We start from the raw sequence: 113,290 nt of genomic DNA on the forward strand, positions 1-113,290 counted from the left end.
CGTGTTCCCGGAAGCAGGCTCAGACGCGGGGGCCGCCTGCGCGGTCGCGCTGGTGGCCACGCCAATGGCCCCTGCTCCCGCGCCGCCGATCACCACCGTCGGGATCAGCGCCATCGATTTCACCAGGAAATCACGCCTGGAATTGTTGGTTTTCTCGCTCGACATCATCACATTCCTGTCATTGAAAATTACTGTTTTTGTCGCAGACAAACCCAGTGAATGTCGTGCTGGAACCGATACCATTGCGCTTTCAAACCGCTTAGCGTCTGGCCCGGCCCGGCAAGTCGGATAAAACATCGCCAGAGGCGATATCATTTATAGGGTTATCGTTTGGATAGTAGACGATTCTCAACGAAACGCGGGAAATCGGAGAGAAATTCACCGGAATGTCATCGTGAGAAGGGTGCTGCCATAACCTTGAGGCGGTAAACCAGCGGCATTCACACCGCGCTGAGCTTACCCATGCGCCATAAAAGAGTGACTTGTATCACAAATGTTATTTTTTGTTTATGGTACATGGCAGATTAAACGTCTGTAAATACTCGTATTAGGAATAATTAAACATTTTGAGCTGTTAAAAAAGTTAATAACCGTTGTTAACTATTTTGCATCTATTTCCCGGCTAACGCGTTCAGCTGGCGATCCCCATCCACAGGAGAAGAGAAGATATGTTCGATCATGTGAAATTCGGCGCTAGCGACTATGCCGCCAGCAAAGCGTTCTTTTTACAGGCCCTGGCCCCGCTTGGCGTAACGCTGGTTGGCGAAGGCGAGCCGAGCTACGGCGCAGAGCTGGCCGGCAGCGGTGATGCCTCTTTATGTCTCTACCAAAGTGCGGAAAAACCGGCGCCGCTGCATATCGCCTTTCGCGCCGACAGCCGCGAGCAGGTCGATGCCTTCTGGCAGGCGGCGCTGGCCGCCGGAGGAAAGGACAACGGCGCGCCGGGGTTACGACCAAACTACCACGCCAGTTACTACGCCGCCTTTGTGATTGCGCCAGACGGGCACAATATTGAAGCCGTGTGCCATCTGGCGTCTTAACGGGCGGTTACCGCTGCGGAAAAATCCACACATCCTCCGCCGGGAGCGTCAGATGGCAGTGTTCGGCATCGCGCAGCGCCGTTCCGTAGGCGCGCAGCGGAAAGTCATCGCCTTCGGTACGGAACAGGTACTCCCAGCGGTCGCCGAGGTACATGCTGGTCAGCAGCGGTAGCTGGAGGCTGTTATCCTGCGCTGCGCCGTCGAGACGCAGGCGCTCGACGCGGATCACCGCCGTCGCCGGCTGGCCAACGCTGACCCCCTCGCCCGCTCGACCCCACAGCGTCCAGCTGGCGCCTTCAACCCTCGCACGACCGTTTTCCAGCGCCGTCACCTTACCGTGCAGACGGTTATTGCTGCCCATAAACTCGGCGGCGAACAGCGTCGCCGGGCTGCCGTACATCTCCTGCGGTGTCCCCTGCTGCTCGATGACGCCATTGTTCAGCAGCAGAATACGATCGGAGATGGCCATTGCTTCATTCTGATCGTGGGTGACCATCAGCGCCGACAGGCCCAGCTTGATGATCAGCTCGCGCAGAAACACCCGCGCCTCTTCGCGCAGTTTGGCATCAAGGTTGGAGAGAGGTTCATCCAGCAGGATCACCGGCGGGTTGTAGACCAGCGCCCGGCCGATGGCCACCCGCTGCTGCTGGCCACCGGAGAGCTGGTACGGATGGCGGTTGCCGAGGTGCCCCAGCCCCAGTTGATCCAGTACGCGCTGCACCCGCTCTTTTATCTCCCCGGCGGCGACTTTACGCAGCTTCAGCGGATAGGCCACGTTGTCGAACACCGTTTTGTGCGGCCACAGGGCATAGGACTGAAAGACCAGGCCCAGGTTACGCTCTTCGGCCGGGATCTCGCTGCGCGGCGTGCCGTCGTACACCGTGCGGTTGCCGATGGCGATCCGTCCGCTCGTCGGTTTTTCCAGCCCGGCCACCGCCCGCAGTAGCGTGGTTTTGCCGCTTCCCGAAGGCCCCAGCAGCGACACCACCTCTCCCCGGCCAAGCGTCATGGAAACCCCCTTCAGCACCGGGTTGTCGCCATAGGTGAGATGCAGATTTTCTACCGATAACTCAATCATGTAATTTCACTCCAAAGCGCAGGGCGATACCAAGGCCAATCACCACCAGCAGAATATTGATAAAGGAGAGCGCCGCGACGATATCGATGGCCCCCGCCGCCCACAGCGACACCAGCATCGAGCCGATGGTTTCGGTACCCGGCGACAGCAGATAGACGCCGGTGGAATACTCACGCTCAAAGATAAGGAACATCAGCAGCCAGGAGCCAATCAGCCCATAGCGCGACAGCGGGACAGTCACGTGGCGGGTGATCTGCCCCCGGGAAGCGCCGGTGCTGCGCGCCGCCTCCTCCAGCTCCGGGCCCACCTGCAGCAGCGTCGAAGAGATGAGCCGCAGGCCGTAAGCCATCCATACCACGGTGTAGGCCAGCCAGACGCTGAAGATAGTGTTGCGCAGGGCACGCAGTTGCACGATAAGGTGTTCGCGCAGCCAGTCGGCCACCGGCAGCGCCGAGAGCCAGCCGTGCTTCAGCGACTGATCGAGCCACATCGGCACAAACAGGAACACCCACAGGAAGGCCAGCCCGGCCAGCAGCCCCGGCACCGCACGCGGGACCAGCACGCTGTAGTCGAGAAAGCGGGTGACGTTGTCCGCTTTGCGGTGCATGGCGATGCCGACAAACAGATAGCAGATCACCGCCAGCGCGCCGCCGACGATGCCGATAGCCATCGAGTTGACGATCGCCCGCAGCAGGTTGGGCTGCTGCCAGATATTGTGGAACGTCGCCAGCGACAGCTCATCCCACAGCGACACCCCGACGCCCCAGTTGGAGATAAAGGCGCGCAGCGCCACGCCGAGCAGCGGCACGCCGATGGTCACCGTCAGCCAGGCCACCACCACCGCCCCGGCCACCCAGCGCCATTTGCCCAGCGGCAGCGCCCGCGCCTGCGACGCCTTGCCCTTCATGGTGACAAAGCGGTTGGCGGTGCGCATCAGCCGCCGCTGGAGCATCACCAGCGGGATGGTGATGCAGATCAGCACCACCGCCACCGCCGCCATCAGATGGTAGGAGGGGGTGCCGAGCTTATTGGTCAGCTTGTAGAGATAGGTCGCCAGCACCATGTTGCCCTCGGGGTCGCCCAGCACCAGCATCAGACCGAAGACTTCCAGACCGAGGAAGAAGAGCAGCACGCAGGCGTAAAGAATGGATGGCCGCACCATCGGCAGACTCACCGAGGTCATCACCTGCAGCGGCGTGGCGCCGACGGTGCGCGCCGCCTCTTCCACGTCCGAGCCGACGCTGCGCAGCGCCGAGGAGATATAGAGATAGGCGTGCGGCACGTGGGTTAAGCCAGCGATGACCACAATGCTGAACATCGAGTAGATATTCCACGGCACAAAGCCGATCAGCTGCTGCGCCCACTGGGAAAAGAAGCCTACCGGCCCGGCGGCCACCACGTAGCCAAAGCCCAGCACCATCGGCGAGACGAAGATCGGCACCAGGATCAGCGGCTCAATAAACCGCCGGCCGGGTAAATCGGTGCGTACCATCAGAAAGGCCAAAATACCGCCCAGTGGAATGGCGATAATCACCAGACCAAAGGCCAGAATAAAGCCTGACCTTAACGCCAGATAAAAATCCGGGTCGGTAAAAATAAAGGCAAACGCTTCCAGGCTCCAGGATTTGGAGCGGGAAAAGAACGGCGCGGAGAGAAAACTCTGCACCACAATAAATAACAGCGGGACGTAAATCACCAGCGCCGTGATGCACACCACCACGCCGCGCGGCAGCCCCTGCCACTTTCTGCGTAATACATTCATGGTTCATCCCTTTGGTCAGGTGAATAAACCCGCCGGGTGTGAATAAGGGGCATCGGCGATGCCCCGAAGGAGGATTATTTCGCGGCGGCGCTGCGCCATTGTTTAATAAACTGCAGACGTTTTTGCGGCTGTAAATAATCGAGCAGCGTTTCGTTGACCGGGATCGGTTTTAACGCTTTGCCCAACAGCGCGGTCATACCATCGATATCATTTTTACCTTCAATATCGCGACGAATAGAGGGAATATCCGCCTGGCTGGCGAGGATCTGCTGGCCTTTTTCCGACAAGACATAGTCGAGCCACAATTTTGCCGCATTGGGATGTTCGCTCTCCTGGCTAATAAACGAAACGCGGGAGAGCACCAGCACGTAATCTTTCGGATAGGCAATGCCTAAAGAGGGATCGTTTTTCGCCCGCGCTTCGGCATAGGAGCCAAGGATGTTATAGCCGATCAGGTTTTCGCCAGAGGAGACGCGCTCCATCATCGTGCCGGTGGAAGACTGCACTGTCAGGCCGCCTTTGGCGATATTCGCCAGGTCGGTAAAATAGTTCGCGTCGGCCTGGCTGTCCTGCACCGCCAGCATAAAGCCGAGGCCCGATTTTTCGATATCGTAGGTGGTGACTTTGCCTTTAAATTTATCGGCCTGGCTGGCGATCAGTTTTGCCAGCGCGGTATGCGAATCCGGAACCTCATTCTGCGGGATCAGCCGTTTGTTATAGATAAACACCACCGGCTCGTAGGTGGTGCCATAGGCTTTCTGCTGCCAGACCGCCCAGTCGGGTAATTGCTTCACCTCCGGCGAGGCATATTGTTCCGCGTATTCGGTAGCTAATTTCAGCGCGGTATCCATCGACGAGCTCCACACCACGTCCCCGCTGCCGCCCCCGGCGGCCTGCTCGCTGATATAGCGGTTATACAGCTCGGTGCTGTTCATGTCGTTATATTCGACTTTAACGCCCGGATATTGCGCTTCAAATCCTTTAATTAACGGCCCGGCCGCTTTGGTATCGGTGGTGGAATAAATAACCACCTTGCCCTCTTTTACGGCGGCATCAACCGTTTTTTGATAATCCGCCGGATAGCCCGCAGGCACCTCCGCCCAGGCGGCACAGGCGAAAACGGCCGTCAGTGAAACCACTAAACCACTTATTTTCTTATACATGATACCAACCTTTAATCATCAATTAATAAACACAAATTTAACATATAGTGGTATCAGCTCCCCTTGCAACGCCGGGGATGGCTTTTTTCTGGCTTTTGTGACACTGGCAGAATTTAAAAATGTGGTGTTTATGGCGTTAATTAAAACGCGATCCCGGCCCCGTTTTTTATCGCCTGTCGCCTGACGCAGACGCAGACGCAGTGACATTCCGCCGGGAGATGCCGCCCTTGACCTTCTGCGCCGGGCGGCGCAGCATAAAACGGCAAACATAACAAAATAACAACAGACTACAGGAGAGAATCAGTGCCAACAGGACACCGCTTTCTGGCGACGGATCTGCATCAGTTTGTCGTCTCACTGTTTACCCATCTCGGCAGTACCTCAGGAGAAGCCACCCTCGTCGCAGACCATCTGATCGCCGCCAATCTTGCCGGGCATGACTCCCACGGCGTCGGGATGATCCCAAGCTACGTGAAATCCCACGCCGGTGGTTTTCTGCAGCTCAACCGCCACGCCACGGTGACCAAAGACGCCGGCGCCGTGGTCACCCTCGACGGCAACGCCGGCTTCGGCCAGGTGGTCGCCCACGAAGCGATGCAGTTAGGCATTGAAAAGGCGAAGCAGCATGGTATGGCGGCAATCGCCCTGCGCAATGCGCATCACGTCGGGCGCATCGGCTACTGGGCCGAGCAGTGCGCCGCCGCCGGGCTGATCTCCATCCACTTCGTCAGCGTGATTGGCGACCCGATGGTCGCCCCGTTCCGCGGGAAGGACAGCCGCTTCGGCACTAACCCGCTGTGCGTGGTGTTTCCCCGCGCGGGCCATCCGCCGCTGCTGCTGGACTACGCCACCAGCGCCATCGCCTTTGGTAAAACCCGCGTCGCCTGGCATAAAGGCGAAGCCGTGGCCCCCGGCTGCCTGATCGACGCCGCGGGCCGACCCACCACCGACCCGGCGGTGATGCAGACCTCGCCGCTGGGCGCCCTGCTCACCTTCGCCCAGCACAAAGGCTATGCCCTGGCGACGCTGTGCGAAGTGCTCGGCGGCGCGCTCTCCGGGGGGCAAACCACCCATCAGGAGAGCCTGCAGACCAGCGTCGACGCCATCTTTAACTGCATGACCACGGTGATCCTGCGCCCGGACGCGTTCGATGCCCCGGACAGCCAGGCGCAGACGGAGGCCTTTATCGCATGGTGTAAACAGTCGCCGCACGATGCCGATGCCCCGGTGCTGGCGCCCGGCGAATGGGAGGCCGCCAACCGCGAAACGCGGCTGGCGCAGGGGATCCCGCTGGATGCCGGCAGCTGGCAGGCTATCTGCGCCGCCGCGCGCGACGTCGGCCTGAGCGAATCGCACTTCGACCGGTGCCACCCTCTCGCCTAGCCACGTTTACCCCCGCAGAGCGTCTGACGTCGGCGCTCTGCGTCATCGTCATTAGTGACGAGGTCACGTTCCCGTCATCACACCATTTTAATTTTCACATGTAAATCAATAAATTAAATTCTGGCACAAGACCTGCATAGCGCAGCAGGCCTGCGTCTGCATCACGACCAGGCGTTACCGCGATCGTTGCCCGTCGGGCCCGGCGCGACAGCGATCCTCTGTTCACTGTTAACAGGTCTGTTACTGATGAAAAAAATCACGAGCGTGTGCCCCTACTGCGGGGCGGGTTGCAAACTTAAACTGGTTGTCGACAACAATAAAATCATTCGCGCGGAAGCCGCCGACGGCGTCACCAACCAGAACCAGCTGTGTCTGAAAGGCTACTACGGCTGGGATTTTCTTAACGATACGCAGCTCCTGACGCCCCGTCTCAAACAACCGATGATCCGCTACCAGAAAGGCGGCGCCTTCACGCCGGTCAGCTGGCAGGAGGCGATTCGCTATACCGCCAGCAAGCTCAGGGAGATCAAAGAGAAGCATGGCCCGCGCGCCATCATGACCACCGGCTCCTCGCGCGGCACCGGCAACGAAACCAACTATGTGATGCAAAAGTTCGCCCGCGCGGTGCTCAACACCAATAACGTCGACTGCTGCGCCCGCGTCTGCCACGGCCCCTCTGTCGCCGGGCTGCAGCAGGCGCTGGGCAACGGGGCGATGAGCAACTCGATCAGCGACATCGAAAACTCGAAATGCCTGCTGGTCTTTGGCTACAACTGCGCCGACTCCCATCCAATCGTCGCCCGCCGGGTGATCAAAGCCCGGGAAAACGGCGCCAAAATCATCGTCTGCGATCCGCGGCGCATTGAAACCGCGCGCATTGCCGACCGTCATCTGCAGCTCAACAACGGCAGCAACATGGCGCTGGTGAATGCCTTCGGCTATGTCCTGCTGGAGGAGGAGCTGTACAACAAAGCCTATGTCGAACGCTATACCGAAGGGCTGGATGCTTACCGCGAAGCGGTGAAGGATTATGCCCCGGAAGCGGTGGAAGCGATTGTCGGGGTCAGCGCGCAGGCGATCCGTGAGGCGATGCGCATCTTCGCCGCCGCCCCTTCCGCCACTATTATGTGGGGCATGGGCGTCACCCAGTTTGGCCAGGCGGTGGACGTGGTGCGCGGTCTGGCAAGCCTGGCGCTGCTCACCGGCAACCTGGGGCGGGCGAACGTCGGCGTGGGGCCGGTCCGCGGGCAAAACAACGTGCAGGGCGCCTGCGATATGGGCGTGCTGCCGAACCTGTTCCCGGGTTATCAGGAGGTCACCGACCCCGCCGTGCGGGAGAAATTCGCCGCCGCCTGGGGTGTCGACCCGGCGCTGATGGATGACCAGGTCGGCACCCGCATCACCGAGGTGCCGCATAAAGCGCTGACTGGCGAGATCAAAGCCTACTACATCATGGGTGAAGATCCGCTGCAGACTGAAGCCGACCTCGGCCTGGTGCGCAAAGGCATCGAGGCGCTGGACTTTGTGGTGGTGCAGGACATCTTCATGACCAAAACGGCGGAAATTGCCGATGTCCTGCTGCCGGCCACCTCCTGGGGCGAGCACGGCGGCGTATTCACCTGCGCCGACCGTGGGTTCCAGCGGTTTGAACAGGCGATCCCTCCGGCGGGGAATGTGAAGCGCGACTGGGAGATCATTAGCCTGCTGGCCAGCGAAATGGGTTATCCGATGCACTATGAGAACAACCAGCAGATCTGGGACGAGATGCGCGAACTCTGCCCGCTGTTCTACGGCGTGACCTGGGAGAAAATGGGCGATATGGGCCATGTCCAGTGGCCATGCCCGACCCTCGACCACCCCGGCACGCCGTGGCTGTATAAAGACAACCGCTTCGATACCCCATCGGGCAAAGGACAGCTGTTCGCCACCGCCTGGCGCGCGCCGGCGGAGCGCCCGGATGACGAGTGGCCGCTGGTGCTCTGCACCGTGCGGGAAGTCGGGCATTACTCCTGCCGCTCAATGACCGGCAACTGTGCCGCGCTGCAGTCGCTGGCCGACGAGCCGGGACGGGTGCAGATGAATCCGGTGGATGCGCAACGACTGGGGATCGCTGACAAACAGCTGGTGTGGGTCAGCTCCCGGCGCGGGAAGGTGATCACCCGCGCCGACCTCAGCGATCGCATCAATCCGGGGGCGGTCTATATGACCTATCAGTGGTGGGTAGGCGCCTGCAATGAGCTGACCCAGGATAACCTCGATCCGATCTCCAAAACGCCGGAAACCAAATACTGTGCGGTGAAAGTGGAAGCGATTGCCGACCAGCAGTGGGCGGAGCGCTACGCCTGGACGGCCTACAGCGACATGAAGGCGCGACTGAAAGCCGCCGCCGACGTCTGACCTCAGGGAGCGCGCCGCGCTCCCTCTGCCGCTGCCGGTGGTTACGCCGCCGGCAGCTGTTTCTCCACCAGCGCCACCCACATGGCCACCCCGGGACTAATCAGCGCATCATTAAAGTCATAGCTGGCGTTATGCAGCGGCTTCGACGGGGTTTCGCCGTCGGTGCCTATCCAGAAATAGGCTCCCGGACAGGCCTCCAGCATGCAGGCAAAATCTTCGGAGGCCATCGACGGCGCCTGGTTCCAGCGCACCGCTTCCGCGCCGAGGGTGGCGATGGCCACCTCGCGCACCTGCTGCGCCTGCAGCGCATGGTTTTTGGTCACCGGATAGCCCGGGAACCAGCTAATCTCACCCTGCACATCGGACACCTGCGGCTGGGTCGCCACATAGCTTTCGATTAGCTCGCGCACGCGGGCGCGAACGCGATTGCTCAGACAGCGGAAGGTACCGCGCAGCACCACGGTGTCCGGCAGGACGTTGATCGCCTCGCCGCCGTTTATCTGGGTGATACTGACCACCGCGGAATCCTGCGGCGACAGGCGGCGGGAAGGAATGGTCTGCAGCGCCATAATCAGCTGCGCCGCCGCGACGATCGGATCGGCCCCGCTCTCCGGCATCGCCGCATGACAGCTCTTTCCGCGCAGGGTGATCTCGAAGGCGTCCAGCGAGGCCATCATCGCGCCATCGCTGAGCGCCACTTCGCCAAGGGGGATCCCCGGCCAGTTATGCAGCGCGTAGATGGCGTCCATCGGGAAGCGCTCGAACAACCCCTCTTCCACCATTTTGCGCGCGCCGCCGAGGTTCTCTTCCGCCGGCTGGAAGACAAAGTGGACGGTGCCGCTGAACTGGCGGGTCTGCGCCAGATGGGCGGCCGCCGCCAGCAGCATCGCGGTGTGTCCATCGTGGCCGCAGGCGTGCATCACCCCGGGACGGCGCGAGCGATAGCTGACGCTCCCCAGCTCGGTGATCGGCAGGGCGTCCATATCGGCGCGCAGGCCGATGACCGGCCCGGGACCGTTTTCCAGCGTCGCCACGACGCCGGTGCCGGCCAGCCCGCGGTGTACCTGCAGCCCAAACGAGGCCAGCAGCTCCGCAACGCGGCGCGAGGTCTCCTGCTCCTGATATCCGAGCTCAGGCGCGGCGTGAAATTCACGTCGCCAGCCAACGGCTTCGGCGATCAGTGACGGCGATACGGCCATGTATTACTCCTTTCCTGCATAGCGTAATGCTGAATAATCGGTCATGCGTCGCGTTTTTTCCCCGTCGCTCACTGGCGTCGGGTCGCTGCCGCTCCCTCCGTTATATCCTGTCGTTAACACGCTGACAACGTCACGAAATGCGGCGGCGGCGCGGCGTACAGCCCTGTCGCCGCCCGGCGGTCCTTTTTTGGTAGTGATTTCAACGGTGACAACGGCCAGGCGATTAATTATTATGCAACTCAGGACGGCAATTTGCCGAAGGATCCACTACTGACCTCTCCTTCATCGGAAATAAAATGTTTAACCCAGACCAGAATCGTCTTGCCCCCACGCTGGCGATGATCATGGCCGCGTCGCTCGTGGGATTTATCACCGGCTATACGGTGCCGTTAATCAGTCTTGAGCTGGCGCAGCAGCAGATCGCGCCGCTGTACGTCGGCCTGCTGGCCGCCCTGCCGCCCGCCGGCATGATGATCTCCTCTTTCCTCTCTCCTGCGCTGTGCCGGCGCGTTGAAATGGGCGTGCTGCTGAGCGGCAGTCTGATCCTGCTGGCGCTGGCGACCATCGCCTCATGCATGACCACCGATATGACGCTGCTTTTGCTGCCGCGCCTGCTGACCGGCCTGGCCTCCGGGGTCATTATCGTGCTGGGCGAAAGCTGGATCACCGGCGGCGCGGCGGGCAGCCAGCGCGCCACCCTCACCGGCATCTACGCCTCGGCCTTTACCGGCTGCCAGCTGGCCGGGCCGTTACTGATCTCCGTCGGCCCCGCCTGGCAGGCCTCGGCGCTGATGGCGATCGTCGCGGTCACCGCCGTCTGCCTGCTGATGCTGCGCCATCTGCCCACCGGCACCCGCGAAAGCCTCGGGGAGCGCGCCAGCTGGCGCAGCCTCGGCGCTTTCCTGCCGGTACTGGCCTCCGGGGTCTTCTGCTTCGCCTTCTTCGACGCTAGCATCCTCGCCCTGCTGCCGCTGTACGGCATGGACAAAGGGCTGAATGAAGGGATGGCGGTGCTGCTGGTCACCGTGGTGCTCACCGGGGATGCGATGTTCCAGACCCCGCTCGGCTGGCTGGCTGACCGGGTCGGCATTCGCCGCGTGCATCTGTCCTGCGCGGTAGTCTTCAGCCTGTCGCTGCTGGCCCTGCCGCTGATGCTCGGCTCGCGCATTCAGCTGATGGCCATTTGCCTGCTGCTGGGCGCCGCCGCGGGCGCGCTTTATACCCTGTCGCTGGTGCGGGCGGGGAAAACCTTCAATGGGCAGAAGCTGATTATGATTAACGCCCTGTTCGGCTTTTTCTGGTCCGCCGGCAGCGTCGCCGGGCCGGTAGTCAGCGGCATGCTGATCGGCATCACCGGCTACGATGGCCTGATCGTCACCCTGGTGGCCAGCGGCGTGCTGTTCCTGTTGATTCAATGTCTATGCAAAAACGAGAAAACCCTGCTTGCCAGTGAGCAGGAAGAGGAGATGGATGAGGCGACGGAGTCCGCACGGTAGTCCTGACGGGCTGGCCTGGCGCCAGCCAGCCCGCTCGCCAGCAACCAGGCTGAGGTTTTACGCCATCAAACCTGCTCCAGGAGGACATCATGTTTTCATACATCATGCTTGGAACCAATGACCTGCCACGCGCCATCAAATTCTATGACCCGTTAATGGCGCTGCTGGGACACGTCAAAGCCGGCCGTAACGAACAGGGGGCGTCCTGGGGGACCTTCAACGGCAATCACACCTGTGGGCTGTGCGTGGGCGTTCCTTTTGACCAGCAGCCTGCCGGGGTGGGCAATGGAACGATGGTGGCGCTTAACGCCCGCTCCGTCGAGCATATTGCGGAACTGCATGCCCTCGCCCTGCAACTCGGCGGACGTGACGAAGGCGGTCCCGGTCACCGGCCGCAGTATGGCGACGGTTTTCACAGCGCCTACGTCCGCGATCCCGACGGCAATAAGCTGGCGTTTGTTTATTATGCGTCTGCAGATTGAATGGCTGCAGCGGAGGTGACTTTTTCAGGCGGAGGTAAGGGAGTCAGGACGGCCAACTTCGCCGTCCTTATTTCACCGAAAATGGAATAGCCAGCAGCTCAAGCACGGCGGATTTTCTGAGCCGTCGGGTTAGCTACGGTGCCGCTTAAGCACAATTCGGCGTCGCGCATACAGCGTTTCCGCCGCCAGCTGAAAATGATATTCCATCGCCTTCAGCTTTTTCGTCTTGAGCTGTTTTAGTAGAATACCCTCGATATGCCCTGTCGCGACCAGGATTTCAGCCGTACTCAGCTTGAGCTGTTTTTTCAGTATTGATAGCAGGCTGATGCGAAATGGCTGACTGACGCTGACGCGCACCGTTATCCGCTGACATGCCATCAACGTAACCGACCATTGCTCGTGAATACGAAAATCAGGTTGCCCCGACGGCTCGGCGCGGTTGCGCTTCAGCGTCGCGAGGTCAGCGGCATAATAGTGAACCATAGCATAGCTGCATCGTTCTGCATCAGACGCTGAAGCAGTTTACGGTTTATCTTGCTGACGTGCAGCCTGGAAAACAGGGCGATATTCCAGGTGTAATCGCAGCGCGTGCATTTATAGATGCTCCAGATATCCAGCAGCTTCTTTTGCGAATTCACCCGGATGGCGCCGGAAGGCGCGAAGTCGCGTTTTACATTGCAGGCGGGGCAGCGTTTGGCAATGTGCTGATACCCCACGGGCGTGACCGTCCATGTAACTGTCATAACGTACCTTTTTTAACCCATACGAAACCGAGTCCGTTATTAACGGACCATGATTTTTGGCGTATAAAAAATAGTTAATCGCTATTTTTCAGTGGGTTAAAAAAAGATTTCCAACGTTATTTTCCTGGAGAAGTCCTCATCGGCACCCTGAGATTAACAAAGGGGTTATCGCGGGATATATGAGCCCAGTCAATGTTTGCGCGGATGATTAAAAGCTTCGTCAATACACCCAGAATGCTCAGCGGGCTGGCCTGGCGCCAGCCCGCTCGGTTTACAGCACCTTGCTGAGGAACGCGGCGGTGCGTGGGTTGCTCGGCGCGCTAAAGATCTGCCCCGGCTTGCCCTCTTCCTGAATCACGCCCTGGTCGATGAAGATCACCCTGTCGGCTACTTCGCGGGCAAAGCCCATTTCGTGAGTCACGATTACCATGGTCATCCCCTCGCTGGCGAGGTTTTTCATCACCTCCAGCACGTCGCCCACCAGCTCTGGATCCAGCGCCGACGTGGGCTCATCGAACAGCATAATCGACGGCTTCATCGCCAGCGCGCGGGCGATGGCTACCCGCTGCTGCTGACCGCCGGACAGGCTCGAGGGCCAGGCATCGCGCTTATCGCTTAAGCCCACCTTCGCCAGCAAGGCGTCCGCCAGGTCGACCGCCTGCTGGCGCGGCATATTGCGCAGATTCATCGGCGCCATAATCAGGTTTTCCAGCACCGTCATATGCGGGAACAGGTTAAAGCGCTGGAACACCATGCCGACGCTTTCGCGCATCTTGTTGAGGTCGGTGGTCCGGTCGTGGGCGGCAAAGCCGTTAACCACCACCTCGCCTTCGCTGACCGTTTCCAGGGCGTTCATGCAGCGCAGGAAGGTACTTTTTCCCGAGCCGGACGGGCCGATGATGCACACCACTTCCTGCGGTTTAATATCGCAGCTAATGCCGCGCAGCACGTGGCTGTCGCCGAAGCGCTTATGTAAGTTATTAATGTGAATCACTTTTGCCAAACCTCTTTTCCAGACGGTTAACCAGCTGCGCCAGCAGGAAGGTGATCACCCAGTAGACCAGGGAGATGGTCAGGTAGGGTTCCCAGTAGGTGGCGTAGGCGCCGGAGACGGTGCGCGCGGCGTAGGCCAGATCGGCCAGGCCAATCGCCGAAGCCAGCGACGAGTCTTTGACAATGGCGATGGCGTTGTTGCCCAGCGGCGGCAGAATGCGGCGAAACGCCTGCGGCAGGATCACCTTGCGCATGGTTTTCCACCACGGCATGCCCAGCGCGCGGGAGGCCTCCATCTGCCCTTTGTCGATCGACTGGATGCCGGCGCGGAAAATCTCCGACACATAGGCTCCGGCATTAAGGGTAATCGCCACGATGCAGGAGAGGAACGCCCCGTAGCTGGCGCGCAGCTCGCGGGCAAAGTCAGCGCTCATCAGGCCGCCGGTTACCAGCAGGCCGTCGCGCGGGTTGATAAACAGCGGCACCAGCGCAAAGTGCACCACCATAATCTGCACAAACAGCGGCGTACCGCGGAAGGCGCTAACGTAAAAACGCACCGGAAACTGCACCAGGTAGCGGAGAATATATTTCCACGGCCCGTGCTCGGCCTTCGCCATCCGCCCGAGACCGAGAGTTAACCCCCACAGCGTCCCGAGGATCACGCAGATAATGGTACATTTAATCGTCATCAGGGCGCCGTCCACAAACAGCGGGCCGTACTCCTCGATGATCTCCCAACGGAATCCCGTCATAGTCCTTCCCTAAAAAATACGGCTATCGCCTGGGCGATAGCCGTGGTCACTGAAAAAGGTGGATTATTGCGCTGGCAGCGTCGGCACGTTGTCGTCGAACCAGGTTTTATAGATTTTGGCGTAAGTCCCGTCAGCAACAATCTTTTGCAGCCCGGCGTTGATCTTGCCCAGCAGTTCGCTGTTGCCTTTCGCCACCGCAATACCGAAATACTGACGCTCAAATTTGGCATCCGGCACCAGCTTGAACTGCTTCTCCGGGTGCTGTTTGATGTAGTACTTCACCACCCCGACGTCGCCAACCGCGGCGCTGACGCCGTCCTCAAACAGCTCCTGAAGCATCAGCGGGGTATTGTCGAAACGCTTGATCGCGGTGCTGTTTTTGCCCAGCACCTTAGAAACCACGATATCGCCGGTGCTGGAGTTCACCACCCCGACCTTCTCGTTTTTCAGGGCCGCCAGCGAATCCACCTGCGAGTCCTGGGCGACGACGATAGACTGCTCGGCCGGGAAGTACGGCGCGGAGAAATCGACCATCTGTTTGCGCTTATCGGTGATGGTGATCCCGGAGATGATGATGTCGCGGTCGCCGGTGTTCAGCGTGGCGAAGATGCCTTCCCATGGGGTATTGACCAGCTTGACGTCAAAGCCTTCGGCTTTAGCGATGGCTTTGATGATGTCGATGTCGAAACCTTCCAGCTGTTTCTGGCTGTTTTCAAATTCAAACGGCCGGTAGGTGCCGCCGGAACCGACGGTATAGGTTTCCGCAGCCGCCTGTCCGGCTGCCGTCAGCGCGGCCATCATGAAACACGCCTTGAGCAAATTCTTGACCATGATATTTCCTTTTTATGCATTTATTTTGCATAAAAATACACACACTGACTTTTATATGCAACCGGAAACCTTCCCGCTGGTGAATTATCTCTTCAACTGCCCCGTTTACCGCCGGATTTACCGATGGCCCGGTGCAGGTCGTTGATTCGTTTCAGGGATTTCACCGTTTTTTGTGGCGTGGTGGAGGCCACCGACAGGACAATCATCTCCAGGCAGACCAGCACCGTGCCGTGCAGCGGCATCCGGCTGCTGTCCCCGCCGCGCGGGACGTCGATCACCACCTGCGCCTCCTGGCTGAAGCGCGAGTCCACCGCCTGGGTCAGCAGGATGGTCGGAATACCCAGCCGCTTCGCCTCGCGCAGGGTGGTCATCCCTTCGCGATGGGGGGATTTTTGCCCCATCATGATCAGCACATCGCCGCGCTGCAGGCCGATAAGCTGCTCGGCGAGGCTGAAGCCCGTGCGGTTCATCACATACGCCGGCAGGCCAATGCGGCTGAACAGCCGGGCGGTGTACTCGGCGAGGATCCCCGAGGCGCCGATGCCGAAGATCCCTACCTGGCGCGCGTCGCTGAGCAATGCCACCGCCTGGGCCACCGCCGCGCGGTTGTCGGCGCGCGACAGGACCTCGCAGACCCGCTGATGGCCTTCAAGCACAAAATCAATACTGGAGTTGACGTCGCTGGAGAGCGCCGTGACCGTCGAGCGCATCTTTTCCGCCGAGGTAACCGAGGTGCCGAACCAGCGCTCCATGGTCTGCTTAAGCTCGCGCAGCCCGGCAAAGCCCAGCGCCTGGATGGCGCGCACCACCGTGGCGTCGGAGGTCTGGGTCGCCGTGGCGATCTCCATCGCCGTATGCTCCAGCACCACCTCGCGGTTGTCGTTGATATAGCTGACCACGGCCCGTAGCCGGGGGGAAAGCTGGTGCGCCCGGGCGCGATAGCGTTCGCCGAACAAGTCGACTTTGCCCTTCTCTTTTTTTACCGCGCTTTTCATTTGGCCTCCGCCGGGATCGGCCTGCCGGCAATATGCGACTGCACCTGGGCCACCATCAGAGACAGCGCGGCGTAGGAGTTAGAGATCACCTCTTCCCGCGGCAGCAAAATATAGTGCCCGGTGCGGCAGGCACGCAAAAAGTCACACCAGCCGGGCATCACACCTTCCATCGCCTGCAGTTCATCCTGCGGCTTACCGCCGGTATCCGACCGCCAGGTAGCAAAGACAAAATCGGCGTCCAGCTCCGGCAACTGTTCAGCGCTGACATCAATGCGCTGGCCGTCGGGGATCCGCTCAATCAGCGGCGGAAAGCGGAACCCGGCGTCGCGCAGCACCCGGCCCAGCGCATGATACGAATGATGCACCGTGACCTTGCCGTTGTTCGCCTGGATCACTGAGACGCTATACTGCGGTGGATTGACCATCGCTTTCAGCTGTTTGATTTGTTCCTGATAGCGGCGCTCAAGGATCGCCAGCCGCGGCTGGGTGCCGGTCAGCTGCGCCAGCTTGCGGTAAATCTGCGGGGCGCTACCCTGCAGATGGTCGATGCTCACCGTCGGGGCAATCTTCTCCAGTTGCTCCACTGACACATGGCGGCTGGGCTCGGTGATAATCAGATCCGGCTTTGCGGCGGCTACCGCTTCCAGATCGATATCGGCGGTGCCAATAAAGCGGATATCGCTGTTGTCGAAATCGACACCGGTGAGCTGGGCGCTGGCGCGCAGATAGTGGCTGCCGTCCGGGCGCGTCCGGCCGTGGCTGGCGATCGGCGGCACCCCGAGCTCAATCAACGGAATGGTAATATCGAGATCGTGCATCGAAACGATACGCTGCGGATGCAGCGGGACGGTGACCGTGCGGCCTAAATCATCGGTGAAAGTTTGAGTTTGCGGGGCGGCGGCGCTGACGGCCCCCGTCAGCAACAGCAGCAATGAGACGAACCAACGCATACTACCTTCCTGGTTAAAGGGCATCACGGCGACGCCAGAGCAAGACAACAAAGAATGGGCAGCCCACCAGGGCAATGACAATCCCCGCCGGGATCTGCAGCGGGGCAAACGCCAGCCGGCCAAGGGTATCGGTTACCAGCACCAGCAAGGCGCCAATCAGCGCGCTGCCGCACAGCAGCGATACCTGGCCGCCGCGCAGCACAAAACGCGCCATATGCGGCGCCATCAGGCCCACAAAGCCCAGGCTGCCGACGCAGGAGACGCTGGCCGAGGTCAGCAGCACCGGCGCGAAAAAGCGCAGCATCGTCAGCTGCTGCAGACGTACGCCGAGGCCGATGGCGGTCCGGTCGCCCAGCAGCGCCACGTCCGCCGCCCGGGCGGTACAGAACAGGATGATGGCCCCGGGCAGCGCCCAGCAAAAGGCCACCGCCAGCAGCGGCCAGGTCGCGGCCTGCAGGCTGCCCGCCAGCCAGATCATCGCCGTCTGCACGTCGCGAACGTCGGCGGTGGTCATAAAGATGCCGACCGCTGCCGCCAGAGTCCAGGAGACGCCGATGCCAATTAAAATAAAGCGCGGCCGCGAACAGTCGCGCGCCAGCGTCAGGACCAGCAAGGCCACCGCCACGCCGCCGACCATTCCCGCCAGCGGCCGCCAGACCAGGCCTACCGCCGGGAAAAACAGCACCAGCGCCAGCACCACGATGCTGGCCCCCTCTTTGACGCCAATCAGCCCCGGGTCGGCCAGCCCGTTACGGGTGATGCTCTGCATCGCCGCGCCGGCCATCCCCAGCATGGCCCCGCACAGCAGCGCCATCAGGATCCGCGGCAGGCGGATATCAAACAGAATAAAGCGCGGCTGCTCGCCCATATCCTGCGGCGCCAGCAGGGCCCGCGCCAGCGTCGACGCGGGCAACGGAAAGCTGCCGCGGCTGAGGCTGTACAGCCCGAGCGCCAGCAGCATCAGCATCATGATGGCGGCAATGTTGAGCGCCGCCGGGCGCAGCAGCAGCTGGCGGGAGGCGATAACCAGCGGCCGAAAACCGGCCCGGTGAACGGCGCGCGTCATTTAAAAAACCTCGCGGCGATAAAGATAAACAGCGGCGCACCCACCAGGGCGGTCATCGCCCCGGTCGCCAGCTCCTGCGGCGCGACCAGCGTCCGGGCAGCGATGTCCGCCAGCACCAGCACCAGCGCCCCCACCGGCGCCGCCAGGGGCAGCGCCAGACGGATATCTTCCGTCACCAGACGGCGCACCACGTGCGGCACCACCAGCCCGACAAAACCGATCGGCCCGGCCACCGCCACCGCCGCACCGCACAGCAGCGCAATCGCCAGCAGACCCAGCAGCCTCGTCTGGACGAGATTAACGCCAAGGCCCAGCGCCACCTTATCCCCCAGCGCCAGCACATTAAGCCGTGGGGCAATGAGCAGCGCGACGCCAAGGCCGATCAGCGCCGGAACCAGCGCCGTCTGCAGCGTGCTCCAGTTCAGTCCGGCCAGGTCGCCGGCCAGCCAGGTACGCATCGCCAGCAGCGTCTGTTCATCGAGGATCAATATCGCCGCCGTCACCGCCGACGCAAACGCTGACAGCGCCACTCCGCACAACGTGATGCGCAGCGGCGTCGCCCCGCCACGCCCGGCAGAGGCCAGCGCCATCACGCCGCCGAACAACAGCGCTGCGCCGCAGGCGGCGGTCAGCGGGCGCCCGGCGGGGAAAGCGCCGAGAGACAGGCCCAGCGCCGAGGTCGCCACCACCGCCAGCGAGGCGCCGGCGTTAAGGCCGAGAATATGCGGCTCGCCAAGTGGGTTACGGATCACCGTCTGCAGCAGCAGCCCGGCGACGCCGAGCGCCGCGCCGGTCAGCAGCGCTGCCGCCAGCCGCACCAGGCGCAGATCGACGATGATTCGCTGGTCGAAGTTGCGCGGATTGTACTCCAGCAGCGCCTGCAGCACCGTCTGTGGGGCGATCCAGCGGGCGCCTAAGCCAAGATGCACCAGCGAGGCGGCGATAAGCAGTAGCGTTAGCAGCAAGAGCGCCAGTCGGGGGCGGGCATGACGCCGCGCGGCGTACAGAACGGCGGCGCTCATGCGTCAACGGCCTGGCGGGCGCGAAACGGCATAAAGAACGGTTTGCCGGTTTGCGGGTTAATCGACATCTGCACGTCAACGTCAAACACGCGTTTAATCAGCTCAGGGCTACAGACGTCGTTGTCGCTAATCGTGCCGGCGATGCGCCCCTGTTTGAGGAATACCAGCAGATCGGCATAGTTCACGGCAAAGTTGAGGTCATGGAGCACCGTCACCACCGTGCGGCCATGTTCGCGGGTGAGAGTCTGGAGCAGCTCGAGGATATCGACCTGATAGCGCAGATCGAGCCAGGTGGTCGGCTCATCGAGCAGAATGGTGGCCGTTTGCTGGGCCAGCGCCATGGCGATCCAGCAGCGCTGACGCTGGCCGCCGGAGAGGCTGTCCACCGGCAGATGGGCGAATTCGGCGGTACCGGTTAAGCGCAGCGCCTCCTCCACCGCCAGCTCATCGGCCTCGGACCACTGGCGCATCAGCCCTTGCCATGGGTAGCGCCCGCGCGAGACCAGCTCGAAAACCGTTAACCCTTCCGGGGTCACCGGCGATTGCGGGAGGATGCCCAGCTGGCGCGAGACGGCTTTCGTCGGCATCTGGTGAATGGCTTGCCCGTCCAGACGCACGCAGCCGCCGAGCGGTTTCAGCATTCTGGCGATGGTCGAGAGCAGCGTGGATTTACCGGAGCCGTTCGCCCCGGCCAGCACCGTCATTTTGCCGGTGGGAATGGTCAGGTTGATATCGTCAACGATCAGGGTCTGGCCGTATCCGGCCGACAGGGCATCCAGTACGATCCCCTGCTCTGCAGGTTTCACCCGCTGTGGCATAACTCGCTCCTGCGCCGCAGCGTTCCAGGCCATCGCTGAACAGTCTGCAGTCAAACAAAAATAAATCTCATTCTCTTTTGATCATGACGGGGATAGATGTAGTAGTCAATACTCGCCATTGTCATCCATCCGTCGCGAGCACTACAGCGAGGCTGCGCAACAGTAAAACCAATAAAATCATTTAATATCAATAAAATAACAACACACCACCTCATTGAAAAGACGTGATAACCCCGCCATTTCCCACCGCCAATTTTTTATCTTACATAACATTTACTACTACATCCCTTCATGATTGAATGATTCTCAATTACACATCTGAAGGCGCGTTCAGACGCTAAACAGAGTGCTTTTATTATTCAGGGCAATGATTTTATTGGCTTAATCTGACCGCAAAGGCAGATTCGTTCACGAGAAACAGATAATGACTCAACCCCATGTCGCCTGCAGAGCGTTGCAAGGGCGCGCGCTTTTTTCGCTTCTTTTTTTAGCCTCACCGGGATTAATGGCCGCCGACAATAGCGCGGCGAAAAGTAATAACGACGCGGAAGAGACCATCACCGTGGTGGCCGACGGCGCGCAGCAGAGCGCCACCAGCGGCTATCAGCCACTCAGCTCCGCCACCGCGACGCTGACCTCGATGCCGCTGCTGGATATTCCGCAGGTGGTTAATACCGTCAGCGATCGGGTTCTCGAAGATCAGCACGCCACCTCACTCGATGAGGCGCTGTATAACGTCGCTAACGTGGTGCAGACCAACACCCTCGGCGGTACCCAGGACGCCTTTACCCGCCGCGGCTTCGGCGCCAACCGCGACGGCTCGATCATGACCAACGGTCTGCGCACCGTGCTGCCACGCAGTTTTAACGCCGCCACCGAACGGGTGGAAGTCCTGAAGGGGCCAGCTTCGACGCTGTACGGTATCCTCGACCCCGGCGGGCTGATCAACGTCATCACCAAACGGCCTGAGCGGCAGTTCTCCGGTTCGGTTTCCGCGACGTCCACCAGCTTTGGCGGCGGTACCGGCAGCTTCGACGTCACCGGCCCCATCGAAGGCACGAATCTGGCGTACCGGCTGATTGGGGAATACCAGAATGAGGATTACTGGCGCAATTTTGGTAAAAACAAAAGCAGCTTTATCGCCCCTTCCCTGACCTGGTTTGGCGAGCGGGCGACGGTGACCGCGTCCTATTCGCACCGCGACTACAGCGCGCCTTTTGACCGCGGCACTATTTTCGATCTGAACACCGGCCATGCGGTGAACGTCGATCGCAAAACCCGCTTCGATGAAGCGTTTAATATTACCGATGGTTATTCCGATCTCGCTCAGCTCAACGCCGAGTATCGCCTTAACGACGCCTGGACCGCGCGCTTCGACTACAGCTACAGCCAGGATAATTACAACGATAACCAGGCGCGGGTGATGGCCTATGATTCGGCGACCGGCAACCTCACCCGCCGGGTCGACGGTACCCACGGTTCAACGCAGAAGATGCATTCCACCCGCGCCGACCTGCAGGGCAACGTGGTGGTGGGCGGCTTTTATAACGAACTGCTGACCGGCGTCGCCTATGAGAATTACGATCTGCTGCGCACCGATATGCTGCGCTGCAAGAACGTGAAAGGCTTTAACATCTATCATCCGGTCTACGGCACTCTCGACACCTGTAATACCGTCTCCGCCTCCGACAGCGATCAGCGTATCCAGCAGGAGAGCTATGCCGCATACGTGCAGGACGCGCTGTACCTGACTGACAACTGGATCGCCGTCGCTGGCGTGCGCTACCAGTACTACACCCAGTACGCCGGTAAAGGCCGACCATTTAACGTCAATACCGATAGCCGCGATGAGAAATGGACGCCGAAAGCCGGCCTGGTCTACAAGGTGACGCCGAACGTCTCCCTGTTCGCCAACGTCGCCCAGTCGTTTATGCCGCAGTCGTCGATCGCCAGCTATATCGGCGAGCTGCCGCCGGAAGAGTCCACCTCTTACGAAGTGGGCGCCAAATTCGACCTGTTAAACGGCATTACCGCCAATATCGCGCTGTTTGATATTCATAAGCGTAACGTGCTGTACACCGAGAGCATTGGCGATGAGACAGTGGCCAAAACGGCGGGCAAGGTGCGTTCCCAGGGCGTGGAAGTGGACCTGGCCGGGTCCATCACCGATAACCTCAGCGTGATCGCCAGCTACGGCTACACCGACGCCAAAGTGCTGGAAGATCCGGATTACGCCGGGAAACCGCTGCCAAACGTACCAAAACATACCGGTTCGCTGTTCCTGACCTATGACATTCATAACGTCTATAACAGCAACACCCTGACCGTCGGCGGCGGCGGCCATGCGGTCAGCAAGCGCTCCGGCACCAACGGCGCGGATTATTATCTGCAGGGCTATGCGGTGGCGGATGTGTTCGCCGCCTATAAGATGAAGCTGCAGTATCCGGTGACGCTGCAGGTGAATGTGAAGAACCTGTTTGATAAGACCTATTACACCTCCTCGATCGGCACCAATAACCTCGGCAACCAGATTGGCGACCCGCGCGAAGTGCAGTTCACAGTGAAGATGGATTTTTAAGCCGGACCATGGCGTCGCGCCGGATGTTCATTGCCGGGCGGCGCTGCGCTTGCGCCGGCCTGCAACTGCATAGCCTGGGGTCCTTCCCCTTCCTGTCGAGTTCGTAGGCCCGGTAAGGCGCAGCCGCCACCGGGCAAAAATGTGGCGCCTGGCGCCGGATGTTCATTGCCGGGCGGCGCTGCGCTTGCGCCGGCCTACAACTGCATAGCCTGGGGTCCTTCCCCTTCCTGTCGAGTTCGCAGGCCCGGTAAGGCGCAGCCGCCACCGGGCAAAAATGTGGCGCCTGGCGCCGGATGCCCATAACCGGGCAGCGCTGCGCATGCACCGGCCTGCAACTGCATGACCTGCAGTCCTTCCCCTTCCTGTCGAGTTCGTAGGCCCGGTAAGGCGCAGCCGCCACCGGGCAAAAACGTGGCGCCTGGCGCCGGATGTTCATTGCCGGGCGGCGCTGCGCTTGCACCGGCCTACCTTTCCGTGACCTTTGTCGCAGCCGCCACCGGGCAATGCGTTCAGCTTACCAGTCCTCCTCCTGGCCGAGGATGCGCAATATATCCTGACGATGCTGCAGCAGCTGCGGGTTATCGCGATGACGGGGAAAATCCAGCGGCAACGCGAACTCAGCGATAATCCGCCCTGGACGCGGCGACATCACCAGCACCCGCTCGCACAGCAGCAGCGCCTCTTCGATATCGTGGGTCACCAGCAGGCTGGTATACCCCTGCTGCTGCCAGAGGGCGATCAGCTCCCGCTGCATGCTAATGCGGGTCAGGGAATCGAGTTTGCCCAACGGCTCGTCGAGCAGCAGCAGGCGCGGTTCGTTCAACAAGGCGCGCGCCAGCGCCGCACGCTGCGCCATCCCCCCGGACAGCTGCCGCGGCCACGCCTCGCTGAAGGCCTGCAGCCCGATGCGGTCAATCAGCGCGTCGGCCTTCGCCTCCAGCCCCTTTTTGCCCTGCGCCTGCGGGCCCAGCAGCACGTTCTGCCGTACCGTCAGCCATGGGTAGAGCGTCGGATCCTGAAACACAAGGATCCGCTCCGGCCCCGGGGCGCCGGGCGCCGCGCCGTCGATCTGCATCTGTCCGCTCTGCGCCGCTTCCAGCCCCGCCAGCAGCCGCAGCAGGGTTGATTTACCGCAGCCGGAAGGGCCCAGCAGCGCCACGCTTTCCCCCGGGCGCAGCTGCAGACTGATATTCTCCAGCACCGGTACCGTCTGTTTGCCAAGCGTAAACGCATGATGAAGATGGCTGATGGATACCGCCGCGCCGCGCGCTATCGCCGGCGAATCTGGCGTCGCTGTTACCATTGCATTCCTCCTCGCTGCCAGCTCAGCAGCCGGTCACGCAGCATAAATAATCCGCTTATCAGGCCGGAGCATAACAACGCCATCACCAGCAGCGCGGCGTACATATTCGGATAGGCCGCCCAGCCCTGGGCCCACTGGAGGTAAAAGCCGATCCCTGACTTCACCCCGACCATTTCGGCGACAATCAGCACCGAAAACGACGCGCCGAGCCCCATAAACAGGCCGACAAAGACGTTCGGCAGCGCGGCGGGGATCGCCACCCGCAGGATCAGGAAACGCTGGCTGGCGCCGAGGGTCCGCGCCACGTCGTACCACGCCTTATCAATGCCCATCACTCCGGACCAGGTCAGCACCGTGACCGGGAACCAGGTGCTCAGCGCGATCAAAAACACGCTGGCGCCGAAGCTCGAGGGAAAAATAAACAGGCACAGCGGCAGCAGCGCGGTGGACGGCACCGGGCCCAGCAGACGTAACACCGGATGCACCCAGTAGCCAATCCGTTGCGACCAGCCGATGGCCAGACCGGTGATGAACCCGCTGCTGGTGCCCAGCAGCACGCCGAGCCCCAGCAGCCCCAGCGAGTGCAGCAGGCTGTCGAGCAGGCGCGGCCAGTCGTCGTGCAGTACTTCGATCAGCGCCTGCGGCGGCGCGAAAAACGGCACCGGTAGCACGGCGCTCTTGGCGGTCAGCCCTTCCCAGACAGCAAACAGCACCGGCAACAGCGCCAGCCACTTGCCGGCATGCCGCACACGCGCGCCGCGCGCTCGCCAGTAGCGATAGCTCAGCGCCAGCAGCAGTAATCCACCGCCGAGGGTGAATTGCGCCAGCGCCCACCCTTCGCTAAACGGCCAGCGCCGCCCGGCATCGGGCCAGGCCAGGGTAAACAGACCGCCCAGCAGCCACAGCGCGGCGGCCAGCAGCCCTTCTCCCCACAGCGGCGCGCGGCCGGTGGAGCGCGCCAGAGCCTGCTCAGGCGAATACGTTGGCATAGATACTCTCCGCGAACTGATGGGGATCGGTACCCGGCTTGATCACCTGCACCCGCTGCAGGTCGACCGCGTACTGCGTCAGCTCTTTCACGAATGCTTCGCCCACCGCATGATGGCCGTGGCCCTGCCCGTGCAGGATGCCGCTCACCTCCGCTTCACTGGTGTTCAGGGCATGGGCGAGGAAGGATTGCGCCACGCTTTCCGGATGCGCAGCGGCATAGCTGTGCGCCTCAAGGAGCGCCTGGGTGAGCGCGGCGGCGGCCGGTTTATGGTCCCGCGCCAGGCTCCCGCTCACCCCCAGCACGCAGCAGCTGAGGTTGGCATAATCCCCGGTCATATTGCTGGCGATCAGCTGATACTTGCCGGTCTCCAGCAGACGATAGCTGAATGGCTCGCTGCCGCTGATGGCGGCGATTTCGCGCTTGTCCAGCGCCACGCTGAGCAGATCCGCCGGGTAGACTTTCCACTGCACGTCGCTGATCGGGTCGATACCGTGGCGCTTAAGCAGAATGGCGAAGAAGTTTTTATCCGGCCCGGCCATGTCGGTGACGCCGATGGTTTGTCCCTTCAGGCTCTCGAGGCCGCCGAACGGCGAGTCTTTGGCCGTCAGCAGGTTCAGACAGCCGCCGTGGGTTCCGGCGGTGAGCTTGACGTCAAAGCCCTGCTCCAGCGCCTTCAGCCAGCGCAGCGCCATCCCCACCCCGGCGTCGGCCTTACCGGTGGCGATCGCCTCCAGCAGCACATCGGTGGAGTTGCCGAAGTTAACAAACTCAACGTCGAGGTTATATTTACTGAAAATCTTCTGCTGCTCGGCGACGGCGACCGGCGCAAGGCATACCGCGCTTTTATTGATCGCCAGCTTGATCTTGTAGGGCTCTGGCAGGCGCAGCGCCGGATGGGCATCGCCGCTGGCCATGTTCGCCATATCGTGAGCCCACAGCGGCAGAGAGACCCCGGCCAGCGCCAGGCCGCCGCTGAGCTGTAAAAAACGGCGGCGGGAAAAAGTGTTTCTGGTCATGGTGTCACCTCGGCGGCGGGCACGCTAAAGCTGGGGTCAAAGGTCGGCTTCACGTCCAGCCGGGTGCGGATCAGGCCGTTGGCGAGATAAAAGTCCGCCGTTGCCTGCTGCTGGGTCACCGTTTCCTCTGCCAGCGGCTGCCACTGCGACTGGCGGTTGGCAAACTGCGCGCGGGCGATCTCCGCCGGGAAGCGAATGATCTCCCCCAGCGTTTTGCCGTAGCTGTCGAGATTGGCGTAGGCCCAGCGCTCGGCGCCGGCCAGGCGCTGGAGATAATCCTGCAGCGCGGCGCGTTTTTGCGGATCGTTAAGCGCGGAATCCGTTGCCGCGAGGAAGGTATTCCCCGGCAGCAGCCCTTTGCCGCTCACCAGAATCTGCCCCTCGTTGGTCTTCACCATCTGGGTGGTGTAGGGCTCCCAGGTCGCCCAGGCGTCCACCGAACCGTTAAGCAGCGCCACTTTGGCGTCCACCGGGCCGAGGAACACCCACTGCACCTCCTTCGGTGAAATCCCCGCCTGCTCCAGCGCTTTCAGCGCCACGAAATGACCAATCGACCCTTTACCGGTGGCGATGCGTTTGCCTTTTAAATCGGCGCCGCTTTTTAACGTGCTGCCGGGGGAAACCAGCACCGCGGTCCCCGCCGGGTTGCTTTTATCCACGGCAATGGCCTTGACCGGCGCACCGTTGGCCAGAGCAAAGAGCAACGGCGCATCGCCGATGATCCCCGCGTCCACGGCGCCCGCGTTGAGGGCTTCCGCCAGCGGCGCGGCGGCCGGGAACTCGGCCCACTTAATGTCGTAAGGGAGATTTTGCAGGGCGTTGGCCGCCTCCAGCTGCGAACGCATGCCGCCTTTTTGATCGGCGATACGCAGGGTGATCCGCTCCTGCGCTGTCGCGTAGCCGCCCAGCGCCAGCAGCATCAGCGCTGCCGCCACCCGGCCTGAAAATGATAGACGCATCGTGATTATCCTTGTGATTGAAAGACGAAGTTGCCGGCTGCCAGCCAGGCGCTGTCGCTCTGTGGGGTATGTACCCGTCCGCAGAGCACGTTGCGGTAGTGGCGTTCCAGCGGGTTCTGTCGGCTCAGGCCATGATTGCCGGTCAGCTCGAGCGCAATATTCACCGCCTGAATGGCGTTGTCGGTGATGGTGACTTTCGCCAGATTGGCCTCGATAGCGGAAAAGCGCAGCGCGGCGGCCTGCTCCAGCAGGCTGCGGTTGACCAGCAGCAGCCCGGCGATCTGCCCGACTTTCTCCTGCACCCGTGGCAGACGAGAGAGCGGATGACCGAGACCGGCGGGTACCCGTCCCGCCAGCCACCTCACCAGCCAGTCGTGAGCGGCGTGGGCAATGCTGTCATAGATCGCCGCCAGCAGCGCCGTCTGCCGGTTGGCGAACAGGCGAAACGGTTCGGCCTCCGCGGCGGGTGGCGCATCGGCCGGCCAGACATCCACCGCGTGCTCTGCCGCCACCCGCACGTGGTTAAAAATAACTTCATGGCTGCCGGTGGCCCGCATCCCGGCGTGATCCCAGCTTTTCACCACGCTGATACCCGGGCTGTCGCCAGCCACCAGCCAGGTGCCCACCAGCGGCGGGTTATCATCGCTTCTGGCCCACACCGCCAGCCAGCGCAGCCCTTCAATGCCGGTGGTATAAATTTTATGGCCGCTGATGTCCCAGCCCTCCGCGCGACGGGTCGCCACGGTGTCCGGCAGGCCGCCCCGCGCCGGGGATCCCAGCTCCGGCTCGACGCGCAGGCTGTTGATCAGGCCACCGTGTTCGACAGCATCGTGAAAAACCTGCTGGCGCAGCGGCGCGTGCCAGGCGTCATTTTCCGCCAGCCGCAAATGGTGCAGATACTGCATGCAGACGATCAGCGCTGTCGCCGGCTCTCCCCAGGCGATGGCGGCGATGACCTGCTGCAGCTGGGCCAGAGTGGCGCCCGCGCCGCCGCAGGATGACGGCACGGCGAGACTTAACCAGCCCCCCGCGCGCAGATGGTCGATATTACGCTGGGGAAAGTCGCCGCTGGCATCAAGGCTGGCCGCCTGCTCCGCCATCTGCTGGCGGAGCGCCGTCAACTGCCGGGCCCAGTCGTCGCGCTCAGGATGGATCACGATGCGCGCTCCGCCACCGCACGCCGGGCAGCTTTTTCCCGGGCGATCGGCAGCAGCGCCCGGCCATAGTCGGCCGCGTCGTTCAGCGGATCGAAGCCGCGGATCAGGAAGTTACGCACGCCGAGGTCGTAGTAATCGAGCAGCGCATCCGCCACCTGCTCCGGGGTGCCCACCAGGGCGGTGGAGTTATGTCCGCCGCCCACCAGTTGGGCGATGCCGGTCCACAGACGTTTGTCCACCACCCTGCCCTGCGCCGCGGTGGCCCGCAGCCGCTGGGCGCCGATGCTGTCCGGTTTGGCTTTGAAACCCCCTCCGCGCTGTGCCGCCTGCTCGGTGGCGACGTGCAGGATATGCTCGGCTTTCTCCCAGGCTTCGGCTTCGCTGTCGGCGATAATCGGCCGGAACGAGACGCTGAAGCCGATATCACGCTGGTGTTTCGCCGCTTCGGCGCGCACGCGCTGGATGGTCTCGCCGGTTTGCGCCAGCGACTCGCCCCACAGGGCGAAGACGTCGGCATGTTTGCCGGCGACGGCGATGGCCGCTTCCGACGAGCCGCCGAAGTAGATGGGAAGATGCGGTTTTTGCAGCGGGCGAATGGCGGACCAGGCCTGCTCGGCCTGATAAAAATCGTTGTGAATATCCACCGGCTGCTCGCTGGTCCACACCTGGCGCACGGTGTCGAGGAAGGCGTCGGTGCGGGCGTAGCGCTGGTCGTGGTCGAGATAATCGCCATCCCGGCGCTGCTCGGCATCGTTGCCGCCGCTGATGATATGCACCGCCAGCCGGCCCCCCAACAGGTGCTCAAGGGTGGCGAATTTGCGCGCGGCGAGGGTTGGCGAAACAAAACCGGGGCGATGAGCCAGCAGGTAATGGATTTTCTGCGTCGACAGCCCCGCCAGGGCCGTCACCAGAAAGCCGTCGGGTTGATCGGACCAGTGGCCGACCAGCAGACGATCAAACCCGGCGGCTTCATGGGTTTGCGCAAAGCGAACGATATAGTCGCGGTCAAAGATCGGCCCCACCGGGGCAATCGTTTCGGAAGAGAGGCGGTGGCCAATCATGCCGAGAAACTGAATGCTCATGAACAACTCCTTGCGTCAGGGTAATGGAGTGGCCGCGACAGCGGCGCTGGTCATTACCCTATACAGAGTGTGTTAATGAGCAAAATGCATTTTTATCATATCTTAATATGCTGAATTAGCATTAAACAAAAATGCATAGTGCTTTCAGTCGGATACTGTCAGCTGCTGCACCACTTTGCTGGCGAAAAAGGTCAGCGGCGCCTGCAGGTTTGCCAGATACTGGGCGTGGATCAGCCACAGTGAGACCGCAGGCTGAAAATCGCTGAGGCTGAGGACCGCAATCTCGTCCCGCCACGGGCTGCTGGCCAGCGCCGCCCGCGGCACCAGACCCAGCCCCTGTCCCTGCGCCACCAGCGCTATCTGCAGCTGCGCGCCCGCGCTTTCGACATTAAGCTTCAACCGCAATCCCTGACTCTGCAGCTGGCGAATAAGCCCGGCGCGCAGGCCACAGCCGTCGGGGTTAAGGATCCAGCCCTGTTCGGCGCACTCCCGCAGGGATGACGCGCGCAAATTCAAACGCCGGCCGACGATCGGCACCACCTCCAGGGGACACAGCAGCCGTCCGCTGTAGCCCTCGGCGAAGCTTTGCTGGGCGGGCCCCATCGCCAGCATGCCGTCCAGCTCGCCGTTTTCCAGCCGGCGCTGCAGCTGTCCGCTCCAGCCGCAGGTGATCTGCGGCGACAGTCCGGGAAACTGCTGGCTCAGCGTCGACAGCGCCGCCGGCAGGGCAATCTCGCTGAGACTCTGCGGCACGCCGAGACGCAGCGCGCCGCGCGGCTCGCCTTGCGGATCCAACAGGCTGTAGAGTTTTTTCGTCTCACGCTTAATGCTCAGACACTGCTCGTACACCCGGTGTCCGGCGGCGGTCAGGGTCAGCGGGCGGGTCTGGCGCTCCAACAGCGTCACGTTCAGCTCCTGTTCCAGACGCTGAAGACGCCGGGTGATGGCCGACTGGGTGATCCCCAGATATTCCGCGGCCTGATTGAGGGAGGAAAACTGCACCGTGGCCAGCAAAGCGTCAATATCGTCAATGCGCATAGGATCCTTATGTGAAATTTGCATATTAATATATGCGTAAATTGCATTTAAATAATATTAACGCCTCTGTTAGCGTTTTGACCAGTCCCTCTGACAGGAACCGCACATGACTGCACCACGACTGGAAAAATTACGCCATTTCATTCATGAGGTAGACCGCCTGCACCGTGAGCACCACCAGACCGCCCCGCTGCTTGACGCCGTGGCGCAGCGACTGGCGGCGCTGGTGCGTCACGACGACTGGCTGCCGGAAGAGTACACCCTGCCGCATCCGCACCATTACCAGCAGTATCTGCTGCATGCCGACTCCGGGGAGCGCTTCTCGATTGTCAGCTTCGTCTGGGGACCGGGGCAAGCGACGCCGATCCATGACCATCGGGTGTGGGGGGCCATTGGTATGCTGCGCGGCGCGGAGGAAAACCAGCGCTACAAGCTGGATGCCGATGGCATCCCGCGCGCGCTGGGCGCCGCCACGCTTCTGGAAGCAGGCCAGGTGGAGAAAGTCTCCGCTGACGATGGCGATATTCATCGCGTCAGCAATGCGCTGGCGGATCGCGTCTCCATCAGCATTCACATCTACGGCGGCAATATCGGCGCGGTGAAGCGCGCCGTGTATACCCCGGAAGGGCAGCAGAAACCGTTTATCTCCGGCTACTCTAACCGCCATTTACCCAATATCTGGGATTTGTCCCGCGAACATCAAGGATAACCACTATGCCCACCTACGCTTATCGCCAGGCCGCCGGGATACGCCAGGCGCTGCTCGACCGTCGTGAACTGGCGCTGATCGACGTCCGTGAAGAGGCCGATTTCGCCACCGCTCATCCGCTGTTTGCCGTCAATCTGCCGCTCAGCAAACTGGAGCTGGAGGTCCGCCGGCGGATACCGCGCTTCACCACCCCGCTCACCGTCTACGACAACGGCGAAGGTCTGGCGGAGATCGCCGTCGAACGGCTACGGGCCTGGGGCTATCAGGATGTGGCCCTGCTGACAGAGGGGCTCGCCGGCTGGCGCCGCAGCGGCGGCGAGCTGTTTCAGGACGTCAACTCCGCCAGCAAAGCCTTTGGTGAACTGGTGGAAAGCGTGCGTCACACGCCGTCGCTCAGCGCCCAGGAGGTTCAGGCGCTCATCGACAGCCGGCAGGAGGTGGTGATCGTCGACGCCCGGCGCTTCGATGAGTACCAGACCATGAGCATCCCCGGCAGCATCAGCGTGCCCGGCGGCGAGCTGGCCCTGCGGGTGGAGAGCCTGACGCCCTCCCCGCAGACGCCGGTTATCGTCAACTGCGCCGGACGCACCCGCAGCATCATCGGCACCCAGTCGCTGATCAACGCCGGCGTGCCAAACCCGGTCCATGCCCTGCGCAATGGCACTATCGGCTGGACGCTGGCCGGCCAGACACTGGCGCACCAGCAGCAGCGGCAATACGATCCCTCCGCCCGCGCCTCCGGCGTCCGGGCCGCTGAGGTGGCGCATCTTGCCGAACGGGCCGGGGTGGCGGTCATCGATGAGGCCACGCTGCAACGCTGGCTGCAGCAGAGCGACCGCACTACCTTCCTGTTTGATGTCCGCAGCCCCGAGGAGTACGCGGCGGGTCACTATCCCGGCAGCCTGAGCGCGCCAGGCGGCCAGCTGCTGCAGGAGACCGATCACTTCGCCAGCGTACGAGGGGCGCGAATTGTGCTGCTGGATGACGATGGCATCCGGGCGGCGATAACCGGCTCGTGGCTGGCGCAGATGGGCTGGGAGACGGCGCGGCTGAGCGCGCTGTCGGCCAGCCAGTTGAGCGAACGCGGGGTGCCGGCCGCCGAGGTGCCGCCCGGCCCGCAGGCGGAGGAGATAAGCCCGGCGCAGCTGGCGCAACAACTGGACGAACCCGGTACGGTGGTGCTCGATTTTACCACCAGCGCCAACTTTGTCGCTCGCCATATCCCCGGCGCGTGGTGGCTGACGCGCTCGCAGCTGCGCCAGGCCCTGGATGTGATCCCTCCCGCACAGCGATACGTGGTGACCTGCGGCAGCAGTCTGCTGGCCCGCTACGCGGTGCCGGAGGTGGCGGCCTTGACCGGTAAACCGGTGCAGTTGCTTACCGGCGGGACGCTGGCGTGGATCGCCGCCGGTCTGCCGCTGGCGCATGGCGATAGCGGCCTCGCCGTCGAGCGCCGTGACCGCTATCGTCGTCCGTACGAAGGAACCGATAATTCCGCCGAGGCCATGCAGGCTTATCTGGAGTGGGAGTATGGCCTGGTGGATCAGCTGGCCCGCGACGGCACCCACGGTTTTCGGGTGCTCTAGCGCGAGCGCGCCTCAGGCCTCGCGCAGGATCCACGAATACTGAAAGCTCTTCGGCGCCGGAAAATGGGTCCGGCGTCGGTAGGAGCCCAGCGACTGCGGGGTGCAGTAGGTGCAACTCCCCAGCCATTCAACGCTCGCCGGCGACACTCCCGCCTCTGCGAAGATCGCTTCGGCAAAGGCGCGCAGATCAAACCACAGATTATCGCTGCCGCGTGCGGCGGCTTTGAGCGGATCGCTGACCGGGCCCGAACGGGAATGAAACAGCCGCTGGCGATGGCGGGCCACCCGATCACCGCCGGGCTGGTCCAGCAGTTGCTGATAAAATCCGGCGGAGACTTCGTAACAGCAAGGGTGAATATGCGGCCCCACGGCGATGACCAGATCGGCCAATGCCACCCCCTGCTGGCGAAAACAGGCCAGACTATTATCGACAATGCCGCTGACCAGCCCCTGCCAGCCGGCATGCACGCTGCAGACGGAGCGACCGTCGCGCGAGGCGATCAGCATCGGCAGACAGTCGGCGGTCACCACCCCCACCTTTTGCCCGGCTACCGCGGTAAACACCGCGTCGGCGTGCGGGCGCGTCGGCAGCGGCTGCTGATAATGATGAACCTCATTACCATGCACCAGCTTCACCGGAGCCAGCTCGGCATAGGGAAAGGCGGCGGTTTCGTGGACATCGAGAAAAGCGTGGCGGATGCCAGGGATAGCATTGAGCAAACGGGAGGTGTAAGCCATAGGGACGATAAGCGTCAGGGAATGATGTCTTACCATAGGCCAGGTGACGCGGACAGGCAAGGCGGCGGCCCGGCATTTTTTTGCCAGACCGCCGGATGCGTCTCAGACAATCGCGGCGCGCTGCTGACGATGCATCAGCCAGAACACCGCCACGCCGGCCAGCACAATGCCGGGCGCCGAGGCCGCCATCACCCCGATGGTGCCGGTGCCGAGGGCCAGCATCTTGCCGGCCAGCAGCGGGCCGCTCATTGCGCCAAGACGGCCCACCGCCACGGCGGTGCCGACCCCGGTGGCGCGGATCGCTGCGGGGTAAAAAAGCGGCGCCAGGGCATAGAGTACGCTCTGGCCGCCGGTGGCGAACAGCCCGGCGACAAACCCCGCCAGCAGCATTCCGTTTAGCGACGACGCGCTGCCCAGCGCCAGCAGGGAAGCCAGAATCCCGCTGTAGATCAGGAGCGACATCCGCAGCGGGGTGAGCTTATCCATTAGCGCTCCCAGCAGCAGCGTGCCGCAGGCGGCGCCGATCTGCAGAGAGAACATCACCCCCGCCGCCTGGCTGGCGCGGAATCCCTGGCCCACCAGCAGCATCGGCAGCCAGTTGATCAGCATATAGACCACCAGCAGGGTGAAAAAATAACCCAGCCACAACAGCAGGGTGGCGGCGGCATGCCCTGGGGCAAACAGGGTGCGCAGCGGCACGCTGGCCTCCGCGCGCTGAAACGCCTGCGACTCCGGTAGCCAGCGCATCAGCAGCGGGATCAGCAGTAACGGGACCACGCCGCCAATCCAGAAAATAGTCTGCCAGGCCGCGGCGAGACCGGAAAAGCCCAGCGCTGCCGCCAGCGCGGCGCCAATGGGTACGCCGCAGTACATCAGGCTTACCGCCCGGCCGCGGAAGCGTGAGCCAGCGGCTTCCGAGGTTAAGGCAATCAGGTTAGGCAATGCCGCCCCGAGCCCGACGCCGGTGAGCAGGCGCGCCAGCAGCAGCGTCGGGAAGCTCCATGCCACCGCGGTGGCCAGCGAGAACAGGCCAAACAGCAGCACCGACCCCAGCAGAATGCGCTTGCGCCCGTGGCGGTCCGCCAGCCTGCCGCCCACCAGCGCGCCGGGCAGCAGGCCGAGGATCCCGGCGCTGAAGATCCAGCCCATCTGCATTTTATCCAGCGCAAAGGCCTGCGCCATGCCGACGGCGGCGATCCCCGCCGCCTGCAGATCCAGCCCTTCCATCAGGGCCACCATAAAACAGAGCCCGATGGTAACCACCAGGCGCGAGGGGTTTGCAGTCGTTATCTTGGTCATAGGGTACCTTGGCGATAGCCGAACAAACGGAGCAGGTGACTGGCGGCTGATGCTTTGTCAGCCGCACGTTTTTCGTTATTTATTGCGGTTCAGCAGATCCAGCGCGACGTCGACGATCATATCCTCCTGACCGCCGACCATCCGCCGCTTGCCCAGCTCGACGAGAATATCCACCGCGCTGAGGCCATAGCGCTCGGCCGCCGCTTCGCTGTGGCGCAGGAAGCTGGAGTAGACCCCGGCGTAGCCCAGCGCCAGCGTTTCGCGGTCGACACGCACCGGGCGGTCCTGCAGCGGCCGCACCAGCTCATCGGCCGCGTTCATCAGGGCGTAGAGATCGGTGCCATGCTGCCAGCCGAGCTTGTCGGCGGCGGCAATAAATACCTCCAGCGGCGCATTGCCCGCCCCCGCCCCCATCCCGGCCAGGCTTGCGTCAATGCGATCGCACCCCTCTTCCACCGCGACGATCGAGTTCGCCACCCCGAGGCTCAGGTTATGGTGGGCATGCATCCCGGTGGCGGTCTCCGGCTTCAGCACCGCCTTCAGGGCACGGAAGCGGTCGCGAATGTCGTTCATGTTCATCGCCCCGCCGGAATCCACCACATAGATACAGGTCGCGCCATAAGATTCCATCTTCAGCGCCTGCTGCGCCAGTGCCTGCGGGGAGATCATATGGCTCATCATCAGAAAACCGACGGTGTCCATTCCCAGCTCGCGGGCAAAGGCAATATGTTGCGCCGCGACGTCTGCTTCGCTGCAGTGGGTGGCGACCCGCACCACCCGCGCTCCGGCCTGATACGCCGCTTTCAGATCGTGCAGCGTGCCGATGCCCGGCAGCAGCAAGGTGGCGATTTTCGCCTGGCTGACCGCCTCCGCCGCCGCTTCAATCCACGCGATGTCGCTGTGAGCGCCAAAGCCGTAGTTGAAGCTGGATCCCTGCAGGCCATCGCCATGGGCCACTTCGATGGAGTCGACCCCAGCCTTATCCAGCGCGCCGGCGATCTGCTGCACCTGCGCCAGGGAATACTGGTGACGAATGGCGTGCATGCCATCGCGCAGCGTCACGTCCGAGATATAAAGTTTTTTACCGTTCATGCTGTCGCTCCCGCCGCGCTGTGCATTGCCCCGGCCATTTGCTCCGCCGTCGCCAGCGCCGCCGAGGTCATAATATCGAGGTTGCCCGCGTACGCTGGCAGATAGTGCGCCGCTCCTTCCACTTCGAGGTAAACCGCGGTTTTCAGGCCGGAAAAACAGCCGACGCCGGGCAGGTTGACCGGCTTATCCTCGGGGATAACCTCAAACTGCACCTGCTGCTTCAGCCGGTAGCCTGGGACGTAAGCCTGCACTGCCGCCGCCATTTCGGCGATCGAGGCGGCAATCGCCTCCTGCGACGCCAGCTCGCTCAGGACGTAGACGGTATCGCGCATCATCAGCGGCGGCTCCGCCGGGTTCAGTACAATAATCGCTTTGCCCTTGCCCGCGCCGCCGACTTTTTCAATCGCCTGCGAGGTGGTTTCGGTAAATTCGTCAATATTGGCCCGCGTGCCCGGTCCGGCGGATTGGCTGGCGATCGAGGCCACGATCTCCGCGTAATGCACCTTCGCCACTCGCGAGACCGCGGCGACCATTGGGATGGTCGCCTGCCCGCCGCAGGTCACCATATTGACGTTGCCCTGATGGAGATTGGCCGCGAGGTTGACCACCGGTACGCAGTACGGGCCAATCGCCGCCGGCGTCAGGTCGATGACGCGGATCCCCGGCTTCGCTTCGCGCAGCGCGGCATCGTTTTTGATGTGCGCCCCGGCGCTGGTGGCGTCAAAAACAAAATCGATGTCGGCAAATTCCGCCATCTGTATCAGGCCGCCCACCCCTTCGTGGGTGGTCGCGACGCCCATGCGCCGGGCGCGGGCCAGGCCATCCGACTGCGGGTCGATGCCGACCATCACCGCCATCTCCAGATGCTGGCCGTGGCGCAGGATTTTAATCATTAAATCGGTGCCGATATTCCCGGAGCCGATAATGGCGACTTTACGTTTACGCATCACGATGTCCTTCTCCGGCGGCGACGAAGCGTGCCGCAACTGAGCCAATACCTTCGATATGGGCGACAAAGCTGTCCCCCTCGTTAATCGCCACCATCGGGCCTAACGCCCCGGTCAGCACGATATCCCCCGCCCGCAGCGGTTCGCCGAGACTCGCCAGCTTGCGCGCCAGCCAGACTGCGGCGTTCAGCGGATGCCCCAGGCACTCGCTGCCGCGGCCGCTGGAGACCAGCTCCTGGTTGCGGGTCATGTGCATGGCGCACTGCTTCAGATCCAGTCCTGCCGGGCGCTGCGCCGGGCCGCCAATGACGTACAGGCCACAGGAGGCGTTATCGGCGACGGTGTCGACAAAGCCGATTGACCAGTCGCGAATGCGGCTGCCCACCACCTCCAGCGCCGGCAGCACCCATTCGATGGCGTTATACAGTTCATCAAAAGTGGTATCGGCATGCGGCAGATCCTGCTTCAGCACCAGGGCGATCTCGGCCTCCACTTTGGGCTGCAGCACGCGACCAAACGGTACCTCGGCGTTGTCGCCGTAGCACATGTCGGCAAACAGAGTGCCGAAATCCGGCTGGTTGACCCCCAGCTGCTGCTGCACTTTGGGATGGGTCAGGCCCACCTTGCGGCCCACTACCCGCCGGCCATGGGCCACGTGGTGCTGGACGTTCAGACGCTGGATGGCATAGGCGGCGTCGGCATTGTCGACGCCGAGGATATCACGCAGCGGGGCGATCGCCTGGCCGGTCTGTTCCGCGTCGCGCAGCTGCCGGGCCAGCGCGTCAAGAGAAAAAGTCATCATTTACTCCTTAAGCCCGTGCGAGGAAATTGAGCACCAGCTGATTAAAACTGTCGGCATGTTCCCACTGCGCCCAGTGGCCGCAGTCGCGGTAAATATGCAGTTCCGAACCGGCGATCCCGGCGAGCAGGCGCAACCCGGCATCCATCGGCACGAAGCGGTCATTGCGTCCCCAGACGATCAGGGTTGGCGCGCTGATTTCGCCCAGCCGCGGGCCAAAGTCAGGAAACTGCTTCGGGTTGGCTTCGAGGCTTTTGACGAAGTTGTCCAGATGGTCGCGGCGCGACAGCATATTGTTGAGACGCGCCTCGAACAGCGCCTCGGTGAGGTCGCGGGTGTCGAAGACGAAGATGCTCATCATCTTCTTCAGGTTTTCAATGGTCGGCTCGCGGTACAGGGCATTCAGCAGCTTGATGCCCTCCGTCGGCATCGGCGTGAACAGGCTCATGCCGCCGGTCCCCCCACCCATTAGCACCAGCTTCGCCACCCGCTCCGGCCAGCTCAGGGTGAAGGCCACCGCGCTATGGCCGCCCATCGAGTTGCCCAGCAGATGGACTTTATCGATCCCCAGCTGATCGACCACGCTTTTCAGAATGCGGGCGTTGAGGTCCGAACGTGAGCCGCTGTTGACGATAGCATCGCTTTTGCCCCACCCCGGACAGTCGAGGAGCAGCACGCGATAGCCCGCCTCGACCAGCGGGTCAATGTTACGGCTGAAGTTGGCCCAGCCGGTGGCCCCCGGCCCGGAGCCGTGCAGCATGACCACGGTCTCTTTCCCGTCGCCGCAGTCATTGATATGGATGCGCAGCGTGCGGCCCTCCTCGTCGACATTGAGGAATCGGCTGGTGGCGGCTTCGGTTTGCGGTTGATAGCTCATGTTAGTCTCCCGGTTAATCAAATCTCGGTGGTGGCGCTCAGCGAGCCGAACCCGGCGATCCACTCGGGGATCGGCCGGTAATAGCGGCCCTCACTGCGCCAGCGGCCAAAAGCGGATAGCGCGGCAAAAGCGGCCACCCAGGTCTTAATTTCGTGCGTCGATTTCCCGGCCATCGCCGACAGCTCGTCGTTGCCGATCGCATCCAGCTCCGCCAGCCGCCCCTGCTCCAGCAGGCTCATAAAGCGGTTGTCCCAGACCGGGTTGAGGGGATGGAGCGAATGCGGATCTTCGGTAAACCGTCTGGCGGCGTTGATCACCCGCTGCTGGCGCCGTTCGCGTTCGTCCGGCGGCAGCTGTTTTCCGCCGCCGAGCAGGCGATCGCGGAGATGGGCGTCGGCTTTCGCCAGCTCCGGCACCGGCGGCTGGTGCGAGAGTCCGCCCGAGCCGAGGATCAGCACCCGCTTATTGAGGGTATTGAGAAAGCGGCCCATCGCCTCGCCCAGCAGCCGGGTACGTTGAAAACCCGGCAGCGGCGCGGCGACGCCGTTAATAAACACCGGCAGCACCGGCAGGCGGTCCAGGCCACCCAGCAGAAACTCCAGCGGCTGGGCGAAGCCATGGTCCACCTGCATGTTGTACGACACCGCCAGGTCGATACCGCTGTTGATGACCGCGTGGGCGCAGGCTTCCGCCAGCTCGGTCGGCACCGGCAGGTCGCCGGCGGCGCTGGCGAAGTCGCCAATGGCGGTGGCGCCGACGCCGAGGCAGAACGGCGGCATCACGTCATAGAAAAAACCGTTGTAGTGATCGGGAGCGAAGAGCACCACCAGCTCGGGCTCGAAAGCGGCGATCCGCCGCCGGGCGTCAGCAATCACCCCGTTCACTTCATCAAGGACCGCCTGCTCCGGGTCCACGAATCCCACCAACGGAGTGTGGGAGAGACAGTGCAAATAGGCATCCATATCAGGCCACCTTCTCTTCAGTGCGGGCGGTATCCCCGGTTGCGAGGGTCATTTTTTCCGCCAGGGCGGTCAGCTGTGCGCCGAGGGTCTGCGGGATGGCGAGAGCGGCGACAAAGCGGTCCGGTCTGACCACGGCAATGGCGGTGTTATGCTGAGCAAACCAGCTCTTCAGGCGATTTTGCGTATCGCCTACCCGCAGCGTGCCGGGGGCGTTATCCTGCTCGCGATGGATCTGCACCTCCGGCACCACCTGGATAAAGCGCACGCCAATCGCGCGCCAGCGGGCGATCTGCCCGGCTTCGAGCCCCCACTGCGGGTTGCAGCCCCAGCCGATAATGGCGAAATTCGCGCCGATAACCTCGTCGAGCAGCACGCTCTCGCCGCTCTCCAGCGTCACCTGCGGTTGAATAAACATTTTGCCCACCGGCGAGGTTTTGCCGGCGCCGTCGGTCAGCAGCGCCCCCTCGCGGTACTGCGGCATCGGCTTAAAGCGCATTTCGAGGAAGTAGCGCTTCACCGGCGGCAGGTAGTTCAGCAGCCAGGAGAGACCGTCGCGCACGGCCCCCTGCCAGCGCTTCGGCGGCGCCAGCACGTTGCCGGCGGTGACCGACAGATCAATCATCGCTTTCGCGTGGTCGCGGCGCTCCTGCTGGTAGCTGTCGAGCAGCGCCTCTCCCGCTTTACCGTTGACCACCAGCGCCAGCTTCCACGCCAGGTTGAAGGCGTCGCGCATGCCGCTGTTGTATCCCTGCCCCTGCCAGACCGGCATGATGTGCGCCGCGTCGCCGGCCAGCAGCACCCGGTCAATGCGAAAGCGCTCGGCAAGGCGGGCATTATGGGTGTAGACCCGCTGGCGGATCAGCTCGACGCGGTCCGGGTCCGGCAGCACTTTGCTCAGCAGACGACGCATATTGTGCGGCTCGCTGAGCTGGGCTTCGGTTTCTCCGGGCATCACCATAAATTCAAAGCGGCGCACGCCATGGGGCAGCGCGGCGGAAACGTAGGGTCGCACCGGGTCGCAGCACAGGTAAACGTGCGGGGTGGCCAGCGGGTCGTTAGCGATATCGATGACGATCCACTGATTCGGCGCGGTCTTGCCTTCGAAGGGGACGTTCAGCGTACGACGAATAAAGCTGGCGCCGCCGTCGCAGGCCACCAGCCAGTCCGCGCGCACCGTCTCCCGCTCGCCGTCCGGTCCTTTAAGATTTAACGTGACACCGTCACCGTTCTGGCTAAAGGCTTCTACTTCGCGGGAGAAGAGGCAGCGGACCTGCGGGAAACGCTGCAGGCCGTTATACATCACCGCATCGACCTGCGGCTGAATGAAGGCGTTGCGCCGCGACCAGCCAAACTCATCGGTCATCGGCTGGATATCGGCAAAGCAGCGCCCCTTCGGGGTCAGAAAGCGCATGGCGTGCCACGGCGTGGTGTGCGGCAGCACGTCATTCACCAGCCCTACCGCCTGCATCGCCCGCAGGGATTCATCGTCAATGCCGATGGCCCGCGGGTAATCGATCAGTGTGTCGAGCTTTTCCACCAGCAGCACGCTGATGCCCATCTGGCCAAGGTAGTTGGCCATCATCAGGCCAACCGGACCGGCGCCGGCGATGGCGACCTGAGCGGTATGCTGCACGGCGGGTTGAATATCGGGTGTAGATGTTGTCATTTTCAGCGACCTCACGACTCGGAAACTGCCCGGCTGACAGGCAATTTGTTAATCATGTGTAAACGTATTTTTATAATGGGCTGAGTATAGGGCGGGGGTTTTCGGCTACAATCAAAACATCGCCGAATGTGCACCAGGTGCACAACGCTGTTTATAAAGCATTTTAAGGAAGGATTTATGCGTGACGATGGGTCCACTGAGTACAAAACGGTGCGTGGGTTAAGCCGGGGTTTATTGTTATTAAAATTGTTAAATAAATTCGACGGCGGCGCGACGCCGGGCCTGCTGGCGGAGTTTAGCGGCCTGCATCGCACCACCGTGCGCCGGCTGCTGGAGACGCTGCAGGAGGAGGGTTTTGTCCGCCGCAGCCGCTCCGACGACAGCTTCCGTTTGACCATTAACGTCCGCCAGCTGAGCGATGGATTTCGTGACGAACATTGGATTTCTGCCCTCGCCACACCGCTGCTCGGCGAGCTGCTGCGCGAGGTACAGTGGCCCACGGATATCACCACCCTCGACGTCGACGCCATGGTGGTGCGCGAGACTACCCACCGCTTCAGCCGACTGTCGTTTCACCGCGCGATGGTCGGACGGCGGCTGCCGCTGTTGCTCACCGCCTCCGGGCTGACGTGGCTGGCCTTTGCCCCCGACGCGGAGCGCGACGCCATCGTCAGCATGCTGGCCGCCCGTCCGGAAGCTGAGTATCAGCTGGCCCGCGAACCGGAACGGCTGGCGGCGATCCTCGCCCGCACCCGCCAGAACGGCTATGGCGAAAACTTCCGCGGTTGGCGGCAGGAGGAGAAAATCGCCTCCATCGCCGTGCCGGTCTGCAGCCAGCAGCGGGTTATCGGCTGCCTGAATCTGGTCTATATCGCCAGCGCGATGACCATTGAGCAGGCGGCGCAGAAGCATCTTTCCGCCCTGCAGAGGGTGGCGAGTCAGATAGAGGCCCGCATGGAAGAGGAAGAAGTGTGGTACGAAATGCCTTAATCGTGATGAGGGTAAATGCGATCACCCATTGCGCCCGGCTTCGTTATATACTTTAATACATAACGAATTTTTCACGCCATTCGGGCCACACCATGTCAAAACACCCCTTACTGCTGGGCCTGACGCTGCTCAGCGCCAGCCTGTTCACCGGCCAGGCCTTTGCCGACCGCACCGTCACCGACCAGCTGGGTCGCCAGGTCACGCTCCCCGACCACATCACCCGCGTCGTGGTTCTGCAACATCAGACGCTCAACCTGCTGGTGCAACTGCATGCCGCAGAGGATATCGTCGGCGTCTTAAGCAGCTGGCAGAAACAGCTCGGGCCGCAGTTCGCCCGCTTTATGCCTGAGATCGGGCAACTGGCGACCCCGGGCGATCTCACCCAGGTCAATATTGAAAGCCTGCTGGCGCTGCGTCCGCAGGTGGTTTTTGTCGCCAACTATGCGCCGCCGGCGATGATCGCGCAGATCCAACAGGCCGGGATCCCGGTGGTGGCCATCTCGCTGCGCCAGGACGCCGCCGGGGAAAAAAATAAAATGAACCCTACCATGGCTGACGAAGAGCAGGCCTATAACGCCGGGCTGGTGGAGGGGATCCGCCTTATCGGCGAGGTCGTCGAGCGCCAGCCCGAGGCCGAGGCGCTGATTCACTACACCTTTGCGGCGCGCAAAAAAGCCAATGCGCCGGTGGCCGATATTCCCCAGAACCAGCGGGTGCGGGTGTATATGGCCAACCCCGATCTGAATACCTACGGCGCCGGTAAATACACCGGGCTGATGATGGCGCACGCCGGGGCGCTGAACGTGGCGGCCGCCAGCGTAAAAGGCGCCCGTCAGGTGTCGCTGGAGCAGGTACTGGAGTGGAACCCGCAGGTGATCTTCGTCCAGGACCGTTATCCGCAGGTGGTCAAACAGATAGAGAACGACCCGCAGTGGCAGGCGATCGATGCGGTGAAACACCACCGCGTGTGGCTGATGCCGGAGTACGCCAAAGCCTGGGGTTACCCGATGCCGGAGGCCCTGGCGCTGGGCGAGCTATGGATGGCGAAAAAACTCTATCCTTCGCGCTACCAGAGCATCGATGTGGACAGTAAAGCCAGGGATTACTATCAGCGTTTTTACCGCGTGGCGTGGACGCCAGATGCGCGCTAACCACCATCCCTGGCGGTTGCAGGGTAGCCTGGCGCTGGCGACGCTGGCGATCGCGGTCGCCTCGCTCTGTTTCGGCCAGTACCCGTTAAGCCTGCGCGCCGTTGGCCACACCCTGGTCCATTTGCCGCCAGGTGAAGGGGTGATCGGGCAGATCGTCTGGTCGGTTCGCCTGCCGCGCGTGGTCATGGCTCTGCTGGCCGGGGGCGCGCTGGGGCTGTGCGGCGCCACCTTGCAGGGCGTGTTCCAGAACCCGCTGGTGGACCCGCACATCATCGGGGTGACCGCCGGCTCCGCCTTCGGCGGCACGCTGGCGATCCTGTTGGGCGTCGGCGGTCTGCTGATGATGGCCTCGACCTTTTTCTTCGGCCTCATCGCGCTGGGGCTGATTTACGCCCTCGCCGCCCTGCAGGGGCGGGACAGCACGCTGGGGCTGATTCTGTCCGGGATCATTCTCAGCGGCTTCTTCGCCGCGCTGGTCAGCCTGATGCAGTACCTCGCCGATAGCGAAGAGACGTTACCGAACATTGTTTTCTGGCTGCTCGGCAGCTTCGCGACCGCCAGCTGGCATAAGGTTCTGCTTATGTCCCTGCCCATGGCGCTAGCCGCCGGGGTGCTGTGGAAGCTGCGCTGGCGTATCAACCTGCTGGCGCTGGAGGAACGCGATGCCCGCAGTCTTGGCGTTCCGGTGGCCGCGCTGCGTCGCGGCGTGCTGGTGTGCTGTGCAGTGCTGGTGGCAGCCCAGGTGGCGGTCAGCGGCAGCATCGCCTGGATGGGGCTGGTGGTCCCGCACCTCGCCCGCCTGCTGGTGGGCGCTGACCATCGTCGCCTGCTGCCCACCGCCTTCTGGCTTGGCGCCGCGCTGATGCTGGTGGTAGACGATCTGGCGCGCACGCTGACCCAGGCGGAAATCCCGATCGGGATCATCACTGCCCTGCTCGGGGCGCCGCTGTTTACCTTTTTACTGGTGCAATCCCGGCGCCGGAGTACCGCCCGATGAACAGCTCATTATCGCTGGAAGCGCTACGCTACGGCCACCGTCAGCCGCTCTTCGCCCCGCTCACGCTGACCTGCCGGCCCGGTGAGATCTGGGCGGTGCTGGGCGCCAATGGCCGGGGAAAAAGTACCCTGCTGGACACCCTAACCGGCGTGTTGCCGCCGCTGGGCGGCCAGGTGCAGTGCGAGGGGGGCATCGCCCTGGTCCCGCAGTCGTTTCGTCCCGCTTTTCGCTGGCGCGTGAGCGATGTGGTGCTGATGGGCCGCGCCCGTCATGTGGATCTCTTTGCCCAGCCTGGCGAGGAGGATGCCCGGCGGGTTGAGAACGCGCTGACGCAGCTGGGGATTGCCGCCCTGGCCGGGGATGACTTCGGCGCCCTCTCCGGCGGCCAGCAGCAGCTGGTGCTGATTGCCCGCGCGCTGGTCAGCGCCAGCCAGAATATCCTGCTGGATGAGCCCTGCTCGGCGCTGGACCTCGGTAACCAGCAGGTGGTATTGCAGCTGATCGGCGACCTCGCTCACCGCCAGGCACGCACCGTCCTGTTCACCACCCATGATCCAAACCATGCGCTGCAGGTGGCCAGCCATACGCTGCTGCTTCTGCCGGAGGGCCAGTGGCTGGCAGGCGAGACCGCCGACGTGCTGAGCGAAACGCACCTCCGGCAAGCGTACGGCCTGCCGGTACGTCTGATCCACTATGCCGCCTCCGCGTCCCCTCTGCTGGCGCCGGGGTTTACTCTGCGTCGCTAAACGGCATAAAACCCGCCTGCCGGAGATACCTCTGGCCAACGTCGCCGAGTATAAAGCGATACAGGGCCAGTGCGGCGGGATCCGCCCTGAGGCGCGCCAGCTGGTAATCGCAGCGAATATTCCACGGCGCCAGGATGGTCAGGGTACGCAGATCGTCGCAGGCGGCCAGCGCGGGGCCATAGTGCGCGTAGCCGATAAACAGATCCGCCAGATTCTGGCGAATAAGCCACGCGCCGGCTATCTCGCCCGGCGGCACGCTCAGTGAGTCTCTACCGCCGACCCGCGGCTGCGCCCGCCCGGCTATCGCGTTGCCCAACCCAGGATAGTGCGCCTCAATTCGGGCAAACAGTTGCCAGGTATAATCTCCCGACGGATCGCATCCCGGCGTGGAGGTCGCCAGCCGCAGGCGGGGCGTGCTGAGCAGCGCCAGCCAGTCCAGGCCATCGTTGTCCGGCGACCGCCGGGCGGTCAGCATCAGCTGGTTGCCGGCAAATCCCTGGCATTCCTGCGCCAGACCGGCCTGCAGCAGCGCCTGCGGGTGCGCCGCGTTGGCGGACGCAAAAACCGCGCACGGCGCCCCGGCCTCGATCCGCTCGCGCAGCAGGCCGGCAGGGCCAAACTGCGCATCGACCGCCAGGCCAGTGTGCTGCTGAAAGTGCGCCACCAGCGGCAGGAAAGCGCTTCTCAGGCTTCCCGCCGCCAGCAGCGTGAGAGGAGTGGACATCATAGATAGTCGCTATAAACCGGATAATATAACGCTATATTACCCGGTTTGCCGTCGCGTCAGTAGCGAATTTCCGCCAGCGCGCGCAGCTGCTCGGGGGTGGCTACCGGCAGGTCGAAAAAGCGCAGATAAGCGGGGATCATTTCAAACAACATGTCGGTCCCGCGCTGGATATGGCACTGTCGCGCCTGAGCGGCCCTCAGCAGCGGGGTGTACTCCTGGGTCATGACGACCTCCCCCACCCAGGTGCCTGGCGCCAGACGGTCAACGTCCAGCGGCAGCGGATCGCTGGCCTTCATCCCCAGCGGGGTGGCATTGACCACCAGCTCGTGTCCGACAGGGTCGTGCTGCATCAGGGTGATATCGAGCTGCGGATAGTGCTGATGCAGCCGTCCGGCAAGGGCGTGCGCCACCTCGGGCCGGGTATCGTACAGGGTCAGGGCGCTGACTCCCGCCGCGGCGAGAGAGGCGGCGATAGCCGATCCCACCCCGCCGCTGCCGACCACCAGCGCCCGCGTCCCCTGCGGATTAAACCCTTTACGACGCAGGCCCAGCACAAAGCCGTCGCCATCGAACATATCCCCGGAGAGGCTGCCGTCGGCCTCGCGACGGATGGCATTGCAGGCGCCGGCGATGGCCGCCGTCGGGCTCAGGCGCTGGACCAGATCGCAGGTGGCGATTTTATGCGGCATCGTCACCAGCGCGCCGATGATGTTGGTCATCGTAAACAGCGGCGGAATAAACGCGGCGTAGTCCTCCGGCCTGACCCCCATCGGCACCACCTTCACGTCCACCTGCTGGTCGACGAACCACGGGTTATAGATCATCGGCGCCTTAAAACTGGCGGTCGGATAGCCAAGGTGCGCTATCAGCCGCGTATTTCCACTAATCACCATGCCTTGCTCCTTTGCTTACTGCGATAACTCGATACGTTTGACGTCGCCGAGGATAAACAGATAGGCCACCACGCCCAGCAGCGCGGCGCCGCCGATGTAGATCAACGCGTAGAAGAAATTGCCGAACCCGGCAACGATAAAGCCGATCACCAGCGGGGTGAGGATCCCCGCGAGGTTGGCGCAGAAGTTAAACAGGCCGCCGGTCAGGCCGCCCAGCCCCTTCGGGGCAATATCGGAGATCAGCGTCCAGCCAAGCCCCACCATTCCCTGACCAAAAAAGGCAAACGACATCACCAGGATCACCGCCAGGTCGCTCTGCAGCCAGTTGGCGGTGATAATGCAGCTGGCCATCAGCAGACCGGCGACGATCGGCAGCTTACGGCCAAGGTTGGCCGACCCGGTGGCCTTGAGCAGTTTGTCGGAGATCCAGCCGCCAAACATCACCCCGCCCGCGGCGGCGACAAACGGCAGGATGGAGAAGAAGCCGACCTTCAGCCAGGGCATATGCCGCTCGGTGGCCAGCCAGGTCGGGAACCAGGTGAGAAAGAACACCAGCACGGTATTGCCGGCAAACTGGCCGATGCTGGCGCCGATGATCTGCCGCTTGCTCAGCAGCTGGCGGACCAGCGGCCAGCTGAACGCCACCTGCTGGTCCGTCGGGGCGCTCAGGCCGCCGCCGTTTTCGATATGCTCGCGCTCCTGCTGGCTGAGGCGCGGATCTTCATGCGGTTCGCGGTAGCAGCGCCACCACACCAGGGCAAACAGAATACCGACCGCGCCGACGCTGACGAACAGCACCCGCCAGCCAAAGCCGTCCATGATCCAGAACAGCAGCGGCGCAAAGCAGGCCAGCCCGAGGTATTCCCCTACCGTGTACACCGCTGTGGCTTTCGCCCGCTCATGCTGCGGGAACCAGGCGCTGACCACCCGGCTGTTGACCGGAAAGCACGGCGCTTCGCTAATGCCGAGCCCGAAGCGGCACAGCAGCAGTGTTTTCAGCCCCACCGCCATGCCGTGGAACAGGGTAAACAGCGACCACAGGGTCAGCGACAGAAAATAGGTCACTTTGTTGCCAAAGCGGTCAAGAAACAGCCCGCCGGGGATCTGCGCCAGGGCATAGGTCCAGGCAAAGGCGGAAAAAAGGATACCCATGATCGCCGGGTCGATCCCCAGCTCACCGGTGAGCTTTGGGGCGGCAATCCCCAGCACGGTGCGATCGAGGTAGTTGATCATGGTACCAACGGCCAACAGCGCAAGGATGCCGATGCGCCGCCGGGAGCGGCGTACGGTGACGGCAGGCTGGGCGGCAGCCGTCGGATTAGGGCTATATGAGCTCATAGTCAGTTCCTGTCTCGGGTACAGAGGATGTTGTTATTGTGTTTAAGGCATAATGAACCATTTGATTCGGGCTAACAATACTGCATCGCCGCCAGACGAACGGCGGCATTCGCCGCGCCATAGAGCGCGTAGCCTGCCTGTCGTTCGGTTAATTCAAAGAAAAAGCGCCCGGCGGTAAAGGGGCGGGTATAAAGATGCAGGAAGGCCCCGCCCTGCGGATCGCGGTCGTAGAGGAGCTGCCGCCGCTGCAGTTGCCCAACGTCCAGCTCGCCGCCGAAGCGCGCCAGCAGATCGTCATAATAGTTGGCCGGGATCGGCAGCGCATGGCGGGCAACGTCGGCAAGCTGGTCGCAGGTGGCCGGCAGATCGCGGCAGGCAAAGGCCGCATGCTGCAGCCCTGCCCCCTGGTAGCAGGCGACCGAGCGTGCAATCTGCGTCGCCCGGCTCTGCGAAATATTCAGCGCCAGACGGATATCGCCCTGCGGGCTGCGCACCGCCAGACTGCGCACCAGTCCATACGGGTCCGGCAGCGTCTGCTCATGCTCAAGGGTAAAACCAAACACCGTGCGGAAGAACATCACCCAGTTGTCGCGGCTGTCGGCCTCCATCCCCAGCGCCAGATGGTCGATACCGAGATAATCCTCGCGCACCGTCAGTCCGTCGCGCAGATGAAAATCGCGCTCATAGATCCCTTCCCCGGCCTCGATGAGATAGATAAGGCTACCGTCCGGGGCGCAGATCGCCGGGATCGGCGTTTCGTTCGGCCCGGCATCGCCCTGCCAGGTGGCATACCCCAGCGCCCGGGCGCGGGCCACAATCGGCGCACTGCGATCGACCCGCAGCGCCATGGCGCACAGCGATACGCCGTGGCGTTGATAGAAATGATCGGCCCAGCTGTGGGGCTGATGGTTGATGACGATCCGCGCCCCGCCGTTGCGCCACAGCGTCACCTGTTTGGAGCGGTGGCTTCCCTCGTGCTGAAAACCCAGCGCCTGCAGATGCTGCCCCAGGCGCTGCGCCTCGGCGGCGCTGGCGGCAAACTCGATAAACTCCAGCCCGTGATAGACCGGCAGCGGCGGCGGTGAAAACAGATCCGCATCGCACGTCGGGAGCCGACGGCGGGTTTGCTCCTCCAGCCACAGCAGCGAACGATAACCATCTTTGGCCGTCGCGCCGTTCGGCGAGGCGCGAAAACCGTCATTAAAGATCTCCAGCGACCAGGGGCCGCGATAGCCGCAGCGGGTGACCTGCTCGGCAAACGGCTCCAGCGGCAGCTCGCCCTGCCCGGGGAAGCAGCGGAAATGGCGACTCCATTCCAGGAGATCCATTTTCATGTACGGCGCATCGGCGAGCTGAACAAAGGTGATTTTCTCCACCGGCACCGACGGCAGCGCGTCCAGCGTGTCGCCGCGGGCCAGAATATGGAAGCTGTCGAGCACCAGGCCCAACGCCGGGCTGTCCACCCGCCGCACCCGCTCCCAGGCCTGCTGCCAGCGGTTCACATGGGTTCCCCAGGCCAGCGCCTCATAGCCGATAGTGATCCCCTCTTCTTCCGCCAGCGTGGCCAGCGCCCGCAGATCCGCGACCTGCAATTCGCTATCCGCCGAGCAGTCCGGCTGCACATTGCTGCACAGCAGCAGCGTGTCGCAGCCCAGCTCGTGCATCAGGGCAAACTTGCGCCGAGCGCGGGCTATATTCGCCGCAAACTGCGCCCGGCTGGCGCCTTCAAAATCGCGAAAGGGTTGAAAAAGCGTGATTTTTAACCCTAAATCGGCGGCAAGCTGGCGGATTTCCGCCGGCGTCCCCGTATAATAGAGCAGATCGTTCTCGAAAATTTCCACACCCTGATAGCCCGCCGCCGCAATAGCGTGCAGCTTCTCAGGCAGGGTGCCGGAAATCGAAACGGTGGCGATAGAGCGCAGCATAAGGTCCTCGGGTCAACAACTGACGTGAGCCTTGAATATGTATCATTTGGTTCATTTGCGCCATACTAGGTTGCTAAATTGTGATCATTATGTGTATTTTTTGTCACCCAAGAAAAAGGAGTTGCCATGACCGTCGTTGCTCATGATGAAGCACAATCCCTGAAGGCGCGGATTTTCAGCGCCGCTATCGCTGTTTTTGCTGAACACGGGCTGTCAGGCGCCCGCATGGAGCAGATCGCCACCGAAGCGCAGACCACCAAGCGCATGGTGGTTTACTACTTCAAAAGCAAAGAGCAGCTCTATCAGGAGGTGCTGCAGTATGTGTATGCGCGGATCCGCGAAACCGAGCAGCAGCTGGGGCTGGAGAATGTGCCGCCGGTGGAGGCGCTGGTGCGGCTGGTGCGCTGGAGCGTGCGTTATCACGCCACCCACGCGGACTATATGCGGGTGATTTGCATGGAGAATATGCAGCGCGGCAAGTGGTTACAAACCTCGGGTGAACTGAAACCGCTGAATCGTACCGCCCTGTCGATTCTGGAAGACATTTTACAGCGCGGCCAGCAGCAAGGCGTCTTTCAGGCGGGGCTCGAAGCACGCGATGTGCACCGGTTAATCAGCAGCTTCAGCTTTTATCAGGTGTCGAACTTCTACACCTTCAGCAGCCTGTACCTTGACGATCCGTTGCCCGCCATCGACGACGAAGCGATGGTGGCCCACCACTGTGACATTGCCGTCCGGGCGGTGATCCGCTTCGTGATTTCCTGACCCGCCGGCGAAAGACGTTAATGCCCGGAAAGGGCGTGAATGACTTTCTCCATGGCCTCCACGGTGAGCGCCGAACGCTGAATTTTGGCGTTCGCCAGCGAGGTGCGCAGTACGCCGGCAATGACAATGTGTTTCGGCTCCTGGCCCAGGTCTCGCATTTCCAGCACCACTTTACCCACCACGCGGCACATTTCCTGGTACAGCTCGTCGTCTTTGGCTTTATTTCCCATCTGGTTTTGCTCGCACTTTATTATTATCAATCAATTCATTATTGATAGATTTTTTCCGCAACGCAAATTATCCCCGGCGGAATGGGCCAATGGCGCATTTTACTGGTTCATCACGCGAGAAAAAGCGCCTTCCGCTGCCCCTTTGCCTGCCCGGTGATGAAAAAATGTGTTGCGTACTTTTATGCATAACGTGCCGGTTTTGTTACGCGTTTTGTCCATAATTTGAAACGAGGTTTTTATTTTCCTTTTTGATTTCGGCAGCGTATAATGCGCTTCGATTCTTTCTTGAATGGTTTCAGCGCATTGGACTGCATGATAAAACGCATAACACCTTGCCACATTTCATGGGCTGAACCGCCAGCACACATTCTTCTGCACGCTCCGGGGTTGTCACCTATCCTTAGGGCGTGGCTTAGCAACTTTCGTAATACAGGTTTGGCTCCCCGGCAGTGCGCCCGCGGAGCGAGAATTCCATATCCTTCACAACTTAAAGACTAAAACTGTCATGAAAAAGACCAAAATTGTTTGCACCATCGGTCCGAAAACCGAATCTGAAGAGATGCTGACCAAAATGCTGGAAGCCGGCATGAACGTGATGCGTCTGAACTTCTCCCACGGTGACTATGCGGAACACGGTCAGCGCATCCAGAACCTGCGCAATGTGATGAGCAAAACCGGTAAGAAAGCCGCTATTCTGCTGGACACCAAAGGCCCGGAAATTCGTACCATCAAGCTGGAAGGCGGCAACGACGTCTCATTGAAAGCAGGCCAGACCTTCACCTTCACCACCGATAAATCCGTCGTCGGCAACAACGAAATCGTTGCAGTGACCTACGAAGGCTTCACGTCTGACCTCACCGTCGGCAACACCGTTCTGGTGGACGATGGCCTGATCGGCATGGAAGTGACGGCTATCGAAGGTAACAAAGTTATCTGTAAAGTGCTGAACAACGGCGACCTTGGCGAGAACAAAGGCGTAAACCTGCCGGGCGTCTCCATCGCCCTGCCGGCGCTGGCTGAGAAAGACAAACAGGATCTGATCTTCGGTTGCGAACAGGGCGTGGACTTTGTCGCGGCCTCCTTCATCCGTAAACGTTCCGACGTCGTCGAGATCCGTGAGCACCTGAAAGCCCACGGCGGCGAAAACATCCAGATCATCTCCAAAATCGAAAACCAGGAAGGCCTGAACAACTTCGACGAAATCCTCGAAGCTTCCGACGGCATCATGGTTGCTCGTGGCGACATGGGCGTTGAGATCCCGGTTGAAGAAGTTATCTTCGCCCAGAAAATGATCATCGAAAAATGTATCCGCGCGCGCAAAGTGGTTATCACCGCGACTCAGATGCTGGACTCCATGATCAAGAACCCGCGTCCGACCCGCGCTGAAGCCGGCGACGTGGCCAACGCCATCCTCGACGGTACCGATGCAGTGATGCTGTCCGGCGAATCCGCGAAAGGTAAATACCCGCTGGAAGCCGTCACCATCATGGCCACCATCTGCGAACGTACTGACCGCGTGATGACCAGCCGTCTGGACTTCAATAACGACAATCGTAAACTGCGCATCACCGAAGCGGTGTGCCGCGGCGCGGTAGAAACCGCTGAGAAACTGGAAGCGCCGCTGATCGTTGTCGCCACCCAGGGCGGTAAATCCGCACGCGCTGTGCGTAAATACTTCCCGGACGCCACCATCCTGGCCCTGACCACCAACGAAACCACCGCTCGCCAGCTGGTGCTGAGCAAAGGCGTTGTGCCACAGCTGGTGGAAGAGATCGCCTCTACCGATGACTTCTATCATCTGGGCAAAGATCTGGCGCTGAAAAGCGGCCTCGCGCGTAAAGGCGACGTGGTGGTGATGGTTTCCGGCGCATTAGTGCCGAGCGGTACCACTAATACGGCTTCCGTACACGTGCTGTAATAATTTACAGGTTAATTGGTTTTTTTTAATAAAGCGCCTCTCGGGGCGCTTTTTTTTATTCATTGATTAGCTCTTCCTATTAAAAATGCAAATCGGAATTTACTATTTAATAAGAGATTATCTAAGATGAATCCGATGGAAGCGCGCTGTTTTCACTCGCCTTTTTCTGCGATTTTGTCCAATTCGATGCTTCTTTGAGCGAACGATCAAAAATAAGTGCGTTCAGGTAAAAAAAATATTCTCATCCCAAAAAACTTTGTGTAATACTTGTAACGCTACATGGAGATTAACTCAATCTAGAGGGTATTAATAATGAATCGTACTAAACTGGTACTGGGCGCGGTAATCCTGGGTTCTACTCTGCTGGCTGGTTGCTCCAGCAATGCTAAAATCGATCAGCTGTCTTCTGACGTTCAGACTCTGAACGCTAAAGTTGACCAGCTGAGCAACGACGTGAACGCAATCCGTTCCGACGTTCAGGCTGCTAAAGACGACGCAGCTCGCGCTAACCAGCGTCTGGACAACCAGGCTCACTCTTACCGTAAGTAAGAGTTCTGGTAATAAAAATGGCGCACTCTGTGCGCCATTTTTTTTGCCCTCAGCATGAGGGCTACTGGGTAAGCAGGCTGTTGTCTGACGGCGTGTTCTGCGCCGACAGCGTAGCTGGCGCACTCCCCGTCCCCGTGGACACCACCACCGGATATCCCGCCCTTCTCGACATCGCTTTTTTCAGCTGTGCATCATCGACCGCTTTATCCTCTGCGAAGGCGTGAAACGCCGCAGGCAGCGTGTAGGCGATGGTCCGGGTGTTTTCCCCTTCCGTCTGCGAAAGCGGCCTGTGGACCTCGACATAGCGTTTACCATCCGGTTCGACGGCAAACTTCACCGGCTGATTGATAATCCGTACCGGCGTCCCGGTTTTCACCTGGTTGAACAGCGCTTTGATGTCATCGGCGTTCATTCGCATACAGCCTGAGCTGACGCGTAAACCGACGCTGTCCGGCGCGTTGGTGCCATGAATCAGATATTCGCCGTTGCCATAGGCCAGACGCAGCGCGTAGCGCCCCAGCGGATTGTACGGCCCGGCCGGGACCACCGCTGGTAACGTCACCCCTTTCTCCAGCGAACGCGCCCGAATGCCCGCGGTGGGCGTCCAGGTCGGGTTGGGGATCTTCTGCCCGATGCGGGTGGTCATCTCAGGCGTTTCCAGCCCTAACTGGCCGATACCCAGCGGATAGACCTGCACCTGATTCTCTCCCGGCGGGAAGTAATACAGCCGCAGTTCCGCAAGGTTGACGACAATCCCCTCTCGCGGTACGTCGGGGAGCAGCATCTGGGAGGGGATCAGGACCTGAGTACCTGGCTTCGGCTGCACCGGCGCGATGGTATCGTTGGCTTCGAGGATCAGCATCGCCGCGGTATCGAAATGGCGGGCGATCGCCTGCAGGTTGCGGTCTCCCTCCTGTACGGTCCAGTACTGGTTCTGGCCAATCAGCCGGCTGTTGGCGGGAGGAAGCGGGTAGTCGACGGCCCAGGCGGCCGAGGAGACGCCAAGCGCGCTGAGAAGGGCTAAGGTGATCATCGTTTTGCGTTTCATACTGAGATTCCTTCTTTCGCTGATAAAACGCCAGGAGACTGAACGGCGGCAGGAGCAGAACCCCTACCGGACGTAACAGAATGAAATCTACCTGTTTATTCTAGCTAATATTTGCGGCTTTCGCGCGGATCGCACGGATCATGGCTTCAAGCCCTTGCGAGCGGGAAGGCGTCAGGTGTTGGGTGAGCGCCATTTTTTCAAACCACGGGCGCACATCGAACTCGATGATATCCTGGGCGGTCATCCGATCATAAAGGATAAACACCACCGCAATCAGCCCTTTGACGATCGCCGCATCGCTGTCACCGCGCAGGGTGATAACGCCGGAGGGGTCCTGCGCCATCACAATCCACACCTGGCTTTGGCAGCCCTGAATAATGTTCTGCACGCTATGTTCTTCCGGGCTTAGCGGCGCCAGCCGCTGGCCCAGCTCAATGATATAGAGATACTTCTCTTCCCAGTTGGCGCAACGGCTAAAATTGCGCAACAGTTTGTCTTTGTCTGGTAGTGCCGCCATCGTCACGTCCTTTACCCTAATAATTTGTGGATCCGCTGCAGGCCGGCCACCAGGCGGTCCACCTCTTCCGTGGTATTGTACATCGCCAGCGAGGCCCGACACATAGCCGGTACCTGATACCGGGCCATCAGCGGCATGGCGCAGTGGTGCCCGGTTCGCACCGCGATACCGTAGTTGTCGAGGAAGCTGCCGACGTCATAGGCGTGATGCTGGCCGAGGTTAAAGGCGATCACCCCTTTGCGCTGCGCCGGCCCGTAGAGGATCAGATCCGGCACGGCGCGCAGAGCCTCCAGCGCATAGCGCATCAGGGTCTGCTCGTACTCCGCGATCTGCGTCAGCCCCAGTTGGCTGACGTAGGTCAGCGCCGCGCCGAGGCCAATGATCCCCCCGGTATTCGGCGTACCGGCCTCAAAGCGCCACGGCGCCCGGTTCCAGGTGGTGCCTTCCGTCAGGCTGACGGTGGCGATCATCGACCCGCCGCCTTCCCATGGCGCCATCGCCTGCAGTAGCTCGGAACGGCCATAGAGCACGCCGATCCCGGTCGGGCCATACAGCTTGTGTCCGGAGAAGACGTAGAAATCGCACCCCAGCGCCTGCACATCTACCGGGTGGTGCATCACCGCCTGAGCGCCATCCACCAGCACTTTCGCGCCATGCTGATGCGCAAGGGCAATCAGCGCCGCCAGCGGGTTTTCCGTCCCCAGCACGTTGGAGACCTCGGTTATCGCCAGCAGGCGGGTGCGCGTGTCAAACAGTCCCGGGACAACATCCAGTTGCAGGGTGCCGTCCGGGTTCAGGGGGATCACCCGCAGCTCAGCCCCGACGCGGGCGCACAGCATCTGCCACGGCACAATGTTGGCGTGGTGCTCCATTTCGCTGATGATGATGTTATCCCCGGCGCCGACGTTGGCGTTTCCCCAGCTGTTGGCCACCAGGTTGATACCCTCGGTGGTGCCGCGGACGAACACCACTTCCTCCGCCGACCCGGCGTTAAGGAAGGTGGCCGCCTGCTGACGCACGGCTTCCATCCGCGCGGTGGCTTCCGCGCTGAGGGTATGGATGCCGCGGTGCACCGCCGCGTAGCCGTGGCGATAGAATTCCGCTTCGGCGCCGATCACCGCCTCCGGCTTCTGGGCACTGGCGGCGCTGTCGAGATAGGCCAGTGGCTGACCGTTGACCTCCCGGTTCAGTACCGGAAAATCGGCGCGAACCCGTTCTACTGAAAATGTCATACAGTGCCTCCCGGCAAACGCTGTCCAATCCGCGCCAGCACCTGCTCTCTGAGCGCATCGCTGCGGATAGCCTCGGTGAGCTCGGCGGCGAAGGCGTAGAGGATCATCTGCTGCGCCGCCTGCTGTTCGATACCGCGCGAGCGCAGATAGAACAGCTGTTCTTCATCAATGCGCCCGACGGTCGCCCCGTGGCTGCATTTCACGTCATCGGCGTAAATCTCCAGCTGCGGTTTGGTGTCGACCTCCGCCAGCCGCCCAAGCAGCAGATTGTTATTGGTCATCTGGCCGTCGGTTTTCAGCGCGTGCGGCGCGACGTTGATCAGCCCGTTAAACACCGCCCGACCCTTATCGCTGACGATGGTTTTGTGCAGCTGGCGGCTGTTGCAGTAGCCAACCTGATGGTCGAGCCAGGTGCGGCTGTCGCAGACCTCATTTTTCACCGGCATCGCCAGCGAATTGAGGCGCAGATTGCTGTTTTCACCGCCCAGGCGGGTGCTGGTGTGATGACGCAGCACCTGCCCGCCGAGCAGGAAACTGCTGCTGAAGGCCGAGGCGTCGCGGCCCAGCAGCAGGTCGTTATGGGCGAAGTGGTAGCTGAGCGCGTTCTCAAACGCCAGCTTGATATGCTGGAGGTGCGCGTTATCGGCCACCGTCATGGTCAGTCGCCCGCCGGTGAAGTGCGGCTGCTCATTGAGGCTCAGGTAATGTTCGACCACGGTCGCCTCCGCCCCGCTTTCCAGCGCCAGGTGATGGCGATAGTGGGCGGTATTCAGCGCATCGCCGGCCAGACCGCGGGTGATATGCATCAGCAGCAGCGGCTTATCCAGGCGGCGGTTGCGCGGTACGCGAAGGCGGGTCACCGTCTGCGCCAGGCTTTCGGTCAGATGGAGAAACACCTCCGGATGCAAAGCATCCGGCAGATGCTGGCGTTGGTTATCGACGCTGACCTCCACGCCGCTGGCGGCGAGATCGTCGCTCAGCTCAGGATGATAGCGGCCATCGATAAACACCAGCCGCCAGGCGTCCAGCGGCAGCGCCAGCGCATCACGCTGTTCAGCGCTGAGCGATGCCCCCTCGTCGGCGACAAAGTGACCGTTGAGTAGCGCATCCAGCGGGGTGTATTTCCAGTCCTCGTGCTTACGTGTCGGCAGCCCCAGGCGCAGCAGCTGCTGCAGATGCTGGGTGGCCTCCGCCGTACGCTGGCCGCCCTGCGCTTCAAACAGGTGGTGCCACTGCTGCAGCGCGTTACTGCTGTTCGGTAAGCCAGCCATAGCCCTGCTCCTCCAGCTGTTTGACGAGGGTGAAATCCCCCGACTTCACAATCCGCCCCTGATACAGAACATGGACGTAGTCCGGCTTGATATAGTCAAGAATGCGCTGATAGTGGGTGACAATGATGAAGGCGCGTTTGCCGTCGCGTAGCGAGTTGACACCTTCCGAGACAATCTTCAGTGCATCAATATCCAGCCCGGAATCTGACTCATCAAGAATGCACAGCTCCGGCTCCAGCACCGCCATTTGCAGAATATCGTTACGCTTTTTCTCCCCGCCGGAGAAGCCAACGTTCACCGAGCGGGTCAGCAGATCTGCCGGCATCTGCAGCAGCCTGATTTTCTCTTCCATCAGATCCTGGAAGTCGAAGCGATCCAGCGGCTCCTGGCCGCGATAGTTGCGCACGGCATTCAGCGCGGTCTGCAGGAAGAACTGGTTGCTGACGCCGGGAATTTCCACCGGATACTGGAAGGCCATAAAGATACCTTCTCCGGCGCGATCTTCCGGGGCAAGTTCCAGCAAGTCTTTACCCTTAAATTCGACGCGGCCGCCGGTCACCTCGTAATCCTCACGCCCGGCCAGGGTGGCCGAAAGCGTACTTTTCCCCGAGCCGTTTGGCCCCATAATGGCGTGGACCTCCCCCGGGCGCACCTCAAGGTTCAGCCCGCGCAGGATCGCTTTATCTTCGACGGCGACGTGTAAATCTTGAATACTTAACATCTTTTTTCCTTAATTATCAGCCGACGCTATGTTCAAGGCTAATGGCCAGCAATTTTTGCGCTTCGACGGCGAACTCCAGCGGCAGTTCGGAGAAGACGTCTTTACAGAAACCGTTGACGATCATCGAGATGGCATCGTCTTCGCTGATCCCGCGCTGTAAACAGTAGAACAGCTGATCTTCGCCAATCCGCGAAGTGGTCGCTTCATGTTCCAGCTGGGCGCTGTTGTTGCGGCATTCCACATACGGGAAGGTATGCGCCCCGCAGTCCGGGCCGATCAGCATCGAATCGCACTGGGTGAAGTTGCGGGCATTGGTGGCGGTCGGCATGATTTTGACCAGCCCGCGATAGCTGTTCTGGCTGTGTCCGGCGGAGATCCCTTTCGAGATGATGGTCGAGCGGGTGTTCTTGCCGATATGGATCATTTTGGTGCCGGTGTCCGCCTGCTGGTGACCGCTGGTCAGCGCTACCGAGAAGAATTCGCCGATCGAGTTATCGCCGCGCAGGATGCAGCTGGGGTATTTCCAGGTGATGGCCGAGCCGGTTTCCGACTGGGTCCATGACATCTTGCTGTTCTCCCCTTCGCACAGCGCGCGCTTGGTGACGAAGTTGAGAATGCCGCCGGTGTTGTTGTCGCCGGGGAACCAGTTCTGCACCGTGGAGTATTTCACTTCCGCATCTTTATGGATGATGACTTCAACGACCGCCGCATGCAGCTGATAGCTGTCGCGCACGGGCGCCGAGCAGCCCTCAATATAGCTGACGTAGCTGCCTTCATCGGCCACCAGAATGGTGCGTTCAAACTGCCCGGTCTTTTCGGCGTTGATGCGGAAATAGGTCGACAGCTCCATCGGGCAGCGGACGCCCTTCGGCACATAGATAAAGGTGCCATCCGAAGCCACCGCGGCGTTCAGCGCGGCGAAGAAGTTGTCATTGCCTGGCACCACGGTACCCAGATACTTTTTCACCAGTTCCGGATGGTCGTGGATCGCCTCGCCGAAAGAACAGAAGATGATCCCCTGCTCCGCCAGCTTTTCGCGGTAGGTGGTCGCCACCGACACGGAGTCGAATATGGCGTCCACCGCCACCTCGCGCCCTTCACGTACCGGCACGCCCAGCTGGTTAAAGGCTTCTTCCACCTCGCTGGTCAGGAAGGTGTTGGCCCCGGTCTGCTGCACCGCGCCCGGCTCTGAAGCGCAGGTCTCATCGCAGTTGCCGCAGGAGGGGGCGGAATAGTAGCTGTAGTCCTGATAATTCAGCTTATCGTAATGCGCCTTCAGCCAGTGCGGCTCCTCCATCTCCAGCCATGCCCGGAAAGCATTGAGCCGAAACTCCAGCATCCACTGCGGCTCATTGCGACGGGCGGAAATGGCCCGGACCACCTCTTCATTAATCCCTTTGGCCAGCTCATCGGTCTGCAGCCGGGTGAAAAAGCCCTCTTTATAATTGAGCGGGCCGCCGGTCCAGGTTTTGACATCGTCAGTTGCTTCAGTATTACGCGACATAGTTACTCCGCCTGCACCCCAAAACTTTCGCCACAGCCGCACTCGTGCTGCGCTTTCGGGTTATGAAATTTAAAGATTTCATTTAAACCTTCCCGGACGTAATCGAGCTCCGTGCCGTCAATGAACGGCATCGCCTGCAGCGGCGCAAACAGCTTCGCCCCGTCATGTTCAAAGAGAAGATCGTCGGCTGCCGGCTCGGCAATCATTTCGAGCACATAGCCAAAACCGGCGCAGCCGCTGGTTTTTATCCCCAGCCGCAGCCCTTTTTTGTCCGGTTGCTTGCGCATCAGATCGCGAATATGCGCGGCAGCGGCCGGCGTCATGGTCAGTCCCTGCCAACTAAAATCGGCGGGATTAAAGGTTCCTGCTTGTACTTCCATCGATAGACCTCCAGGTTGGCGCCATCAAGGCATACCGCCATGTTAGTGATAATGATTATCACTTCAACCCATCTGCAGCAGGGGTATTGCCCCATTTAGCGCTTTTTATAAGCATAGACCCTCGCCCGGGGATTATCAGGGTGTGCAGGGTGAACTTAATCTTTTGATTTATAATATGTTATTCTGAAATCGTTCTATATTCGCACGCAATGGTAAAGATGTATCGAAAATACCGATTTATGCAATAGCAGATGACCCGGTTCCTGTTTATCGCACAGCCTGGAGAAGGAAAAGTGACAGTGTCACCTAAAGGCCAACAAGGCCGAGAAGGCGCAGGTCCGGTGGTCAGGATAAGAAAGCGCCAGTCCGTGACGCTTTCAGAAAGCAACAATCGCCGCTCACCAGGCCGCGATCCAGGGAATGAAAACTGTGATGAAACGGGTAAATGGATTGCCAGGCAGGGTCGCGGTTGGCTAGGTGCCTTTTCTGACCAGCCGGGCGGCCTGAACAAAAACCTCATCTTCCACCCCGTCCCCCTTCTGTCTGCCCAGTCTCACCAGTTCATCCACGATACTCCCCTGATTAATCTGCTTCTGTGTAGCCACTAAGCTAATGACCGCCGCGCCGATGGCCATGCCAATCAATGCCGTTTGTTCATCTTTATCTTTCATGGTGTCGCTCCGTCTGTCCTCCAGAGAAAGGCTAGCAAAAGATACCACCAGCTCAATTTCAAATTCATCTTCTTTACACCTCCCGGAAAACGCAGGCGCCGCGCTGACCTCTCCTTCCCCATGGTGGCGATGGCGCAAAGCGCTGCCGCCTCATACCGGGTCTTTATTTTGCCAGCTTCACGTTGCGCGGAAATAAATAAAAATAACGCGCGCGCCGAAGAGTAAAAAAAGGAAATAACAGCCTCAGCGATAAAACCAGATTATTCCAGCAGGGAATAGCTGGGATGCTAATATTTCATTTCCCCACCGGTTTTTAGAAGCCTATAGTTTTTTTGCCTGCAGAACATCCACTTAGGTTAAAAGACATAAGGACATAATAATGATTGTTTCAGCCCCCAGCGATTATCGCGAAGCCGCTCGTCGCCGTCTGCCCCGCTTCCTTTTCGATTATATTGACGGTGGCGCGGTGGCGGAAAATACCATGAACGCCAACGCCACCGAGCTTGCCTCGGTAGCCCTTCGCCAGCGCGTGCTGTGCGGGGCGGGCGAACCGACGCTGGCCACCACGATCCTTGATGCTTCATGGGCGATGCCCGTGGCGCTGGGGCCCGTCGGCGCCACCGGGATGTACGCCCGCCGCGGCGAAGTTCAGGCGGCCCGCGCCGCCTCCCGCGCCGGGATCCCGTACACCCTGTCCACGGTGTCGGTCTGCTCCATTGAAGAGGTGGCGAGCCAGGCCAGCGGCGCACTCTGGTCCCAGCTGTACGTGCTGAAAGATCGCGGCTACATGCGTAATGCGCTGGAGCGCGCGTGGGCCGCCGGCATGAAAACCCTGGTATTCACCGTCGATATGCCGATCCCCGGCTCGCGGTATCGGGATAATCGCTCAGGCATGTCCGGGCCGCACGCCACCCTGCGACAGTATCTCCAGGCCTGTACTCATCCACGCTGGGCAATGAACGTCGGGCTGGCGGGCAGGCCCCTGTCGTTCGGTAATATCGAAGCCTACACCGGCCACAAAATGACCATGGACGACTACATGGGGTTCATCAGCAACAATTTCGACCCGTCCATCGCCTGGCACGATCTGGAGTGGATCCGCGACAGCTGGCAAGGGAAATTAATCATCAAAGGGATCCTCGATGCCGACGATGCGCGCAATGCCGTGCGCCTCGGCGCCGATGGCATTGTGGTGTCGAATCATGGCGGCAGACAGCTCGATGGCGCCATCCCCACTGCCCGGGCGCTACCAAGGGTGGTGGATGCGGTTGGCGACGATCTGACGGTGCTTGCTGATTCCGGGGTGCGCTCCGGCGTGGACGTCATTCGCCTGCTGGCCCTCGGCGCGAAGGGCGTGCTGCTCGGGCGGGCCTATATTTATGCCCTGGCCGCGGCGGGCGAAGCGGGCGTGGCGCATCTGCTGCGCTTATTTGCCGAGGATATGAAGGTCACCATGACCCTCACCGGCGCGACCTCGCCATCGGCCATCAGCCTCGATTGCCTTGACCGTCTCGAACAGGATCAACATCGCACTCATGCGGTGCCGGTATCCTTACCCGCCTGACGCTGCCCAGGGCCGGGCCTGACCGCGTTTATCGGCCAGGTCCGGCAAGAGGGAATTACCCCTGCGGGTGCAGCGCCGGGTGTTGCACTGCGTCAGCCGGGGGCTGAGGTCGGATGCGGAACCAGATCGCGTACATGGCCGGCAGGAAAATAAGGGTCATGATGGTTCCCCCCAGCGTCCCGCCAATCAGCGTATAGGCGAGCGTTCCCCAGAAGACCGAATGGGTGAGCGGAATGAACGCCAGGATCGCCGCCAGCGCGGTCAGCAGAACCGGGCGGGCGCGCTGTACTGTCGCCTCCACCACCGCGTGGAACGGATCGAGCCCTGCCTGTTCGTTATGGTGGATTTGGCCAATCAGGATCAGCGTATTGCGCATCAGGATCCCCGACAGGGCGATCAGGCCCACAAGAGCATTGATGCCAAACGGCTGATTGAACAGCAGCAGTGTCGGCACCACGCCAATCAGCCCCAGCGGCGCGGTCAGGAAAACCATGACCATCGCCGACAGCGAACGCACCTGCAGGATAATGATCAGCAGCGTGAGGGCGATCATGATGGGAAATAACGGCGCCATCGCCCGCGTGGCTTTGCCTGACTCCTCGATCGACCCCGCCGTCTCGATGCGATACCCCGGCGGCAGCGAGTCGATAATGGGCTGCAGCGATTTCATCAGCGCGGTGGAGACATCCGGCGGCTGCAGGTTATCCGCGACATCTCCGCGGACGGTGATGGTCGGCGTGCGATCGCGACGGCGAAGCAGCGGGTCCTCCATTCTGATCGACACGTCGCCAATCTGTGACAAGGGAACCCGCTGCCCGCCGCTGCCCACCAGGGTGAAGTCGGCGATTTTCGCCGGATCCAGACGGATATCGCCCGCCGCGCGGCCGATGACCTGCACGGCGCGAATATCTTCCCGAACAGTGGTGATGGGGATCCCTGACAGCAGGAACTGCAGCTGCTGGGCGACGGACTGGGAGCTGAGTCCGCTCGCCTGCAGCCGGTCCTGATTGAGGCTGAAATGCATCACCGGCACCCGCGAACCCCAGTCGCTATTGACGGTGCGCATCAGCGGACTGGCCTGCAGCACCGATTTAACCCGTTCGGCGATGTCGAGCAAGGTGTGCGGATCGGGCCCCATCACCCGCCAGGCAACCGGATAGGGCGAATAAGGGCCAAAGACCAGCTGAGTGACGCGCACCCGCGCTTCCGGCGCCAGGCCATTGGCCACCGCCTCCCGCAGCCGCCGCTTGAGCGCCTCGCGGGCGTCCTGACCGTCGGTCAACACCACCAGTTTGGCAAAGGAGGGATCGGGCAACTCCGGGGCCATCGCCAGGTAAAAGCGCGGCGCGCCCTGGCCGATATAGCTGGTGACAATCTTCGCCTCCGACTGCTGCTGCAGCCAGTGCTCAATTTTCGCCGTCGCGGCGCTGGTCTGGATAATCGACGACCCGTAAGGCATCTGCACTTCAACCAGTACTTCCGGACGATCGGAGGTGGGGAAAAACTGCTTTTTCACCACGCTCATTCCCAGTATCGCCACCATAAACAACACCACCACGCTGGCGGCCACGCGCCATTTGCGGGCGATAACCCGGGTCAGCAGCCGACGGAAGCGCTGATAGCGCGGGGTGTCATACAGCGCGGCGTGGCCTGCCGCCGCGGGCTTTCTGTCCGGCAACAGGTGCACCCCCAGCCAGGGGGTAAAAATCACCGCCACAATCCAGGAGGCAATCAGCGCGATACCGACGATCCAGAACACGTTGCTGGCGTACTCCCCGGCGGTGGACTGCGCAAATCCATTGGGCATAAAGCCTACGGCCGTTACCAGGGTACCGGCCAGCATGGGCGCCGCGGTATGGCTCCAGGCATAGGCGGAGGCTTTGAGGCGGTCATACCCCTCCTCCATTTTGACCACCATCATTTCGATGGCAATGATGGCATCATCCACCAGCAGGCCCAGGGCGAGGATCAGCGAGCCGAGAGTGATGCGGTCGAAGTTTTTGCCGGTCGCCTCCATTACCACAAACACCACGGCCAGGGTTAAAGGCACCGCCGCCGCGACCACCACCCCCACGCGCCACCCCATGCTGACAAAGCACACCGCCATCACCACCAGCAGGGCGACAAAGAATTTGATCATGAACTCATCGACTGCGGCGCTGATATTCACCGACTGATCGGTCACTTTGGTCAACGACATGCCGAGCGGCAGGCTCTGATTGATGCTGGCCGTTTCGGCGTCCAGCGCTTTCCCCAGCGCCAGACCATTCCAGCCCTCGCGCATCACCACCCCCAGCAGCAGCGCCGGTTCGCCCTGATTGCGGATCAGGAAGGTCGCGGGATCTTCATACCCTCGCTCAACCGTGGCGACATCGGCCAGTTTCAGCGTTCTGCCCCCGGCAATAATCGGCGTGTCGCGGATCTGCTGCAGGCGGTCGAACGCCCCGTCGAGGCGGATAAAGATCTGCCCGCCCCGGGTCTCAATGGCCCCGGCGGCGGTCAGCACATTCTGGCTGTTCAGCGCGGCAAAAATCGCCTCTGGCGAAAGGCCCAGGGTGGCGAGACGATCATGAGAAAAGGAGAGATAAATGCGCTCCGCCTGTTCGCCGAGGATATTCACTTTTTTCACCCCGGGTACATGCAGCAGCTGCTGGCGCAGGGCTTCAGCGTCACGCACCAGCTGCCGCGGCGGCTCTCCCCGCGCTTTCAGAGCAAAGAGGGCAAAGGTGACATCGGCGAATTCGTCATTCATCATCGGGCCGGAGACGCCGGCAGGCAGGTTTTTCGCCTCATCCCCGAGCTTTTTGCGCGCCTGATAAAACTGCTCCGGCACCTCGGACGGCGGAGTCTGATCCTGCAGCGACAAGGTGATCAACGCCATACCAGGGCGGGTATAGGTCTCAGTGCGATCGTACCACTTCAGCTCCTGGAGCCGTTTTTCCAGCGGCTCGGCGACCTGATCCTGCATCTCCTGCGCGGTGGCGCCGGGCCAGACGGTAATGACCGTCATTTGCTTGACCGTGAAGGGCGGATCTTCCGCCCGCCCGAGTCCGAAGAACGCCACCAGCCCGGCGACGGAGATGAGGATAATCAAAAACAGGGTCACCGACCGCTCGCGGACGGCCAGCGCGGAGAGATTAAAACGCCCGGCGCTCATGGCTGGCTCCCGGCGGCATTATGCTCGCGTCGTTCCGCCAGACGCACCGCCTCGCCCTGGTGCAGGAGATGGGCGCCCAGGGCGACGATGGGCTCGCCGGGCTTCAGCGGGCCGGTCACCCGCGCCGTTTCATCATTCAGGCCGAGCACGGTCACCGGTTGCCAGGAGACGGTGGCCGGACGCGAGGCAATGCGCCAGACGCCAGGGCCGTTGCCCGGATCGTAGAGCGACGCCAGGGGCACCTCCAGCACCTGGCCTGGCGCCTGGTCGCTGCCGATACGCAGGGTCACGGTAGACCCCAGCGGCGCATTCGCCAGCGCCCCGTTCAGCACATAGCGCGCTTCAAAGGTGCGGGTGGTGGCGTCAGCCGCGTCCGAAAGCAGTCGCAGGGTCGCCGTGACCGGCTGAGATTCGCTGCCATAGCGTGTCGCCAGCGCCTCGCTGCCGACCGCCGGGCGCAGCGTCTCCGGAAGCTGCACCCGCGCTTCGCGCTGCCCCGCCCGCGCCAGGCGGATCACCACCTGTCCGGCGCTGACCACCTGCCCCGGTTCGGCAAGCGTTTCCACCACCACGCCGTCAGCGTCCGCCAGCAGTCCGGCATAGCCGGTGGCGTTTTGCGCCACATTGGCCTGCGCCTGGGCCGCGCTCAGGTCGGCTCTGGCCGCCTCTGCCGCTGCGTTAATCTGGTCGAATTCCGCGGCCGAGACGGCGCCGCTCGCCACCAGGCCGCGATAGCGGGCCAGATCGTTGGTCGCCTTTTTGGCTCGCGCCCGCGCGGCATCCACGGCCCGCTGTTGAGACTGCGCCTGCAAGGTTAAATCAGCCGGATCCAGACGCAGCAGCAGTTGACCGCGCTTGACGCTCTGCCCGGTCTCCACCAGCCGGGCAAGGATTTTTCCCGATACCCGGAAGCCGAGATCGCTTTGGGTACGAGCGACCACCACGCCGGTAAAGGCCCGCGAGCTGGCCTCCGCGCGCTCGACGGTCGCCACCCGGACCAGCGGCGGCCGGGTGCGGGGATCGTCATAATCGGCAGGTTCGCCGCAGCCCGCGAGGGCCAGCGGCAGGAGGCAGACGGCAAGATGGACGGCATTGAGCCTGAGCATGGGTCACCTTAATGAAAAGACCGGACAGTGACCGCATTCTCAGACTAGTGACCAATAAAGTCAATAGTCACTAATCAGGGGGAGAGACTTCTCAGGATCAGGGAGGCAAGCAGCACCGCCGCGGTGGGCGCGGTGTCGAGATTGTATTGCAACTGCACCGGGTTGATGAAAGGACACATCACCATATAGACCGCCAGGGTTGCCTCATCCAGCGGGGTTTTGCGCTCGAACTCACCCGCCTGGCGGCCTTCGACAAGGATTTGACCAATCAGCTGCTGCAGATGACCGGCATACTGTTCCGTTGAGGGCCATTTATCGCGCGCCGCGACGGCGGCGATGTCGTACAGTTTGCGATCCTCGAAAAACAGTTCACTGCCGGCCTCGGTCAGTGCCCGGAACAGGCGGCGCAGTTTCTCGCTGGCGGACGGCGCATCGGCGATAGCCGCGCTGACGGCCACCATGATCTTCTCCAGCCGGCTGGCGCAAATCGCCTCGCCAATCGCCTGCTTGGAGTCGAAAAACTTGTAGATATAGGCTTTAGAAAAGCCTATCGCTTTGGCGAGATCGGTGACCGTCGTTTTCTCATAGCCATAGCGACTAAAGTGCGCCATGGCCGCGTCAAGAATCTGGTCCCGAACGCTGTGGTCATGGGGACCACGGCTTGCAGGGGTGGGGGTATTTTTCGTCATCCGTTTAGCTTAATGCGATCGCTATCGTTTGACAACGAGTGACGTTATTATGATTTGGTCACAATAACGCCCCGCTCTGTGATCCTCTTGCCGCGTTACGCCTCACCCGCCTCTTGGTTTATCGCGCCGGCGGGCAGACAACCCAGGCCTTGCAGCGTCTGAAGCACCGCGCTGTCGAGTGGGGTATGCGGCTCCGCGCCTAAAAAATCAACCAGTTTATCGTTGCGCAGGCGTACCGGCAGACGCCAAAGATAGTGCATCTCGACCATTTCGCGCAGGGTGGCGTTGAAGGGCGCCGCCAGCTTTACCAGCCACCAGGGAAAAGACTTCACTGCCGCTCGGCCGCCATAGCGGGCGACCACCCGCTGGATCGCCTGACTCATTTCGCTGCCGTCCGGGTCCCAGTGGCCCTGCATATGAAAGCGAGCAAACGGCTCAAGCTCATGCCTGCGGGCCAGCAGCGCGGCGATGGTGTCGGCGACGTCGGGCAGATAAGCCCACTGATGCCCGACGCCGATCGCCCCCGGGCGGCTAATGACGCGGGGAAGCTGCCCGGGCTTGACCAGCCCCTGAGAAAACCAGTTATTTCCGGCGCGTGGACCAAAAAAATCGCCCGCCCGAATAATCAACGCCCGGCCACCACGCTGCACGTAATCCTCCAGCGCCTGCTCCATCTCCACCCGAATAGCGCCTTTACGGGTCACCGGTTGCTGAGGGGCCGCTTCAGCAATCAGCGGAAAGGCATCCGGTCCATAGTTGTAGACCGTGCCGGGCAGAACAACTAACGCCCGCTGTTGTTCGGCGGCCTGCAGGGTGTTGTGCAGCATGGGCAGTACCTGTTGCCGCCAGTGCCGGTAGCCCGGCGGATTGACCGCATGGACGATAACGTCGCAACCGGCAGCCGCCGCCGCAACCTGCCCGGCATTCAGCGCGTCGCCGGCTATCCACTGCATGCCATCTGCGGGACCGCGAATCTGAGCGCCGCGCTTCAGCGCCCGAACCTGCCAGTTGTCCGCCACCAGCCGGCGCGCCACTTCCCCGCCAATCCCCCCGCTTGCTCCCAGAATAAGTACTTTGCCGCTGCTGTTCATCCTCTTTCCCCGTTCGCTAATGGATGCTTGACAGCCTACCTACCGCTCATATCAAATGAAATTGCATACCATCATCGAGCAGCTATACATTTTTGTATGAATACCTCTATTCCCTGGGAGTGGTACCGAACCTTTCTCGCCGTCCTGCAGGAAGGTTCCTTATCGGGCGCATCGCGCACCCTGAACATCACCCAGCCGACGGCGGGGCGCCATATTGCCGGGCTGGAGGCCGCGCTCGGCCAGGCCTTATTTACCCGCTCGCAGACCGGCCTGCTGGCGACCGACGCGGCGCTGGCGCTGCGGGTGCACGCCGAGGCGATGGACAATACCGCCCGGGCGCTGGAACGCACGGCGGCTAACTTTAGTCGCGACCGAACCGAACTGCGTGGCGTGGTGCGGGTGGCCGCCAGCGAGGTGGTCGGCGCCGAGGTGCTGCCGCCGCTGGTTGCCCGGCTCAGGCAGGCGTGCCCGAATATCGTCATCGAACTGATGCTCTCCAATCGGTTTCAGGATCTGCTTCACCGGGAGGCGGATATTGCGGTGCGGATGGTCGCCCCGCAGCAGGAGCAGCTTATCGCCCGCCGTCTCGGCAGGATCGAGCTTGGGTTACATGCCACCGCCGCCTACCTGACGCGCCAGGGCCTGCCCGCTACCCTCGACGATCTGGCCAGCCACGCGCTGATTGGTTTCGATAGCGCCACCCCACTTGTTCGCCGGGCCCTGCAGGCTTACCCCCGATTTCAGCGCGAAGCGTTCGCGATGCGGACCGATAGCGACCTCGCCCAGTTGAGCCTGATCCGCGCCGGAGCTGGGATCGGCATCTGCCAGGTGCCCCTTGCGGATGGCATTATTCCCCTGCAGCGAGTGCTGGCGGCCGACTTTTCCCTGAATCTCGATACCTGGCTGGTAATGCATGAGGATCTGCGCCACAGCCCAGCCTGTAAGCGGGTATTTGATTTTCTCGCCCAGGGGTTGCAGGCGTATATTCGTGGCCCACTGGCGAGCTGATCCGCCCCATCGCGCGGGCATTTCATTGCCTGCCGAAATAGTCACTCATTGACACTGTAAATATGGCATTGTATAAAACCCCGCCCCAATAATGAGTTTCATTTGCATTACTCCCATTTGCTGGTCATCCACTCGCCTGTTTACAAGGATAGCGTTTAATGAAGAAGGTCCTCTGCGCGTTAGGCTTGATGTTCACCGCCGTCAGTTCCGCGCTGGCAACAACCTACCCCCTGACGATTGAAAACTGTGGCTATCAGGAGACCTTCACCCGGCCGCCGGAGCGCGTGGTCGCGCTGGGGCAAAATACGGTCGAAATTCTGCTGCTGCTTGGGCTGCAAAAGCAGGTGGTCGCCAGCGCCTTTTGGCCGACCAGCGTTTTACCGCAGCTGGCTGAGCAAAACGCGAAGATTAAAACCCTGACGGTGGAAATTCCGAGCCTGGAATCCGTGCTGGCGCAAAATCCCGATTTCGTTCCCGCCCAGTTGCCGCTGCTGCTGGGGCCGGAAAGCAAAGTCGCCAGGCGTGAAGATCTCGCTACCGTCGGCGTAAACAGCTACGTCTCACCGGGGATGTGCGCCACCAAAAAGGCCACCGGCGATATGTACGGCAGCCGGCAAAAGCTGTGGGATATGACCTGGCTGTATCAGGAAATTAGCGATTTTTCCCGCATTTTCAACGTCGAAGATCGTGGTCAGGCGCTGATAGCCGATTTCAAAAAACGTGAAGCCGACCTGCGCCAGGAGTTTGGTAAAAGCAAAAAGGATCTCTCCTTCGTCTTCTGGTTCTCCAGCGCCTCACCTTCGGCCGATGCCTATGTTGGCGGCAAAAACAGCGCCTCCGGATTTATCGCCAGCGTGCTGGGCGGACATAATGCGATTACCTCGGAAACCGAGTGGCCCACGGTGAGCTGGGAGAGCATTATTGCCGCCAACCCGGATGTGATCGTGGTCTCCAGCCTGGATCGTAACCGCTGGGCGCTGGATAAGGCCGAGGAGAAGATCAAATTCCTCAAAAGCGATCCCGCCGTCAGCCAGCTGGAGGCCGTGAAAAAAGGCCATATCGTGGTCATGGACGGTCAGGCGATGAATCCGACCATTCGCACGCTTTATGGCGCGGAACAGGTGGGCGAACAGCTGAGAAAAATGGGGCTGAACTGATGAGCATCGCCGTGCTTCAGACGCGCCGCAGCATGCTGCTCACCGGCTGGTGTTTACTGGCCGTGATCGTGCTGGCGCTGGTGATAGCGGTGGGCGTCAGCGTCGGCGAGCTGGCCATCCCGCTGCAGAATGTCTTTTACGCTATCAGCAACAGAACCGGCTTAACCGCTGAGCCTCTCAACCGTATCTATGAGAGCGTGATCTGGGATTTCCGCCTCAGCCGCGCGCTGGTCGCCGCCTGCTGCGGCGCAGGCCTCGCTATCTGCGGCGTCGTGCTGCAAAGCCTGCTGAAAAATGCCCTCGCGGAACCCTACGTCCTCGGCGTCTCCGCCGGGGCCTCCACCGGCGCGGTGTCGATCGTGGTGCTGGGCCTTGGCGCTGGCGCGATTTCCCTCTCGGCAGGGGCCTTTGCCGGGGCCTTCGCCGCCTTCGCCTTTGTCGCCTTGCTGACTAACGGCGCGCGCGGCGGCAATGAGCGTACGATTCTGGCGGGCGTTGCCGCATCGCAGTTATTTAACGCCATCACGGCTTACACCATCAGCACCTCCGCCAGCGCGCAGCAGGCGCGCGATGTGATGTTCTGGCTGCTGGGCAGCTTCAGCGGCGTCCGCTGGCCCGAATTCCAGCTGGTCATCGTGGTGGTGCTCGCGGGCCTGGCGGTCTGTCTGTGGTATGCCCGGGCGCTGGATGCATTCACCTTCGGCGATGATGCCGCCGCCTCGCTGGGGATTGCCGTGCCACAGGTACGCCTGATCCTCTTCACCACCGCGGCGCTGATCACCGCCACCATCGTCAGTATGGCCGGCTCGATCGGCTTTGTCGGCCTGGTGGTGCCGCACGTGATGCGCTTCTTCTTTGGCCCGCTACACCGGACGTTGCTGATCGCCAGCGCGCTGGCAGGGGCGATATTGATGGTACTGGCGGACATTGCGTCGCGCCTGCTGATTGCCCCGCAGAGTCTGCCCGTTGGGGTGGTAACCGCCCTGGTTGGGGTGCCTTTCTTTGCCGTGATTATCTACCGCTCAAGGAATAAGTGATGAGTATTTGCGCTGAAAATATCACCTGGAAGGCAGGCAAAAAGGTCATCGTCAATAATGTCTCGCTGCGGGTGTCGCGCGGCGAAACGGTCGGACTGCTGGGGCCCAACGGCTGCGGCAAATCCTCGCTGCTGCGCGTTCTGGCGGGCCTGCGCCGCCCGGATGCGGGTCGCGTCACCCTCGACGGCCAGGACATCACCCGGATGGCGAAAAAGCAGCTCGCCCGCCGCGTGGCTTTCGTCGAGCAACACGGCATGACCGAGGCCAATATGCGGGTGCGCGACGTCGTGCGCCTGGGGCGCATTCCCCACCACTCCCCGTTTTCAAACTGGAGCGCTCAGGATGATGAGGCGATCACCGCCGCGCTGCAGCGGGTGGCGATGCTGGAAAAAAGCGAGCAGGGATGGTTAAGCCTCTCCGGCGGCGAGCGGCAGCGGGTGCATATCGCCCGCGCGCTGGCGCAGAGCCCGAGCGAAATCCTGCTGGATGAGCCCACCAACCATCTGGATATACACCATCAGATGCAGTTAATGCAGTTGATCAGCGAGCTGCCGGTGACCAGCATTGTGGCCATTCACGATCTTAACCATGCCGCGATGTTCTGCGATTCGCTGATCGTGATGCAGCAGGGGCAGATCCTCGCCAGCGGGACGCCGGAGGAGATTTTGTCCGAAGCGCTGCTGTGGGACGTTTTCCGGGTGAAAACCAAAATCGAGATCTCCCCTTACCACGGTAAAAAACACATTCATTTCATCGTTTAGGTTGGGCGGATATGCCTCTCTTCTCCCTGCGCCCTGCGGCAACCCTCTGGCCTCCCGTGTTACTGGGAAGCCAGTTCGTTTTTAATATTGGCTTTTACGCGGTCGTTCCTTTCCTCGCCCTCTTCCTGCGCGACGACATGCTGCTCTCGGGGGGACTTATCGGCCTGATCCTCGGGCTGCGCACCTTCTCTCAGCAGGGCATGTTTATCATCGGCGGGACGCTGGCCGACCGCTATGGCGCTAAGGCCATCATCCTCGCCGGCTGCGTCGTTCGCGTCGCCGGTTATCTGCTGCTGGCGTGCGCTACGTCGCTGTGGCCCATTATCCTCGGCGCCTGCCTGACCGGCGTCGGCGGCGCTCTGTTTTCCCCGTCGATCGAGGCCCTGCTGGCGCGGACCGGTACCCACAGCCAGGCCAACGGGAAACGCAGCCGCGCCGAGTGGTTTGCGCTGTTTGCGGTGTGCGGTGAGCTGGGGGCGGTTATCGGCCCGGTGGCCGGAGGGCTGCTGAGCGGGATCGGCTTTCGGCATATCGCCCTCGCCGGCGCGGGAATCTTTCTCCTGGCGCTGCTGGTGCTCTTTTTCTGTCTGCCCGCCGACGGGCACACGACAACAACGCGCAGACGAGTCCCATGGTGGACGCCTTTGCGCCAGCCGCGCTTTGTCGCGTTTATTCTCGCCTACAGCTCCTGGCTGTTGAGCTACAACCAGCTGTACCTCGCCCTGCCGGTGGAGATCCAACGTTCCGGCGGTCGTGAGCAGGATCTGGCGCCGCTCTTTATGCTGGCCTCGCTGTTGATTATCACCCTGCAGCTCCCTCTCGCCCGCTTCGCCCGACGAATTGGCGCCGTGCGCATCCTGCCGGTGGGCTTTCTGCTGCTGTCGGCTTCTTTTGTCAGCGTGGCGTTATTCGCCGCCACCCCGCCCGCCGAAGGCTGGTTGCGATTAGTACCGTCGGCCTGCTTTGTCACGCTGCTCACCCTCGGCCAGATGCTGCTGGTGCCCTCAGCCAAGGATCTGATCCCCCTGTTCGCTGAGGAGTCGACGCTGGGCGCCCATTACGGGGCGCTCGCCACCGCGGGGGGTTGCGCGGTGTTAGCCGGAAATTTACTGCTCGGTCATTTGCTTGACCAGGCGCTCACCCCCTCGCCGCAGGCGGTTTATCCCTGGCTTCTGCTGGCGCTGTTTCCGCTGTGCAGTGCCGTCGCCCTGCGGACGATCTGCCGCCCGCTGGCGGCAACATGACGCTGAGCGGGCAACAGCCCGCTCAGGAGGTGAACCGGCGATGAGTGACACCGCCAGGGGAAGATAACGGGAATGCGCCCCGCCTTACTTTGCCGCCAGCTCGCGGCGAACGATCTCGGCGCCGGCGCTCAGGGCATGCAGTTTGCCGGTCGCGACATGGCGCGGCAGCGGCGCCATACCGCAGTTGGTGGACGGGTAGAGTTTGTCGGCATCGACGAACGCCAGCGCCTTGCGCAGGGTTTCAGCCACTTCTTCCGGGGTTTCGATAGCATGACTGGCGACATCGATCGCCCCGACCATCACCTTTTTACCGCGGATCAGTTCCAGCAGATCCATCGGCACCCGCGAGTTGTGGCACTCGAGAGAGATAATATCGAGGGAGGATTTCTGCAGCTGCGGGAAGGCCTCCTCATACTGTCGCCACTCAGAACCCAGCGTTTTTTTCCAGTCGGTATTCGCCTTGATGCCGTAGCCGTAGCAGATATGCACCGCCGTTTCACACTTCAGCCCTTCGGTCGCTCTTTCTAAGGCGGCGATCCCCCAGTCGTTGACTTCATCAAAGAAGACGTTGAAGGCCGGCTCATCGAACTGAATAATATCGACCCCGGCGGCCTCTAACTCTTTCGCTTCCTGATTAAGGATTTTGGCGAACTCCCAGGCCAGCTTTTCCCGGCTTTTATAGTGGTTGTCATACAGCGTGTCGATCATGGTCATTGGGCCTGGCAGCGCCCATTTGATCGGCTGACTGGTGAGCTGACGCAGATAGCGCGCGTCCTCCACGAAGACCGGTTTCTGGCGCTCCACGGCGCCCACCACGGTTGGAACACTGGCCTCATAGCGGTTACGAATTTTCACGATCTCGCGTTTGGCAAAATCAACGCCGCTGAGGTGCTCAATAAAGGTGGTGACAAAGTGCTGCCGCGTTTGCTCGCCGTCGCTGACAATATCGATCCCGGCACGCAGCTGGTCGTCGAGGGACAAACGCAGGGCATCGCGCTTGCCGGCCAGTAATTCCTCGCTGGACAGTTTCCAGGGCGACCACAGGGTCTCTGGCTGCGCCAGCCAGGACGGTTTCGGTAAACTGCCGGCGGTCGATGTCGGAAGCCATGTTTTCATAATAAGTAGCCTTTTATTTTGGTTTAGCAAAGCGCGAAGTTAGCAGACCATTGCTCAAGCAACGTCTTGTGCGGGTTGATAAAATGTTGTTGTGTAAATTTACCCTGCTCTATCGCCAACAGGCTGCGCTCTTCCCGGTCATAAACAATTTTTGTTAATGAATGATCCAGGTGGTTGAGATTGGGTTGATAGTATTGCCCCGCCGCGGAATTGGCATTGTAGATCTCCGGGCGGTATATTTTCTGGAACGTCTCCATCGTGCTGATGGTCGCGATCAGCTCCAGGCTGGTGTAATCGCTAAGCAGATCGCCGGTAAAATAAAAGGCTAACGGCGCGACACTGTGCTTCGGCATAAAATAGCGCACCTGCAGGCCCATTTTGCTGAAATAGCGCTCCGTCAGCGACACGCCTTCCTGAGCATATTCAATGCCGAGGACCGGATGTTCATTACCGGTACGCCGGTAAACATCTTTGCTGGAGACGCTCAGGCAAATCACCGGCGCCTTGCTGAAGCTGGCCTTATAGGCGCTGGATTGCACGAAATCCTTAAAGATATTGCCATGCAGCTCGCCAAAGTTATCGGGCACGCTAAAGCTACCCCGGTTTTTATTATGTTCCAGCAGCAGCACGCTAAAATCATAATCCCGCACATAGGAGGAGAAGTTATTACCGGCGATACCGGCATGGCGCTCTCCGCTCTTTTTATCGACAATATGCGTTTGCAGGATCTCTATCACCGGGAAGCTGGCGCCATCCTGAGCAATATTCATCTCGACAGAAATAATATCCAGTTCCACCGCATAGCGATCGTTATGAGGATTATCCCAGTGCGCCAGGGTATTAAACCGGTTATTCATCATGATTAACGTATTGCGCAGATTTTCCTGACGGTTCTCCCCTCTGGCTAAATTGGCAAAGTTGGTGGTAATACGCGTATTTTCCGCGGGGTTATAGTTTTCATCAAAACGACTGCGCTTAATCGTATAGGTAAATTCGTTAGTCATGGCGATTGTCCATTCTGGTGTTGGGTATGAAGCTGAATGAGCAGATTGCCATTCCACAAGCAACGCGGGGTCAGGCCTGGCGCGCTTCAACCGATAAATGTTGTTGATTCGTTAATGAGTCTATTTTTGCCAGAGTCGGCGGTGGAGGGAAAGCGACTTAAATTCATTGCAACATGAGCCATCCTCATGTTGCTCCGCTGAGCGCTGGTTGCAAGGTGTGGAACCGGTCGTGGTGATGGCGCTATGGTCAGGCGCGGGCAACTCAGGCAACATCTGGCGAATAATCATTTGTCCAGTGAATATATGCCAGGGTACAATCTTTAACCACTATAATACGTGCTTTGACGTCGCCGCCGTGCCGTACCCGTTTGCTGGAGCTTTTGTCGTAAAGAATGATTGTTGATATCAGTATTATGTCGATGTGCATGGCCGTGCTGCTGATTATGAGCGTACTGCTGAACTAAAATGCTTCCCCAATGACACAAGCTCTCATCTGACCTTCACATTCGCGAAGAAAAAAGGAGATTCAGAGGATTCGCGTCGCATGGGATTGTCCCGCCTGCCGCCGCCCTCTACTCTTTTGGTACTTGCTAATCGAGGAATACCAGATGAAAAAAGCTATGACTGCCCTGTGCGCCATCGCCGCGGTTGCCGCCGCCAGCGCCTTTGCGGCCGATAAAACCGACGTCCCGGCGCCCGCCGTTGATAACGGGGCCCGCCCCCCGCTGGAGATGGGCCGTGGCCCCCTGCCGCCGTTCCCGCCGCAGCTTCCGCCGCACAGACCGGTGCTGTTTTCGGCCACGGTAGCGACCGATACGCCGGCAGAAACCATTAACAAACTGACCGCGCTGATCCCGGCCAGCCCGGCGAAGCACTACGAAGTTCACGTTGAGGTGGTGCCCGTTACCGGGGATGCCGACGGGCAATAGCCCTTGCGCGGGTCGCCTGACCTGGGCACTGCAATAAAAAAAGCTGCCGCTTATCGCGGCAGCTTTGTTAACGAGAATGAAACAGAATGGCAGAGAATTAACTGCGCACTTTCCGGTAGATAAACAGCACGACCAGCGCGCCGATTACCGCAACCACAAAGCTGCCGAAATTAAACCCGTCGACCTTGCCAAAACCAAACAGGGTACTGATCCAGCCGCCGACCACGGCGCCGATGATCCCCAGAATAACGGTGACAATAAACCCGCCGCCGTCTTTCCCCGGCATAATCCACTTGGCTAAAATACCGGCAATAAGTCCAAAAATGATCCAGGAAAGAATACCCATGGTTAACCGTCCTCTTGTTACCTTTAAGCATTTAGTATTGAAAAGAGTAGCATATATAACGAGAGTGGATCGGCAATAATATATTTATTAGATAATTCCTTGCCGCTGCAGGGTGGTCCGTGCGACAAAATCTCTGGTCCTGACAAACCCGTTACCGTTTATTACCCTGAAAAAAGGGAGGCTATTCGCCTCCCGGTCACGGCTTATATTACTGCGGTGGTTAGCCGCGATGAACAGCATAATCGCGACTGTTCGTCGAAGATTTCGATTTGCCAGACCTGATGACGAGTGCCGACATGCAGCGCTTTACAGACCCCCCGCACCCGGCCCCCGCGCGCCGAACGAATGTGGTTGGCGTTAACCTCCAGCCCCACCACCTTCTGTTCGCCTTCGCTGCACAGATAACCCGCTACCGACCCCAGGGTCTCCGCCAGCACCACCGAGGCCCCGCCGTGCAGCAGGCCAAACGGCTGCTGCGTACGGCTATCCACCGGCATCGTGGCCTCCAGCGTATCGTCGGTAAAGGTCTCAAAGCGAATATCGAGCAGCCCTACCATGTTTCCCTCACCGAGCCGGTTGAGCTGCTCCAGCGTGGCCTGACGTTTCCAAATCATCCTATTATCTCCAGTAACGCCTGCAGCGGATGGCGAACGCCGCTGCCTTCAATGCGCTTCACCTGACTGCGGCAGGAGTAGCCCGTCACCAGACAGCGGTTACGCGGCAGCCGCTGCATCGCCTGCTGCCAGGAGAGCGCGTAAATGGCCAGCGAGTTGGCATGGTTTTTCACTTCATGGCCATAGGTCCCTGCCATCCCGCAACACCCAACGCTGACGTTTTCCAGTTTCGCGCCAAAGTGGGCAAAAATCTCTGCCCACTGTTTTGTCGCCGCCGGTAGCGCGGTCACTTCCGTACAGTGACCGAACAGGTACCAGGGCTCGCCTCCCTGTTCGGGACGGGCGGCGGTCGTCAACGCCTTCGGCAACCACTCATGGACTAACAGCACCTGGAAATCGCCGCGCTTATCGCCAAGGGTTTGCTTATACTCATCGCGGTAGCAGAGCACCAGCGCCGGATCGACGCCGACCAGCGGCATGCCAAGCTGCGCCACGCGATTGAGGAAGTCAGCCGTCTTCTGCGCGGTGCGCGCAAAGCGGGTGAGGAACCCTTTGATATGCTGCGCTTTGCCGTTCGGCGAGAATGGCAGCAGCACCGGCTGATAGCCTAGCGCTTCGACGAGGCGAATAAAGTCAGCCACCACCTGGGCGTCGTAGTAGCTGGTGAACGGATCCTGCACCACCAGCACCATCTTCGCTTTCTGCTCAGCGCTCAGCGCTTCGAGCTGCTCCAGCGTCATGTTGGCAGAGCGGTGGCCGGCCATCTGCTGCTTCAGCGACGGCGCCGAAAGCAGCGGCAGATCGACCATCCCGATGTGCTTCTCCGACAGCTTTTTCAGCCACGGCTGGTTAATAAAAAAGTTAAAGGTCTTCGGCGCCTGCGCCATCAGCGGCGCATAGGATTCGACCGAGGCCACCAGATGGTCGCGTACCGGGCGCAGGTAGCGGCTGTGATACAGCTGCAGGAAGCGCGAACGGAACTCGGGCACATCGATTTTGATCGGGCACTGGGTCGAACAGGCTTTGCAGGCCAGACAGCCGGACATCGCCTCTTTGACCTCGTGCGAGAAGTCATATTCCCCTTTACGCGCATGCCAGCTGTTCCGCGTGCGCGCCACCAGCGAACGCAGGCTGACGCCCTGCTCCGGCAGCGCCTTCTCCAGCTGGTTGGGATCGACGCCGCGGTCGGCCAGCAGGCGCAGCCATTCACGCACCAGCGTCGCGCGCCCTTTCGGCGAGTGGATGCGCTGGTTGCTGACTTTCATCGACGGACACATCGGACTCTTGACGTCAAAGTTGAAGCACAACCCGTTGCCATTACACTCCATCGCCCCGCGCCAGCTGCTGCGCACCGCGATGGGGATCTGCCGATCCCAGGTGCCGCGCTTCACCGCATCGACTTTCATCATCGGCGCGTCGACCCCTTCCGGAGGACAGATTTTCCCTGGGTTCAGGCGGTTATCGGGATCGAAGACTGCTTTGATCTTCCTAAGTTCGCCGTACAGCGCCTCGCCAAAGAAGGCCGGGCTGTACTCCGCGCGGAAGCCTTTGCCGTGTTCGCCCCACAGCAGGCCGCCATACTTCGCCGTCAGTGCCACCACGTCATCGGAGATCTGTTTCATCAGCACCTCCTGCTGCGGATCGCACATATCCAGCGCCGGGCGCACGTGCAGCACCCCGGCATCAACGTGGCCAAACATGCCGTAGCTCAGGCCGTGGCTGTCGAGCAGCGCGCGGAACTCGACGATGTAATCCGCCAGATGCTCAGGCGGTACGCAGGTGTCTTCAGCGAAAGGAATAGGCTTGGCGGCGCCTTTGGCATTGCCCAACAGGCCGACGGCCTTCTTGCGCATGGCGTAGATCCGCTCTACGCCATCGAGATCGTGACAGACCTGCCAGCCGATGACGCCCGCCTCGCTGCCGGCCATCAGCTCATCCAGCCGCTGGCACAGGGTAGTGACTTGCTGGTCAATCAGCGTAGCGTCATCCCCGGCGAATTCGACGATATTGAGCCCGAGCATCTCTTTATCCGGCACGTCGGTGATCAGTTCGCTTACCGAGTGCCAGACGATATCCTCGCGCGCCAGATTCAGTACCTTGGAGTCGACAGTCTCCACCGACAGCGCTTTCGCCTGCACCATAAAGGGCGCATTACGCAACGCGGAGTCAAAGGAGTCATATTTAACGTTGACCAGACGGCGCACCTTCGGCAGGCGGGTGATATCCAGCCGCGCTTCGGTAATAAACGCCAGCGTGCCTTCCGAACCGGTTAAAATACGGGTCAGATCGAACTCGCTCATCTCATCGTTAAAGACATGGCGCAGATCGTACCCGGTGAGGAAGCGGTTAAGTTTAGGAAACTTATCAATGATCAGTTCACGCTGCGTCTTGCAGCGCTGGTAGACCGTGTTATAGATCCGGCCAATCGTCGATGGGGTGTTGCCCAGCGTCTCCGCCAGCCCTACCGGCACCGCCTGGGTATCGAGGATATCGCCGCCCATCAGCACCGCTCGCAGACCGAGCACGTGATCCGACGTTTTACCGTACACCAGCGATCCCTGTCCGGACGCGTCGGTGTTTATCATCCCGCCCAGCGTGGCGCGGTTGCTGGTGGAAAGCTCAGGTGCAAAGAAGTAACCATAGGGTTTAAGAAACTGGTTCAGCTGATCTTTGATGACCCCGGCTTCAACGCGCACCCAGCCCTCTTCGGGGTTAATCTCAATGATGCGATTCATATAGCGGGACATATCGACAATAATCCCGCCGTTCAGCGCCTGGCCGTTGGTGCCGGTGCCGCCGCCGCGCGGCGTGAAGACCAGCGATGTAAAGCGCGGTTCGGCGGCGACGCGCGCCAGCAAGGCCACGTCCGCCGTAGAACGCGGGAAAAGGACCGCATCCGGCAGCAGCTGATAGACGCTGTTGTCGGTGGCCATCGTCAGCCTGTCGGCATAGCTGGTGGCGGTATCGCCGGTAAAACCCTGTTGCTCCAGTACCTGCAAAAAATTCAGCACCAGCTGAACTACCCCTGGTGCCTGAGAAATTTGTGGGATCATCACACTTGACCCTGCCTGACTATGTTGTGTTTGAAAATATTGTGTTGGTGCTAACTAAACGTTTGCGTAGCGCATTCAACTTTTTATCACATTTTTTTCATATGCGCCCACGTGTTTTCTGTGCAAAATCAGCCCGGCAATATTATTGATATTATTATCAGTACATGGATTTACGCGGCGCCAGCTTTTTGGCGCGACTGGAAAGGTAAAATTTCTCTATGATAAACCCCCATCAGCCTCGGGACATTCCGCAAATACTGCTGTCGGTGCTGTTCCTGGCCCTGATTATCATATCCTGCCTGTGGGTTGTGCAGCCGTTTATTCTGTCCTTCGCCTGGGCCGGTACGGTGGTGATCGCCACCTGGCCGGTGCTACTGCGTCTGCAGCGCGTGCTGTTCGGCAAACGACTGCTGGCGGTGCTGGCGATGACCCTGCTGCTGTTTTTGCTATTCGTTATTCCTATCGCTCTGCTGGTCAACAGCCTGGTGGATAACAGCGTCCCGCTGATCAAACTTATCAGCAGTGGAAATGTGACGCTGCCGGATTTCGCCTGGCTGAACAGCGTGCCGCTGGTCGGCGATAAGCTGTATTCCGCCTGGCATGGCCTGCTGGATATGGGCGGCTCGGCGATTATGGCCAAGGTTCGCCCCTATATTGGCACTACCACCAGCTGGTTTGTCGGGCAAGCGGCGCACATCGGCAAGCTGCTGGTCTACTGCGGTCTGATGCTGTTGTTCAGCGCGCTGCTCTACTGGCGCGGCGAGCAGGTGGCCTATGGTTTCCGCTACTTCGCTACACGCCTCGCAGCCAAACGCGGCGATGCGGCGGTGCTGCTGGCCGGCCAGGCCGTGCGCGCCGTGGCGCTGGGCGTGGTGGTGACGGCCCTTACTCAGGCGGTGCTGGGCGGGATCGGCCTTGCCATCTCCGGCGTGCCCTACGCCGCTCTGCTGACCGTGGTGATGATCTTTACCTGTCTGGTCCAGCTCGGCCCTTTGCTGGTTCTGGTGCCGTCGATTATCTGGCTTTACTGGAGCGGGGACACCACCTGGGGGACCGTGCTGCTGGTGTGGAGCTGCGTGGTTGGCACCATGGACAACGTCATTCGTCCGGTGCTTATCCGTATGGGCGCCGACCTGCCGATGATCCTCATCCTTACCGGCGTCATTGGCGGACTGATCGCCTTCGGCATGATCGGTCTGTTTATCGGTCCAGTGCTGCTGGCCGTCTCCTGGCGTCTGTATGACGCCTGGGTACACGAAGTGCCGCCGCCGCCGAAAGACCCCGATGTCGTCCTCGAAGAGCTTAGCGAGCTGGAGGCTGGGCGCAAGTAATGCCCTGGCAGGCGGGGAGACCCGCCTGTTTCCTTGCCCGCCTATTGTTAAGCAAAATTTATTGATCGCCGGCAACGCGCTGGCCCTGAGCGCCATTCCCCTCGCTTTCCTCCCCCGGTCCTTCACAACAATTTAACTATTGAGAGGAATCTGATCGACGGCAAAGGCCCCGCTGCCTACTATTAGCTCACGGTTATAAATCAACACCTTGATTTATAAGCATGGAAATCCCCTGAGTGAAACAACGAATTGCTGTGTGTAGTCTTTGCCCATCTCCCACGATGGGCTTTTTTTTGTCCTGCGCATCGCCACAGCGGACAGCCTGCAACAGGCAAAAAAAATCCCCGGCATCGCTGCCGGGGATCGGTGCTGTCAGGGCGAACTTATTTTTTCAGTTCCGCCAGACCTAACCAGGTTTGCACCACAGTATCCGGGTTGAGGGACAGACTGTCGATCCCTTCTTCCATCAGCCAGGCGGCAAAATCTTCATGGTCAGACGGCCCCTGGCCGCAGATGCCGACGTATTTTCCCTGTTTTTTCGCTGCGCGGATCGCCATCGACAGCAGGGCTTTCACCGCGTCGTTGCGCTCATCAAACAGCTCAGAGACCACGCCGGAGTCGCGATCCAGACCGAGCGCCAGCTGGGTCATGTCGTTCGAACCGATGGAGAAGCCGTCGAAGTACTCGAGGAACTGCTCGGCCAGCAAGGCGTTCGATGGGATCTCACACATCATAATGATCTTCAGCCCGTTCTCGCCGCGCTTCAGCCCCTGACGCTCCAGCTCTTCGACCACCGCTTTCGCCTGGGCGACGGTACGCACAAACGGCACCATCACTTCAACGTTGGTCAGCCCCATGTCGTTACGCACGCGCTTCATCGCTTCACACTCCAGCGCGAAGCAGTCGCGGAAGCTTTCGGAAACGTAGCGTCCGGCGCCGCGGAAGCCGAGCATCGGGTTCTCTTCTTCCGGCTCATAGCGCTCGCCGCCCACCAGGTTGGCGTACTCATTCGATTTGAAGTCCGACAAACGCACGATGACGCGTTTCGGGTAGAAGGCGGCGCCAAGGGTAGCGATCCCTTCGGTCAGACGGCCGACGTAGAACTCTCTCGGCGAATCGTAGCCTTTCATCAGCTCGCGGATTTCGTTCTGCAGGCCCGGCTCCTGGTCGTCAAACTCCAGCAGCGCGCGCGGGTGAACGCCAATCATGCGGTTGATGATAAATTCCAGCCGCGCCAGACCCACGCCTTCGTTCGGCAGGCAGGCAAAGTCAAACGCACGATCCGGGTTGCCGACGTTCATCATCACCTTCAGCGGCAGATCCGGCATCTCGCCAACGCTGGAGCTCTTGACGCTGAAGTCCAGCAGCTCGGCGTAAACGTAGCCGGTGTCGCCTTCGGCGCAGGAGACGGTCACGTTCTGGTTTTCCTGAATGCGATCGGTGGCATCGCCGCAACCGACCACCGCCGGGATCCCCAGCTCACGGGCGATAATCGCCGCGTGGCAGGTACGTCCGCCGCGGTTGGTGACGATCGCCGAGGCTTTCTTCATGATCGGTTCCCAGTCCGGGTCGGTCATGTCGGTGACCAGCACGTCGCCAGGTTCGATGCGGTTCATCTCGCTGATATCGTGGATCACCTTCACCGGGCCGGCGCCAATGCGGTGGCCGATGGCGCGCCCTTCGGCGATGATCTGCCCCTGAGCGTGGAGGGTATAACGCTCCATCACCTGGCCGCGGGAACGCACGGTTTCCGGACGCGCCTGGACGATAAACAGCTTACCGGTGTGGCCATCTTTCGCCCACTCGATATCCATCGGACGGCCGTAGTGCTTCTCGATCTGCACCGCCTGCTTCGCCAGCTCCTGCACCTCCTCGTTAGTTAACGAGAAAACATCGCGCTGCGCCTGCGGCACATCTTCGATACGCACCTGCTTGCCGTGCTCCTGAGTCGGCGCGTATACCATGCGGATCTTTTTCGACCCCATGGTACGGCGCACGATGGCCGGGCGGCCAGCGGCCAGCGTCGGCTTGTGGACGTAGAATTCATCCGGGTTCACCGCGCCCTGCACCACCATCTCGCCGAGGCCCCACGCCGAGGTGATAAACACCACCTGGTCAAAACCGGACTCGGTATCGATAGAGAACATGACGCCGGAGGAGGCCAGATCGGAGCGGACCATCCTCTGCACCCCGGCGGAAAGCGCCACGCCGCGGTGATCGTAACCCTGATGCACGCGATAGGAGATCGCGCGATCGTTAAACAGTGAGGCAAACACGTGCTTCACGGCAACGAGCACGGCGTCAAAGCCCTGCACGTTGAGGAATGTCTCTTGCTGCCCGGCGAAGGAGGCGTCCGGCATATCTTCCGCAGTAGCGGAAGAGCGCACGGCAAATGAGGCCTCGGCGTCATCGGCGGACAGCAGGTCATAAGCATCGCGAATCGCGTTTTCCAGTTCGCTCTGGAAAGGGGTGTCGATGATCCACTGACGGATCTGCGCGCCCGCTTTCGCTAATGCGGAAACGTCGTCAATGTCGGTTTCATCCAGCAGTGCATAAATGCGCTGGTTAACACCGCTTTGGTCCAGGAACTGATCAAAAGCATCAGCGGTGGTGGCAAACCCGTTAGGCACGGAAACACCCATACCGGACAGGTTTGTAATCATTTCACCAAGGGAGGCATTTTTGCCCCCAACTCTGTCTACATCATTCATGCCGAGTTGGTTATACCAAAGCACCAGCGGTGACGAGCCATTGTTGGACATCGAGACAATCCTTTTGTGATTTAATACCAGTGAAAAAAATTTCACGATCGACTGCAGGATTATCCTGACATATTTATGGGGCTGAAAAAAACGGTGAATCGTTCAAGCAAATTATTTTTTCATTTTTCGGACTGTTCCCGCGATATAGCTAACTTGATGATTTTTAGGAATTATGACGAAAAACGCTGGAAATAACGGCAAAAAGAAGAAAATGAACCACCCTTTTCATAAAAAACAAAAATAGCGTTTCAATTTTAACAAGAGACAAATCAAACAGGGATATGCTTAAATTTAATATCCGTATTCAGGCAATTAAACTCATTATACCGGATGGTCAAAATGGAAAGTGCTGTAGATCGCCACGTATTTTATATTTCTGACGGTACCGCCATTACGGCAGAAGTGCTGGGGCATGCCGTGATGTCGCAATTCCCGGTTGCCATCAGCAGCGTGACTCTGCCGTTTGTCGAAAACATCAGCCGCGCGCGGGCGGTAAAGGAGCAGATCGACGCCATCTACCAGCAAACGGGTATTCGCCCGCTGGTGTTCTATTCCATCGTCATCCCGGAAATCCGCGACATTATTCTGCAAAGTGAAGGTTTTTGTCAGGACATCGTGCAGGCGCTGGTGGCCCCGCTGCAGCAGGAGCTCAACCTCGACCCGACGCCAGTGGCCCACCGTACTCACGGCCTGAACCCCGGGAACCTGATCAAATACGATGCGCGTATCGCCGCCATCGATTACACCCTCGCCCACGACGATGGCATCTCCCTGCGTAACCTCGATCAGGCCCAGGTGATCCTCCTCGGTGTGTCGCGCTGCGGCAAGACGCCCACCAGTCTGTACCTCGCCATGCAGTACGGCATTCGCGCCGCCAACTATCCGTTTATCGCCGACGATATGGACAATCTGGTGCTGCCGGCGTCGCTGAAGCCCCTGCAACATAAGATGTTCGGCCTGACCATCAACCCCGAACGGCTGGCGGCCATCCGCGAAGAGCGTCGGGAAAACAGCCGCTACGCCTCTCTGCGTCAGTGTCGGATGGAGGTGACCGAAGTGGAGGCCCTGTATCGCAAAAATAAAATCCCGTGCCTGAACAGTACCAATTATTCTGTTGAGGAAATTGCGACAAAAATCATGGACATCATGGGGCTGAATCGCAGAATGTACTAACACACTAGTACATTATTAAAAATTTGTTTATGCTATCACCCGTGGCCTATACAGGATCATGCCCTGCTCTTGCAATAAGCAGGGATTGGTTTATCGTGATGCGCATCACTTCCCGGCATTTTCGCCGCGGAAGAAACAGATTTTTGAGACCCCAATGAATAAAACAGACGAATTGCGTACCGCGCGCATTGAAAGCCTGGTAACGCCCGCGGAACTGGCCCAGCGCCATCCCGTCACGGCCGACGTGGCCACCCACGTTTCGGCCTCCCGCCGCCGAATTGAAAAAATCCTCAACGGGGAAGACCGCCGCCTGCTGGTGATTATCGGCCCCTGCTCCATTCACGATACCGACGCGGCGCTGGAGTATGCCCGCCGCCTGCAGGGCATGCGCGAGCGCTACCAGCCGCAGCTGGAGATCGTGATGCGCACCTACTTTGAAAAACCGCGTACCGTGGTGGGCTGGAAAGGCTTAATCTCCGATCCGGACCTCAACGGCAGCTACCGGGTCAACCACGGAATTGAGCTGGCGCGGCGCCTGCTGCTGCAGGTTAATGAGCTGGGGGTACCGACGGCCACCGAGTTTCTCGATATGGTGACCGGTCAGTTTATCGCCGATCTCATCAGCTGGGGTGCCATCGGGGCGCGCACCACAGAAAGCCAGATCCACCGTGAGATGGCCTCAGCGCTCTCCTGCCCGGTCGGGTTTAAAAACGGCACCGATGGCAATACGCGCATTGCGGTGGACGCCATCCGCGCCTCCCGCGCCAGCCATATGTTCCTCTCTCCGGACAAGCAGGGGCAGATGACGATTTACCAGACCAGCGGCAACCCGTACGGGCATATCATTATGCGCGGCGGCAAACAGCCAAACTATCATGCCGAGGATATCGCTGCCGCCGGCGAGGCGCTGCGTGAATTCGATCTGCCGGAACAGCTGGTCGTTGATTTCAGCCATGGCAACTGCCAGAAGCAGCACCGCCGTCAGCTGGAGGTGTGCGCCGATATCTGTCAGCAAATTCGCGCGGGCTCCACCGCCATCGCCGGGATTATGGCAGAGAGCTTCCTGCAGGAAGGCACCCAGAAAGTGGTCCCCGGCCAGCCGCTGACCTGGGGCCAGTCGATCACCGACCCCTGCCTGAGCTGGGATGACAGCGAAAGGTTATTGAGCGAGCTGGCCGCCGCCACCGCTACCCGTCTGTAACCGCTCCGCCCGTCGCGCCTGCGGCGGGCAATTTCCTTCGGTGACTCCCCTACCAAATCCGGTAACACGATAAATAACGCTTGCCGTCAAAAACAACATTATTGATAATGATTATCATTGTTGCTTTGATTTTTATTTTGAGAGCTATGACGCGTATGGATAACACTGCCACAGCTGAAAAACCAAAAGACAATGCCCCCTATCCCGTGGCGACGGACAGGCAGATTAGCAGTCGGGTGCTGTTAGGTAGCGAAGGACGGGTAGTCATCGAACATGGCGGCCAGCGCTATCTGCTGCGCCAGACCAACGCCGGGAAGTTAATTCTGACCAAGTAAGCGCCCCGCTGAGCGCGGGGCGAGGCGAGTTAGCTCGAGCAGCTGACTTCCAGACGTTTCCCCCAGTCCGGAGGGCGGCGGACGTAGTCGTCCTCGCGATCGGTAAAGGGGTCTGCCAGCGCGGCATGCAGGCGCTCCAGCTCGCCCATATCGCCCGCCTCGGCCTGCTCTATCGCCCGCTGCGCCAGCCAGTTGCGTAACACCAGCGCCGGATTTACGCCCTGCATCCGCTGCTGGCGCTGCGCGTCATCTACCTGTTCATCACGCAGGCGCGCACGATACCCGGCAAACCAGCTGTCGAAAGCCGCCCGATCGATAAACTCGTCGCGCAGCGGCGAGGCGGCGCTGAGCTGTTCGCTGTGGCTCAGCAGGCGGAACGTTCGGGTATAGTCGCTCTTCTCACGGATCATCAGGGCAAACAGCCCGTCCAGCAGGTCGTTATCCCCTTTCTGCTGGCTGAACAGGCCGAGTTTATCGCGCATCCGCTGGCCATAAGCGGTCAACAAGGCGTGCTGATACTCATCCAGCGCCGCGTTCAGCGCTTCGGCGCTGATAAACGGCGACAGCGACTGGGCCAGACGCTGCAGATTCCACAGCCCCACCGCCGGCTGGTTTTCAAAACTGTAGCGCCCCTGATAATCGGAGTGGTTGCAGATGAAGTCCGGTTGAAAATCGTCAAGGAAGCCATACGGGCCGTAGTCGATGGTCAGACCGAGAATCGACATGTTGTCGGTATTCATCACCCCATGGGCAAAGCCCACGGTTTGCCAGCTGGCGATGGTCTGCGCGGTGCGCGTGACAACGTCACGGAACCATAACAGATACTTGTCTGCCTCATCCTGCAGCTGCGGCCAGTGGTGGCGAATAACATAGTCGGCCAATTGCTGGACCTTCTGCGGCTCACGGCGATAGTAAAAATGTTCGAAATGGCCGAAGCGGACATGGCTCTCGGCCACCCGCATCAGCATCGCGCCAGGCTCCACGCGCTCGCGGTAGATCGGGGTATCGCTGGTCACCATCGCCAGGGCGCGCGTCGTCGGGATCCCCAGGGCGTGCATCGCCTCTGACGCCAGACTTTCCCGGATCGTCGAGCGCAGTACTGCGCGCCCGTCCCCCATCCGCGAATAGGGGGTCAGGCCAGCGCCTTTCAGATGCCAGTCGTAACGGCGACCATCCGCCAGCTGCTGCTCACCGAGCAGGATCCCGCGTCCGTCGCCCAGCTGGCCGGCCCAGGCGCCAAACTGATGGCCGCTGTATACTTGCGCCAGCGGCGACATGCCCGGAAGCAGCGCTTCGCCGCCCCAGACACCGGCTCCATTTTCAGGCGCGAACAGGGCGTCGGGCACCCCCAACTGTTGCGCCAGCGGGGCGTTACGCCAGATGAGTCGGGCGTTATCCAGCGGCGTCGGTAACAGGGAAGTGTAAAAATCCGGCAGTTCATCCCGCCAGTGGGTGGTAAAAGAAAGGGTCATGGTTCCTCCTTCCTTCAGTGTAGTGCCTCAAACAGCGGATTAACACGGGCGGAGTGCAGGGTTATCGGCATAAAAAAGGGAAGCGCTCGCTTCCCTCTTGCTTCTGAATGACGTCAGATACGCCGCGCCTGCCAGAACTTTTTGTTCCAGTAGACGTTATCCAGCGAGGAACGGGTGACGCCCTGGCTGGTGGAGGCATGGATAAACTGGTTGTCGGTATCGTAGATGCCAACGTGCAAACCGCTCTCCCCTGAGCCGGTTTTGAAGAACACCAGATCGCCGGGCAGCAGATCGCGCTTATCGATACGGGTGCCGATTTCCGCCTGCTCGCGGGTTTCACGCGGCAGCTGGAGGGCAAATTTATCGCGAAACGTGCGCACCACGAAGCCGGAGCAGTCGACGCCGCGCGGCGTCATGCCGCCGTAGCGATACGGTGCGCCACGCCAGCTACGCAACTGCTCGTTCAGATTCGCCACCACCGTGATGGAGTCAGCCAGCCGTGGATTCGGCGGCGGTGCCCGATGGCTGCTGCAGCCGGCTAAAATTAACGCCGCCGCCAACATGAACCAGAAGCGCATTTCAGATGATCCCTCTGTCCCTAGTCTCTTTATCGCAATAATTTAGCTTGTTTATCAATACAGTGACAAGATAACTGCGTGCTACTGTGACGCGATGAGCATAATATGACCGGCCACCTCCACGCGCTGGAACGGGATCGCATAGGCAGCGGTTAAATTTTCCTCATTCAGCACCTCGGCGGTCTCTCCGCAGGCGATGGCTTCCCCCTGGCAGAGCAGCCAGCTTTGTCCGGCATGGCGCAGGGTATGGTTGAGATCGTGGCTGCTCATCACCACCGCAATCCCCGCCGCGCTCAGCTCACGTAACAGCCGATCCAGCGCCGCCTGCTGGGCCACATCCAGACTGTTCATCGGCTCATCCAGCAGCAGCAGTTGACCCGCGGGATGACTCAAGGGATCGATCTGCAGGATCACTGCCGCCAGCCGCACGCGCTGCCACTCACCGCCCGAAAGCTGATTAACCTGACGGTCCAGCTTATTGTCCAGACCAAGCCTGGCCGCGATATCGCTCAGACGGGCGCTATCGCCCTGCTGCTGCATATGCAGCGCCAGGTAGTGCCACACCGGCATGGCGAACGGCGGGGTCTGGTGTTGACATAGATATCCGCGACGGCGCGCCAGCTCCGTCGCCGGCCACTCGTCAAGCCGCCGTCCGTTAAAATGAACCGTGCCGGGGCCGTCGGACAGCCCCGCCATGCGGGTCAGCAGCGTGCTCTTCCCTGCGCCGTTCGGCCCCACCAGGTGGACAATCTCCCCGGCGCGAAAGGCCGCAGAAAACGGGGCCAGACGCCCCGCCGCTTCTACATCCTGTAGCTGCATCAGAAACGCCATTATTTCGCCAGCGCTCCTTTAATCGCCGCCACCAGTTGCGGATCGTCCGGCGTCATATCCGGAGAGAAGCGCTCAATGACGTTGCCCTGGCGATCGACGAGGAATTTTTCGAAATTCCACAGAATGTCGTCCACATACAGCGGCGCCCGGCCTTTGCTGGCCATCCGCTCATAAAAACCGCTGCCTTCCGGGGCCACCGCTTTCGGCGCGGCGGCAATCAGTTTTTGATACAGCGGCGCGCGATGTTCACCGTTGACGTCAATTTTGCTGAACAGCGGGAAGGTGACGCCGTAGGTGGTGCTGCAGAAGGTCTTAATCTCTTCTTCACTGCCCGGCTCCTGGCCGAGGAACTGGTTGCTGGGGAACCCCAGCACGCTAAAGCCCTCCCCGGCAAACTGCTTTTGCAGATCCTCGAGTTGCTCATACTGCGGCGTCAGGCCGCATTTCGAGGCCACATTGACGATCAACAGCACCTTGCCGGCAAAGGATGCCAGGGTGGTTTTCTCGCCATCAATGGTCGTCACTTCGGTATTCAGAATGTCATGTTGCATAGCCTGTCCTCAATGGATAAACCGGTTTCCGGTGAAGGTGATCCCTATCTACTGTAGCGGATTCAGCGGCCGCCATTCTACTGCCAATCCCCCCGAGTTGTCGCATGATGTAACAGCGCTTCGCTGGCCGCCAGCAACATGAAATCCTCTCAATTGGGCAGTCGACCATTTCCGTGTACAGTGTCCCGGTAATGTAATATGGTTTCGTTACTTGTTAATTTAAGAGAGTTTTATTGATGAAGAAGTTGTTTAGCCTGGCGTTAATCGCCACCTCTGTCGCCCTGCTGAGCGCCTGCTCTCCGGATGAAGATAATAAAGTGAAAGTCGCAATCAATACCGGGCCGGACGAAGCCATCTGGAAAGTGGTGGAGCAGGTGGCGAAGGATAAATATCATCTCGACGTCGAAGTGGTCTCCTTCAATGATTATGTGCTGCCCAACGAAGCACTGAACAACAAAGATGTGGATGCCAACGCCTTCCAGACCCTGCCGTACCTTGAGGCGCAGTCGAAAGAGCGCGGCTATAAATTTGCGGTGGTCGGTAAAACCTTTGTCTTCCCTATCGCCGCCTATTCTCACCGGATTAAAAACATCAGCGAACTGCCCGAAGGGGCGACGGTGACCATTTCTAATGAAACCACCACCCTGGGCCGCAGCCTGCTGCTGCTCCAGGCGCAGGGGTTACTCAAGCTGAAACCGGGCGTCGGCTATTTACCCACCACGCTGGATATCATCGACAACCCGAAACAGCTGAAAATTGTTGAAGTGGATACTCCACAGCTGACCCGTACCCTTGATGATCCGAACGTTAGCTTGTCAATCATTAACACCAACTTCTCCGCCCAGGCGGGCCTGTCGGCCGCCCGCGACGGTCTGTTTATGGAGGGGCCGGATTCCCCTTACGTGAATGCGATTGTCGCCCGCGAGGATAATAAGGACAGCAAGAAAATTCAGGAGCTGAAAGCCGCCTTCCAGACCAGCGAAGTCGCGGAAAAAGCGAAGGAAGTCTACAAAGGCGACGCGATCAAAGGCTGGTAAGCCTGAACCGGCGCCGTCCCTGCCGACGGCGCCGCGCTATCCCCGCACCCGCGAACGCAGCAGCAACCAGATAAAGACCGGCGCGCCCAGCGTCGCCGTCACCACGCCAATCGGCAGCTCTGCGGCGGAAAGCGCCAGTCGGGCAATGATATCCGCCCCCAGCAAGGCGCTCGCCCCGGCCAGCATGCAGGCCGGGAGCAACACCCGGTGATCGCTTAAACCGCATAGCCGCAGAATGTGCGGGATCACCAGGCCGATAAAGCCAATTGCCCCCGCCAGCGCGACGCTAACGCCGACCAACCAGCCGGTCGCCACCACCAGCAGCTTGCGCCATAGCCACAGCGGTAGCCCGAGCTGACGAGCGGAGATCTCACCCAGCGCCAGTAAATTCAGGGGTTGCGACTGCAGACAAACCCAGCAAAGCACCGGCAGGAGGGCTATCATCAGCCACAGCTGCTGCCAGTCGACGCCGCCAAACCCGCCCATCATCCAGTACATCAGCTGACGCAGGTCAAAAGAGGTGGAGAAGTAGACCGCCCAGGTCATCAGGGCGCTGCAGATGATCCCCAGCGCCACCCCCGCCAGCAGCAGACGGCTGGTAGAGAGATGGCGGCGGGCAAAACGCAGCAAAATAAAGGTGATCAGCAGCGCGCCGAGGATCGCGCACAGCCCGAGCGCCCAGCCGGGCAAGACTCCTTTGCCCAGCAGGACGGCGGCAATCAGCCCGACGCCCGCCCCGTTGGAGACGCCCAGCAGACCCGGCTCCGCCAGCGGATTTTCAAACAGCGCCTGCATAATCGCCCCGGAGAGCGCCAGCGCCGCCCCCACCAGCACCACCGCCAGGGTTCGCGGCAGGCGGATCTGCCAGATGAACAACTGGCCTTTCGCGCTCAGCCATTCCCCAGGCGGGATCCATTGATCGCCCGCGCACAGGCTGATCAGTAGCGTAACCAGGAGCAACAGCGTTAATCCAAAGAGCCAACGCCGGCTGCGGCGCTGTTGAAGATGGGCGAGAGTCAGCATAGATTCCATTACGCAGTGGGAACAAGAGGCTGATTTTACGGTGGGTGTCGCGGTGAGAAAAGGAAAACCTCGCGCCCGAATGTCGACGCGGAGGAGGCCTCCCCCGCGTCTGCGGTCATTCGTTACACCAGGATCTGAAACAGCAGCGCAAAGAGAATGATATTCGCCACCACGATTGCCCAGCCGTTATAGAGCATATATTTCAGATGCGTGGACTGCGCCAGCCCCATCTGGCCGAACATGTCCGATGAGGGAAACGGACCGAACCAGTCCACCTGAGACGAGGCGAGCAGCACCGCGGTGGTCCCCTGCGGCGGCACGCCGGCGGCCATCAGCATCGGGCCAAAGATTTTATGGGTAAACGTCATTTGCGCCACCGCCGCACCGGGCACATGGCCGATAATATTGAACGCAAAGATGCTAAAGCACAGCCAGGCCGGGGAGATCCCCTCGAGCAGCGGTTGGGTATACTCCAGCAGCCCCTGATAGGCATGCAGACCATCCATCAGTTCAAGGATTGGGTTATACAGCCAGTAGAGGATAAACATCCACACCAGACGGCCGCAGCCGTGATACAGCGCCTGCAGGATCTGCGTCGGTCGCAGGCCGCCTACCAGCCCGGTCATCAGCGCCACCAGCAGCATCACGATAATCGCAAAGCTGAAGCCAGCTTTGATCACCACGCCAACCACCGCCATCACAATGATCGTCGCGGCGAAGGCCAGCGCGCTTAATTTACGCCGACGCTGCTGCGCGGCGCTGAGATCCTCTTTTGGCTTCTCCGAAAGATCGACGTCATAGCGCAGTTTGCCTTCAGTCATCTTCTGGATCCGCCCCGCCATTATCCAGCCGGCCAGCAGCGTCACCGCACTCATCGGCAGACCGACGTACAGCAGATAATCCGGATAGCTCAACCCGCCGAGGCTGAGGATTGTCACGGTGCTGGGGGTGAAGGGCCCGGTAAAGAGCCCAACGGAGCCGGCGGTCATCATCAGCGCGGCGACCGTCGGCGGCGTTAAGCGTACCGCTGCCGCCACCGGAATGATCACGGCCACGATAATGGCGTTACCACCGGCCATGGTGCCCAGCGAACCACAAATTAAAATCGATGACACCACAATGCCGAACTTAACCCGCGTCTGGCTCGACAGCCCAATACGATGAACCACGAATTTCACCAGCTCAACCGCTGCGCCGGTGCGGGTGGCCACTTCCCCCACGCCGGCGCCGAGCATAATGATAAGCCCTACCGTGGCGATAAATGACCCGGTGGATTTCGCCAGCATCGTGCCCATTTCCGGCAGGCCGGTCGAGGTCATTATCATGGCGATAATAATCGAGGAGATCACCGCCAGCACAATATCAACGCCGATCAGCGATAATATCGCTAGTGCCACCAGCGGCGTAAATCCCAGCAGGCCAAGCTCACTGCCCGGTCGACCGTGGCACCACAGCGCGATCAACACGAACAGCAGCAATAACAGACCAGTAATAACGTTTTTCCGCGTGATATTTCGTCTGACAGGCGCATTGCCTGTGAGCGTTGAGTCACTCATAACACTCCTTAATGCCAATCAATCCGACCGTAAGGGTCAGGAGGTGTATTGGGACCTGCTCAGAAAACATCCCCCCTCTTTTTCATTATTGGCCGCGAGCCTGAGGGTGCGTTTGGGTACAAAGGAATAGATTCTGAGAGCGTAATATTCCGCCATCAGGCGGGGTCTACAGCACAATATGTAACCGGAGCGCTGATTGGAGATTAAATTTATGTTAACTTTGTGTTAGTAGAAAATGACTTTTTATCGGTAGGCTATAACCCTGAGTTAACTGTTCATGAAACTGCGTCATCTGGAAATCTTTCACGCCGTAATGACCTGCGGCTCGCTGTCACGGGCGGCGGAAGCGCTCAATATCTCTCAGCCAGCGGCCAGCAAAGCGCTAAAAAGCGCCGAGATGAAACTGGGTTTTACCCTCTTTCAGCGGGTGCGCGGCAAGCTGCTGCCGACCAGCGAGGCGATCACACTTTTCGAAAAAGCGCAGAGCATTTATCAGGACCTCGATAACCTGCGCCTGTTGGCCGACAATCTGGCCCGCGATCCGCGCGCCAAAATCACCTTAGGCTGCCTGCCGAGTCTGGGATTAAGCCTGGTGCCAGAGCTGGTGACCGACTTTTATCAGCAAAACAGCAACCTGGTGATGACGCTCACCACCGAGCACACCGAGACGCTGGTCAGAAAACTGGATTTGCGCGAGATAGATTTGGCGCTGACGCTACAGCCGGTGCAGCAGGGAGAGATCCTGACCACCCTGATTGCCGAAGTACCGCTGGTGTACATCGACCGTCATTATCGTCAGGGGGCGGTGGACATCGGCCAGATCGACCAGCAGCGCTGGATCTCGCCAGGGCCGCACTCGCTCTCTGCCGCCATCGCCACCCGTCGCGACTTTTCCACCACCCGGCTTAACGTTCAGACCTACTATATGGCTACCGAGTTCGTGAAGCGCGGCATGGGCTGCAGCATCACAGATATCTTTTCCGCCCAGCACAACCTGGCTCCAGAGATGATCCACCCCATTACGCCGCCGATTGCCATCAACCTCTGCCTGCTGCGCCGGGCCGATGTTTCGCTGAGTCCAATGGCGCAAAAGTTCGTCGATTTTCTCTGCCAGCGTCTGCGCCAGCAACTCAAGGAGATTAACCTGCGGTTATACCCTGACCATAAAAAGTCAATTGCGCCGCTGGGGTAAATGCTTTGACATAACCCGATAAATTGATTAGCGGTGGATATATCGGGTTATGAACAAACGCATTGTCATTATCGGCGGCGGCGTGGTCGGTCTGGCCACGGCCTGGGAACTGATTAAGCGCGGCCATCAGGTGCAATTACTGGAGCGCAATGCTGAACCGGGCAGTGCCACCAGTTTTGCTAACGGCGGACAATTAAGTTATCGCTACGTTGCCCCCCTTGCCGATAGCGGCGTTCCCCTGCAGGGGATTAAATGGATGGGCAAAGCCGATTCGCCGCTGAATATGCGTCTTAAGATGTCTTTCCAGCAGTGGCGCTGGCTGCTGCAGTTCCTGCGTGCCTGTAATAGCCAGACCAATAAAATGAACGGCGATCATATTTTGCGCCTGTCGTTGCTCAGCCGTCAGGTCATGCAGTCGTGGCTGGATGAGGATAATCTTGCCGATTTTCACTGGCGGCGCAGCGGTAAATTAATTATCCATCGCCGCGAATATGATTTTAATAAAGCGGCAAAAGGGATAGATCCTCAGTATCAACAAGCGCTGAATGCTGACGCCTGTCTGCAGCTGGAGCCGGCACTCAGACATATCAGCCCTTCGCTGCAGGGCGGGATTTATTCGCCGGGCGATGAAACGGCAGATTGCCATCAGTTCTGCCTTGCCCTGCTCGACAAGCTCAATGCCAGCAACGACTTTAGCCTGCTGACGCACTGTGAGGTGCAGCGGCTCAAAAAGCGCGGCGGACGCATCATCGCCCTGGAGACCAACCGGGGAACCATCACCGGCGATGATTATGTCGTTGCCGCCGGTAACGGCAGTGGTCCTCTGCTTGGGCATCTGGGAGTTCGCGTGCCGCTGTGCGCCCTGAAGGGGTACAGCCTGACCCTGCCCTATCCTGAAAAAGCAGGTATTGCCCCTGACATCAGCGTCACCGACTACGGGCACAAAATCGTTTATGCCCGCCTTGGCCAACAACTGCGCATCGCGGCGATGGTGGACATCGGCTACGACGGCGACCAACTGCGCGAGAGCCGCATTCAGGCGCTGAAAAACATCGTCGCCCGCAGCTTTCCCGAACTCGAAGGGCTGGACAAGGCCGAAGCCTGGACCGGCATGCGCCCGTCAACACCAGCAGGCCCGCCGATGCTGGGTCGCGCCGGATACCCCAATCTGTGGATGAACCTCGGCCAGGGTAGTCTCGGCTTTACCCTCGCCGCCGGCAGCGCGGTGGTGCTGGGCGCGTTAATCGACAATCAGGGACCCACTATTTCTTTAGAAGGTCTCACATGGAAACAAACCGCATGACCATTATTCGCGATAATCCACAACCTCGCCTTTCCGCCAGCGTTGCGTATGGCAATCTGTTGTTCCTCTCCGGGCAGACGCCAAAAAGCAGCGAAGACGATATCGTTTTACAAACCCGTGAAGTGCTGGAGAAGATCGATGCCCTGTTGGCGGCTGCCGGGAGCGATAAGCGGCAAATTCTCTCCGCGCAGATCTGGCTGAAAGATATCGAACGTGATTTTGTCGCATTCAATGACGTGTGGGTACAGTGGATGCCGGAAGGCCAGAGCCCGGCGCGAGCAGCAGTACAGGCGGAGATGGCGCGACCGGATATCCTGGTGGAGATCATGCTCACCGCCGTCAAAGCGTAAGGACGTATAGAAAAGAAAAAGGCCGCAATGCGGCCTTTTTAATTAGTTCAGATTATTTGTCTTTCGGCGACGCGTTTTCGACACGGCTTTTCAGTTTCTGACCGGGTCTGAAGGTCACCACGCGCCGGGCTGTAATGGGAATATCCTCCCCCGTCTTCGGGTTACGTCCCGGGCGTTGGTTTTTATCCCGCAAATCGAAGTTGCCGAACCCGGAGAGTTTGACCTGTTCTCCGTTTTCCAGAGCACGACGGATCTCTTCGAAAAACAACTCGACCAGTTCTTTGGCATCCCGCTTGCTAAGCCCAAGCTTATCAAACAGATATTCTGACATTTCAGCTTTTGTAAGCGCCATAGGTTCAATCCCTCAATGATGCCTGGAATCGCTCTTTTAATGCCTCTACACATCTGGCAACGGTAGCGGCAATCTCCTCTTCTTCGAGTGTACGGCTGGTATCCTGCAGGATCAGGCTAATCGCAAGGCTCTTATACCCTTCCGCCACACCTTTACCACGGTACACGTCAAATAAGTTTACGCCAACTACCTGATTTACGCCAACTTTCTTACATTCGGCTAAAACATCGGCAGCAGCCACGTTTTCCGCGACCAGTACCGCGATATCGCGACGGTTCGCCGGGAAGCGGGAAATATCGCGCGCCTGAGGCACCACGCGGTCTGCGAGCTTGTTCCACTCCAGTTCGAACACCAGAGTGCGACCGTTCAGATCCAGTTTACGTTCCAGTTCCGGATGAACAACCCCAATGAAACCAATGCGTTCACCTTTAAGATAAATCGCTGCGGATTGACCTGGATGCAGCGCGGCGATCGCTTCGCCACGGAACTCGATGTCGGCCAATTTACCGGTTAAATCCAGTACGGATTCCAGATCGCCCTTCAGATCATAGAAATCGACCGTCTCTTTCGCCAGCGTCCAGTGCTCTTCGTAGCGGTTACCGCAGATCGCCCCGGCCAGCATCACATCCTGACGAATGCCCAGCGGCGCCTGAGTATCCGGCACGAAGCGCAGGCCACTCTCAAAGATGCGCACGCGGCTCTGCTGACGGTTCTGGTTGTAGACCACGGTACCCAGCAGGCCGGTCCACAGCGACAGACGCATCGCCGACATTTCGCTGGAGATCGGGCTTGGCAGGATCAGCGCCTCTTCCCCGGCGTGGATCAGCTGCTGGATTTTCGGGTCAACAAAGCTGTAGGTGATCACTTCCTGATAGCCTTTGTCGTTCAGCAGCGTTTTTACGCGCTTCAGCGACAGGTCGGCTTCACGATGGGTACCCATGATCAGACCCGCCTGTACTGGCGCATCAGGAATGTTGTTGTAGCCATAAACGCGAGCCACTTCTTCGACCAGATCTTCTTCGATCTCCATGTCGAAACGCCAGCTCGGGGCGACTGCCTGCCATTCACCCTGACCTACCGTCACTTCGCAGCCGAGGCGCTGCAGAATGTCGGTGACCTGCGCGTCATCGATATGGTGGCCAATCAGGCGATCCAGTTTGCTACGACGCAGGGTAATGGTGGCGCGTTTTGGCAAGGTCTCTTCGTTTGTCACGTCGATCACCGGGCCGGCTTCACCGCCGCAGAGGTCGATCAGCAGACGCGTGGCACGCTCCAGCGCTTTATACTGCAGCGCCGGATCGACGCCGCGCTCATAGCGATGAGAGGCATCGGTGTGCAGGCCATGACGGCGCGCGCGGCCGGTAATGGACAGCGGGCTGAAGAACGCGCATTCCAGCAGCACGTTCTGGGTTTCGTCGTTAACACCGGAGTGTTCCCCGCCGAAGATCCCGCCCATCGCCAGCGCTTTGTTATGGTCAGCAATAACCAGGGTGTCACTGTCGAGCTTCGCTTCAGAGCCATCGAGCAGCACCAGGGTTTCACCCTCTTTCGCCATGCGCACCACGATCCCGCCTTCGATACGGTCGCGGTCAAAGGCGTGCATCGGCTGGCCCAGCTCAAGCAGGACATAGTTAGTCACGTCAACCACCGCGTCGATGGAGCGGATCCCGCAGCGGCGCAGCTTCTCTTTCATCCACAGCGGGGTCGGCGCTTTGACGTTGATGCCTTTCACCACGCGGCCCAGATAGCGCGGGCACGCCTGCGGCGCGTCAACCTGAATCGGCAGCACGTCGTCAATGGTCGCGGCAACCGGCGTAATTTCCGGCGCGTTCAGCGGCGCTTTGTTCAGCACAGCGACATCGCGCGCCACACCGATGATACCCAGGCAGTCGGCACGGTTTGGCGTGACACTGATTTCGATAGTGTTATCGTCAAGCTTGAGGTATTCACGAATATCAGTGCCGATCGGCGCATCCGCCGGCAGTTCGATGATACCGCTATGGTCGTCGGAAATACCCAGCTCGGAGAAAGAGCACAGCATCCCTTCTGACGGTTCGCCGCGCAGCTTCGCCGCTTTAATTTTAAAATCGCCCGGCAGCACGGCGCCGATGGTCGCCACGGCGACTTTCAGCCCCTGACGGCAGTTTGGCGCGCCGCAGACGATGTCCAGCAGGCGTTCACCGCCCACGTTGACTTTGGTGACGCGCAGTTTGTCAGCATTTGGATGCTGGCCGCACTCCACCACTTCACCGACCACTACGCCGTTGAAGCTGCCGGCAACCGGCTCAACGCCGTCGACTTCGAGGCCCGCCATGGTGATCTGATCGGAAAGCGCTTCGCTGTCGATCGCCGGGTTAACCCACTCGCGTAACCACAGTTCACTGAATTTCATTGTTCTGTCCTGCCCTTATTTAAACTGTTTGAGGAAACGCAGATCGTTTTCGAAGAACGCGCGCAGATCGGTCACGCCATAACGCAGCATGGTCAGACGCTCCATCCCCATACCGAAGGCGAAGCCGGAGTAAACTTCCGGATCGATACCGACGTTACGCAGCACGTTCGGGTGTACCATCCCGCAGCCCAGCACTTCCAGCCATTTGCCGTTTTTACCCATCACGTCAACTTCTGCGGACGGCTCGGTGAACGGGAAGTAGGACGGACGGAAGCGCACCTGCAGGTCTTCTTCAAAGAAGTTGTTCAGGAAGTCGTGCAGCGTCCCTTTCAGGTTGGTGAAGCTGATGTTTTTATCAACAATCAGACCTTCCATCTGGTGGAACATCGGGGTATGGGTCTGGTCGTAGTCGTTACGATAGACGCGGCCCGGCGCGATAATACGGATAGGCGGCTGCTGGTTTTCCATGGTACGGATCTGAACGCCGGAGGTCTGAGTACGCAGCAGGCGAGTGGCATCGAACCAGAAAGTGTCGTGGTCAGCGCGCGCCGGATGATGACCCGGAATATTCAGCGCATCGAAGTTGTGGTAATCATCTTCGATTTCCGGGCCAGTCGCCACGGTAAAGCCGAGCTCACCGAAGAAACTTTCAATACGGTCGATGGTGCGAGTGACCGGATGCAGGCCGCCATTTTCAATGCGGCGTCCCGGCAGCGAGACGTCAATGGTCTCTGCGGCCAGACGCGCATTCAGCGCTGCGCCTTCCAGATCAGCTTTGCGCGCGTTCAGCGCCTGCTGCACCTGCTCTTTCGCTTCGTTGATGACCGCGCCGGCTGCCGGACGCTCTTCCGGCGGTAACTCACGCAGGGTGGTCATTTGCAGGGTCAGATGCCCTTTTTTACCCAGGTATTCCACGCGGACGTTGTCCAGCGCAGCAACATCTGATGCCTCGTTAATGGCTGCCTTGGCACTGGCAACCAGCTCTGCGAGATGTGACATGGTTTTCCTCATTATGTCGGTGCAGACACCGGTTATAGTGAAATTAATATCCCGAATCCATATACGAAAAAAGCCTCCACAGGGGAGGCTTTCTGGCGCTGTTTTCCGTTTCTTCTTTCACGCGCTAGCCTCCTGAGTTCAGGTGCTAAAGTAAAAAAAGAAGCGGAAAATAGCAGCATTCATGCTTGCATTACCTTGTCTGGTAAGAAACGTCAGACCTGTATTGAAAAGCCTGCGCCGATAAAAGTCAATGTATTGATGGTGTTGAAACGAAAAGAGGGAGACAAGCTCCCTCTTTCAACTGGCTTATGCCAGAGCTGCTTTCGCTTTTTCGACCAGAGCGGTGAACGCTACTTTGTCGAATACGGCGATGTCAGCCAGGATCTTACGGTCGATTTCAACAGAGGCTTTTTTCAGGCCATTGATGAATTTGCTGTAAGAAATACCGTTCTGACGTGCTGCTGCGTTGATACGTGCAATCCACAGTTGACGGAACTGACGTTTACGTTGACGACGGTCACGGTAAGCGTACTGACCAGCTTTGATAACAGCCTGGAAGGCAACGCGGTATACGCGAGAACGCGCACCGTAGTAGCCTTTAGCTTGTTTCAAAATTTTCTTGTGACGTGCACGTGCAATTACACCACGTTTTACGCGAGCCATGTGTGCTCTCCTGTATCTATTCTAAGTTAAAAAAGTTAAACGTTAACGACTTATGCGTACGGCAGGCACGCGATAACCAGGCCCAGATCGCCTTTGGAAACCATGGCTTTCGGACGCAGGTGACGTTTACGCTTGGTAGCTTTTTTAGTCAGAATGTGACGCAGGTTAGCGTGCTTGTGCTTAAAACCACCTTTGCCGGTTTTTTTGAAGCGCTTAGCAGCACCGCGTACGGTCTTAATTTTTGGCATCTTAATAACTTCCACTTCGCATTGTTAATAAACGAAACATAGGCGAACAACATCAGTGAAGCCCTAAGGCTCCACTGACATCGCTACTTGAAGGCCTTACTGTTTCTTCTTAGGAGCGAGCACCATGATCATCTGGCGGCCTTCGATCTTCGTAGGGAAGGATTCGACTACTGCCAGTTCACTCAGATCGTCACGGACGCGCGTAAGCACTTCCATACCGATCTGCTGGTGGGCCATCTCACGACCGCGGAAACGCAGTGTGATCTTAGCCTTATCGCCATCTTCGAGAAAGCGAACCAGGCTGCGGAGTTTTACCTGGTAATCACCATCATCGGTCCCAGGACGGAATTTAATTTCCTTAACCTGGATAACTTTTTGCTTTTTCTTCTGTTCCTTAGAAGACTTACTCTTTTCATAAAGGAACTTGCCGTAGTCCATGATACGACAAACTGGCGGTTCGGCGTTAGGGCTGATTTCAACTAAATCTACTCCGGCCTCTTCAGCCTTTTCGAGAGCTTCTCTCAGACTCACAATACCCAAAGCTTCGCCTTCCAGACCTGTCAAGCGAACTTCCAGGGCGCGAATCTCGCCATTGATACGATTCGGACGTGCCGTTTGAACTCGTTTTCCGCCTTTAATACCTTATTCCTCCAGTTGTTGAAGACTGCGGCTGCGAATCTCTTGTTGCAGCTTCTCAATCACTTCACTTACGTCCATGCTGCCGAGGTCTTTCCCGCGACGGGTGCGCACGGCCACTTTGCCAGCTTCGACTTCTTTGTCGCCACAGACCAACATATACGGGACACGACGTAAAGTGTGCTCGCGGATTTTAAAGCCAATCTTCTCATTTCTCAAGTCTGCTTTTACACGAATGCCCGCATTTTGTAGTTTACGCGTCAATTCGTTAACGTATTCAGCCTGAGAATCGGTAATATTCATGACCACTACCTGCACTGGTGCAATCCAGGTTGGGAAGAAGCCAGCGAACTCTTCGGTCAGGATGCCAATGAAGCGCTCCAGGGAACCGAGAATCGCACGGTGAATCATGACCGGTACCTGACGCTCGTTATTTTCGCCCACATAAGAGGCGCTTAAACGCTGCGGCAGAGAGAAGTCCAGCTGTACCGTTCCGCACTGCCATGCGCGATCGAGGCAGTCATACAGGGTAAATTCAATTTTCGGGCCGTAGAACGCCCCTTCGCCCAGTTGATACTCAAATGGGATGTTATTTTCTTCCAGCGCCACCGCCAGATCCGCTTCCGCGCGATCCCAGGTCTCATCGCTACCGATACGTTTTTCCGGGCGAGTTGACAGTTTGACGACGATCTTCTCGAAGCCAAAGGTGCTGTACATATCGTAGACCATACGAATACAGGCGTTCACTTCATCGCGAACCTGATCTTCAGTACAGAAGATATGCGCATCATCCTGGGTAAAGCCGCGAACGCGCATCAGACCGTGCAGCGCGCCAGACGGTTCGTTACGGTGGCAGCTACCGAATTCCGCCATACGCAGCGGCAGATCGCGGTAGGATTTCAATCCCTGGTTGAAGATCTGCACGTGGCCCGGGCAGTTCATCGGCTTGATGCAGTATTCACGGTTCTCAGAAGAGGTGGTGAACATCGCATCTTTGTAGTTGTCCCAGTGGCCGGTTTTTTCCCACAGCACACGGTCCATCATGAACGGACCTTTGACTTCCTGATACTGGTACTCTTTCAGTTTAGAACGAACAAAGGTTTCCAGTTCACGGAAGATAGTCCAGCCGTCGTTGTGCCAGAACACCATACCCGGCGCCTCTTCCTGCATATGATACAGGTCAAGCTGCTTACCGATTTTACGGTGGTCACGCTTCGCGGCTTCTTCCAGACGCTGCAGATAAGCATTCAACGCTTTTTTATCCGCCCACGCGGTGCCGTAGATACGCTGCAACATTTTATTGTTGCTGTCGCCGCGCCAGTAGGCACCGGCGGTTTTCATCAGCTTGAAGTGATGACAGAAGCGCATATTCGGTACGTGCGGGCCGCGGCACATATCGATATATTCTTCATGATGATACAGACCCGGCTTATCATCATGAGCAATGTTTTCGTCAAGAATAGAAACTTTATAGGTTTCGCCGCGCTTCACGAAGGTTTCACGCGCTTCGTGCCAGCTGACTTTCTTCTTGATGACATCGTAGTTTTTCTCGGCGAGCTCATGCATACGTTTTTCGAGCGCGTCGATATCTTCCTGAGTCAGGGTGTGGTCGAGGTCTACGTCATAGTAGAAGCCATTATCAACAACCGGACCGATAGCCATTTTGGTGTTGGGCCACAGCTGTTTAATGGCATGGCCTAACAGGTGCGCACAGGAGTGACGAATGATCTCCAGCCCTTCTTCATCTTTCGCAGTGATAATAGAGAGAGTGGAATCGGTTTCGATCGGGTCGCAGGCGTCTACCAGTTCACCGTTTACCCGCCCGGCAATGGTGGCTTTCGCCAGGCCTGGACCGATATCCAGCGCAACATCCATGGGGCTAACAGCGTGGTCAAAATGGCGTTGACTGCCATCAGGAAGCGTAATTACAGGCATTTTATGTCCTTATTTGCAGTGGTGCCCCGCACGAAAGAGCACATACAAAACTATATAATCATAATTATCATCAGGTTAAGGCGCAGTTCCCGCTTCACTCTGCGAAAATAGGAGGACGACCGGATAGACCGTTCCCGCCTGCCACCGCCTGCTGATAACACCGGGGAGTAGTTTACACATCATTGGTACGTGATTAAAGCCGCAAGCGTATAAATGATGGCGGAATGTGGAGAAAACAAGAGAGATTGAGATAAAAAGACGAATATCCTGCTACTGCAGGCGAGAATAATCCCCGGCAAAGCCGGATAATATTATTCGGACGTGATAGTAGAGACGCAATGATATTGCATACTTAATCTTTAACACAGCGCGTTAAACCGGTACCGCTCCACCCGGCTTAATTGACGTATGACGAAATAAAGGTCTGGTATATTATGACCACTCGCCGGCCACCAGCGTATGCACATTAAAGGCATCGCTCATGGATTGTCCGGTAGTTCGGGAACCGGGGGCGATATTCGAGCCAGCCTCAACGTCAGTCGCTTTGGCGATGCCAACCTGAGTATGGTCCTGGTTGCCTGATGGCGGAACGGGCGTGGCAGCGGATGCGCCAAAAGAAAGCACGCACAGCGCCAGGGCTGCGATGGTAAATGAAGTGTTTTTCATGATATTCATTCTCTTATTACGGAAGACAGACCGCGCGATTTCTCCGCCCGGACAGTGCATATCATTATAGATCCAGATCACATATTTGTCCGTCGAATATTTAGCTTTTCGTGTCAAATAGAATGAATATTTGTCAACAAACCGGGAATAATGGAGAAAAGATGGAGGGCTATTTCTTTTTATAAAAACTAAAACGAAAGGCCAGAAAAAATAATGGCACTCATTGCTAAATTTAAAACGAACAGGCCGGGGAAACCCGGCCTGAAAATATTACATTTTATACCCAAGGGACAGCGACGTCCGGCGATCGGTATGCTCCGGCGCAGAGGAAGGCGGTGCCGAGTTCCAGGTCACGTTGTAGGCGACCTTCAGCGCGAAATGGGCGTTAATCGCCACGTTTAACGCGCTCTCAGAGTTGACGGTGGTGTCCTCAGCGCCAAACACCGAGACCCCTTGCGTAAATTTGGCGTTATCGGTCATCTGCCAGGCCCAGGTGCCGGAGGCGTAACCCAGCGGCTGAGTATCGGTTTCTCCATCGGTAAACTCGTCATAGCGAACGCCAGGACCGAATTCAAACCGCAGGCTGTGCACCGGACCGTTGAGGATCTGACGACCATAACCCGCCGTCAGGACATCACGCTGCTGATAGCCATTATAGCGGTCGGTCAGCCAGCTCCCCTGACCAAAGATATAGTTCATATCGGTCAGGTTGTAGCGGCTACGCCCACCGACTGCATATTTTTCTGAGGATCGCTCATCGTTGGAAGAGGTGTTGCTGGCATTCCCCCACAGCGACCAGGCGGTGGTATTACCATACCAGGTCAAGGTGGAATCTGCCGTCATCGAGGAGTTTTTGGTGTTGCCGGACTGCGCCAGGTAGCCTGCGTTAACCACACCTTCGAAAGGTTTTTTAGCAGCGGAAGGGTCATCCATGACGGTAAATACAGAATCATCGGCCATTGCGCCAACAGACGCAAAAAGCCCCCCCGCCAGCATAACCGCTGCGGGTACTGTCTTTAAAAGCTTCATTATAACTCTCTAAAATACATTTTTTAGGACAGTACAAATGATGAACAGACACAACCTGCCCGCTCATTGAATTTAGCGTCCGTACAACATAAAAGAGACCTGAGGGTCCCGGAAACTTTCGCGAGGATCGCGGTGTGCAGGTCCTAAGAAAGGTAGCAAATTATAAAAAAGCACGAATAACATAGCAATCACTTACTCTTTCGTTTTTTGAATAAGACAGCTCCGGAAACAATCTTTATTTCATAATGAAAATACAGGCTTCTTTGCAAATCTCTCAGGAACATCACTTTCCCTCCCGGAGCCATCGTGCCATGCTTAAATAAAGCACAGTCGCCGTATTAAGGAGGAGAAGGAATGACCAAAATTTATACGTTAACGCTGGCCCCCTCGCTGGATAGCGCCACGCAGACCCCACAGATTTATCCCGAAGGTAAACTCCGCTGCAGCGCGCCAGTATTTGAGCCCGGCGGCGGCGGGATCAACGTTGCCCGTGCCGTGACCTTTCTTGGCGGCAAAGCCACCGCCATTTTCCCGGTTGGCGGCGCCACCGGCGAGCACTTAGCAGCCCTGCTGGCCGATGAGCAGGTGCCGGTCGAGACCGTCGAAACCCGCGACTGGACGCGGCAAAACCTGCACGTTCACGTGGCCGCCAGCGGCGAACAATATCGTTTTGTCATGCCCGGCGCAGCGTTGACGGATGATGAGTTCCGTCGGCTGGAAGAGAAAGTCCTGACTATCGAACCCGGCTCACTGCTGGTGGTAAGCGGCAGCCTGCCGCCAGGTATCAGCGTCGAAAACCTGATGCAACTGGTGAAAAATGCGCAACAGCAGGGACTGCGCTGCATTATCGACAGTTCCGGCGACGCGCTGGCTGCGGCGCTGGACGTCGGCAATATTGAGCTGGTGAAGCCGAACCAGAAAGAGCTCAGCGCCCTCGTACAGCGCGATCTGAGCCAACCCGATGACGTACGCCTTGCCGCCCAGTCGTTGATCCAGTCCGGTAAAGTACGCCGGGTGGTGGTTTCGCTCGGGCCGCAGGGGGCGTTAGGCGTTGACGCCAGCGGCAGCGTTCAGGTGGTGCCGCCTCCGATGAAAAGCCAGAGCACCGTCGGCGCCGGCGACAGCATGGTGGGCGCCATGACCCTGCGTCTGGCGGAAAACGCCGGGCTGGAAGATATGGTTCGCTTTGGCGTCGCTGCCGGTAGCGCCGCGACAATCAATCAGGGCACCCGTCTCTGCTCGCAGGCCAATACGCAAAAAATCTACGATTATCTCTGCGGTCGCTGATCTTCCCTGCCCCTCCGCGCTGGCGGAGGGAGCCACGATATTGGCTGGATGGTCTATGCTGGAAAGGCTATGGATAACAATGGGGTGTAGAGATGAGCAATGAGATAACCGCCTGGGTCGTCAGCGTCACCTTTCACGAACAGGCGCTGACGGAGATCAACGAGGTCAGCAACCACTTTACCCGCGCCGGGTTCGTACTGACGCTCAATGATGAAGACGGCAATCCCCATGAGCTGGGGACCAACACCTTTGGCCTGCTCAGCGCCCAGGATGCTGATGAAGTTAAGGCCCTCAGCGCAGGGCTGGCGGAATCGGCTCTGGGCCGCCCGGCAGAGATTACGGTCAGCACATTCGCCGAGTGGTTAAAAGCTCAATAAGTGCGTTTAACGCAACGGAAAGCGTCAGTTGTGCGTCAGTTCCAGGTTTACCCGGTAGCAGTGCGCTAACCTTATGATATGGTGGAAAACATGGGGAGAGACAGCATGTGGCAAGCAATCAGTACACTTTTACGCGATTGGCATTCCGAAAACGCTGAAATCGAACTGAAAACCGAGCTGCCCGGTGGGGAAATCCATTCGGCCTGGCACTTACGCTTCGGCGGGAAAGATTACTTCGTGAAATGCGACGAACGTGAGCTTCTGCCCATCTTCACCGCCGAGGCCGATCAGCTGGAATTGCTGTCGCGAAGCAAAACCGTTCGCGTGCCGCAGGTCTATGCGGTCGGCAGCGACCGTGACTACAGTTTTGTGGTCATGGAATACCTCCCTCCCCGTCCGCTGGATGCGCATAATGCCTTCCTGCTCGGCCAGCAGTTAGCGCATCTGCACCAGTGGAGCGATCAGCCGCAGTTTGGTCTGGATTTCGACAACGATCTTTCCACCACGCCGCAGCCCAACGCCTGGCAGCGTCGCTGGTCGGTGTTCTTTGCCGAGCAGCGTATCGGCTGGCAACTGGAGCTGGCGGCGGAGAAAGGGCTGCACTTTGGCGATATCGATACCTTAGTCGATGTGGTTCAGCAGCGGCTGGCCAACCATCAGCCGCAACCTTCACTGCTCCATGGTGACCTGTGGTCCGGTAACTGCGCCTTAGGACCAGATGGCCCCTATATCTTCGATCCGGCCTGCTACTGGGGCGATCGCGAGTGCGATTTAGCCATGCTGCCGATGCACCCGGAACAACCGCCGCAGATCTATGACGGCTACCAGTCCGTTTCACCGCTGCCAGCAGGTTTTCTCGATCGCCAGCCCATCTATCAGCTGTACACCCTGCTGAACCGGGCGATTTTGTTTGGTGGCCAGCACCTGGTGACGGTCCAGCAGGCGCTGGACGATGTATTGACGGAAAAAACGCGTTAGACAAGACTCACGGCGGACCCCTGGTCCGCCGCAACGCATTATCAGTTGATCTCGACCCCACTCAGACGGAATTTGATAGTCATCGTCACGCCGGTTCCCGGTCTTGCCTGCTCGTAACGCCATCTGCGCATCGCGCTTTTCACTTCGCGCTCAAACATATTGGCCGGCTGGGCAGAGAGGATCTGTAGGTTGTCGATTCGGCCATCTGGCGTCACGTCAAACTTCACCCGTACCGTCCCTTCGATGCGCAGCGCCTGGGCGCGGGCCGGATAGGTCGGCTGGACACGGCTGATCGCCCGCGGGCCGCTCGGGGCAGTAACGGTGGGTTTGGCGGCCGCGGTCGAGGTGCTTGGCGCGGTGCGCGCTGGCGTCGTGTTGTTGTTTTCAAACGGCGAGGCCGGACGCGGCTCTGCTGCCGGCTTCACGTCCCGCTTCGGCTGCTCAACCTTTTTCTCCGGCTTGGGTTTCGGTTTGGGTTTAGGCTTCGGCTTCGGTTCCGGTTTATGGATCACCACCGGCGCCTCTTTCGGCGGTTCAGGCACCACCTCGGGTTCCGGCTCAGGATCAGGTTCGACAACGGGCTCCACGACTGGCTGTGCCGCCGGGGGCGGTTCAAGATCGGCCGGCGCGACCATCGTAATCTCAATCGGCTGCGTCGGAGAAGGCTGTTCAATAACCTGATGTACCGAGGTATAAAGCAGCCCCGCCACAACGGCACCGTGGATAGCCACGGACAGCAGCGTTGGCCACGGGAAGCGGCGAGGTAAATCAAGGGTCATTGCGCTCATAGTCGTTTCTGTTGAAAAATGATGCTCCGATTTTAAATGCAAATAGCAATCATATTCAATAAGGCGTATTAACCTGAGTCAATTTTTGCCACCATTTGCAGAAAAAAGCCGCGTCGGCAGCGCATTCGACACCGGTATGCATCTTTGCATTGCAGTCCAAGGCGGTTTAACTTAACGTAATTCGCCTGATTATTGATAAGGAGCTTTGCCGTGCTTTACGTTATCTACGCTGAAGATATCGCCGATTCTCTGGAAAAGCGGCTCTCGGTTCGCCCTGCGCATCTCGCGCGTCTGCAACTCTTACACGATGAAGGCCGGCTGCTTACCGCCGGGCCAATGCCGGCCGTTGACAGCAACGAACCGGGCGCAGCAGGGTTCAGCGGCTCAACGGTGATTGCCGAGTTTGAGTCGCTGGAAGCGGCGCAGTCCTGGGCCAATGATGATCCGTATATTGCGGCTGGCGTCTACCGCCAGGTCTCTGTTAAGCCTTATAAGAAAGTGTTTTGATAAATATTCCCTGCTATTTTTCTGGTTAGCCATAAAAAAGACACCAGGCCATCAGATTAAAGGGCGCATTTTGGTACACAACATTAAAATGTCGCCCTTTTCCATCACGCGAAAAGTTTGGCTGTTCTCTCACTGACATGTCCTGTACAGGGTCAGATCCCCTCTCCTGCCTCAACATCGTCGCCTAACGCCTCACCATCCCTGCATTAATATCAAAAGCCCCCGCTGTCCGGCGGGGGCCTCTGATCGTTATCGCTGATCCAATTATCTGTTACTTATCGAGCGCATAGGCAATCACGTAGTCACCGCGATCCGGCGACTGGCGGGCTCCACCGGCGGAAATCAAAATGTATTGTTTGCCGGTCTTCGGCGAAACATAGCTGATGGGTCCCCCCTGGCTTCCTACCGGAAGACGGGCTTTCCAGACTTCTTCACCCGTAGATGAATCGAAGGCGCGCAGGTAATAGTCCTGGGTTCCGGCAATGAACACCAGGCCGCCCTGAGTTGCCAGGGTTCCACCCAGCGTCGGCATACCGATCGGCATCTGAGCACGCATTTTTATGCCAAACGGACCGGTATCCTGGACGGTACCGACCGGCACCTGCCAGACGATTTTCTGTGTTTTCAGGTCAATCGCGGACAGCGTACCAAACGGCGGTTTCTGACATGGGATCCCCAGCGGCGACATGAAACGGTTTTTGTTGACCGAGTACGGTGTTCCTTTCATCGGGACCGCCCCCATCCCGGCGTTCACCGCTTCACCACCGGTGTTAGCCACCGCGCTTTGTGGGTCCTGCTTAATCAGCTGCACCCACAGACCCAGACGCATATCATTGACGAAGATATAGTGGTTGTTCGGATCGGTAGACAGGCTGCCCCAGTTCATTCCTCCCAAAGAGCCCGGGAAGCTGAGGGAAACATCGGTCCCCGGCATGGTGTACAGCCCGTCATAACGCATCGATTTGAAGCTGATACGACAGACCAGCTGATCAAACGGCGTTGCCCCCCACATATCAGATTCTTTCAGGGTTTCCGCCCCAATCTGCGGCATCCCAACAGAGCGCGGCTGCGTCGCCGGATACTGTTCATTGGGGATATCAGCCGGTTTCACCGGGACCTCTTTCACTTCGGTAAGCGGTTGACCCGTCAGGCGATCAAGTACATAGATTTGACCCGCTTTGGTCCCCACCACCACGGCGGGTTTGTTGCCCTCTTTGGTCGGGAAATCGACCAGGCTTGGCTGCATCGGGACATCGAAGTCCCACAGATCGTTACGCACGGTCTTGTATACCCACTTCTCTTTCCCGGTGGTCGCATCCAGCGCCAGGATTGAAGTGGCGTATTTGTGATCGCCCTGAATACGGTCCGCGCCCCACAGGTCAACAGAGGAGCTCCCCATCGGAATAAAGAGGGTATTCATCGACGCATCCCAGGACATGGGCGCCCAGGAGTTAGCGGAACTGCGTTTGTAATGTTCCCCCGGTTGCAGAACATGATTGGGATCCGGATTACGCGGATCAAATGCCCAGCGCTGCTGGCCGGTAATCACGTCATAACCGCGCACCACGCCGCCAGGCATGTCAGTACTGACGTTATCCGCCACGCGGCCTCCAACCACCACCGTGGTGCCAGCCAGCGTCGGGGCTGAAGTCAACACATAGCTTGGATCTGCCGCTGCGCCCATCCCTTCTCGCAGATTCACGCTGCCGTTCGTCCCGAAGTCCGGGCAGAATTGGCCGTTATCTGCGTCTAAGGCGATCAATCTGTCATCAATCGTATTCATCAGGATGCGACGCTGGCATGCTGCACCTGGCGCGACCTGTGCCGGCAGAACCGGTGTGGAGCCTGCCACAGTGGGCTGCGTCAGTGGCTTCGTCGCATCAAAATACGCCAGGCCTCGGCAGCGCATCCAGATGGCGGATTTCGCATTAATTTCCGCTCTCCAGATCTCTTTTCCACTATTGGCATCGACGGCGATCACATTGTTATGCGGGGTACAGAGGAAAACACGATCGCCTACCTGCAGCGGTGTTTGCTGATCTTCTGCGCCATTGCCATCCGGGCTTAACGGGGTGTCGCCAGTATGGAAGGTCCAGACGGGTTTCAGGTTTTTTACATTGTCACGCGTGATCTGGTCCAACGCCACAAAGCGGCTACCGCCGGCAGTATTGCCGTAGTGGTCCCAGTTTTGCTGTTTAACGTCTTCTTTTACCGGCACCAGCGGTAATTTCTCGCCGCTGAACGCCACTGTGGGATGGGGCTGATACATCTGAACAAAGGTGACGCCCATGGCGATAACCAGAACAACGCAGACCCCCCATGCCCCTTTGGTGCTGTAAGGCTTTCCTTCATGCTTACGTAGCGCAGGCCAGGTGGCCGCCGCCAGCAGCATCAACCCGGCGGGTACCATCAAACGGGAAACGAGCGGCCAGAAGTCGAAGCCGGCATCAAACAGTGCCCAAATCAGGGTACCCACGAATACCAGAGCAAACAGCCACACCGCGGACGACCTGCGGCGGAAAAACTGAATCGCGGCGAGCAGGGTAATAACCCCGGCAATAAGGAAATACCAGCTTCCCCCCAGGGAAACCAGTTTATAACCGCCGATGACAAAGAACAGGCCTGTCGCAAGCAGTATCACGCCGACCAGCAGGCACCACAGGCCTAACCAGCCGGATGAGCGGGGATTCGTATCTGACATAATAACTCTCCTGATAACACCATGAAATAAAACTATTTCTTATTTAACTATCGATGTTTTCCCCGCAGTAAGCCAAACGGCATAAATGAAGCATAATGCCGGGATAGAAAATGGCGATAAAACACCGATGTCGGGAATTATATTTAATTGTTAATAAATTGTGTAAGTCCGTTATGTAAGATCTTGTATTTTATTTATTTATTGATTGTTTTTTGCGCGACACTATTGTGATAAAGCTAAAAAAACGCCAGGAAGGATTAAAAAGAAATGACTACAACAAATAAATAACACAGAATAATATATCGACATTTATTCATTTCACATCGACATTAGATTGGATAAATGCCTAATTTATGGTTATTGCTCTTTTTTTACATTGACTGGATAAGCATGTTGATGCGGGTAATTTCTCCCTGCCGATATTAAGCCATGGAATAAACGGGGATTAATGTCCGGTTTTCGCAAGGTACTGAACCGGTCTTAAACAACCTTCCTGCATTCAGGCTCGCGGTGATTTCTCTCCCCCGGAAAATAACCCCGCAATGATATAACCACACACAATATACTGACATGGCCCAATAAAAATCTCACCGTCAGGTTAAAATTGCCGATGATCATT

Annotated in this window: 103 protein-coding genes, 1 other RNA gene, 3 pseudogenes and 1 other annotated feature (1 of these 108 running past the window's edge); of the genes and pseudogenes, 36 read left to right on the top strand and 71 right to left on the bottom strand. The window is 59.7% G+C overall.

Annotated elements, in window-relative coordinates:
* Nucleotides 1-168, bottom strand: the 5' portion of a protein-coding gene (locus FHW76_RS00285; RefSeq protein ID WP_072277546.1) for a gluconate 2-dehydrogenase subunit 3 family protein. It extends 588 nt beyond the left edge of the window; the window shows 168 of its 756 coding nt (coding positions 1-168); the start codon lies at nt 166-168; the stop codon falls past the left edge of the window.
* A gap of 500 nt (nt 169-668) precedes the next feature.
* Between FHW76_RS00285 and FHW76_RS00290 the strand changes: the two genes are divergently transcribed.
* Entirely contained in the window at nt 669-1,040 is a 372-nt protein-coding gene (locus tag FHW76_RS00290) for a VOC family protein (RefSeq protein WP_141923335.1), read from the top strand.
* Nucleotides 1,041-1,047: 7 nt separating this feature from the next.
* Here the strand turns inward: FHW76_RS00290 and FHW76_RS00295 are convergent, their stop codons facing one another.
* The 3 genes from FHW76_RS00295 to FHW76_RS00305 form a co-directional block, all read right to left on the bottom strand.
* Nucleotides 1,048-2,118: an ABC transporter ATP-binding protein gene (locus FHW76_RS00295; protein WP_104458945.1), complete on the bottom strand. Its 1,071-nt coding sequence runs from the start codon at nt 2,116-2,118 to the stop codon at nt 1,048-1,050.
* A complete protein-coding gene (locus FHW76_RS00300; protein WP_023318500.1) occupies nt 2,111-3,880 on the bottom strand; it encodes an iron ABC transporter permease in 1,770 nt (589 codons plus the stop codon). Before FHW76_RS00300 ends, FHW76_RS00295 begins: the two co-directional genes overlap by 8 nt.
* 74 nt (nt 3,881-3,954) lie before the next feature.
* Nucleotides 3,955-5,043 (bottom strand): ABC transporter substrate-binding protein, encoded by a 1,089-nt coding sequence (locus FHW76_RS00305; protein WP_004203017.1) that lies wholly within the window; start codon nt 5,041-5,043, stop codon nt 3,955-3,957.
* Between the two features lie 303 nt (nt 5,044-5,346).
* On the opposite strand from FHW76_RS00305, the gene FHW76_RS00310 reads away from it, so the two are divergent.
* Nucleotides 5,347-6,426, top strand: coding sequence for a malate/lactate/ureidoglycolate dehydrogenase (locus FHW76_RS00310; RefSeq protein ID WP_032730618.1), 1,080 nt, complete (start codon nt 5,347-5,349; stop codon nt 6,424-6,426).
* A 246-nt stretch (nt 6,427-6,672) separates the two neighbouring features.
* Nucleotides 6,673-8,823, top strand: coding sequence for a formate dehydrogenase subunit alpha (fdhF, locus tag FHW76_RS00315; RefSeq protein ID WP_023322793.1), 2,151 nt, complete (start codon nt 6,673-6,675; stop codon nt 8,821-8,823).
* A gap of 41 nt (nt 8,824-8,864) precedes the next feature.
* Here the strand turns inward: fdhF and FHW76_RS00325 are convergent, their stop codons facing one another.
* Nucleotides 8,865-10,022, bottom strand: coding sequence for a M20 aminoacylase family protein (locus FHW76_RS00325; RefSeq protein ID WP_048268522.1), 1,158 nt, complete (start codon nt 10,020-10,022; stop codon nt 8,865-8,867).
* A gap of 296 nt (nt 10,023-10,318) precedes the next feature.
* Between FHW76_RS00325 and FHW76_RS00330 the strand changes: the two genes are divergently transcribed.
* Together FHW76_RS00330 and FHW76_RS00335 are read left to right on the top strand one after the other, a co-directional pair.
* Nucleotides 10,319-11,518, top strand: coding sequence for an MFS transporter (locus tag FHW76_RS00330; RefSeq protein WP_012541437.1), 1,200 nt, complete (start codon nt 10,319-10,321; stop codon nt 11,516-11,518).
* A gap of 89 nt (nt 11,519-11,607) precedes the next feature.
* Nucleotides 11,608-12,000: a VOC family protein gene (locus FHW76_RS00335; protein WP_046881204.1), complete on the top strand. Its 393-nt coding sequence runs from the start codon at nt 11,608-11,610 to the stop codon at nt 11,998-12,000.
* A 129-nt stretch (nt 12,001-12,129) separates the two neighbouring features.
* Here FHW76_RS00335 and FHW76_RS00340 read toward each other — a convergent pair.
* The 9 genes and pseudogenes from FHW76_RS00340 to FHW76_RS00380 all read right to left on the bottom strand — a co-directional run bounded on the left by FHW76_RS00340 (nt 12,130) and on the right by FHW76_RS00380 (nt 20,170).
* Nucleotides 12,130-12,716, bottom strand: a pseudogene (locus FHW76_RS00340) (DUF1062 domain-containing protein).
* Nucleotides 12,717-13,014: 298 nt separating this feature from the next.
* Nucleotides 13,015-13,737 (bottom strand): amino acid ABC transporter ATP-binding protein, encoded by a 723-nt coding sequence (locus FHW76_RS00345; RefSeq protein ID WP_012967953.1) that lies wholly within the window; start codon nt 13,735-13,737, stop codon nt 13,015-13,017.
* Nucleotides 13,724-14,488 (bottom strand): amino acid ABC transporter permease, encoded by a 765-nt coding sequence (locus tag FHW76_RS00350; RefSeq protein WP_008804505.1) that lies wholly within the window; start codon nt 14,486-14,488, stop codon nt 13,724-13,726. Before FHW76_RS00350 ends, FHW76_RS00345 begins: the two co-directional genes overlap by 14 nt.
* A gap of 63 nt (nt 14,489-14,551) precedes the next feature.
* Nucleotides 14,552-15,319 (bottom strand): basic amino acid ABC transporter substrate-binding protein, encoded by a 768-nt coding sequence (locus FHW76_RS00355; protein WP_183476119.1) that lies wholly within the window; start codon nt 15,317-15,319, stop codon nt 14,552-14,554.
* Between the two features lie 92 nt (nt 15,320-15,411).
* Nucleotides 15,412-16,345: pseudogene (locus FHW76_RS00360) on the bottom strand (MurR/RpiR family transcriptional regulator).
* Nucleotides 16,311-17,288, bottom strand: a complete 978-nt coding sequence (locus FHW76_RS00365) for an ABC transporter substrate-binding protein (RefSeq protein WP_172602424.1) — start codon at nt 17,286-17,288, stop codon at nt 16,311-16,313. Before FHW76_RS00365 ends, FHW76_RS00360 begins: the two are co-directional and overlap by 35 nt.
* Nucleotides 17,278-18,330 (bottom strand): iron ABC transporter permease, encoded by a 1,053-nt coding sequence (locus FHW76_RS00370; protein WP_012967952.1) that lies wholly within the window; start codon nt 18,328-18,330, stop codon nt 17,278-17,280. The genes FHW76_RS00365 and FHW76_RS00370 overlap by 11 nt, the downstream gene beginning before the upstream one ends.
* Entirely contained in the window at nt 18,327-19,352 is a 1,026-nt protein-coding gene (locus FHW76_RS00375; RefSeq protein ID WP_023297799.1) for an iron ABC transporter permease, read from the bottom strand. Before FHW76_RS00375 ends, FHW76_RS00370 begins: the two co-directional genes overlap by 4 nt.
* Entirely contained in the window at nt 19,349-20,170 is an 822-nt protein-coding gene (locus FHW76_RS00380; protein ID WP_023297800.1) for an ABC transporter ATP-binding protein, read from the bottom strand. The genes FHW76_RS00375 and FHW76_RS00380 overlap by 4 nt, the downstream gene beginning before the upstream one ends.
* A gap of 505 nt (nt 20,171-20,675) precedes the next feature.
* Here FHW76_RS00380 and FHW76_RS00385 point away from each other — a divergent pair.
* Entirely contained in the window at nt 20,676-22,748 is a 2,073-nt protein-coding gene (locus FHW76_RS00385) for a TonB-dependent siderophore receptor (RefSeq protein WP_072122350.1), read from the top strand.
* 514 nt (nt 22,749-23,262) lie between these two features.
* Here the strand turns inward: FHW76_RS00385 and FHW76_RS00390 are convergent.
* The 7 genes and pseudogenes from FHW76_RS00390 to FHW76_RS00420 form a co-directional block, all read right to left on the bottom strand.
* Nucleotides 23,263-24,051 (bottom strand): ABC transporter ATP-binding protein, encoded by a 789-nt coding sequence (locus FHW76_RS00390; protein WP_064142183.1) that lies wholly within the window; start codon nt 24,049-24,051, stop codon nt 23,263-23,265.
* Nucleotides 24,045-25,040 carry an ABC transporter permease gene (locus FHW76_RS00395; protein ID WP_032730625.1) on the bottom strand — a complete coding sequence of 332 codons (996 nt, stop codon included), beginning with the start codon at nt 25,038-25,040 and terminating at the stop codon, nt 24,045-24,047. Before FHW76_RS00395 ends, FHW76_RS00390 begins: the two co-directional genes overlap by 7 nt.
* Nucleotides 25,021-26,058, bottom strand: coding sequence for an ABC transporter substrate-binding protein (locus FHW76_RS00400; RefSeq protein ID WP_183476121.1), 1,038 nt, complete (start codon nt 26,056-26,058; stop codon nt 25,021-25,023). The genes FHW76_RS00395 and FHW76_RS00400 overlap by 20 nt, the downstream gene beginning before the upstream one ends.
* Nucleotides 26,055-27,017 carry an ABC transporter substrate-binding protein gene (locus tag FHW76_RS00405; RefSeq protein WP_008804495.1) on the bottom strand — a complete coding sequence of 321 codons (963 nt, stop codon included), beginning with the start codon at nt 27,015-27,017 and terminating at the stop codon, nt 26,055-26,057. Before FHW76_RS00405 ends, FHW76_RS00400 begins: the two co-directional genes overlap by 4 nt.
* 5 nt (nt 27,018-27,022) lie before the next feature.
* Nucleotides 27,023-28,174, bottom strand: coding sequence for an acyl-CoA dehydrogenase family protein (locus FHW76_RS00410; RefSeq protein WP_023322821.1), 1,152 nt, complete (start codon nt 28,172-28,174; stop codon nt 27,023-27,025).
* Nucleotides 28,161-29,256 (bottom strand): annotated as a pseudogene (locus FHW76_RS00415) (LLM class flavin-dependent oxidoreductase). The gene FHW76_RS00410 and the pseudogene FHW76_RS00415 overlap by 14 nt, the downstream one beginning before the upstream one ends.
* A 144-nt stretch (nt 29,257-29,400) precedes the next feature.
* A complete protein-coding gene (locus tag FHW76_RS00420; RefSeq protein ID WP_110244788.1) occupies nt 29,401-30,294 on the bottom strand; it encodes a LysR family transcriptional regulator in 894 nt (297 codons plus the stop codon).
* A gap of 106 nt (nt 30,295-30,400) precedes the next feature.
* On the opposite strand from FHW76_RS00420, the gene FHW76_RS00425 reads away from it, so the two are divergent.
* The gene (locus FHW76_RS00425; protein WP_110244787.1) at nt 30,401-31,003 is read left to right on the top strand and encodes a cysteine dioxygenase; all 603 of its coding nucleotides are present in this window, start codon (nt 30,401-30,403) and stop codon (nt 31,001-31,003) included.
* A 5-nt stretch (nt 31,004-31,008) separates the two neighbouring features.
* Nucleotides 31,009-32,589: a rhodanese homology domain-containing protein gene (locus tag FHW76_RS00430; protein WP_032730630.1), complete on the top strand. Its 1,581-nt coding sequence runs from the start codon at nt 31,009-31,011 to the stop codon at nt 32,587-32,589.
* A gap of 12 nt (nt 32,590-32,601) precedes the next feature.
* On the opposite strand, the gene FHW76_RS00435 is transcribed toward FHW76_RS00430, so the two are convergent.
* The 8 genes from FHW76_RS00435 to FHW76_RS00470 form a co-directional block, all read right to left on the bottom strand.
* Complete coding sequence (locus FHW76_RS00435; protein ID WP_038422708.1) at nt 32,602-33,327, bottom strand: polyphenol oxidase family protein; 726 nt, start codon at nt 33,325-33,327, stop codon at nt 32,602-32,604.
* A gap of 102 nt (nt 33,328-33,429) precedes the next feature.
* Nucleotides 33,430-34,626 carry a 3-(3-hydroxy-phenyl)propionate transporter MhpT gene (mhpT, locus tag FHW76_RS00440; RefSeq protein WP_183476124.1) on the bottom strand — a complete coding sequence of 399 codons (1,197 nt, stop codon included), beginning with the start codon at nt 34,624-34,626 and terminating at the stop codon, nt 33,430-33,432.
* A gap of 75 nt (nt 34,627-34,701) precedes the next feature.
* Complete coding sequence (gene mhpE, locus FHW76_RS00445) at nt 34,702-35,718, bottom strand: 4-hydroxy-2-oxovalerate aldolase (RefSeq protein ID WP_008804486.1); 1,017 nt, start codon at nt 35,716-35,718, stop codon at nt 34,702-34,704.
* Nucleotides 35,715-36,665 (bottom strand): acetaldehyde dehydrogenase, encoded by a 951-nt coding sequence (gene mhpF, locus FHW76_RS00450; protein ID WP_183476127.1) that lies wholly within the window; start codon nt 36,663-36,665, stop codon nt 35,715-35,717. Before mhpF ends, mhpE begins: the two co-directional genes overlap by 4 nt.
* The gene (gene mhpD / locus FHW76_RS00455) at nt 36,658-37,464 is read right to left on the bottom strand and encodes a 2-keto-4-pentenoate hydratase (protein ID WP_012967940.1); all 807 of its coding nucleotides are present in this window, start codon (nt 37,462-37,464) and stop codon (nt 36,658-36,660) included. Before mhpD ends, mhpF begins: the two co-directional genes overlap by 8 nt.
* Before the next feature lie 10 nt (nt 37,465-37,474).
* Nucleotides 37,475-38,341 carry a 2-hydroxy-6-oxonona-2,4-dienedioate hydrolase gene (gene mhpC / locus FHW76_RS00460; RefSeq protein WP_183476129.1) on the bottom strand — a complete coding sequence of 289 codons (867 nt, stop codon included), beginning with the start codon at nt 38,339-38,341 and terminating at the stop codon, nt 37,475-37,477.
* A 17-nt stretch (nt 38,342-38,358) separates the two neighbouring features.
* Nucleotides 38,359-39,303, bottom strand: coding sequence for a 2,3-dihydroxyphenylpropionate/2,3-dihydroxicinnamic acid 1,2-dioxygenase (mhpB, locus tag FHW76_RS00465; protein ID WP_023297814.1), 945 nt, complete (start codon nt 39,301-39,303; stop codon nt 38,359-38,361).
* Nucleotide 39,304: 1 nt separating this feature from the next.
* Entirely contained in the window at nt 39,305-40,969 is a 1,665-nt protein-coding gene (locus tag FHW76_RS00470; RefSeq protein WP_110219917.1) for a bifunctional 3-(3-hydroxy-phenyl)propionate/3-hydroxycinnamic acid hydroxylase, read from the bottom strand.
* 177 nt (nt 40,970-41,146) lie between these two features.
* On the opposite strand from FHW76_RS00470, the gene FHW76_RS00475 reads away from it, so the two are divergent.
* From FHW76_RS00475 to FHW76_RS00490, 4 genes are all read left to right on the top strand, one after another.
* A complete protein-coding gene (locus FHW76_RS00475; protein ID WP_023340341.1) occupies nt 41,147-41,959 on the top strand; it encodes a DNA-binding transcriptional regulator in 813 nt (270 codons plus the stop codon).
* Between the two features lie 92 nt (nt 41,960-42,051).
* Nucleotides 42,052-43,110, top strand: a complete 1,059-nt coding sequence (locus tag FHW76_RS00480) for an ABC transporter substrate-binding protein (protein WP_032754661.1) — start codon at nt 42,052-42,054, stop codon at nt 43,108-43,110.
* Nucleotides 43,100-44,107: an iron ABC transporter permease gene (locus tag FHW76_RS00485; RefSeq protein ID WP_016161290.1), complete on the top strand. Its 1,008-nt coding sequence runs from the start codon at nt 43,100-43,102 to the stop codon at nt 44,105-44,107. Before FHW76_RS00480 ends, FHW76_RS00485 begins: the two co-directional genes overlap by 11 nt.
* On the top strand, nt 44,104-44,853 hold the full coding sequence (locus FHW76_RS00490; protein WP_016161291.1) for an ABC transporter ATP-binding protein: 750 nt from the start codon (nt 44,104-44,106) through the stop codon (nt 44,851-44,853). Before FHW76_RS00485 ends, FHW76_RS00490 begins: the two co-directional genes overlap by 4 nt.
* Here FHW76_RS00490 and FHW76_RS00495 read toward each other — a convergent pair.
* The 4 genes from FHW76_RS00495 to FHW76_RS00510 all read right to left on the bottom strand — a co-directional run bounded on the left by FHW76_RS00495 (nt 44,837) and on the right by FHW76_RS00510 (nt 49,736).
* A complete protein-coding gene (locus FHW76_RS00495; protein WP_183476131.1) occupies nt 44,837-45,580 on the bottom strand; it encodes a substrate-binding domain-containing protein in 744 nt (247 codons plus the stop codon). The two genes, FHW76_RS00490 and FHW76_RS00495, sit on opposite strands and share 17 nt — an antisense overlap.
* A 56-nt stretch (nt 45,581-45,636) precedes the next feature.
* Nucleotides 45,637-46,473: a shikimate dehydrogenase gene (locus FHW76_RS00500; RefSeq protein ID WP_008804475.1), complete on the bottom strand. Its 837-nt coding sequence runs from the start codon at nt 46,471-46,473 to the stop codon at nt 45,637-45,639.
* Nucleotides 46,474-46,488: 15 nt separating this feature from the next.
* Nucleotides 46,489-47,811 (bottom strand): MFS transporter, encoded by a 1,323-nt coding sequence (locus FHW76_RS00505; protein ID WP_023322833.1) that lies wholly within the window; start codon nt 47,809-47,811, stop codon nt 46,489-46,491.
* A gap of 71 nt (nt 47,812-47,882) precedes the next feature.
* The gene (locus FHW76_RS00510) at nt 47,883-49,736 is read right to left on the bottom strand and encodes a bifunctional sugar phosphate isomerase/epimerase/4-hydroxyphenylpyruvate dioxygenase family protein (protein WP_110209345.1); all 1,854 of its coding nucleotides are present in this window, start codon (nt 49,734-49,736) and stop codon (nt 47,883-47,885) included.
* Nucleotides 49,737-49,862: 126 nt separating this feature from the next.
* Here FHW76_RS00510 and FHW76_RS00515 point away from each other — a divergent pair, with 126 nt between their 5' ends.
* Complete coding sequence (locus tag FHW76_RS00515) at nt 49,863-50,501, top strand: TetR/AcrR family transcriptional regulator (RefSeq protein ID WP_008804472.1); 639 nt, start codon at nt 49,863-49,865, stop codon at nt 50,499-50,501.
* Nucleotides 50,502-50,518: 17 nt separating this feature from the next.
* Here the strand turns inward: FHW76_RS00515 and fumD are convergent, their stop codons facing one another.
* Together fumD and FHW76_RS00525 are read right to left on the bottom strand one after the other, a co-directional pair.
* Nucleotides 50,519-50,731 carry a fumarate hydratase FumD gene (gene fumD, locus FHW76_RS00520; protein WP_012541399.1) on the bottom strand — a complete coding sequence of 71 codons (213 nt, stop codon included), beginning with the start codon at nt 50,729-50,731 and terminating at the stop codon, nt 50,519-50,521.
* Nucleotides 50,732-50,967: 236 nt separating this feature from the next.
* Nucleotides 50,968-51,099, bottom strand: a complete 132-nt coding sequence (locus FHW76_RS00525; protein ID WP_004217210.1) for a hypothetical protein — start codon at nt 51,097-51,099, stop codon at nt 50,968-50,970.
* Nucleotides 51,100-51,236: 137 nt separating this feature from the next.
* Between FHW76_RS00525 and pykF the strand changes: the two genes are divergently transcribed.
* Nucleotides 51,237-52,649 (top strand): pyruvate kinase PykF, encoded by a 1,413-nt coding sequence (gene pykF / locus FHW76_RS00530; protein ID WP_012541397.1) that lies wholly within the window; start codon nt 51,237-51,239, stop codon nt 52,647-52,649.
* Between the two features lie 312 nt (nt 52,650-52,961).
* Nucleotides 52,962-53,198 carry a major outer membrane lipoprotein gene (locus tag FHW76_RS00535; RefSeq protein ID WP_007374746.1) on the top strand — a complete coding sequence of 79 codons (237 nt, stop codon included), beginning with the start codon at nt 52,962-52,964 and terminating at the stop codon, nt 53,196-53,198.
* 61 nt (nt 53,199-53,259) lie between these two features.
* Here the strand turns inward: FHW76_RS00535 and FHW76_RS00540 are convergent, their stop codons facing one another.
* From FHW76_RS00540 to FHW76_RS00575, 8 genes are all read right to left on the bottom strand, one after another.
* The gene (locus tag FHW76_RS00540) at nt 53,260-54,246 is read right to left on the bottom strand and encodes a L,D-transpeptidase family protein (RefSeq protein WP_008804469.1); all 987 of its coding nucleotides are present in this window, start codon (nt 54,244-54,246) and stop codon (nt 53,260-53,262) included.
* Nucleotides 54,247-54,346: 100 nt separating this feature from the next.
* Entirely contained in the window at nt 54,347-54,763 is a 417-nt protein-coding gene (sufE, locus tag FHW76_RS00545) for a cysteine desulfuration protein SufE (protein WP_008804468.1), read from the bottom strand.
* Between the two features lie 11 nt (nt 54,764-54,774).
* Entirely contained in the window at nt 54,775-55,995 is a 1,221-nt protein-coding gene (sufS, locus tag FHW76_RS00550; protein ID WP_016161294.1) for a cysteine desulfurase SufS, read from the bottom strand.
* Nucleotides 55,992-57,266 (bottom strand): Fe-S cluster assembly protein SufD, encoded by a 1,275-nt coding sequence (sufD, locus tag FHW76_RS00555; protein ID WP_012541393.1) that lies wholly within the window; start codon nt 57,264-57,266, stop codon nt 55,992-55,994. The genes sufS and sufD overlap by 4 nt, the downstream gene beginning before the upstream one ends.
* The gene (gene sufC, locus FHW76_RS00560; protein ID WP_004184415.1) at nt 57,241-57,987 is read right to left on the bottom strand and encodes a Fe-S cluster assembly ATPase SufC; all 747 of its coding nucleotides are present in this window, start codon (nt 57,985-57,987) and stop codon (nt 57,241-57,243) included. The genes sufD and sufC overlap by 26 nt, the downstream gene beginning before the upstream one ends.
* Nucleotides 57,988-58,003: 16 nt before the next feature.
* Complete coding sequence (sufB, locus tag FHW76_RS00565) at nt 58,004-59,491, bottom strand: Fe-S cluster assembly protein SufB (protein ID WP_008804465.1); 1,488 nt, start codon at nt 59,489-59,491, stop codon at nt 58,004-58,006.
* A gap of 2 nt (nt 59,492-59,493) precedes the next feature.
* Nucleotides 59,494-59,871 carry a Fe-S cluster assembly scaffold SufA gene (gene sufA / locus FHW76_RS00570; RefSeq protein ID WP_039103820.1) on the bottom strand — a complete coding sequence of 126 codons (378 nt, stop codon included), beginning with the start codon at nt 59,869-59,871 and terminating at the stop codon, nt 59,494-59,496.
* Nucleotides 59,872-60,344: 473 nt separating this feature from the next.
* Entirely contained in the window at nt 60,345-60,542 is a 198-nt protein-coding gene (locus tag FHW76_RS00575; protein ID WP_004203090.1) for a hypothetical protein, read from the bottom strand.
* Nucleotides 60,543-60,921: 379 nt separating this feature from the next.
* Here FHW76_RS00575 and lldD point away from each other — a divergent pair, with 379 nt between their 5' ends.
* The gene (gene lldD, locus FHW76_RS00580; RefSeq protein WP_008804462.1) at nt 60,922-62,106 is read left to right on the top strand and encodes an FMN-dependent L-lactate dehydrogenase LldD; all 1,185 of its coding nucleotides are present in this window, start codon (nt 60,922-60,924) and stop codon (nt 62,104-62,106) included.
* 55 nt (nt 62,107-62,161) lie between these two features.
* On the opposite strand, the gene FHW76_RS00585 is transcribed toward lldD, so the two are convergent.
* The 4 genes from FHW76_RS00585 to FHW76_RS00600 all read right to left on the bottom strand — a co-directional run bounded on the left by FHW76_RS00585 (nt 62,162) and on the right by FHW76_RS00600 (nt 68,149).
* Complete coding sequence (locus tag FHW76_RS00585; RefSeq protein WP_096834494.1) at nt 62,162-65,263, bottom strand: efflux RND transporter permease subunit; 3,102 nt, start codon at nt 65,261-65,263, stop codon at nt 62,162-62,164.
* Nucleotides 65,260-66,369, bottom strand: a complete 1,110-nt coding sequence (locus tag FHW76_RS00590; RefSeq protein WP_064323597.1) for an efflux RND transporter periplasmic adaptor subunit — start codon at nt 66,367-66,369, stop codon at nt 65,260-65,262. Before FHW76_RS00590 ends, FHW76_RS00585 begins: the two co-directional genes overlap by 4 nt.
* Nucleotides 66,370-66,443: 74 nt before the next feature.
* Complete coding sequence (locus FHW76_RS00595) at nt 66,444-67,058, bottom strand: TetR/AcrR family transcriptional regulator (RefSeq protein WP_004143215.1); 615 nt, start codon at nt 67,056-67,058, stop codon at nt 66,444-66,446.
* 95 nt (nt 67,059-67,153) lie between these two features.
* Complete coding sequence (locus FHW76_RS00600; RefSeq protein WP_110209348.1) at nt 67,154-68,149, bottom strand: NAD-dependent epimerase/dehydratase family protein; 996 nt, start codon at nt 68,147-68,149, stop codon at nt 67,154-67,156.
* A 96-nt stretch (nt 68,150-68,245) separates the two neighbouring features.
* On the opposite strand from FHW76_RS00600, the gene FHW76_RS00605 reads away from it, so the two are divergent.
* The 5 genes from FHW76_RS00605 (at nt 68,246) to FHW76_RS00625 (ending at nt 73,356) form a co-directional block, all read left to right on the top strand.
* Nucleotides 68,246-69,157: a LysR family transcriptional regulator gene (locus FHW76_RS00605; protein ID WP_012541385.1), complete on the top strand. Its 912-nt coding sequence runs from the start codon at nt 68,246-68,248 to the stop codon at nt 69,155-69,157.
* Between the two features lie 158 nt (nt 69,158-69,315).
* Nucleotides 69,316-70,314: an ABC transporter substrate-binding protein gene (locus tag FHW76_RS00610; RefSeq protein WP_008804457.1), complete on the top strand. Its 999-nt coding sequence runs from the start codon at nt 69,316-69,318 to the stop codon at nt 70,312-70,314.
* Complete coding sequence (locus tag FHW76_RS00615) at nt 70,314-71,351, top strand: iron ABC transporter permease (protein WP_008804456.1); 1,038 nt, start codon at nt 70,314-70,316, stop codon at nt 71,349-71,351. Before FHW76_RS00610 ends, FHW76_RS00615 begins: the two co-directional genes overlap by 1 nt.
* Nucleotides 71,351-72,112 carry an ABC transporter ATP-binding protein gene (locus tag FHW76_RS00620; protein ID WP_008804455.1) on the top strand — a complete coding sequence of 254 codons (762 nt, stop codon included), beginning with the start codon at nt 71,351-71,353 and terminating at the stop codon, nt 72,110-72,112. Before FHW76_RS00615 ends, FHW76_RS00620 begins: the two co-directional genes overlap by 1 nt.
* Before the next feature lie 56 nt (nt 72,113-72,168).
* Nucleotides 72,169-73,356 carry an MFS transporter gene (locus tag FHW76_RS00625; protein WP_178075538.1) on the top strand — a complete coding sequence of 396 codons (1,188 nt, stop codon included), beginning with the start codon at nt 72,169-72,171 and terminating at the stop codon, nt 73,354-73,356.
* 84 nt (nt 73,357-73,440) lie between these two features.
* Here the strand turns inward: FHW76_RS00625 and FHW76_RS00630 are convergent, their stop codons facing one another.
* The gene (locus FHW76_RS00630; protein ID WP_008804453.1) at nt 73,441-74,472 is read right to left on the bottom strand and encodes a methionine synthase; all 1,032 of its coding nucleotides are present in this window, start codon (nt 74,470-74,472) and stop codon (nt 73,441-73,443) included.
* A 23-nt stretch (nt 74,473-74,495) separates the two neighbouring features.
* Nucleotides 74,496-75,476: a DUF1852 domain-containing protein gene (locus FHW76_RS00635; RefSeq protein ID WP_008804452.1), complete on the bottom strand. Its 981-nt coding sequence runs from the start codon at nt 75,474-75,476 to the stop codon at nt 74,496-74,498.
* A 608-nt stretch (nt 75,477-76,084) separates the two neighbouring features.
* On the opposite strand from FHW76_RS00635, the gene FHW76_RS00640 reads away from it, so the two are divergent.
* The gene (locus FHW76_RS00640) at nt 76,085-76,405 is read left to right on the top strand and encodes a hypothetical protein (RefSeq protein ID WP_072123044.1); all 321 of its coding nucleotides are present in this window, start codon (nt 76,085-76,087) and stop codon (nt 76,403-76,405) included.
* Nucleotides 76,406-76,502: 97 nt separating this feature from the next.
* Here the strand turns inward: FHW76_RS00640 and FHW76_RS00645 are convergent, their stop codons facing one another.
* The 3 genes from FHW76_RS00645 to FHW76_RS00655 all read right to left on the bottom strand — a co-directional run bounded on the left by FHW76_RS00645 (nt 76,503) and on the right by FHW76_RS00655 (nt 80,418).
* Nucleotides 76,503-76,751 (bottom strand): GlsB/YeaQ/YmgE family stress response membrane protein, encoded by a 249-nt coding sequence (locus FHW76_RS00645; RefSeq protein ID WP_002909014.1) that lies wholly within the window; start codon nt 76,749-76,751, stop codon nt 76,503-76,505.
* A gap of 203 nt (nt 76,752-76,954) precedes the next feature.
* A complete protein-coding gene (gene menI, locus FHW76_RS00650; protein WP_008804450.1) occupies nt 76,955-77,365 on the bottom strand; it encodes a 1,4-dihydroxy-2-naphthoyl-CoA hydrolase in 411 nt (136 codons plus the stop codon).
* Nucleotides 77,362-80,418 carry an FAD-binding and (Fe-S)-binding domain-containing protein gene (locus FHW76_RS00655; protein WP_110192887.1) on the bottom strand — a complete coding sequence of 1,019 codons (3,057 nt, stop codon included), beginning with the start codon at nt 80,416-80,418 and terminating at the stop codon, nt 77,362-77,364. Before FHW76_RS00655 ends, menI begins: the two co-directional genes overlap by 4 nt.
* A 218-nt stretch (nt 80,419-80,636) precedes the next feature.
* On the opposite strand from FHW76_RS00655, the gene ydiK reads away from it, so the two are divergent.
* Nucleotides 80,637-81,749, top strand: coding sequence for an AI-2E family transporter YdiK (gene ydiK, locus FHW76_RS00660; protein ID WP_023322844.1), 1,113 nt, complete (start codon nt 80,637-80,639; stop codon nt 81,747-81,749).
* A gap of 189 nt (nt 81,750-81,938) precedes the next feature.
* An RNA gene (rprA, locus tag FHW76_RS00665) (antisense sRNA RprA) lies at nt 81,939-82,046 on the top strand.
* Nucleotides 82,047-82,132: 86 nt separating this feature from the next.
* On the opposite strand, the gene ppsA is transcribed toward rprA, so the two are convergent.
* Nucleotides 82,133-84,511, bottom strand: coding sequence for a phosphoenolpyruvate synthase (ppsA, locus tag FHW76_RS00670; RefSeq protein ID WP_012541376.1), 2,379 nt, complete (start codon nt 84,509-84,511; stop codon nt 82,133-82,135).
* Between the two features lie 75 nt (nt 84,512-84,586).
* Between ppsA and FHW76_RS00675 the strand changes: the two genes are divergently transcribed.
* The 4 genes from FHW76_RS00675 to hemP all read left to right on the top strand — a co-directional run bounded on the left by FHW76_RS00675 (nt 84,587) and on the right by hemP (nt 87,220).
* The gene (locus tag FHW76_RS00675; RefSeq protein ID WP_012541375.1) at nt 84,587-84,706 is read left to right on the top strand and encodes a hypothetical protein; all 120 of its coding nucleotides are present in this window, start codon (nt 84,587-84,589) and stop codon (nt 84,704-84,706) included.
* A gap of 144 nt (nt 84,707-84,850) precedes the next feature.
* Nucleotides 84,851-85,684: a pyruvate, water dikinase regulatory protein gene (locus FHW76_RS00680; protein WP_002909061.1), complete on the top strand. Its 834-nt coding sequence runs from the start codon at nt 84,851-84,853 to the stop codon at nt 85,682-85,684.
* Between the two features lie 154 nt (nt 85,685-85,838).
* Nucleotides 85,839-86,885: a 3-deoxy-7-phosphoheptulonate synthase AroH gene (aroH, locus tag FHW76_RS00685; RefSeq protein WP_183476133.1), complete on the top strand. Its 1,047-nt coding sequence runs from the start codon at nt 85,839-85,841 to the stop codon at nt 86,883-86,885.
* 155 nt (nt 86,886-87,040) lie between these two features.
* Nucleotides 87,041-87,220: a hemin uptake protein HemP gene (hemP, locus tag FHW76_RS00690; RefSeq protein ID WP_012967843.1), complete on the top strand. Its 180-nt coding sequence runs from the start codon at nt 87,041-87,043 to the stop codon at nt 87,218-87,220.
* A 29-nt stretch (nt 87,221-87,249) separates the two neighbouring features.
* Here hemP and selO read toward each other — a convergent pair whose 3' ends face one another.
* The 4 genes from selO to FHW76_RS00710 all read right to left on the bottom strand — a co-directional run bounded on the left by selO (nt 87,250) and on the right by FHW76_RS00710 (nt 90,652).
* On the bottom strand, nt 87,250-88,692 hold the full coding sequence (gene selO / locus FHW76_RS00695; protein ID WP_012541374.1) for a protein adenylyltransferase SelO: 1,443 nt from the start codon (nt 88,690-88,692) through the stop codon (nt 87,250-87,252).
* Between the two features lie 113 nt (nt 88,693-88,805).
* A complete protein-coding gene (locus FHW76_RS00700; protein WP_002909082.1) occupies nt 88,806-89,270 on the bottom strand; it encodes an NlpC/P60 family protein in 465 nt (154 codons plus the stop codon).
* 81 nt (nt 89,271-89,351) lie between these two features.
* The gene (gene btuD, locus FHW76_RS00705) at nt 89,352-90,101 is read right to left on the bottom strand and encodes a vitamin B12 ABC transporter ATP-binding protein BtuD (RefSeq protein WP_023297831.1); all 750 of its coding nucleotides are present in this window, start codon (nt 90,099-90,101) and stop codon (nt 89,352-89,354) included.
* Complete coding sequence (locus tag FHW76_RS00710) at nt 90,101-90,652, bottom strand: glutathione peroxidase (protein WP_183476135.1); 552 nt, start codon at nt 90,650-90,652, stop codon at nt 90,101-90,103. Before FHW76_RS00710 ends, btuD begins: the two co-directional genes overlap by 1 nt.
* Nucleotides 90,653-90,888: 236 nt before the next feature.
* On the opposite strand from FHW76_RS00710, the gene FHW76_RS00715 reads away from it, so the two are divergent.
* Nucleotides 90,889-91,689, top strand: coding sequence for a MetQ/NlpA family ABC transporter substrate-binding protein (locus FHW76_RS00715; protein ID WP_002909085.1), 801 nt, complete (start codon nt 90,889-90,891; stop codon nt 91,687-91,689).
* Nucleotides 91,690-91,725: 36 nt separating this feature from the next.
* On the opposite strand, the gene btuC is transcribed toward FHW76_RS00715, so the two are convergent.
* Together btuC and FHW76_RS00725 are read right to left on the bottom strand one after the other, a co-directional pair.
* Complete coding sequence (gene btuC / locus FHW76_RS00720; RefSeq protein ID WP_032735934.1) at nt 91,726-92,712, bottom strand: vitamin B12 ABC transporter permease BtuC; 987 nt, start codon at nt 92,710-92,712, stop codon at nt 91,726-91,728.
* 122 nt (nt 92,713-92,834) lie between these two features.
* A complete protein-coding gene (locus FHW76_RS00725) occupies nt 92,835-94,268 on the bottom strand; it encodes a citrate transporter family protein (protein WP_022065337.1) in 1,434 nt (477 codons plus the stop codon).
* A 277-nt stretch (nt 94,269-94,545) separates the two neighbouring features.
* Between FHW76_RS00725 and FHW76_RS00730 the strand changes: the two genes are divergently transcribed.
* The 3 genes from FHW76_RS00730 to FHW76_RS00740 are packed head-to-tail and all read left to right on the top strand — an operon-like array spanning nt 94,546 to nt 97,113.
* Complete coding sequence (locus tag FHW76_RS00730; RefSeq protein ID WP_023340350.1) at nt 94,546-95,460, top strand: LysR family transcriptional regulator; 915 nt, start codon at nt 94,546-94,548, stop codon at nt 95,458-95,460.
* Between the two features lie 49 nt (nt 95,461-95,509).
* Nucleotides 95,510-96,763: a D-amino acid dehydrogenase gene (locus tag FHW76_RS00735; protein ID WP_183476137.1), complete on the top strand. Its 1,254-nt coding sequence runs from the start codon at nt 95,510-95,512 to the stop codon at nt 96,761-96,763.
* Nucleotides 96,760-97,113, top strand: a complete 354-nt coding sequence (locus tag FHW76_RS00740; RefSeq protein WP_075206927.1) for a RidA family protein — start codon at nt 96,760-96,762, stop codon at nt 97,111-97,113. The genes FHW76_RS00735 and FHW76_RS00740 overlap by 4 nt, the downstream gene beginning before the upstream one ends.
* Before the next feature lie 52 nt (nt 97,114-97,165).
* On the opposite strand, the gene ihfA is transcribed toward FHW76_RS00740, so the two are convergent.
* The 10 genes from ihfA to FHW76_RS00790 form a co-directional block, all read right to left on the bottom strand.
* Nucleotides 97,166-97,465: an integration host factor subunit alpha gene (gene ihfA / locus FHW76_RS00745; RefSeq protein ID WP_002909098.1), complete on the bottom strand. Its 300-nt coding sequence runs from the start codon at nt 97,463-97,465 to the stop codon at nt 97,166-97,168.
* 4 nt (nt 97,466-97,469) lie between these two features.
* A complete protein-coding gene (gene pheT, locus FHW76_RS00750) occupies nt 97,470-99,857 on the bottom strand; it encodes a phenylalanine--tRNA ligase subunit beta (RefSeq protein ID WP_012541369.1) in 2,388 nt (795 codons plus the stop codon).
* A gap of 15 nt (nt 99,858-99,872) precedes the next feature.
* Nucleotides 99,873-100,856: a phenylalanine--tRNA ligase subunit alpha gene (gene pheS, locus FHW76_RS00755; RefSeq protein ID WP_008804435.1), complete on the bottom strand. Its 984-nt coding sequence runs from the start codon at nt 100,854-100,856 to the stop codon at nt 99,873-99,875.
* A 63-nt stretch (nt 100,857-100,919) separates the two neighbouring features.
* Nucleotides 100,920-101,044: a sequence feature (Phe leader region), on the bottom strand.
* On the bottom strand, nt 100,995-101,039 hold the full coding sequence (gene pheM, locus FHW76_RS00760) for a pheST operon leader peptide PheM (RefSeq protein ID WP_001386830.1): 45 nt from the start codon (nt 101,037-101,039) through the stop codon (nt 100,995-100,997). (Overlaps the previous feature by 45 nt.)
* 118 nt (nt 101,045-101,162) lie before the next feature.
* A complete protein-coding gene (gene rplT, locus FHW76_RS00765; RefSeq protein ID WP_000124850.1) occupies nt 101,163-101,519 on the bottom strand; it encodes a 50S ribosomal protein L20 in 357 nt (118 codons plus the stop codon).
* Nucleotides 101,520-101,569: 50 nt separating this feature from the next.
* Nucleotides 101,570-101,767 carry a 50S ribosomal protein L35 gene (rpmI, locus tag FHW76_RS00770; protein ID WP_001124225.1) on the bottom strand — a complete coding sequence of 66 codons (198 nt, stop codon included), beginning with the start codon at nt 101,765-101,767 and terminating at the stop codon, nt 101,570-101,572.
* Between the two features lie 96 nt (nt 101,768-101,863).
* Nucleotides 101,864-102,406 carry a translation initiation factor IF-3 gene (gene infC / locus FHW76_RS00775; protein ID WP_012967832.1) on the bottom strand — a complete coding sequence of 181 codons (543 nt, stop codon included), beginning with the start codon at nt 102,404-102,406 and terminating at the stop codon, nt 101,864-101,866.
* A gap of 3 nt (nt 102,407-102,409) precedes the next feature.
* On the bottom strand, nt 102,410-104,338 hold the full coding sequence (gene thrS, locus FHW76_RS00780) for a threonine--tRNA ligase (RefSeq protein ID WP_008804433.1): 1,929 nt from the start codon (nt 104,336-104,338) through the stop codon (nt 102,410-102,412).
* A 432-nt stretch (nt 104,339-104,770) separates the two neighbouring features.
* Entirely contained in the window at nt 104,771-105,004 is a 234-nt protein-coding gene (locus tag FHW76_RS00785; RefSeq protein WP_012541368.1) for a hypothetical protein, read from the bottom strand.
* Nucleotides 105,005-105,274: 270 nt separating this feature from the next.
* Nucleotides 105,275-106,033, bottom strand: a complete 759-nt coding sequence (locus tag FHW76_RS00790; RefSeq protein WP_008804431.1) for a YdiY family protein — start codon at nt 106,031-106,033, stop codon at nt 105,275-105,277.
* A 354-nt stretch (nt 106,034-106,387) separates the two neighbouring features.
* Between FHW76_RS00790 and pfkB the strand changes: the two genes are divergently transcribed.
* From pfkB to FHW76_RS00805, 3 genes are all read left to right on the top strand, one after another.
* Nucleotides 106,388-107,320 carry a 6-phosphofructokinase II gene (gene pfkB / locus FHW76_RS00795; RefSeq protein WP_008804430.1) on the top strand — a complete coding sequence of 311 codons (933 nt, stop codon included), beginning with the start codon at nt 106,388-106,390 and terminating at the stop codon, nt 107,318-107,320.
* A gap of 92 nt (nt 107,321-107,412) precedes the next feature.
* Nucleotides 107,413-107,697 carry a type V toxin-antitoxin system endoribonuclease antitoxin GhoS gene (gene ghoS, locus FHW76_RS00800; RefSeq protein ID WP_008804429.1) on the top strand — a complete coding sequence of 95 codons (285 nt, stop codon included), beginning with the start codon at nt 107,413-107,415 and terminating at the stop codon, nt 107,695-107,697.
* Between the two features lie 105 nt (nt 107,698-107,802).
* A complete protein-coding gene (locus tag FHW76_RS00805) occupies nt 107,803-108,675 on the top strand; it encodes a fructosamine kinase family protein (protein ID WP_012541366.1) in 873 nt (290 codons plus the stop codon).
* 41 nt (nt 108,676-108,716) lie between these two features.
* Here FHW76_RS00805 and tonB read toward each other — a convergent pair whose 3' ends face one another.
* Complete coding sequence (gene tonB / locus FHW76_RS00810) at nt 108,717-109,463, bottom strand: TonB system transport protein TonB (RefSeq protein ID WP_022065331.1); 747 nt, start codon at nt 109,461-109,463, stop codon at nt 108,717-108,719.
* 210 nt (nt 109,464-109,673) lie between these two features.
* Between tonB and FHW76_RS00815 the strand changes: the two genes are divergently transcribed.
* Nucleotides 109,674-109,970: a YciI family protein gene (locus FHW76_RS00815; protein WP_008804420.1), complete on the top strand. Its 297-nt coding sequence runs from the start codon at nt 109,674-109,676 to the stop codon at nt 109,968-109,970.
* 271 nt (nt 109,971-110,241) lie between these two features.
* Here the strand turns inward: FHW76_RS00815 and FHW76_RS00820 are convergent, their stop codons facing one another.
* Entirely contained in the window at nt 110,242-112,671 is a 2,430-nt protein-coding gene (locus FHW76_RS00820; protein ID WP_183476139.1) for a glucose/quinate/shikimate family membrane-bound PQQ-dependent dehydrogenase, read from the bottom strand.
* Nucleotides 112,672-113,290: the final 619 nt, after the last annotated feature.

Origin of the sequence: Klebsiella sp. RC2 (assembly GCF_014192815.1) — a bacterium.
Taxonomy (GTDB): Bacteria; Pseudomonadota; Gammaproteobacteria; order Enterobacterales; family Enterobacteriaceae; genus Klebsiella; species Klebsiella variicola.

What these genes read in the sequence shown, in the direction of transcription:
- FHW76_RS00575 (WP_004203090.1), bottom strand. Translation starts at nt 60,542, where the DNA reads ATGAAAGATAAAGATGAACAAACGGCATTGATTGGCATGGCCATCGGC.
- FHW76_RS00620 (WP_008804455.1), top strand. Translation starts at nt 71,351, where the DNA reads ATGAGTATTTGCGCTGAAAATATCACCTGGAAGGCAGGCAAAAAGGTC.
- btuD (WP_023297831.1), bottom strand. Translation starts at nt 90,101, where the DNA reads ATGGCGTTTCTGATGCAGCTACAGGATGTAGAAGCGGCGGGGCGTCTG.
- rplT (WP_000124850.1), bottom strand. Translation starts at nt 101,519, where the DNA reads ATGGCTCGCGTAAAACGTGGTGTAATTGCACGTGCACGTCACAAGAAA.
- FHW76_RS00325 (WP_048268522.1), bottom strand. Translation starts at nt 10,022, where the DNA reads ATGGCCGTATCGCCGTCACTGATCGCCGAAGCCGTTGGCTGGCGACGT.
- pheT (WP_012541369.1), bottom strand. Translation starts at nt 99,857, where the DNA reads ATGAAATTCAGTGAACTGTGGTTACGCGAGTGGGTTAACCCGGCGATC.
- ppsA (WP_012541376.1), bottom strand. Translation starts at nt 84,511, where the DNA reads ATGTCCAACAATGGCTCGTCACCGCTGGTGCTTTGGTATAACCAACTC.
- FHW76_RS00645 (WP_002909014.1), bottom strand. Translation starts at nt 76,751, where the DNA reads ATGGGTATTCTTTCCTGGATCATTTTTGGACTTATTGCCGGTATTTTA.
- FHW76_RS00730 (WP_023340350.1), top strand. Translation starts at nt 94,546, where the DNA reads ATGAAACTGCGTCATCTGGAAATCTTTCACGCCGTAATGACCTGCGGC.
- FHW76_RS00790 (WP_008804431.1), bottom strand. Translation starts at nt 106,033, where the DNA reads ATGAAGCTTTTAAAGACAGTACCCGCAGCGGTTATGCTGGCGGGGGGG.
- FHW76_RS00735 (WP_183476137.1), top strand. Translation starts at nt 95,510, where the DNA reads ATGAACAAACGCATTGTCATTATCGGCGGCGGCGTGGTCGGTCTGGCC.
- fumD (WP_012541399.1), bottom strand. Translation starts at nt 50,731, where the DNA reads ATGGGAAATAAAGCCAAAGACGACGAGCTGTACCAGGAAATGTGCCGC.
- rpmI (WP_001124225.1), bottom strand. Translation starts at nt 101,767, where the DNA reads ATGCCAAAAATTAAGACCGTACGCGGTGCTGCTAAGCGCTTCAAAAAA.
- FHW76_RS00525 (WP_004217210.1), bottom strand. Translation starts at nt 51,099, where the DNA reads ATGTGTGCTGGCGGTTCAGCCCATGAAATGTGGCAAGGTGTTATGCGT.
- FHW76_RS00380 (WP_023297800.1), bottom strand. Translation starts at nt 20,170, where the DNA reads ATGCCACAGCGGGTGAAACCTGCAGAGCAGGGGATCGTACTGGATGCC.
- FHW76_RS00435 (WP_038422708.1), bottom strand. Translation starts at nt 33,327, where the DNA reads ATGGCTTACACCTCCCGTTTGCTCAATGCTATCCCTGGCATCCGCCAC.
- FHW76_RS00510 (WP_110209345.1), bottom strand. Translation starts at nt 49,736, where the DNA reads ATGCTGCGCTCTATCGCCACCGTTTCGATTTCCGGCACCCTGCCTGAG.
- pykF (WP_012541397.1), top strand. Translation starts at nt 51,237, where the DNA reads ATGAAAAAGACCAAAATTGTTTGCACCATCGGTCCGAAAACCGAATCT.
- sufD (WP_012541393.1), bottom strand. Translation starts at nt 57,266, where the DNA reads ATGGCTGGCTTACCGAACAGCAGTAACGCGCTGCAGCAGTGGCACCAC.
- mhpE (WP_008804486.1), bottom strand. Translation starts at nt 35,718, where the DNA reads ATGAACGGTAAAAAACTTTATATCTCGGACGTGACGCTGCGCGATGGC.
- FHW76_RS00595 (WP_004143215.1), bottom strand. Translation starts at nt 67,058, where the DNA reads ATGACGAAAAATACCCCCACCCCTGCAAGCCGTGGTCCCCATGACCAC.
- sufS (WP_016161294.1), bottom strand. Translation starts at nt 55,995, where the DNA reads ATGACATTTTCAGTAGAACGGGTTCGCGCCGATTTTCCGGTACTGAAC.
- pheS (WP_008804435.1), bottom strand. Translation starts at nt 100,856, where the DNA reads ATGTCACATCTCGCAGAGCTGGTTGCCAGTGCCAAGGCAGCCATTAAC.
- sufC (WP_004184415.1), bottom strand. Translation starts at nt 57,987, where the DNA reads ATGTTAAGTATTCAAGATTTACACGTCGCCGTCGAAGATAAAGCGATC.
- FHW76_RS00370 (WP_012967952.1), bottom strand. Translation starts at nt 18,330, where the DNA reads ATGACGCGCGCCGTTCACCGGGCCGGTTTTCGGCCGCTGGTTATCGCC.
- mhpT (WP_183476124.1), bottom strand. Translation starts at nt 34,626, where the DNA reads ATGACCAAGATAACGACTGCAAACCCCTCGCGCCTGGTGGTTACCATC.
- FHW76_RS00490 (WP_016161291.1), top strand. Translation starts at nt 44,104, where the DNA reads ATGAACAGCTCATTATCGCTGGAAGCGCTACGCTACGGCCACCGTCAG.
- ydiK (WP_023322844.1), top strand. Translation starts at nt 80,637, where the DNA reads ATGATAAACCCCCATCAGCCTCGGGACATTCCGCAAATACTGCTGTCG.
- FHW76_RS00355 (WP_183476119.1), bottom strand. Translation starts at nt 15,319, where the DNA reads ATGGTCAAGAATTTGCTCAAGGCGTGTTTCATGATGGCCGCGCTGACG.
- FHW76_RS00805 (WP_012541366.1), top strand. Translation starts at nt 107,803, where the DNA reads ATGTGGCAAGCAATCAGTACACTTTTACGCGATTGGCATTCCGAAAAC.
- FHW76_RS00475 (WP_023340341.1), top strand. Translation starts at nt 41,147, where the DNA reads ATGCGTGACGATGGGTCCACTGAGTACAAAACGGTGCGTGGGTTAAGC.
- ihfA (WP_002909098.1), bottom strand. Translation starts at nt 97,465, where the DNA reads ATGGCGCTTACAAAAGCTGAAATGTCAGAATATCTGTTTGATAAGCTT.
- thrS (WP_008804433.1), bottom strand. Translation starts at nt 104,338, where the DNA reads ATGCCTGTAATTACGCTTCCTGATGGCAGTCAACGCCATTTTGACCAC.
- FHW76_RS00700 (WP_002909082.1), bottom strand. Translation starts at nt 89,270, where the DNA reads ATGCGCTTCTGGTTCATGTTGGCGGCGGCGTTAATTTTAGCCGGCTGC.
- FHW76_RS00405 (WP_008804495.1), bottom strand. Translation starts at nt 27,017, where the DNA reads ATGCGTCTATCATTTTCAGGCCGGGTGGCGGCAGCGCTGATGCTGCTG.
- ghoS (WP_008804429.1), top strand. Translation starts at nt 107,413, where the DNA reads ATGAGCAATGAGATAACCGCCTGGGTCGTCAGCGTCACCTTTCACGAA.
- FHW76_RS00725 (WP_022065337.1), bottom strand. Translation starts at nt 94,268, where the DNA reads ATGAGTGACTCAACGCTCACAGGCAATGCGCCTGTCAGACGAAATATC.
- FHW76_RS00330 (WP_012541437.1), top strand. Translation starts at nt 10,319, where the DNA reads ATGTTTAACCCAGACCAGAATCGTCTTGCCCCCACGCTGGCGATGATC.
- FHW76_RS00715 (WP_002909085.1), top strand. Translation starts at nt 90,889, where the DNA reads ATGAAGAAGTTGTTTAGCCTGGCGTTAATCGCCACCTCTGTCGCCCTG.
- sufE (WP_008804468.1), bottom strand. Translation starts at nt 54,763, where the DNA reads ATGGCGGCACTACCAGACAAAGACAAACTGTTGCGCAATTTTAGCCGT.
- FHW76_RS00385 (WP_072122350.1), top strand. Translation starts at nt 20,676, where the DNA reads ATGGCCGCCGACAATAGCGCGGCGAAAAGTAATAACGACGCGGAAGAG.
- FHW76_RS00680 (WP_002909061.1), top strand. Translation starts at nt 84,851, where the DNA reads ATGGAAAGTGCTGTAGATCGCCACGTATTTTATATTTCTGACGGTACC.
- FHW76_RS00710 (WP_183476135.1), bottom strand. Translation starts at nt 90,652, where the DNA reads ATGCAACATGACATTCTGAATACCGAAGTGACGACCATTGATGGCGAG.
- FHW76_RS00485 (WP_016161290.1), top strand. Translation starts at nt 43,100, where the DNA reads ATGCGCGCTAACCACCATCCCTGGCGGTTGCAGGGTAGCCTGGCGCTG.
- FHW76_RS00390 (WP_064142183.1), bottom strand. Translation starts at nt 24,051, where the DNA reads ATGGTAACAGCGACGCCAGATTCGCCGGCGATAGCGCGCGGCGCGGCG.
- FHW76_RS00675 (WP_012541375.1), top strand. Translation starts at nt 84,587, where the DNA reads ATGGGGCTGAAAAAAACGGTGAATCGTTCAAGCAAATTATTTTTTCAT.
- FHW76_RS00470 (WP_110219917.1), bottom strand. Translation starts at nt 40,969, where the DNA reads ATGACAACATCTACACCCGATATTCAACCCGCCGTGCAGCATACCGCT.
- menI (WP_008804450.1), bottom strand. Translation starts at nt 77,365, where the DNA reads ATGATTTGGAAACGTCAGGCCACGCTGGAGCAGCTCAACCGGCTCGGT.
- sufA (WP_039103820.1), bottom strand. Translation starts at nt 59,871, where the DNA reads ATGGAAGTACAAGCAGGAACCTTTAATCCCGCCGATTTTAGTTGGCAG.
- FHW76_RS00740 (WP_075206927.1), top strand. Translation starts at nt 96,760, where the DNA reads ATGACCATTATTCGCGATAATCCACAACCTCGCCTTTCCGCCAGCGTT.
- FHW76_RS00420 (WP_110244788.1), bottom strand. Translation starts at nt 30,294, where the DNA reads ATGCGCATTGACGATATTGACGCTTTGCTGGCCACGGTGCAGTTTTCC.
- lldD (WP_008804462.1), top strand. Translation starts at nt 60,922, where the DNA reads ATGATTGTTTCAGCCCCCAGCGATTATCGCGAAGCCGCTCGTCGCCGT.
- FHW76_RS00630 (WP_008804453.1), bottom strand. Translation starts at nt 74,472, where the DNA reads ATGAAAACATGGCTTCCGACATCGACCGCCGGCAGTTTACCGAAACCG.
- aroH (WP_183476133.1), top strand. Translation starts at nt 85,839, where the DNA reads ATGAATAAAACAGACGAATTGCGTACCGCGCGCATTGAAAGCCTGGTA.
- FHW76_RS00535 (WP_007374746.1), top strand. Translation starts at nt 52,962, where the DNA reads ATGAATCGTACTAAACTGGTACTGGGCGCGGTAATCCTGGGTTCTACT.
- FHW76_RS00820 (WP_183476139.1), bottom strand. Translation starts at nt 112,671, where the DNA reads ATGTCAGATACGAATCCCCGCTCATCCGGCTGGTTAGGCCTGTGGTGC.
- FHW76_RS00505 (WP_023322833.1), bottom strand. Translation starts at nt 47,811, where the DNA reads ATGAGCTCATATAGCCCTAATCCGACGGCTGCCGCCCAGCCTGCCGTC.
- FHW76_RS00635 (WP_008804452.1), bottom strand. Translation starts at nt 75,476, where the DNA reads ATGACTAACGAATTTACCTATACGATTAAGCGCAGTCGTTTTGATGAA.
- FHW76_RS00400 (WP_183476121.1), bottom strand. Translation starts at nt 26,058, where the DNA reads ATGACCAGAAACACTTTTTCCCGCCGCCGTTTTTTACAGCTCAGCGGC.
- FHW76_RS00640 (WP_072123044.1), top strand. Translation starts at nt 76,085, where the DNA reads ATGAAAAAAGCTATGACTGCCCTGTGCGCCATCGCCGCGGTTGCCGCC.
- FHW76_RS00615 (WP_008804456.1), top strand. Translation starts at nt 70,314, where the DNA reads ATGAGCATCGCCGTGCTTCAGACGCGCCGCAGCATGCTGCTCACCGGC.
- mhpF (WP_183476127.1), bottom strand. Translation starts at nt 36,665, where the DNA reads ATGCGTAAACGTAAAGTCGCCATTATCGGCTCCGGGAATATCGGCACC.
- FHW76_RS00590 (WP_064323597.1), bottom strand. Translation starts at nt 66,369, where the DNA reads ATGCTCAGGCTCAATGCCGTCCATCTTGCCGTCTGCCTCCTGCCGCTG.
- FHW76_RS00785 (WP_012541368.1), bottom strand. Translation starts at nt 105,004, where the DNA reads ATGAAAAACACTTCATTTACCATCGCAGCCCTGGCGCTGTGCGTGCTT.
- sufB (WP_008804465.1), bottom strand. Translation starts at nt 59,491, where the DNA reads ATGTCGCGTAATACTGAAGCAACTGACGATGTCAAAACCTGGACCGGC.
- btuC (WP_032735934.1), bottom strand. Translation starts at nt 92,712, where the DNA reads ATGCTGACTCTCGCCCATCTTCAACAGCGCCGCAGCCGGCGTTGGCTC.
- fdhF (WP_023322793.1), top strand. Translation starts at nt 6,673, where the DNA reads ATGAAAAAAATCACGAGCGTGTGCCCCTACTGCGGGGCGGGTTGCAAA.
- FHW76_RS00295 (WP_104458945.1), bottom strand. Translation starts at nt 2,118, where the DNA reads ATGATTGAGTTATCGGTAGAAAATCTGCATCTCACCTATGGCGACAAC.
- FHW76_RS00290 (WP_141923335.1), top strand. Translation starts at nt 669, where the DNA reads ATGTTCGATCATGTGAAATTCGGCGCTAGCGACTATGCCGCCAGCAAA.
- FHW76_RS00600 (WP_110209348.1), bottom strand. Translation starts at nt 68,149, where the DNA reads ATGAACAGCAGCGGCAAAGTACTTATTCTGGGAGCAAGCGGGGGGATT.
- tonB (WP_022065331.1), bottom strand. Translation starts at nt 109,463, where the DNA reads ATGAGCGCAATGACCCTTGATTTACCTCGCCGCTTCCCGTGGCCAACG.
- FHW76_RS00605 (WP_012541385.1), top strand. Translation starts at nt 68,246, where the DNA reads ATGAATACCTCTATTCCCTGGGAGTGGTACCGAACCTTTCTCGCCGTC.
- pfkB (WP_008804430.1), top strand. Translation starts at nt 106,388, where the DNA reads ATGACCAAAATTTATACGTTAACGCTGGCCCCCTCGCTGGATAGCGCC.
- mhpC (WP_183476129.1), bottom strand. Translation starts at nt 38,341, where the DNA reads ATGAGCTATCAACCGCAAACCGAAGCCGCCACCAGCCGATTCCTCAAT.
- FHW76_RS00585 (WP_096834494.1), bottom strand. Translation starts at nt 65,263, where the DNA reads ATGAGCGCCGGGCGTTTTAATCTCTCCGCGCTGGCCGTCCGCGAGCGG.
- FHW76_RS00500 (WP_008804475.1), bottom strand. Translation starts at nt 46,473, where the DNA reads ATGGTGATTAGTGGAAATACGCGGCTGATAGCGCACCTTGGCTATCCG.
- mhpB (WP_023297814.1), bottom strand. Translation starts at nt 39,303, where the DNA reads ATGGATGCCTATTTGCACTGTCTCTCCCACACTCCGTTGGTGGGATTC.
- FHW76_RS00515 (WP_008804472.1), top strand. Translation starts at nt 49,863, where the DNA reads ATGACCGTCGTTGCTCATGATGAAGCACAATCCCTGAAGGCGCGGATT.
- FHW76_RS00480 (WP_032754661.1), top strand. Translation starts at nt 42,052, where the DNA reads ATGTCAAAACACCCCTTACTGCTGGGCCTGACGCTGCTCAGCGCCAGC.
- FHW76_RS00425 (WP_110244787.1), top strand. Translation starts at nt 30,401, where the DNA reads ATGACTGCACCACGACTGGAAAAATTACGCCATTTCATTCATGAGGTA.
- FHW76_RS00305 (WP_004203017.1), bottom strand. Translation starts at nt 5,043, where the DNA reads ATGTATAAGAAAATAAGTGGTTTAGTGGTTTCACTGACGGCCGTTTTC.
- FHW76_RS00655 (WP_110192887.1), bottom strand. Translation starts at nt 80,418, where the DNA reads ATGATCCCACAAATTTCTCAGGCACCAGGGGTAGTTCAGCTGGTGCTG.
- FHW76_RS00300 (WP_023318500.1), bottom strand. Translation starts at nt 3,880, where the DNA reads ATGAATGTATTACGCAGAAAGTGGCAGGGGCTGCCGCGCGGCGTGGTG.
- FHW76_RS00495 (WP_183476131.1), bottom strand. Translation starts at nt 45,580, where the DNA reads ATGATGTCCACTCCTCTCACGCTGCTGGCGGCGGGAAGCCTGAGAAGC.
- FHW76_RS00335 (WP_046881204.1), top strand. Translation starts at nt 11,608, where the DNA reads ATGTTTTCATACATCATGCTTGGAACCAATGACCTGCCACGCGCCATC.
- hemP (WP_012967843.1), top strand. Translation starts at nt 87,041, where the DNA reads ATGGATAACACTGCCACAGCTGAAAAACCAAAAGACAATGCCCCCTAT.
- mhpD (WP_012967940.1), bottom strand. Translation starts at nt 37,464, where the DNA reads ATGACTTTTTCTCTTGACGCGCTGGCCCGGCAGCTGCGCGACGCGGAA.
- FHW76_RS00610 (WP_008804457.1), top strand. Translation starts at nt 69,316, where the DNA reads ATGAAGAAGGTCCTCTGCGCGTTAGGCTTGATGTTCACCGCCGTCAGT.
- FHW76_RS00365 (WP_172602424.1), bottom strand. Translation starts at nt 17,288, where the DNA reads ATGCCCTTTAACCAGGAAGGTAGTATGCGTTGGTTCGTCTCATTGCTG.
- FHW76_RS00540 (WP_008804469.1), bottom strand. Translation starts at nt 54,246, where the DNA reads ATGAAACGCAAAACGATGATCACCTTAGCCCTTCTCAGCGCGCTTGGC.
- FHW76_RS00430 (WP_032730630.1), top strand. Translation starts at nt 31,009, where the DNA reads ATGCCCACCTACGCTTATCGCCAGGCCGCCGGGATACGCCAGGCGCTG.
- selO (WP_012541374.1), bottom strand. Translation starts at nt 88,692, where the DNA reads ATGACCCTTTCTTTTACCACCCACTGGCGGGATGAACTGCCGGATTTT.
- FHW76_RS00395 (WP_032730625.1), bottom strand. Translation starts at nt 25,040, where the DNA reads ATGCCAACGTATTCGCCTGAGCAGGCTCTGGCGCGCTCCACCGGCCGC.
- FHW76_RS00350 (WP_008804505.1), bottom strand. Translation starts at nt 14,488, where the DNA reads ATGACGGGATTCCGTTGGGAGATCATCGAGGAGTACGGCCCGCTGTTT.
- FHW76_RS00375 (WP_023297799.1), bottom strand. Translation starts at nt 19,352, where the DNA reads ATGAGCGCCGCCGTTCTGTACGCCGCGCGGCGTCATGCCCGCCCCCGA.